A 115,343-nucleotide genomic window follows, 5' to 3' on the forward strand; every position below is an offset into this window, starting at 1 on the left:
TTGCATGGTCGCTGAAAGGGATTGGAGATTTTGAATTCGCAAAAGTAAATTTAAATAAATCAACAGAAGAAATGCAAGTTGATCTAAAAGCAGGTGTACCACATAACTACTTTAATAGTACATATGCAAGTATTAAAGTGCAAAACACATCAGGTAAAGTAGTATATAACAAGGAGTTTTATGGGAATAAACAGCAAAATGCTGGAACACAAAAAGTTTCAGTAAAGACCGGCGATTTTATTGAGCTTACACATTTAGAAGGCGGAGAGAGGGCAACATTAATAAATTTAGATAATAATAAACGTGAAAGTCTTGATAAAAAAGTAATGTATGAAGTTACAAAGGATGGCCTGAAAAAAGTAAATCAAATTGTTAATCCGAAACCAGATACAGAAGCTCCCACACAGCCACAAGGATTATATGCAAACAATCTTACTTCTAACAGTGTAGAGCTAAAATGGAATCCTTCTACAGATAATATAGGTGTAAAAGAATATCAGGTATTACGTGATGGACAATTGATTCAAACCGTACAAGGAACGACATTTATTGATCAAAACTTAACAGCTAATAAGGAATATAAATATGCAGTGAAGGCTGTAGATGCAGCTGGAAATACATCAATTCAAAGTGAAATTCTTCCGGTAAAAACCAAAGATCAAAATATATCTTATGAAAAATGGGATCCAAAGAAGGCATATACAAAGGGCGATAAAGTAGAACATCAAGGGACAGTGTATGAAGCGGTTCAAAATCATCAAGGAAATGGTGACCCGAATTGGATATTTGCGTTATCTTTATGGAAACCACTTACAATCAAATAACATGTAAGAATCAGATGTGAAGATAGAACAACATAAAATTGGGGCAGTATTTTAAAGATTTACTGGATGTTGTTTGAATTTTGATAGATTTCTCTACTAAGTTATTATTCAATAATAAAAATTAGAAAAGGATGTAGATTAGTGATTAGTCAGAAAACGAAGAAAAGATTTAATAAAGTTATTATAATGACCGCAGCATGTAGCATGTTTTCTATGTTTGGAACGTCTATTTCGCACACTAAAGCTGCAACACATTCAGCTGCTCCAGCAGTTTATGTGAGTCCCCAAAATATACCTGCCTCAGATATTATTAGTATAGACTGGTCACCAGTTCAGACTCCACCTTATACGTACTGGGCTGTACACAACTGGAATGCAGGTGGTGAAGCTGGAGGATATGCTGGTTTTCAACAACAAAGTGGGTTTGATGAAAATGGAAAACGTACTTTACATTTTGCCTTATGGGATCCAATTTCCTCTAAAGAAGCAATAAAGGCCGAATACTTATCTCCGAATTCGCAAGCTGGACCCTTTGGAGGAGAAGGAACAGGAATGAAGGTTCAAACAACTTATGGTTGGAAAGACTACAATTGGTACACAATGACAATGCGTTCATGGCAAGAAAATGGTCATACTAAATTTGGACAATGGATGAAAGATGTAACAAAGAATAAATGGCATCAAATTGCAATTATGGACTTTCCGGTTGCTAATGTTGCATTTAATCATGGATTAGGAATGTTTCAAGAAGACTGGGCTGATAGTGGACAGAATGTTCGAGAAGCGCGCCTAAAAAATGGTTATAGCCGAAAATTAGTTGATAAACAATGGAGTTCTTGGAATAATCAAAGTATTTCTGGGACGCATGATAATACTTATCAATATGATGGAGGATCTACTTCAGAATATGTATGGGTCAAAGCAGGAGGTAATACGCAGTCTACTATTGGGTCAGGAAAAATATTCACGCTAAATCAACCTACTCAACCTGAAATAGGAAAACTAGATTTTGATATCCAATCTATATATTATGAAAATGAAAAATTAAATGTATCTTGGAAACTAAAAGAAAATAGTACACCGCAATTTAAGGGGAAAATTGAAATTTATAACAATGAAAATATGACAGGCCAACCTATTAACGTAATTAATGATATTAAATCCTATCAAAATGGAATCAGTCAATCTATATCATTACCAACAAATGCTTATGCAAAGATTGTATTAACGGATATATTTGATCAAACTGTTGAGAAAAAGGTACAAATCAAAAATGAGTCTCCAAACATTTTTGAAGGTAATGAATTTGCATGGTCGCTGAAAGGGATTGGAGATTTTGAATTTGCGAAAGTAAATTTAAATAAATCAACAGAAGAAATGCAAATTGATCTAAAAGCAGGTGTACCACATGACTACTTTGATAGTACATATGCAAGTATTAAAGTGCAAAACACATCAGGTAAAGTGGTCTATAACAAAGAGATTTATGGAAACAAGCAGCAAAATGCTGAATCGCAAAAAGTTCCAGTCAAAGTAGGCGATTATATAGAGTTAACACATCTAGAAGGTGTACATAGAGCTACTCTTACAAATGTAGATAATAGTAAACAAGAGAGCTTTGGAAAAAAAGCCATATACGAAGTTACAAAGGAAGGCCTGAAGAAAGTAGAAAAAATGCCAGAAGCAACAATTTTAGAAGGAAACAAGTTTGCATGGTCATTAAAAGGATATAGTGATAGAGAAATTGCAAAAGTAGATTATGATAAAACGGTAGAAGAGATGAAGGTAAAACTAGAAGCAGGTGTACCACATTCCTATTTTGCTAGTACGTATGCGAGTATTAAGGTCCAGAATTCTTCTGGTAACGTTCTGTACAATAAGGAGATCGTGGGAAATAAACAACAAAATGCTGAAAGCCAAACTGTGCCCGTCAAGGTAGGGGATTACATTGAATTTACCCATATAGAAGGAGAAGCAACAAAGGAAAAAACGCGAGCAATTTTAATTAACCTTGAAAATAACAAAAATGAAACCATTGGAAAAACAGCAAGATATCAAGTTACAAAAGAAGGCTTGAAGAAAGTAGAAAAAATGCCAGAAACAACGGTTTTAGATGGAAATCATTTTGGGTGGTCATTAAAAGGATATAGTGATAGAGAAATCGCAAAAGTAGATTATAATAGGACAACAGAGAAAATGCAGGTGAATTTAGAAGCGGGCGTACCACATTCTTACTTTAATAATACGTATGCAAGTATTACAGTAAAGAATTCAACCGGTAGTATTTTGTACAATAAGGGAATAGTGGGAAATAGACAGCAAACTGCTGAAAGCCAAACCGTGCCCGTAAAAGTGGGAGATTACATTGAGTTTACCCATATAGAAGGGGAAGCAGTAAAAGAAAAAACACGCGCTATACTTATTAATCTTGAGAATAATAAACAAGAATATATGGGCAAAAAAAGAACCTATCAAGTTACTTCAACGGGATTAAACAAAATAGAGTAACATGAAAAACATTCTAATTATTAGTTAGATGCAAATAGTCGTTCATTATGAACGGCTATTTGGCTTTTATTTAAAGAGAAGTGAAATGAAAAGATTCTCTCTTTTGTATATACTCTCGTTGCTATCAACTGCTACATTCTTTTATCAGGAGAAAATAATTTAAAAAATGTGCTTGAGAATTGATACATGTTTAAGTGCTATAGATTTGAGAAAAAAGAAACAGAATAGTAAGGTATTTGTTGATAAATCAACTTTTATATTACAATATTTTACATATTTAGTATGATGTATATGAGTTCTGTATATTAAGGGAGGAATGGGAATGAAAAGGTTCATAACACGTGTAAGTGGTAATGCAATCTCAAAAAAGTTAGTTTTAATGGTGTTGTCGATGGTTTTAATGATATTGATGATTACCCCATCGAATGATGTATCGGCAGCCAACCTATCAAAAGCAGGTTCACTAAAAGGCGTGAATTTATTTAATGGAAGTTGGACAGTTGCTATCCAGGCAGCAAATTTACAATATGTTTCCGCTGAGCCTTTTGGAAATGTAATAGCAAATCGTAATGCAGTTAATGAATGGGAGAAATTCGAATTAATTCCGACTGGGGAATTATATACGTACGCTTTAAAAGCTAAAAGTAATGGGAAGTATGTTTCGTTTGAGCCAAATGGTAGAGTAGTAGCAGATCGTACATCAATTGGGGCATGGGAAAAGTTTATCTTATATAATGGTGGAGACAATAGGATATATGTATTACAAGCACTAAGTAATGGTAGATATATATCAGCAAATGGTGGTAGAGAATTAACAGCTACTAGTTATGTAGCTGGAAGCTGGGAAAGATTTGTTATTGTATACTTCTAAACTTTGAAGTGTTATATATTTAAATGATAATGGCATGTTTAGTTTTTATAAACACCTTAATACAATAAAGTGTTAAGTATTTAATACAAGTGTATATTAACGTGTAAAAGGGCTGCAAGTAATTAGCAGTCCTTTTTACATGTTAAATAAGGACTTACTGAGGTTATAATGAAAAGAAAAAGAACCCTATAGGGTTCTTTTTCAAGGCATATTAACAGTAAGGAGAATCATGAAATGCTACTTCAAATCTTTATTAGGGGAAAGATTTTGAATAAGCTTAACATACATCTATTTTTACATAAATGTAATATATAGTAAATTGATAATGTTTATACTTACTATTACTAATATTCAATTAAGATAATTAACACTATTTGTATAGTGTTAATTAAGTCTGTATTTAGAAAACTAATAATAGTCCCCAAGTTGGTTATATATGTATAATATTATATTATATTTGCTAAAAGAGCTTATAGATATATCATTTTAAAAATTAATTAACATTTAAAGAATTTTAACTGAAATTGGGTGTGTATTATCTAAAAGCAAATAAAATAAACAAAGACCCTGTAATTATTGTAGTAAGTTACATAGAACTAAAACCAAGATATTCTTGCGAACTCAAAAAGCCTAAATTCCTTAATTTAGGCTTTGACGCTATGTCATGGATTACAATCGGAATGGAATCGGGCATATCTACTACAACAGAGTTATAATTTCTTCAGCTCATTAAATTAGAAACTGGTGTTTGATTACCGTAGTTGAATTATTTCTCTTTTAAAAGAACGGAAAGATTTTTTACGTTAGCATTTTTTACATAATAATTATTTAAGAGAAAAAATACTACTGAGTAATGCTATTAAATCCCAGTCTAATTTCTAATGGTCCCAGTATCTTTTATTTTGACGTGCGTCTTTACATTTATTTTAGCCTCTGCTAACGCTTGCAACCAATCACCTTTTACTTTTTTCCACTCTTTATATTGAAATGCTCTAGCATATAGGGATAATCCGATTGGATCAATTTTATTCTGCTGTATTTCATACAACATATTTTGTAAATTATTATTAATTTCTTTTTGAATAGCCCTTTTTAAATTATTTATATTTTTTTTATTATCATAGTGCCCCTTAATTAAATTCGCATTGGTTTTTTCTATTAAAGCTACATTAGCATATATATCGAGATTAAATACAAACTTTCCGTTTTGAAAATTAACAACTACCTTCCTTGTCGCGTTCTGTACGAAGATAGAAGTGTTTGTTTTTTTGTTGGACTTTTTAGGAGGAAGCGCAAGGTGTAGTATCATTCGCCCGCTACTTTTTTGCTTATTTATAAGATTGAAAAATTTAACATCTTTTTTAGGGATATGAGTTAAATATTTCCCTTTTCGATTTAAAAATGCAATTCCTACTGTGTCGATTTCATTCTTTGTTTTTTTGATAATTGGAACAGCTTGCGTCATTCCTTCTTCATTTTGTTCTCTCATTAATTGTTGAATTGTAGAAGAGACGGATTGGTTATTTTGAATTGACGATTCAATTACACCATTTATATAAGATGAAAGTGATGGTTTACTAGGCTTATGAATTTTAAAAATTTCTTCTGCAGGTCCATCTACAAGTACTACTTTAGCATTAATGGTAGCGTAAGGATCACGGTAAGAAGAATCAAGCTCCTGCAACCAATTTGCTTCTTGCGCTAATTTTTTCCCAATTAAAATGATTTCAGCTTTGGAAGCTGTCATAAAGCCCGTTAACTTCGTATCTATCTTACTGAATCCAGTATATACAGTTGATGCTTGTGTCCAATGTTCTATAGTACTTTTTGGTTGTTTATGATGAAAGAGTGGTATGCTTGTTCCAACTTTTATGTCTCCATTAGGGGTTCTATCCAAGCCAATTAACAGGATTAATGAAACCTTCTCAAGAGGAATTCTCTGACTACAACCAATTATATATACACAACAAATTACAATCCATATCCATTTTCGAATCAAAGTTGTTTCCTCCTAGTAATCCAAGTAAAAAGAATACTGTAAGTGAAAAATAAGATTGGTAATAGAATAAAGAAAACGACATTCAAGATATCCATAAGAGAATATATAAACAAATATTGATCCACATCAGGATTTAGGAAAATAAATAGGCCAACTATAAATAACATAAAAGCAAGCAGCACCCAATTGCGGGCGTTTTTTTGAAGTGAAATGGTCACAGATTCAAAACTGAAAAATAAATACGGATATATCGTAGTGGAAAATACAATTAAATAGTAAGCGATATATATAATTTCTAATCGTTCCATGAAAGAAAAACGAACCCCTTTTAACAGATGAAATACTGGCCAGATTACGTCTTTTATCCCCTCTGGACTAAAGTATATATAAGAAAGAATAGTAACATATAGATAGAAAAACATGGTTCCAGTATTCGCTATTAGTAGTCCTTTTATGGCTTTTTGTTTTTTTTGTAAGAATGGGTATATATAATATGCAATTTCTAGCCCAGCATAAGGAGTAATGGTTTCTTTTGTTGCTTTTACAATAGGGTATAATCCTTCTTTAAATATAGGTAGTAGGTGTAAAGGATTGTAGTTAGTCTTTAGTGAAAAAAGAAGAAATAGTGGCATCCAAGTAGTGAAGAAGAAAACAAGCATAGAATAACTAGTAAGAGCCCTTAACCCACTCAGGGCTAAAATAATGAAAGGTAATAGTAATAATATGGTGATTTGATAAGCAGGAGTGGAAGGGAATATCCACACTTTTACAATATCAGTTGCCTTTAATAAAGTATTAAATCCAGCAAAAAATAGATAAAAGGCATATGCAAGAAAAAGAATTGTCCCTATCCATTTACCAAAGTATGTTTTTAAGATTTGTGAGAAATTTTTGTTAGGATTTTTTTGTAACATTAATATAATAAATACACCGATTATAGAAGTAACTATCCATCCGAGAATGATCGAAATCCAGCCATCTGTACCAGCAGTAGTAGCAAGTGGGCTGGGCATAATTAACATACCAGATGCAAGTTGCAGCGAATGAATGAAAATAATAAATTCGAATAAAGTTACTTTTTGGAACTTAAGATTCCCCATGTTAACCACCTTCTTTTTTCTTTCTTTGTTTCGGCTGTCCTGTACTCGAGCGGGTGGTAATCATCGAAATAGGAAATCTTACAAAAGAATCTTTTAGCTCTTGGAGACGAAATGGTGCGATTGGCATGCCGTATGGTGAACCATAGGAAGTTAGTGAAACAAAATGAGCAAATAAGAGCATTAATCCACTAACAATACCGACAATCCCATAAAAGTAGGCCAATAACATCATTGGAAAACGGATAAGGCGAATAGAACTTGATAAATCATAATTAGAAACAATAAATGAAGCAATGGCTGTAATAGATACGATAATAACCATAACGTTACTAACAAGACCAGCTTGAACAGCCGCCTGTCCAATTACAATCCCTCCAACGATCCCAATAGTTTGTCCAATTGGTTGTGGTAAGCGAATACCAGCTTCACGTAGCATTTCTAGTGTAATTTCCATTATAAAAGCTTCCAATAAGGGGGAAAAAGGGACTTTGACTCTTGATGTTGCAATAGAAGTGTATAAGTCTATAGGAATAATTTCAAAGTGAAAAGAGACTATAGCAATATAAAATGCGGGTAAAAAAATAGCTATAATAAATCCTGCAAATCGTAATAAGCGAAAAAATGATGCGATGAGCCAATGAATATTATAGTCATCTGGGGTTTGAAAAAATCCAATCAAATTCATAGGAACAACCATTGCACCAGGGGATCTATCCATTAATACTGCTACTTTCCCATCAAGTATATGATTTGAAATGGCGTCTGGGCGCTCGCTTAAATAAGCCTGTGGAAAAGGAGTCCAATTTTGATCTTTTGTATAATTAGATAGCTCTCCAATACTTAATACCGCATCTGTTTTGATTTTACAGATTCTAGTTTCAATTTCTTGGACTACATCTGCGTTTGCTACATCACCTAAGTAAATTAAATAGACTAAAGAAGTGGCTCGTTCTCCAATCGTCAGCTTTTTGATTTTTAACTCTGTAGAAGGAATATATCGACGGATAAGACCTATATTTTTTGTGGCATTTTCAATAAATCCATCATGGGATCCTTTAATAGTAACTTCTGAAATTGGCTCTTGAATTGCTCTCTCTGCCCAGCCTTTTGTATTTATTAGAAGTGACCGCTTTTCTTTCTCCATAAACAGTACACATTGCCCCTCAAGTAATCCTTCTTTAATTTCATTCCATGTATATACTATTTTGGTATGAGTAGCAATAATATTAGAATTAAATATTTGACTGTCTTCATTTACTTCTTGTAATAATGGTGTAACAACATTGGTTTTTAATGCAACACCATCTGTAAGGCCTTCAAAATAATATAGTAAAATATTCGTGTTTGTTTTTAATTGCAAAGGATGTTCAATTAAATCTGCACTAATATCAAAGATATTATCTAGTGTATTTTTAAGTTGTTTTAAGTTACTTGTTTGGATCTTTTCAATGGTTTTATCTGTCTTAGTTTCTAAGGTCTCTTCATGTAAGGACAAAATTGACACCTCTTTAATATATAACGATTAGTTGTATTTATTATTTTTATATGATTGAATTTTATTCACTAATTTAAACTAATTGAAGATAAGAATTAATAAATTTGATGTGCTATATTATTAATTCAATAATTGAGAGCAAAAAGTAGATGTAATTTGTGTGGAAATGTAAGTATTAAGATAGAATTGAAATTTGAATGATTATAATAAAAAGAACCCTCGATAGGTTCTTTTTATTTGGTAAATATGTTGTCAACAATAGATGGCGATAAAGGTAGTAATTTAGATGTCTTTATGTTAATCAGCTAAATTTTGTAGGAAGAATTCTTTTTTCATACCTTAATACTCAATGAAAAAGGATATTTCATTTATTTGGATGTTCTAGTGTATTTGAATTTTGCGCACCAACAAATTTTGTTTAGGGACAAAATGCGTTTTCTTAATTATCAGAAAAAACAGCGCAACAAAATTCCTATTCATTATTTTGGTAGGTATCAAATATTTCTTTGGCCTTATTTTCTTGATATTACCGTACGTTTATATGTTTCTAAGGGAAAGAAATACTTTCATTTTTATTACCATCTATTGTTTGATTAAGATGGTAACATGAAAGTGAAACGTTTACAACCAGAAAATAAAGAAAAAATATTAAAATGCGACTTTTTTCGACAATTATTCTATGTTTATATTTAATTTTATTATAGGAAAAGGCGGAGGGAAGCGGACCTTTTCCTATAAACTGTTTTGTTGGAATTAGAAATAACTAAAAAAGTAATAATAGCTTAAAAGGAAAATGAAATTCAATGATAAAGTTATTATTGAATTTGTAAACCTCAGGTATCTTGAAAGTATGGTCAAATTTTAATCCACTTTGCGTTTCTTCCTTTTGTAACTAGCTTAATATGGCCAAACAGTTGCAAGGAATTTAAAGCCTTACTGATTGTACTCTCTGCAATGTCTGGATAAGTGTTACGAATACTTTCCTTGGTAAAGGGTTGTTTTTGTTTAAGTATAAAATCCTGAATTCTCTCAACTTTAGTATGTTTACATATAGAATCTAGAACTGTGTTATGAAGATCTTTGTAAGCCTCTAATATAATTGTTAAAAACGTTTTTAACCAAAAGCTATTATTATGTTCCTCGCAGTACCAATTCACCGAAGATTTATAAATCGAATTGTAATAATCAGATTCATGTTTCTTAATATATTTATCCAAACATACATATTTTACAAATGTATGTCCACTCCTAATTAACAGCAATTGCATTAACATAAATGCCAACCTGTTATTACCTTGATTGAAAGGGACTATGCAATAAAAATTTAATATAAAACGAGCTATTAATAAAAGTGAATGAAGCCCCTTACTAGTATTTAATGAGTTGTATTGATCACATAATTGCTCCATAAACTGTGGAATAAGTTCATGCGGAAGAATGCGGTAACTATTCAAGTGCATTCCATGTTCTGGAATTCCTGGAATAATAAAAGGTTTTTCACGCCATTTGGCACTGTCAGAGGTAATGTAATGTATTAGTTGAAAATGTAATTCCTGTATAGTTGCTGGATTGATTAATAAAGTACAGGAGTTTTTATGTACAAAAGAAAGTGTTTGATAATAGCAAAAAATAGCATCTTCCGAAATATTTTGAGGTACGATATCATCTAAAATAAGTTCTTTTAATCTTTTATTAGGAACTTTTATATCCTCGTAAATAGTTGTGAAATTTTTTATGTAATGTAGTGGTATAGTTTTTTCTAAGCTATTAAATATGTCCGGGTTTTGTTCCTGATAAGCAGCTAATTTTCCTTTGAATTCGCTAATTTCACTTATTAAATTTATTAACCTCCTTTTCAATTCAATATTTTTATACTTATCATCAAAAAAGTCTCTCATTTTTGTTCCCCCTGTAACCCCTTAACGCGTTGTTGCATATATCTTTCCATTCTAAAGGTATGCCATGAAATCATTGTAAAATAAAGATATTGTAGGTCTGATTTTGAATATATATATATCAGAATCTATATTTTTATTTAACAATTAAAATATGGAAATTATAAAGAAGAATCGTTACGATTCAATTTTAATAGGCATAATCCTAACATCAAATGCAAAAATGTACAATAAAAAAATATAAAATATAAAACTATCAAATCTTTTGAAAGATTATCTAAAAGAGTTTTAAGAAATTGTAGGTATAGATGTTCTTTGGTTTAGGAGTAAATAATAAAGCGATAATAAAGTTTTCATAGGTAATTAAAAAGTAGATAGACTATTAATTTGTGACAATTACGTGCCTAATCTATCATATGCTTTTATGAGAATTCTAAAATTAAATCCTAACGAGCTGAATTTTCTATATTTAGCATAAATATTAGGGAGGCGTGCTGATGAAATGTATCATTTTATATAGAAATATGTAACGTTTAACACTCGTATTGTAAAATATTTTGACATACGTTAATTTAAATATTAGGTACAGGAACATTTAATAAAAACTCAGTACTAAAATACCCTTTAAACGTTTCATCCTAAGAACTTTTCTCAAGCACACTGAAGTTCATCCTTTGTTTCTGTGCCTTATTAGATAAAAATAACACAATAAATTATTAGAATGTGATAGTTAAAATTGCATTTTTAAATCTTTTATATTTTTAAACCTTTTCTCTTTTCTTAAGCATTAACAATTTCTTGATAATCTGTTTAAAATAAGGAAATACAGGATAGAAAATAATGGCTATTAATAAAGAAAATACAGTTAAGCTAGATACCTTAAGTTATTTTATAAGTAATTAAGCGTTAGTTTGAATTAGTAGGAGTATTATATGTGTTTGTTAAAAGGCTTGTTTTATTTGATTTGTTACTATTAATTTATGAATTTTAACATCTAGAAGTTAGTCAATATATAGATAATATTAGTTATGTGGGTTTTAACCTCAAGTGTATATGTTTAAGGTTAAAGAATTTGTGAGTGGTATAAAAGTAGCGGAAGTCTGGAAGAAACGGATATAATCGGTTTCTTCCAGACTTTTTTGCTTTTTGTAATATAAAAAATTTATTTTTCCTACATGAGGAATTTTTTTGTTTTAATATTTGAATTTTTTGTGAAATTAAATGGAGTTTTTAGTCTTCTTTAAATACATAATGTTACAAAATAGCGTAATTGTATTTACTTTATTTTTATAGGAGATTAAAAATAATAATAAATGTACCAATTTATGAGAGATATTAATATATTAATTGGTGATTTGTTCGTTTATCCCTATATTGCTATTATATTAGCGAGAACAATATATTGGGGGGACAAGAATGAATTTGAAATTAACATCTAAATTGGAAAGATTAAGAAAAAGTAAAAAAGGAATTGGTGCTTGTCTTCTGGCTGCAGGGGTGACGGCAATTACAATGATTCCTCAAAGTGCGTATGCACATGGGTTTGTTGAAAAACCGAGTAGTCGTGCTGCTTTATGTAGTCAGAATTATGGGGCATTAAATTTAAATTGTGGAAATGTAATGTATGAACCTCAAAGTCTAGAAGCACCTAAAGGGTTTCCAGATGGTGGACCGATTGATGGGAAAATCGCTTCGGCAGGAGGATTATTTGGAGGAACTCTTGACCAACAAACAACAAATCGTTGGTTCAAAAACACAATTAAGGGGGGAGAAAATACATTTACATGGAAATATACAGCAGCACATTCTACAAGTAAATGGCATTATTACATTACAAAAAAGGGATGGGATCCTAACAAACCGTTAACACGTGCTGAATTAGAACCAATTGGAACTGTGAAACATGACGGTTCGGCTGCATCAAATAATTTAACACATACAATTAATGTACCAACTGATCGTAATGGTTATCATGTTATTTTAGCTGTATGGGATGTAGCAGATACGTCAAATGCCTTTTATAATGTAATTGATGTAAATTTGGTAAATAATGAAACACCTGATACAGTAGCTCCAAGTCAACCAACTGAATTAAATGCCTCTAAAGTTTCTGCCAATAGTGTTGAAATAACATGGAAGGCTTCTACTGATAATATAGGTGTAAAAGAATATCAAGTGTTACGTAATGGAGAAGTAATTGATACGGTACCAGGTACAACTTTTATTGATAAAAAGTTAAAAGCAGATACGGAATATACCTATACAATAAAGGCATTAGACTCTGCTGGAAACATATCAAAAGAAAGTGAAAAACTAAAGGTTAAGACAACACATGCAATCCCAGATAAAGAGGCTCCGACTCAACCAAAAGGATTACATAGTATGGGTACAACAGCGACAACTGTTGATTTGATGTGGAGTCCGTCAGAAGATAATGTAGATGTTGACCATTATATTGTATATAGAGAAAGCGCTGGGGTTATGAATAAAATTGGGACATCAGCTAATACATCCTTTATAGATAAAGGTTTGAAGGCTAATACATCGTATAAATATGTAGTGACAGCGGTTGATTTAGCTGGAAATGAATCTAGTAGAAGTGATGTTTTGAATATAACTACTAAGTTAGAGGATTCCACATATGAAAAATGGGATGCAAGAAAAGTATATACTAAAGGTGATAGGGTAGTACATGAGGGAAAAGTGTATGAAGCGGTTCAAGATCATCAAGGAAATGGCGACTCAAATTGGATTTTTGCCTTATCGCTTTGGAAGCCAGTTTTGAATAAATGATAAGCTGAAAAAGGTAGCTAACAATTTTGGATTTCTCTTTAAAAATTAAGGGCCGTTCCAAATATAATTATCTAATGGATTAAATGATATGTTAATAAAGTGAAAATTTAATCGCCATCCTAATATTTACGAAATGAAATCAAAAAAGAATCCCAATGGGATTCTTTTTTTCTAATTTGTAATAGCGTATATTTTCACTGTGAATTTGCTAGTGGCACCAATTGGACTTGCAATATAATATTTAGTATTTGTGTAAGCTTCAGTCCTAGATTCATGTGAAATATTTTTCCAACGAGTAGAATCTATTCCTAGGGAAACATCAATCATTACATTGAAAGAAATAGTATAAGGATAATCTTTTTCTGAAGGCTCAATAACCCATTTTAATTCTTTGGTACCTACAGGTAAACTATCAATTTTAAAGTTTTGGCTGGATCGATTTTGTTGCCCTGATAAAGGAATAGATTCAGATGATATTTGTGAAATTAATATTTCTTTTTCATTTGAATGTATACCATTTAATTTAATGATACTATCAATTAAACCTGGACCGGGAAAATCAGCCGCGATGATACCAGAATGTTTAATTGCGCCTTGTTGTAAGAGTTCGGTCCCAAGTGTATTCATCCCCCCATAGTATACTTGTCCGTTTCTATCACGAGGGAAATCACTCCACGCATTAGTGGAATTCGTTTGAAGCAATTTAGGACTACTGTCAGTATTCCTACTCTCTTTTCCGCTTGCAACAAACCAAGGATATACATTATTTAAAAATGCGGCTGCGCCTCCCGTACCACTAAAATGGTTGAGATAAATTTTTCCATTATTAAAATTAATATTTGTATTTTGTAGATGGTTTTTTATCGCAATCCATTTTGTATATATTTCGTCTGGTCCGCTTCCAATTTCAAATTTATCTTGTATATTTAAACCTTCGTAATCAATCCCGTACAATTGAGCGGATGTAAAGTTTTGTAAGATTACAATTTTTCCGCGGGTATCTCCTAAAGTAGGGTTATTTCTATCTGAAGTTGGTACGGAATTAGGATCCCAAAAATATGAAGCATTAACGTTTTTATATTTTAAAAATATCTCCTCAAATGATAGAGATCCACTTTCAGGATTAGTTTCTTCTTTTAAGCGCATTAATATTGTTTCTGTTGGATGATCTTTTAAAAATTGAATGGTCTCTTTTAATACATCTTCAAACACTGCTTTTTGATTTACAACGCCATGATACATTGCAAAAGAATCTTTTACACGTTTAACACGCATATCTACATATCGAATTCCGGAATTTAATTGTTGGGATAAACTCATAGTTTGATTTCTTGTCAAATTTTCATCAAGAAAACTCGCTCCATGTAAAGCCATCGTACCGTGAGTCCCTGGAATAGATATTTCACTTATTTTTGTTGAACCTTCTATTTTCGACATCCACGATGGATTTTGATACCCTATATTGGATTCATAGGAGTAACCTGGATGACTATCAGCTAAAATAGTAGATGGTGTACTTAAACTTGCTAGTGTAATACAAGTAAGGATGCTAATTTTAAAGAAATTTCTCATTTTTATTTTGTTCATTTTTTCTCTCCTGACCTTTAAACAATTGTTAGATGATTTTTTACTATATTTATTGTTTTTCATTCTTAAGATAATAAATTTTTGTATTTAAAAATAATTAACAATAGGAGGAGTAAGTTATTTGAGACTTTAATAATTTTTTATTATAAATTGTCCCTAATAGCCAAGCGGATTCTTGAAAACTCGAAGTATAGCCTCCAAAAAACAACTGTTTATCGTATTGAATACAAACAAAACAGAAGTCCTAAAAAAGACTTCTATTTTGTGACATATAATGAATGATAAGGTGGTAAACAAATCAAGATAATGTGATTGAGTGGTAAAAATTTATTAATAGCTGTTTTAGAATCTCTTATAACAAGGCTGATTACAAAAAGCGGATCTCTACACTGCTAATAAAAATTGAAAAATTCTACTCATTAAAACTTAAACTAACTACAGTTGCAATTGATTGGGCTGCATGTTCCCAGCTTCCATCTATAACTTTACCAATCTGCTGACCAAGTGCATTTAAATCATTTGGATTAACTGGAATTCCATTATACGCAGCAAGAATTGATAAAAGTGGAGCAGCAAATGGTGTCCAACCACCTCTATCAATATTAAATACAGGTTTATCTAGTACCTTTCCATCTTGTACTGTAAACTCATAATAAAATTGATCATCTGGACGAAAACTTAAATGATGAGAGATTTGCCCCTTAACATATTTTTTTCCTGCACCTAGATTTACTACTTCTATTTCCTTTACATTAAATTCATGTTCAAATACTTTGATTTTTTTGACTTCTGGACCATTTAAGGCAGCTTGAACGGCTGTTTCCAAATTGTTTTGTGCAAAAGGTTGAATACTTAATTGTGCCTCTTTTTGTTGAATAGGAACCTCCTTTTCTGCAGCAAACACCGAGGTAGTAGGTAGTGCACCTGTAGCTAACGTAGCTGCAAGTGCCGTTGTCATCATGATTTTTCGTTTCATCTTCATAGTTTTCCTTCCTCTCTTAAAGTTATGATATATAATTTTTTAAGATTGACACGGTACAATTTTTTCATAATGCACGCAAAAAACTGGTTTAAGAACTATGTGAAAAACGTGTCGGAAAATTAAAATTAATTATATATGTATTTTAAATGATATATATCTACACGTATTTTTTCAATTTTTAGATAAATTAAGCAGTAATTACTGCATAAGAGTCAATTTAGCACTTTATTTATCTATACACTTCCTATAAACATATTTAGTTCATAGTAAAAGTAATATATTTGATATTAAATGTCTTGCATAATGCGATAAAATTTCACAATTTTATCGCATTATATACAAAAAATGAAGAATTTAAATAAGTATGGTCCCAAAATTCGCAAGAAAAGAAAGAGAACTGCTATTAATACAGTAGAAGAATTTCAAGAAATTTTGAGCAACGTTCACCAAATAGTTGATATAAGAGATGTATCGAGTTTTGCTGCAGGTCATATTGAGAAGTCAATAAACATACCTTATAAAAATTCTTTCACAACTTGATGTGGATGGTTATTAGATTATAAAACAGAAACTTTAATAATTTTAGATGAGGAAAAGGTTAAAGTGGAGGCAGTTATTAGAGAATTTGAATCTATTGGGTTAGATAATATTATTGCTTTTGCACCCTAAAAAGTAATACAGAAACTTAATAGATTTGAAAGTTACAAAGAAAAAACATCGATTGAATTATATTCGCATATAAAAAGTGGAAGTGTTAAGGTTATCGATGTGCGTAGTACAACAGAGTGGGAGGAAGGAAACCTTCATGATGCAATATATCACTTTAGGCAATCTATTTGAACAATTAGATTATATCCCGAAAAATTGTCCAATAGTTTTGCAATGTCGAACCGGATTGCGTTCCCCTATAGCAGCTAGTATTTTACAAAGAGCTAGTATAAAGGAAGTAGTGAATTTAAAGGGAGGATTTCTTGTATGGAAAGAAGAAGGTCGCCATTCAAGGCGACCTTCTTTACTATGCGTTATATCCAAATAATTTTAAATCTTCTCCTGAATCTGAAATGATTTTCTCAAATCGTAATCCTACTTTTTCTAAAAGCTTTCCTGAGGCGATGTTATCTATAGAAGTAATTTTTACAATATAATTTTTTGCATCTTCTAAGTTTCTAACCCCTTTGTCACCAATAAACTGAATCCATGCAGGATCGTTTACTAACTCAAGAATAAAAGAAGCGTCTTTTATATCAAACCAACGAAGATTTAGACGTTCGGTTTCAAGAACTATCAATTATTACACCACCTTTAAAAAGTTATAACAATTAGTATGGATTGTGTAAAACAAAAGTGCAACATATTTTAATGGGGGTGTTTGTTCACATAAAGTTCGTTTGTTTTGTATAGAGAGATATTTTATAATTAGGATTGATTGTAAAGAGTGAGATACTTATACAATGACTCCTAGGTGACTAGGAGTTTTTACTATATAACTATCATTATTACTAAATATGACACACTACACATTCTACTCAAGGAGGTACATAATGAAGAAATTATATAATGCATCGTTTACGTATTTGATTATCGGTTTATTATCAGGGATTTTCGCTAGGGAGTATGGTAAGTATAAAGGGATTTTAGGATCTACTTTGTTAAATCTTTTGCATACACATACACTTGTACTTGGCTTTTTCTTCTTTTTAATTGCTTTAGGATTAGCAAAAGTATTCGCGTTTCATGAAGTGAAAGGGTTTAATAAGTGGTTTGTTTTACATAACATTGCATTAACATTAATGTTAGGTTCGCTAGCAGCGAGAGGGCTTCTTCAGTTAAATGGAGCTGACTTTAAAGGGTTAACTTATATTGTAGGGTTTTCTCATTCGTTGATGGCAGTTACTTTAATTTGGTTTATGTTGTTAATAAAGAAATCGTTTAAAATGTAGTGAAAAAGAACTTGTAGCGTGTGCTGCAGGTTCTTTTTTTTATGTTCAGGTTTAATAATCTTATTTTTCTAATTATTTTGTATAAAGATGGTATACTTGTTTTAAAATTAAAAAGGAGAGTTGATTATGGAAATAACAATTGAACATGTAGTAAATGAATTAAAAGGCATACTTCCTGAAGATCGAGTAGTAATAAATATGACAGTACGAGAGTTACATAGTAAAGATGAATCTTACCACGTTAGTAGTTTACCTGATGTAGTTGTTTTTCCAAAAACGACCGAAGAAGTTAGCGCGATAATGAAAATAGCGAGTCAGCACGGAACAGCTGTCGTTCCATTTGGAGTAGGGTCCAGCTTAGAGGGACATGTAATTCCTTACGAAAAAGGAATTACAATGGACTTTTCTCTTATGAACAAAATACTTGAAATAAGAGAAAAGGATTTTCTTGTGAGAGTACAGCCAGGGGTGACGCGCTCTCAGCTTAATAAAGAATTGAAAAAGTATGGATTATTTTTTAGTGTAGACCCAGGAGCTGATGCAACGTTAGGAGGAATGGCTGCTACAAATGCGAGCGGAACGACAGCGGTAAAGTATGGTGTAATGCGTGATCAAGTTCGAGATTTAGAAGTCGTTCTTGCTGATGGAGGAGTAATACATACCGGGAATTTAGCGGCGAAGTCATCATCAGGTTATCATTTAAATGGTATTTTCGTAGGATCAGAAGGAACACTTGGATGTTTCACGGAGTTAACTTTAAAAGTATACGGTATACCAGAACATGTTATGGCTGCGAGGGCATCGTTTCCAACTATAAATGATGCAGTAGAAGCTGTAATTAACATATTACAAGCAGGTATTCCAATCGCGAGAATTGAACTCGTTGATGAATTATCTATGAAACAAGTAAATTATTACAATGAAACAAGTTACAGAGAAGAACCGACACTGTTTTTAGAGTTTCACGGCAATGAAGCAGGGTTAAAGCAAGATATTGAATTTACGAAAGAAATCGTTCTTGATCATAAATGTATAGAAATTACGTTTGAGACGGAAACAGCAGCGAGAAATAAACTGTGGGATGCAAGACATAACTTAGCGTACTCTTACGTGCATAGTTATCCTGGTAAAAAGCTAATGAGTACAGACGTTTGTGTGCCAATTTCGGAATTAGCTGGAGCGATTCAACATGCGAAAGAGGTATTAGATAAAGTAGGGCTTATTGGCGGTATTCTAGGTCATGTTGGAGATGGGAATTTCCATGTACTCTTAATGATTGACACAAATGATAAAGAGGAAGTAAAGAAGGCGGACGAAATAAACGAAAGTATCGTTCTGTATGCTCTTAAACGAGGAGGAACGTGTACAGGAGAACATGGCGTTGGAATCGGAAAACGAAAGTATCAAGAAGAAGAACATGGGGCGGCATTATTTGTAATGGAGAAAATAAAGAAAGCTCTTGATCCGCAAAATATTTTGAATCCGAATAAGGTGTTTCAATTAAAAGATAGGGGCTGATTGGATGAAAGTACTAGAAGCGATAAGTAATATAGCTGGAAAGTATTTTGCATTTTGGACCGGCTGCTGCACTCCCAAGTGTATTAGCGGCAGTATGGCATAACATTTCAGGGCCAATATTAGCAACCATCTGGTCAAAAAATGCAAAGAACACTTTCAGCGATGAAAATGTATCAATAAATATAGAAAAATAGGAATGATAAATAATGCAAAAACGTATTGTACATTTTGAAGGAATGGTTGTATTTTTAGCCACGATTTATATGTATTCAATATATGAGTTTAGTTGGATTATATTTTTTGTATTCCTTTTAGCGCCGGATTTATCCATGTTAGCGTATGGGATCAATAATCACGTTGGTGCGAAAATATATAACGTATGTCATACATATATCATATCCATATTAATTGTTCTAATAGGTGTCTATTTTAAGATAGATACCGTTATAGTGATTGGCTTAATATGGACAGCACATATTGGAATGGATCGAATGTTTGGATATGGATTGAAATATGAGACGGATTTTAAGGATACTCATATTCAAAGATTATAATTGCTTTTGAGGAGAGGGATACGTTGAAACAGAGAATTACTATCGAAGAATATAACATCAAATGGGAAAGTGAATTTAATAAGCTACAAACTCTCATTAACGATGTGATGGAAGACAGCATTTTATCCATTGAACATGTTGGGAGTACATCTGTTAAAGGGCTTGCATCAAAACCAATACTAGATATTGATGTTGTAATAGAAGAGTACGAAATTTTTCATGAGGTAGTAAAAAAACTTGAGAAGATAGGGTACTATCATCAGTTAGAATGGAGCTTTAAAGGAAGAGAGGCGTTTGGAAGAAAGGATATGTTCGTTCCATGGAACGAGGGAAATACAGTTTGGATGGAACATCATTTATATGTGTGTGATAAAAATAGTGAAGAGTTGAGAAGGCATATAGCGTTTCGAGATTACCTTCGTGAACATACTGAAGTAGCTAATGAGTATGGAAACTTGAAGGAAGAGTTAGCAAGAGAGTCGAAAAATCGATCTAGTTATATTGAGGGTAAGACCGTATTTATTACAAATATATTAGAAAAAATAAACTAAAGCAGCATGGAATACATGCTGCCTATTGTTTTGAAATAGAAAGCTGCCATTATAAAACAAATGCAAACTGGCCCTGTTGATTGATGCGGTTACTAAATATAATAGGAAATAAATTAGAAAAGATCGGAAAAGAGGGAGCTTATGTACATACCAAAATATTTCGCAATACAAGATGAAGAGATGAAGTACGAAATAATGGAACAAAATAGCTTTGCGACATTATTTTCTCAACATAACGGAGAACCATATGCAACGCACTTGCCGTTGTTATTAAATAGGGAGACCCTTACTTTACATGGTCACTTCGCACGGCCGAATGAACAGTGGAAAGATATTGGGACTCAGCAAGTACTAGCTATATTTCAAGGACCACATAGTTATATCTCTCCGTCATGGTATGAAACAAACAATGCAGTACCAACATGGAATTACGTTGCAGTGCATGTATACGGTGAATTAGAAATTGTTGAAGATGAGAAGACATTAGTAGATTCTCTTCAAGATTTAGTAAATAAATATGAAGATCCAGAGAGCACCTACTCACTTAATGATGTAGATCCAAATTATATGGGAGGATTAAGTAAGGGAATAGTTGGATTCAAAATAAAGATAAATAAAATAGAAGGAAAAGCGAAGTTAAGTCAAAATCATTCTGTAGAGAGACGAAATTTAGTTGTGGAGAAACTTGAGAAAGTTGGTAGTGAGGAGAGTAAGAGGATTGCGGAGTTGATGAGAAAATAAAGTCTACATGAAAGGAAAATATTCTAAATAAGCGTATTTAAAAAGACCTTCTTAATTGAAGGTCTTCCGTTTTTTAAAGTGCTTTTTCAGTTGTTGTTGAGTTGTAGTCTTTACTTACGTCAACGGATTGAACAAGACCAGGTCTTTGTGGTGCAGGGGTGTCCCCAATGTTTAATGCTACATATCCTAACTGTGTTTTCGGTGTTTCTGAGGTGAAGCTTAATCCAAGAGTTGTGATGCTAATAACAGCTAAGCCAATGATGCTCAATTTAATCTTTTTCATTATATCAAAGCTCCCTTTTCTTCATGTTTTTTTCTTGCTTGATTGGCCATGTAAAAGTATTGACTAGCTTTTATATGGTCTTCTTTTTCATAAAACATATTTGCTAGAACATCAGTGTACTCTTGTATACATTCCCAAAGGTTTTCTGTTTTAAAGTAAGAAATTCCTTCCAAAATTATCATTTCTAAATCATTTATAGAAGTTTTATTATTTAGTTCTCTTAAAATCATGAAACGATATTGAAACTCTTTGTTTTCTAGTTTATTTGAGATGTTTAATCCTTTTTTTATAAGTTCTTTAGCCTGGGTATATTCTCCAAGCTTGTAGTATTCACGTGCTTCAACAAAAAGTGCTTTAAAGTGATTTGGTTGCTTAGTTGTAACCTCTGAAATATGACGCATTGCTAACTCTGAAAGGTTTTGACTTGCATATAGCCAAGCTAAATTATGTCGTACTCTTAATGATAAAGTCTCCTCTGAATACTTCTGTAGAATATTTAATGCTGAATCAAGTCTAATTTCAGCTTGTTCAAACTGTTTTAAATCAATACAAGATAAACCAAAGATGTTATCACACAAAGCAACATTAATTTCGCAGTTTATATGTTTTGAAAAAATCGCTTTAGCTTCATTTGCAGATTGGATTGCTACTAGTGGTTGATATGTTTGATAATAATAGGAAGCTAAGCGGTAGTTAAATTCAGCATTCTCTAGTTCGTCAGGTACGTGTATTAGCAGCTTTTTAGCGTTCTCGAAAAGGTGTTTTGCTGCATTGTAGTTTCCAATAATTGTATTGTGAATAGCCTTAAAAAAATGATAATAATAAGAAAATAGCCCATTCTCTGGAAGTGGGAAAGAATCAATTTTATTAAAATCATCTTTATTAATATTTAAACCATCTGTTAAAATTTTGTATCTGAAATTAAAAAGTGAATAATACAATTGTAGGTTTGTATCTTCTTCTGAATTAGAGATGATATTTTCAATATCTTTTTTTATTTTTGTTGCATGGGTAGTTTGATGTTGTAACATAGCTCTATACCAGTCATTAAATAATTTTGTAATTTGTTCATTACCTTGTAGTTGAACGTTCATGAAATCCCCTCACTTTTTGAATATTCTTATAAAATATAGTATCAAAAATAAAAATATTTAGAAATGATGTTTTATATTTCTCAATATTTGTTTAACAAGCTTACGAGTAATTCTATTGGAATAGTGTAGAATTTATTTTGGATTAAAGAAATGGCATCGGGGGGTGTGCATTTTAAAGTTTTAGTTGAGTGGGGGGATATAAAAAGGGTGCGTTCACACAATTTATATGAACGCACCTTTTTACATATTAAACAATCAAGTCCCACAAAAAGTACGATAAGGACGACTCGTAGGCGCAGGCGGAATGCAGTATTCTTCTTGATCTGTAGAATACGCATAAGGGTTTGATAAAGCTTCAAGAAGTTGCTCCATTACGCTATAGTCGTCATTTGTAACAGCTGCTTCTAGTGCTTCTTCTACACGGTGGTTCCTCGGGATGATTGATGGGTTATTATTTTTCATCATCTCGTAGGCGTTTTCTTTTGATTGTTCTTGTCTTTCTAATCGAGATTGCCAAAGTTTGTACCATTCTTTAAATTCAGGACTTTCAAATAGAGCTGTATTTTCGATAGCATCAAGAGTTAATGAACGGAATGTATTTGTGTAATCCGCTTTATATTTCTCCATCATTTTTAAAAGTTGCTCAATAAGTGATTGATCTTGTTCTTCGTTGCTAAATAGTCCTAATTTCTTTTTCATTCCAAGGAACCACTGTTTTTCATACTGTACGCTAAATTTCGAAATTTCGTCTTGAGCGATTTTTAATGCTTCTTCTTCATCTTCGTGCAGAATTGGCATTAAAGATTCAGCTAGTCGTGCTAGATCCCATGCGGCCATATATGGTTGATTTCCATATGCATAACGACCTTGTGTGTCAATAGAGCTAAATACGGTTCCTTGGTCGTAATTGTCCATAAATGCACAAGGACCGTAATCAATTGTTTCGCCACTGATCGTTATATTGTCAGTGTTCATTACGCCGTGAATAAATCCAACAAGTTGCCATTTTGCGATAAGACTTGCTTGTTTTTTAATGACTTCTTGTAGTAATGCAGTATATCGGTTTTCATGGGATTCACTTTCTGGGTAATGTCTTTTTATCGTATAGTCAGCTAGCGATTTAAGGTCCTCTATTGAACCACGAGCTGCAGCATATTGAAATGTACCGACCCGTATATGGCTACTAGCTACTCTAGTTAAAATTGCTCCAGGTAATTTTGTTTCACGATATGTTGGTTCCCCGGTTGTAACAACTGCTAAACTGCGAGTAGTCGGAATATCAAGTGCATACATTGCTTCACTAATAATATATTCACGTAGCATCGGACCGAGTGCAGCACGGCCATCTCCTCGGCGTGAATAGGGAGTAGGGCCAGAACCTTTCAGTTGAATATCGAAACGCTCACCTGAAGGAGTAATTTGTTCGCCAATTAAAAGAGCACGACCGTCGCCTAACATATTAAAATGTCCGAATTGATGACCAGCATATGCTTGAGCTAATGGATGAGCTCCTTCTGGGAGTGCATTACCAGCGAAAATAGCAATTTCAGCTTCCTTTTTCAGTTCTTCAGGGGTCAAGCCAAGAGATATCGCTAATGAATGGTTTAGTTTAACTAACTTCGGTGAACTTACGGGAGTAGGGGGGATTTCTGTATAAAATGATTGTGGTAAAGTCATATAACTATTATCTAAATTCCAACCTGTTTCATTATTTTTAGTCATTGTATCTCCTCCTTTTTGTATTTTAAATTATGTATTTGTACGTATGTATTCTTTGTAAAGTTAACTAAAAGTATAATACAATATTTCCCCTTGCAATCTATTGTAAGGACTTCATTGTACTATGTCTATTTAACAGCAAATTTAAAACCTCCATTTTTAAAAATGGAGGTTTTATTATTATTTAATTTTTACAATTAATTTTCCTTTTGCTCTTCCAGACTCTGAATATTCCATTGCTTTTTGCGCATCTTCAAAAGGGAAAACTCGATCGATTACCGGTTTAATTTTTCCGGCTTCAATATAGTTTGCAATAGTACGTAATTGATCCCCGCTTGGCTTCATAAATAAAAATGAATATTGAGCATTATGTTTTTCTTCAAGTGCAGTAAGTTTTTTGCTGGCTAATGAAAATAAGAGAGTTTTAAAGAATCCTGAACCAAATTCTTTACCGAAGCGAGCATTCGGCATGCCTGAAACTGAAACAATGTTTCCTCCGCTTTTTATAATATTGAATGATTTTTCAAGTGTTGCACCGCCGATTGTATCAAATACCGCATCATAATTTTTTAGTATATCTTCAAATTTTTCTGTTTTGTAATTAATAATTTCATCTGCGCCAAGAGACGTTACTAAATTCGCACCAGCTTCACTAGCAGTCGTTGTAACAATGGCACCCATTATTTTTGCTAGCTGAATAGCGAAAGTACCAACACCACCGGATCCAGCGTGAATTAAAATCTTTTGTCCTTTTTGTAATTGCATGATGTCATGTAATGCTTGATATGATGTTAAGCCAACGAGTGGAATCGAAGCAGCTTCCTCAAAATTTAAATTTTTCGGTTTTAAAGCTATATCATCTTCATGAATGGCTATATACTCCGCGAAAGTACCAATCTTATTTTTTCTTGGGCGTGCATATATTTCATCATCGACTTTAAAGTTAGTCACTTTTGCCCCAACCTTTACGATGACACCGGAAAAGTCATTACCAAGGATTAGGGGCATCTCATATTTAAGCAACATCTTCACTTTTCCATCGCGTATTTTAAAATCAATTGGATTAATACTAGCTGCATGAATTTCTGCGAGCACTTCATACTCATTAATTTCAGGAGTAGGTACCTCTGCCATACGCATTGGGACTTTTCCGTACTTATCAATTATCATTGCTTTCATTTCTTATACCTCCAAGTTTTAATAAAAGTTTTGCAATAGCTTCTCAATATCTAATACAAGATTTTTTAATAAACCTAATTTTGTACGTATATCAATATAATAAAAATTCTTTGTACCTTCTTTTCTCATTAAAATAATGCCAGCTTCTCGTAAAATCTTAAGGTGATGTGATACGGCTGGACGGGAAAGGTGTGTTTGCTTCGTGATTTCTCCTACACGTAATCCTGTTTGACATTCTGTTTCCATTAGCACTAATAAAATAGCTTGACGTGTTTCATCACCAATTGCCAATAATACTTTTTGAGAATCAATAAAATCTTTTTTTATAATATTTAATTGTTCTTGTTTATTCATTTCAATCACTTTGCCTCCAGGTAATTAGTCGAAAGGTTTAAGATGATGAACCATTACTTCGATACGGTAATGCTACATGATTGTTGTACGAGGTGCAATATTGAGAAAGAAAATCGAGACGAATGAATTTTTTATTGTTGAAAATTATAGGGAGATAGAAAAGGGATTGGAAGGATTACATAACACAATAGATGAAGTTTTAAAAACAAAAAATGATGTAACAATAAAATAAGCGGTCGTAACCTTGTATAATCCATAAGGTTACGACCGCTTATAATGTTTGTATTATTTTTGATTTTTACGATAGAACATGGTTCAACGTAAAGTACATTCTTTTGTTTTACACTTTCATACAGACACAATTCAGGTGGATTATAGATGTATGAAAAGGTAAAAGGAATTTTGGGGCGTAATCTATCTATATGATAATTTAAAATGAAATATAAGTCTATATTTTAATGTTTTTTTTGATTATATTTATGTCACTGAGCTCAGAACAATGATGTGGAGGGTAAATATATGAATGTACCAGTTTTAATTGTTGGAGGGGGATTATCTGGGTTAGCGTCTGCGTTATTTCTTGCAAAACATAACATTGAGTACTTACTTATTGAAAGGCATCCGTCTACTGCCATTCATCCGAAAGCAGGCGGTCTTACTTTACGTACAATGGAGTTATTTCGAGAATTAGGTTTGGAAAAAAGAATTAAATTGGCAGGTAAAGCATTAGAGAACTGCCGAGGAAGAATAGCAGTTCATACAATAGCTGAGGCGAATAAAGAAGAATTGGAACAAATGAGAGCGACACAATACGGAAACGATGAAGAGTTACTTCAAAAAATAGAAAAGATTAGTCCATCAAAACAAACTGCGTGTTATCAAATTATTTTAGAAGAGGTGATGTTACAAGAAGCGAAAATGCTAGGCGGGCAACTATCTTTTTATCATGAATTAGTTTCATTTGAACAAAATGAAAACGGGGTAAAAGCAAAGATTCGAAATCGTGAAACAGAAAAAGAAAGTGTCATACATTGTGACTATGTAATTGCAGCAGATGGAGCGAAAAGTAAAATACGTGAGCAGTTAGGGATTAAAACTGAGGGGCGTGGAACCATTGGTGGCTATTATATGAATATTTATTTTGAAGCAGACTTAAGTGAGTTTATACAAGGAGACGCATTCGGTTTTTCTATGGTACTTCATCCAGAGGTTCTTGGTGCACTGATCCCAGTAGATAACGTAAAAAAATGGATTTACCATGTAGCCTACGATCCATTAAAAGGAGAGGGACCAGAGGATTTCACGATGGAACGTTGTAAACAAATTATTCAAATAGCAATTGGAAGTACAAATATTGAGTCAGAAATATTAAGTGTTTTACCGTGGGAAGCGGCCGAAAGTACAGCGGTGAAATTTCAAGGAAATCGAGTCTTTCTAGTTGGAGATTCAGCACATATTATGCCGCCAACAGGCGGATTTGGTTCAAATACAGGAATACAAGATGCGCATAACTTAGCTTGGAAATTAGCGGCTGTTATAAAAGGGAAGGCAAAACCAAAATTGTTAGAAACATATCATGAAGAGAGACACTCTGTTGCAAAATTAACGACAGCTTATGCAAGTAGTTTACTGTTTCGTGCTGCGAAGAGAGAGAAAGGCAGTTTGAATAATATGGATGGTTTAGCTGTTACAGCTGGATATCAGTATTGTTCAGAGGCGATTATAGATAATTCAGTCACTCCACATAGAATGGATAGCATAGAGTTGAACGGAAGACCTGGAACGCGAGCGCCACATTTATGGGGAACGTATGAAGGAAAGGAAGTTTCTATATTAGACTTATTCGGTAACAGTTTTGTATTACTTACAAGAGTAGAAAATAGTTCTTGGGCTGAAGCAGCACATACTGTTTCAGCTAAATTAGGAATAAATATAAAAGGGTATCGTGTTGGCTTAAGTGGAGACTTTGTTGCTCCAGAAGATATTTTTAGCAAATTATATGGTATAGGGAATGGAGGTGCTGTATTAATTAGACCAGATGGCTTTATCGGATGGCGTTCGGAAAAAACGGTAGTAAATCCAGATATAGTATTGGAAGAGGTAATGAGAAATTTATTATGTGATTTTTAAGTAACTACGGAAATATTGTTTTATGTGCTTCACTGTACTGAAAAAAATATTCACAAATTTCAATAGGTTTGATATTATTAAATTCGACAAGTTAATAGAGGCCGGAGATATTTGAGAAAAGCCATAAATTTATTTAGGGATACAGGAGTGTAGCCTAAATAATTTATGGCTTTTTTTATTGAATGAACCGTACAAAATAGGGAGTTACATGTGAAAAGGAGGGCTATAGGAATTAAATAGGATAATACTAGTTTTCTATATTAATAATATAGAGAAAGTATATTTGTAAGATTGGAATTTTAATATAGGTTTATAAAAATAATGAAAGTGTGTCTTCTATTTCGTGTAAATCTCATTAGCTTGTTGAAATTTGCAACGTAGGAAGGGTTAGAAGGATGAGAAAGATTATTAGCGTTTTAGTTATTTTCTTTATGACGGGAAGCATCTTTGCTGGGGGAGCTGTTCATGCAAAGGCAGAAGGAAAGCATGAGGGGAATGCGAATAAGTTTTTAAATATTGCACATCGCGGAGCGAGTGGACATGCACCTGAGCATACTTTTGCTTCTTATAATCTAGTGAAAAAAATGAAAGCGGATTATTTAGAGTTAGATATCCAATTAACAAAGGATGGCCAATTAATTGCAATGCATGATACAGCAGTTGATCGCACTACAAATGGAACAGGCGAAGTACGTGATAAAACGTTAAGCGAAATAAAGAGTTTAGATGCAGGATCATGGTTTAATAAAGCGTATCCAGAAAAGGCTAAGCAAGAGTATGTTGGGCAAAAAGTTCCAACTCTTGAAGAAATTTTTCAAAAGTATGGAAGAAGTATGAAGTATTATATTGAAACAAAATCACCAGATGTGTACCCAGGAATGGAAGAGAAATTGTTGGCGTTGTTACAAAAATATAATTTAGTAGGTCAAAACATGTCTTCTAGCCGTGTTATGATTCAATCATTTAGTAAAGATAGTTTGAAAAAGATTCATAGTATGAATGAAAATATTCCGTTAGTTCAATTGCTTTGGTATTATCCAAATGAAAACAATGAAATTGTCGAATGGTCTGGCATTACACATGAACCGAAAAGTGTAACGAATGATGATTTTCAAGAAATTAAAAAGTATGCAGCTGGTATTGGACCAAACTTACGTAATGATAACGGAGAACTAATTATTGATGAGTCATATATGAAAATGGCTAGGAAAAATGGACTGTTAATTCACCCTTATACAATTAACGAGAAACCAGATATGAGACTGTTAATCAAATGGGGTGCTACAGGAATGTTTACAAATTATCCGGATCGATTACATAGTGTATTGAAGGAAAAATAAGTGGAAAAGGGTATACCAGTGTTTTAGGTATACCCTTTTTAATTTAACTCCCCGATAAACAGAATCTCTTTTTCATAGCATTCATCTTCATCATAAATAATTTCTTGAAAGCGAAGTGTTTGGAAGGAATGATAAACCGAAATTTTCCATGTCTCCCAAAAATCAATTTCATTTGAAAGAAGAATCCATTTTTGAAATTCACTATCTCTATTAAAGAAATTATGAAAGTAGTTCTCATTTTTAAATATAATGATTTGCGAATCACACAAATTATTTATAGAAATCAAAACAACAACTCGATATGTATGTGTATCGCCCGGTTTCATATTTATTAAATGATTTGCTTGATTTAATAAGGTTTGAATACATAATCGCTTTACTTTTCTAGGTGTTTTACGAGAGTCAATAAAAGCTCGCGAAACTGGCAATAGCATATTCCAATATTCATCGTTATAGAAAGTAGAAGGGAACGTTTTTGTATGTTCCTCAATTCGCTTTATCATAGTGTTTGTTTTTCGTTTCATACCACGTATTTTCTTTTCACGCATTGAGAGTCATCTCCATAAATTTTTGTAATGCAGCAGAGTGATATATATCTTTTCTAGTAATAAAAGTAGTAGGAACTTTTTTGAAGCTATTTGGCAAAGGGTTGAATGATATGTCATGTTGATGACCATTTAAAATAGACTTCATCATAATTGCTACGCCCATACCTGATTTTACACATGCGAGTATCGCTTCAATTGTTCCAAACTCTAATACTCGTTTAGGTGAAATTCCTTCTTCTTGAAGCCAATCTTCTAATAAATTTCTATAATAGCACCCGTGACTAAATGCAAGTAAATTCATGTCTCCTATGTCTTTAAAGGAAGATAAAGGATTTTTGCTAATGAGAACTAATTCTTCTTCATGAAATATATTTGTATGAAGTTCAGCATGCTGAGTGGTTCCAGCGATAAACGCCCCGTCTAGTTTTCGTTCTAATACAAGTCTAATCAATTGTTCCGTCGTATTTGATTCTAAAATCAATTCGACTTTTGGGTATTCCTCATAATAGGCCGTTAATATAGATGGAAGTCTTACAGCGGTTGTAGATTCTGTACATCCAATTTTTAAAGTGCCCCTTGGTTCGATCCCATTACTTTGAACTGCTTTAATAGATTGATCCATTAAGTGGATAATTTGTTTAGCGTATGTTAATAAAATCTCACCGTTAGAAGTTAAAGTTACACCTTTTCCGTTTCGGTAAAATAAAGGTACACCTAGTTCGTTTTCTAGTTGTTTCATACGCATTGTTACGCCAGACTGTACATAGTTTAAATTTTTAGCTGCGTGAGATATGTTTTTTTCTTTCGCAACTTCGTAAAATACAGTTAAATCTTTTATATCCAAGTATCATCCCTCCATAAAAGGTATCATTTTTTTTGATGGATTACATGATAAATCTTTATTTTATATGATATCAGAACTTTCATACAATGGAAGGGGATGGAGGGATTATTGTGTTAATGGAAGAAAGGATGAATGGTACTTATAAGTGGGTTATGTTAATTTTTGCGACAGTTGCTCAAACAACAGCGACACTTATAACGTATGGTGTTGGAGCATTTGCTTTATTTTGGAAAGAAGAATATGCACTTACGAATACGGAGAGTGGATTGTTAGTAAGTGTTGTAAATATAGGACCGCTATTTTGTATGCTTTTTGTTGGGCGGCTACTTGATCAATACAATGAAAAGTTGTTAATTTCGATAAGTTTATTTTTACTAGGGGGTTCGTTTTTACTGACTAATATGGTCAATGGATTTAATGGGTTACTCTTTGTACTTTTATTAGTAGGAACGTTTTATAGTGTTTCGCAGCCAGGAGGAAGTAAGGTGATAATGAAGTGGTTCTCAAAAGAAAATCGCGGGTTAGCGATGGGGATTAGACAAGCCGGTATACCGATTAGTGGTACATTAGCGGGAGTATTGATCCCGTTTCTTACAATAAAATATAATATGGCCTATGCGGTAAATAGCATTGCATGCATTTGTATAATTGGAGGGTTTTTATTTTTTATATTTTATAAGGAACCATATATTCAAGAGAAAGTTAAACAAGAACGTAGTAAACTTTCTTTTTGGATGCAGTTAAAAGAAGTGATGTGCAAAAAAGAGTTGTATGCAATTTATATAACTGGCATTTGTATGATTTCATTGCAAATGGTGTTAGTTGCACACTTTATAAAATTTTTAGTATTGGAACAATCAATCACGCCAATTTTAGCTGGAAAAGTATTTTCCGTTATGTTCTTTTCTGGAATGGTTGGTAGGGTTATATTAGCAGCTACTAGTGATTTATTTTATAAGGGGAATAGGCGTACCCCCTTATTTATAACTGTTTGTATTTCTATTTTCTTCATTCTAATATTAGTAATGAGCATACATACAATAACGAATGTATTGTATGGCGTAAGTGCATTGTTAGGGTTCTTTTCAATTGGATGGTTTAGTCTTTTTATAACTGAAGTTGCGGAATCAGCAAGTGAAGAATCGGTAGGGATGACAGTGAGTTTTGCACTTACATTAAATCAAATTGCTATTATTGTTGCGCCTGCTTTATTTGGTTATATTGTAGATAAGAAGGGATATACGTACGCGTGGTTATGCATAGTTGTATTACTAACTATTTCAGCGGCTAGCTTATATAGGAAGTATAGAAAATGAAGGAATGTTAGCAATGTAAATTTTTTATGAAGAAAGTCTAAAGAAATGTTGAATGAGCGACATTTCTTTTTTATTTGTTGTATAATCAAAATGTAAATGAGATTCGTTTTCAATTTCGTTCATTACCTCTTTTGAAATTACCTGTAATTTTAGCCATAATTAGCTGTTTTTCTTTATCGTTATTTGCATGATTTATTTTATTTAAAAATTTTTCAGCATCATTTCCTTTTAATATCATAATCTGCTTTCCGTAATATTCAATTAATACCATGTTATTTTTTGTTATCCGATAATGAAATATCTTATCATCTAAACGATTGCGTTTATCGGTGTTTTTCATATTACATCTCCATTCTTTTTAGTATGTAACAAATGTTACAAAAGAATTTGAAATTATAGTGTAATGCATCCGATTGTATGTTGGAAATTTTGCAAGAAAGAAATACAATAGAGAGTAGTAAAAATTGAAAATGAGAAAAAGGAATCTAGTTTTAACAGAGTGAATATTAAATAATATTATAATATACTTGATAATTAAAAGATATAAAATAGAATGGATGTACGTTAAGTGAAACTAGATAAAAGAGGGTTCCTAGTATGTTAAAGAAATGGTTAATCGTTTTCTTTATTTTTGCTGTTTTTTGTGGGAGTGTTGTTACACTAATACATGCAAATAAAGGAAAAAAATATGATACAAAGGCATTTTCTAATGTAAATAATAAGCAAAAAGATGTTAAGCAGGAAGTTGATGCGAATGAGAAAAAGCGTTATGAAATTGCAGCTGGAAAACTAGATCAGTACTTAAAAGATAAAGGATTTAATGGGAGTGTTCTTGTAGCAAGTAAAGATCATGTCATTTTACGAAAAGGCTACGGTTATGCGAATGTGAAAGATCAAGTATTAACAACGCCAAGAACGAAATATCGCATTGGGTCTATTACGAAAACAGTAGTTGCAATATCTATTATGCAACTAAAAGAAAAAGGGAAGTTGAACATTGAAGACAATGTAAATAAATATATCCCATCGTTTCCGGCAGATAAAAACATTACGTTACGAAACTTGTTAACACATACGTCTGGATTACCAGAACAGGGACAAGGTAGTGTTGACGCAGCATCACGGTTAAAATTAGTAACGTGGATTGGGGCACAAACGTTACAATTTCCAGCAGGGACAGGATGGAAATATACAGATTATAATTATATGGTGCTTGCATATATTGTAGAAAAAATATCGAATAAACCACTTGCTGAATATGTGAAAGAAAATATTTTGACTCCTGTTGAAATGAATGAATCTGGAATGGGCGCAACACTCCCAGAAGATATTTTCTTAGCAGAAGGGTATACGAAAAAAGATAATAAGTTAATAGCCACGCCTCGCTTAAAAATGAACTGGCTGTATGGTTGTGGTGAAATGTATACGACTGTTGAAGATATGAAAAAGTTAGATGAAGCTATTATGGATGGTAAACTACTTTCCAAACAAAGTGTATCAGATATGTTTTCTGCATCACCTGCAAGAAAATATGGATTTAGTTTCTATATTTACCCAGATTATTATCATAACCACGGTGTATTAGCTGGCTGGAACACTTTTAATAATTTTAACTGGGATAAACGAATGTTTGTCATATTATTTTCTAACGTCCAAAATGGTATGAATGATGCATTTAATCAGGAATTTAGGAAAATGGCGAATGATTTAATAGAAGGAAAGTAATTATAAAAAAATCGGTATTGATATGTAATTATCAATACCGATTTTTTTATTTTGTAAAGTTTTACTTACTGAATAAAGTGAAACTTTAATCAGCAGGGCCCCACCTAACTTCTTTGCTTTCGCTGAATTTTGAGGTGGGGGTCTTACTGCCCACAAATGGCGGGATAAATAGGTAAAAAGGTGATTGGCATTTGAATAAATCTAAATAGGTAGTTAAATGATAAGTAATGCAAAGAACAATTGGTAATTTTTACATTGATAAAAAAGCTTGAGCTTCACACTATGTGAAGCTTTACAGTATTGGAGACAAGAACAGGAGGTTGGAAAAATGAAAAAAGCAATAAAGTTTTGTTTAATAGCTACATTATCTACAACGATTATTAGTGGATGCTCTTTTGAGGGTAACAATGAAAATGTTAAAGGGAAAGAAGGAGAAAAAGTAGAGGTACAGAAAAATGCTGGGAAATATACGATGCCAGATGAAAAAGATAAACATGAAGGTACATGGCTGCAATGGCCACATGAATACACATATGGTGAAGAGTATAAGCAGGAAGTTGAACCTATTTGGGTTAAGATGGCAAGTGCTTTAACTGAGGGTGAGAAAGTTCACATTGTTGCATATGACCAGGAAGAAAAGGAGAGAATCAATAAGCTTTTAACAGATGAAGGGTTAAATATGGAGAAGATTGATTTCTTTATCGCGCCTACTGATGATGTATGGGCAAGGGATAGTGGACCGATTTTTGTTTATGACAGCAACAAAAATCTCAAAATATTAGATCCAGCATTTAATGGTTGGGGGAAGAAGACACCTTATAAAAATGATGCTCAAATACGTAAGAATGTTAGTAAACAATCAGGAATTGAAAGAATTGATTGGGGGAAATTTGTCCTTGAAGGCGGCGCAATTGAATTAGACAGCAATGGGACTGCTTTATTAACTCGAAGTGCGGTAACGAATAAAAATAGAAATCCTGATTTATCAGAAAAGGAAATTGAAAAATATATAAGTGACCTTGGGGTATCAAACTTTATTTGGTTAGACGGAGTACCTAATTTAGATATTACGGACTTTCATATTGATGGATTTGCTAAATTCCATAATAAATCTACCATTGTAACGATGAAAGAAGATGACCTAGCTGAATGGGGTTTATCTAATAAAGATATGGATACATTGTTAGATGCCAAAAATGCTTCAGGACAGAAATATAAGTATGAATACTTGCCGCTTAGTAAAGAAAAGGTTGCTTTAGAGAATGGAAAAACTCTCGATTATAAGGGATCGTATATCAATTATTATATTGGGAATACAGTTGTATTAGTGCCTAATTATAATGATCCGAATGATAAAATCGCAAACGATACGATTCAGAAGTTATACCCAGATCGTAAAGTAGTCGGTATTGATGTGAGGGAGTTGTATAAAAACGGCGGTATGATACATTGTGTGACACAACAACAACCAATTGCATTGAAGTAATTAATTGTAATTTCGTTGTGCTGCTATATAGACAAAATAGGTGAAATCTTATCTTTGCCTATTTTGTCGTTCCTTATTATTTGTAAAAATAAAAATTAAATATAATGATAATTGAATTGTAGTGTATGTTCGCTTTTCGTTTTATATGGTAAAGGAGAAAAATGTTTGTGTTAAAGAATTTTAAAATAGTGTTTTCGTATTTCCCTATCGTTTTACAGTACATTTTAAATGTAGCCTTAATTTGCTTAGGGGTTGTTCTAAGTGTATTTCTTATGAAAGAAGTCATTCAGTTTATACAAGAACTGAAATTGGATGGTAATGAATCTAGTTATCATTTAATTGATAGTATCGTCGTATTCTTTCTGTACTTTGAATTCATCGTAATGATTATAAAGTATTTTCAAATGAATTTTCATTTTCCATTACGATATTTTATATATAGGTATAACAGCTATTGTTCGTCTTATTATTATAGATCACGATAGTCCGTTAGATTTATTGTTATATGCCTGTGCAATCTTTGTATTAATTAGTGCGTTGTTCATTGCGAATTCTAAAATGATGCGTCGAGATTTAGAATAGTGAACATTTGTTGTTGAATTAAATAAGATATTTTATCTTTTTGAAAAAAGGAGTAACAGTATTGAAAGAAATAATCTTAACCAGCCTCATAATGATAGGGTTTATGATTCTATTATTTAATTGTATACTTTCATGATTTAAAAGAATAAAAGGTTAATAGAGAAAGAGGTTTTTGTAAATATGGTTCATTACAATAATCAAAATAGTTTACATCAAATATTTACATTAAAAGGGACAATTATAAGAGATATTTTCCCGCAAATCGTATTATATACGTGTATTTCAACGATAGTAGCTGTGATTAATTATTACTATACAGAAATAAATATAAATCAGACTCCTTGGGTAATCGTCGGAGGAGCTTTAGGATTACTATTAGTGTTTCGTACGAATACTGCCTATGATCGGTACTGGGAAGGTAGAAAGCTCTTTGGCACGGTTGGTGCTTGTACTAGAAATTTAGCAATTAGTTTTTTATGTCATTGGGATTCTAAAGGGAAGAGTATGGAGCAGGAAAAAATAAAATTTTTACATTTATTAATTGCATTTCCAAAGTTAGCGAAAGGACACTTGAGAGAGGAAAAAAATCTATCTGAAGTGAAATCATTGCTCGCTGTCTGTTCTGAGAAGGAAAAAGCACTTTTGGTTGAGTCCAATCATTTACCGATTAGTATAGTTTTTATGTTGAAAACTATACTATCAAAAGGTTTGAAAACGGGGCAAATTCATCCAAATGCGATAATTAGTATGGAAATGGATTTGAATACGTTACTTACATCTGTGGGTGGATGTGATCGTATCAAAACAACACCTATTCCTTTTGCATATTTTGCTCATATAAAAATTTTATTGATTATATTTTGTGCGACTTTACCGATTGGTCTTGTTGATAGTCTCGGATGGTTTACAGTACTTGCGACTACGTTTATAAGTTTTGCATTCATAGGTATTGAAGCAATAGGGGTTGAAATTGAAGATCCCTTTGGTCAGGATCCAAATGATCTTCCGCTAGAAGGAATTTGTATAGGAGTAGAAGCGCATTTAGTGAATTTATATAATCAAAACGATCTATTAGAAGTAATGGGTTTGAATCTTGATACAAAAATCATTTAATCATTTATTGTTGTTTTAAAATAGGTTATTTAAAAAACTTGTCAAGAGTCAATTTAAGGCTTAACGTCAGCTTTATATTTTTTATATAAATATATAATATTTCTCCATGCTATAATCCATTCATGAAATATACGCGGTTCATGAGTTGTAATGAAAAGAGAAATGAATTGAGGAATAGTTGGCTTTGTGAAATCAGTTATGTAACTACTATTAAAAAGCGAGGTAAATAATATGGAACAAAAACATAATGGGATTATTTTTACTGCAATACCAGACGAATCGAATGAATATTATCAACCATTTTATGAAGACTTGATTTACTTTAATGAATGTTTAAATGAAAAGAAATCAATTGCGGATCAACTTATATCTTTATCTGTTGAAGAACAAGACTTTCATACGAGCTGTTTTGAGTATGATGATATTTGGCTAAGAGATGTTGCACCGGTTGTCACAAATCATCTAGTTAAATTTAAATATCGACCAAATTATTTGCCAGATGATCAAGGGCGATATTTAGATCAACAGTTTAATAAATGGTTGAAAAAGAATGACTTTGAATATGTGAAATCCCCATTAATATTAGATGGTGGTAATCTTATTTGGAATAAAAAAGATACCGTAATATTAACAGAACGTATATTTGATGATAACGATGATTGGACAGAAGAGGAAATTATTGAGCAGTTAGAATGGGATTTAGATGTGAGTCGAGTTATTATTATTCCTGCTGAAGAAGGGGATGTACTAGCACACGCAGACGGAATGGTTAAATTTATTGATGAACATACAATGTTTATTAGTGATTTTTTAGGAGATCATGAATTTAGATATAGTGTTCAAGAGATTATTCAAGAACAAATGCCAGAAGCTGAATTTATAGTTGTTCCTTCATCATATACAGAGAAAGGACAATATGATCAAGAGATAGCATCAGCAAAAGGGTTGTATATAAATATGTTAGAATCATGTGATGCTCTTTATGTTCCTAAGTTTGGACTAGCCAAAGATGAGGAAGTTTTACGATATATTCAACAGTATACGGAGAAGCAAGTTATTCAAATTCATGTAGGAGAAATATCAACAATGGGAGGCGCAATGAATTGTTTAACGTGGTATTGTCCAAGCCATTTGTTACCTTCGAAAATGAGAAGATTGAAAAATCAGAATGAAGATTTTTCAATGAAGAAGATTTTTGATTGGTTTTAATAAATAAGTAATGAAAAGAAAATATATTCAAGGAGTATTGATATGTATACCATCGCTGAGTTTTCTCGGATTTGTAAAATGAGTACGCGGATGTTAAGACATTATGACAAAGAGGAGATATTAAAACCGGCATATGTGAATCCGGTTAATGGGTATAGGTATTATGAACAAGAGCAGCTGGAAGTAGCATTGAAAATAAAAAAGCTAAGGGAGTATAAATTTCCTCTTCCAAAAATTAAAATTGTTTTGCAGTCATCGGATCAAGATTCGTTTGTTCAACATATACAATCACAAATTATCGAGTTGTCTCATGAAGTGAAGCAAAATTTACAGGTTATTTCAGAAATGAATGAAATGGTAATGGTGAATAGTAGTCTAAATATTGCTCGCCATAGAAGTTACGATATATTAATGGGAATGAGGAACGAAGTAACGATAATTACTCAAAGAGTAAAAATAGATATAGATGATATGGATGATTATTTTTATGACTTATATGAAGAGGTACAAAAAAATAACTTTCAAATAGTCGGTTCTCCATCTGCAGTCTTTTATGATGAAGAATATATTCCAAGTAACAGTGATATTGAGTTAAGAATTCCGGTTATGCAGGGGAATGATGAAGACGTAGCACCAAAGTATGAAATGAAACAACTAAGTCCACATCATATCGTTACTACTATGCATTATGGAAGTTATGACTATATAGGTTACGCTTATATAGCGTTAGAAGAATGGGTTGAAAAAAATGGGTGTGTAATAGTTAATTCGCCATATGAGGTTTATATAAAGGGACCTGAATGTGATTGTTTAGCAGAAGAGTATGTGACACAAATTTGTTTTTTAGTTACGAAAATAGAATGAGAATAAGGATTGACATTAACATTATGTCAATCCTTATTCTATGTACGAAAGCAATTTATCATAATAAAAAGGCGAAATAAAGAGTCACCTTATAAAGTTGCTACAAGTAAATGAAGATATTCCTGTTGACCTTAACACGATGTCAAAGTATAGACTGTACGTACATTCATATAAGGGGTGAACACGTATGAGAAATATAGAAAATAGTTTGTTTTATATGCCTGCGGAATGGGAGAAACATGAAGGTACATGGCTCCAATGGCCACATGATAAAGCACATAGAGGTGAAGGTTATAGAGCTAAGTTAGATGATATTTGGATATCGATGGCAAAGGAGCTTCACTATGGAGAAAATGTCCATATTGTTGTATGTGATGAAGAAGAGAAAATACATGTCCAATCGAAGTTAATGGAAGCTAATGTAAATATGGATAAAATTGATTTCTTAATTCAAGAAACTGATGATATTTGGATAAGAGATAACGGACCAATCTTTGTAACGGATAAGGAAGGGAATCGCTGCCTAACGCACTGGATATTTAATGGTTGGGGAAATAAATATCCGTACGAAAAAGACGCTAATATTCCGAATAAAATAAGTGAAATGTATCGCATTCCAAAAGTTGAATCTAGTGTCTGTCTAGAGGGCGGGGGAATTGAGATAAACGGAAACGGGACCTTAATGGCGGCGAAAACGTCTATTATAAATGAAAATCGAAATCCCACACTAAGTCAGAAAGAAATTGAAATGGAATTAACGAAATATTTAGGAGTAACGAATTTTATATGGATAACTGGTATACGCGGAGAAGATAATTATGATGAAGATACGGATTATCATATTGATGGCGCGGCACGGTTTGTAAATGAAAATACGATACTCTATGAATATGATCCTTTCGGTGAAGGAGAGCCATACCTTTTGGAGGCGTACGAAAAGCATTATCAAGAATTACGACAAGCGAAAAATATAGATGGAAAGCCATTTCAGCTCATTCCAGTACCAGTAACAAGAAAAGTGGTAAAAGAAGCAGACTGTAAGGGTTCATATTTGAATTTTTATATTGGTAATGAAGTTGTATTAGTTCCTGTATATGGTGATGAACATGACAAGTTAGGGCTGCAAATTATTGAAGGTCAGTTTCCAGGAAGAAGAATTGTCGGTATTTATGTGAATGAATTGTATGCGTATGGTGGTATGATTCACTGTGTGACGCAGCAGCATATAGAATAGAGTAATTCAAATGAAAAAGCATGCAGAGCATATACTCTGCATGCTTTTTATAATGCTGAAAACTCCTCAACAAGTTGAGTGAATTGTTTCAATGCACTTTCAATCGGTTCTGGCGTAGTTAAATCAACACCAGCTTTTTTCAATAGGTTTAGTGGATAATCAGAACTTCCACCTTTCAGGAATTCAATATAATTTTTCTGAGCATTCGGATCACCGCTTAATAGTTTATCAGCGATTTGAATGGCAGATGCGAATCCAGTTGCATATTTGTATACGTAAAACGGGCGGTAGAAATGAGGGATTCTAGCCCATCCGTATTTTACTTCTTCATCAAATACAAGTGAATCACCGTTATATTCTTTAAATAGTTTTTCATAAATTTCACTGAAGACTTGTGCATTTAATGGTTTACCTTGTTCCGCCATTTCATGTGTGATTTTTTCAAATTCTGCAAACATAATTTGTGTAAAGAAAGTACCTTTGAATTTTTCAATAAAATGGTCAACTAAATGGTTACGCACGTTCGTTTCTTTTGCTTCTTTTAATAAATAGTGAATTAATAACACTTCATTTACTGTAGAAGCGACTTCTGCCACAAAGATAGAATAATGTGCAGAAATTCTTGGTTGGTATCCATGTGAATAGTGCGTATGCATACCGTGCCCGCATTCATGAGTAAGAGTGAACAGGCTATTTAAATCATCGTGATGATTTAAAAGAATGAAAGGATGAACACCATATACACCAAAGTTATAAGCACCAGAACGTTTTCCTGGTGTTTCTCTTACGTCTATATATCGTTTATCTTTAAAACTTTTTAATGTCTCAATATATTCTTCTCCTAAAGGAGCTAGTGATGCAATCATAATGTCAAATGCTTCACTATATGGGATGTCTTGTTTTGCACCTTCTACTAAATCGACGCCTAAGTCGTATTGTCTTAGTTCATCTACGTTTAATTTTTCTTTTCGAATTTCATTGTATGTATGTAATGTTTGAATGTTTTTTTTCGTTGTATCAATAAGGTTTTCATATACTTCTTTCGGAACCATATCGCCAAATAATGATTTCTCTAGCGCTGATGGATAGTTTCTTAGCTTCGAAACGGTAACATTATTTTTAATAGCAGCGGATAAAGTAGATGCGATGGAATTCTTTAACTGAACATATGGTTTGTAATATGCTTTATAAGCTTCTTTACGCTTTTCACGATTCGTATCTTCTATTAACTTTGCATACATTCCGCGTGTTAAGTTCACTTTTTCTCCATCGTCAGTCGTCACTTCACCAAATAATATATCTGCATTGTTTAACATACCAAATGTGTGCTGTGGAGAAGAAAGAGCTTCACCCATCTGTGATAAAATTGCTTCTTGGTCCTTATTCAATACGTGTTTTTTATAACGATATAATTCAAATAAGTCTTCTTTATAATATTGTAAGCCTTCTGTTTCTTCTATGTAAGAATGTAATGTGCTTTCGTCTATGCTAAGTAAGAAGGGGGAAAAGAAAGATTTAGCTGCACTTACTTTTACGTGTAATTGTGATACTTTATCGACAAGAGACTGCGCGTCAGTATCGCGTGTATCAAGGTCAGATTGTAATCGTGCATAAGCGAACATTAAAGATATTATGCTAGAAATTTCTTCACTCTTCGTTAAATAAGCTAATAAACTATTGCCATCGTGAATATTGCCATTAAACTCGTGTAATTCCTTCGTTAATACTTCAATTTTATGAAAATCACTTTCCCAATCTTCAATTGTATGGTAAATGTCTGTTAAATCCCATTTTTCTATATCAGCTACTTGTAATCGATCTTTAAGTTCTGTCATAATCATTTCCTTTCTAAACATGTAGTTATATTTCTATATAACTATGAAATACAACAAATTGCAAAAAATCCCTGCTGAAAATTGAAAAGCCTTGCTAAAATAACAAGGCTTACATACTTATAGTGTAATTCCAAATTTTGAATGTAAAAGGTTTGTAAATTGCATGTCTGTAACGGTTTCTTTCGTTTTTTTACCATTTTTCGCTACTGTAAGGCTATCTTTCGTTAAAGAGGCATGCCCATCTTCAGTTAGTTTTACAATAAGAGGTAGTTTATTAAAGGGTGACCCTTCATGTTCAACGATAATTTTTTGTGCTGTATTTGCTTTTTCTTCATCCACTTCTTCTATATAAAATGCATAGCCTAACGTCCAATCATCAGCAGAAGATTGATCCGAGAACTCATTGTTTTTCCGCATCTCTAAAATGTAGTTTCCCTTTTCGGTCATTTCTTTACGAATACGATAATCTCCTGTAACAGAGTGAATGACTTCACCTGAGAAAGGGACAGGGGTAAGAGGTAAGTATGATCCGAATCCTACTTCAATTAAATAAAGTTCATTATGATGTGTTAAAACGGTTGCGATATGGCCAGAATCAACAGCCCATATGGAGTTTGCAGCGTTATAAACTGTTCCTGAAACGAGATGAACATCGAATCCAAAATCTTTCAGGAAGTAATACATAGTAGGATTGAGTTCATAACAAAGACCGCCACGGTTATTTACTAAAATTTTCTCTTTCAAATTTTCTTTTGATATTTCTTTAAAATTCTTTTCGAGAATATTTAAGTTTTCAAAAGGAACAGTTTGTGCCATTGCGTACATAATGTTAGATAAATCTTCAAATGAAACTGTGTCTTTTTCTTCTATATGTAATCGTGCGAAAAATTGTTTTTGAAAGTCTGTCATAGAAATCCCTCCGTTATGTTTTTATAGGTAAATTGTAAACAATCTTGAATAGGATGTGAAATTAAAACTACGTTGAATATTTGAAGTGAGATTAAAAATAATGTGGGAGAGTGAGAGATTGCTACTTTACTAACGGTGGGACGAATATTATAATAATTCTGATAAACTATGCAAACGCTTTCTTAGAAGGGGATGGTGTACAGATGTTTAAAAGAATAACAATAGTCGGATTGTCAGTTGTTTTGTTTTTACCTAGTATATATGAGGGGAGTAAAGCATATGCAGATACAGTTAACAATGGAACGTTAATGCAGTATTTTGAGTGGTATGCTCCGAATGATGGGAATCATTGGAATCGTTTGCGTACTGATGCTGAAAATTTAGCGCAAAAGGGAATTACATCTGTTTGGATACCACCTGCATATAAAGGAACTACGCAAAATGACGTAGGATATGGAGCATATGATTTATATGATTTGGGGGAATTCAATCAAAAGGGAACAGTGCGGACGAAATATGGGACGAAAGCACAATTGAAGTCTGCAATTGACGCTTTACATAAGAAAAACATCGATGTATACGGTGATGTAGTTATGAATCATAAAGGTGGGGCTGATTATACGGAAACTGTCACAGCAGTTGAAGTAGACCCGAGCAATCGAAATGTTGAAGTATCAGGTGATTATGAAATTAGTGCGTGGACAGGGTTTAACTTTCCAGGGCGTGGAGATTCTTATTCTAATTTCAAATGGAAATGGTATCATTTTGACGGAACAGATTGGGATGAAGGAAAGAAATTAAACCGAATTTATAAATTTAGGGGCATAGGTAAAGCGTGGGACTGGGAAGTGTCTAGCGAGAATGGGAATTATGATTATTTGATGTACGCGGATCTTGATTTTGATCATCCAGATGTTGCGAATGAAATGAAAAAATGGGGAACGTGGTATGCGAAGGAATTAAATTTAGATGGCTTTCGTTTAGATGCTGTTAAACATATTGATCATGAATATTTGCGCGATTGGGTAAATCATGTTAGACAGCAAACGGGGAAAGAAATGTTTACAGTAGCTGAATATTGGCAAAATGATATCCAGACTTTAAATAATTATTTAGCGAAGGTCAATTATAATCAATCTGTGTTCGATGCACCACTTCATTATAATTTTCACTATGCTTCAACAGGAAATGGGAATTATGATATGAGAAATATTTTAAAAGGAACGGTAGTTGCGAATCATCCTACACTTGCGGTTACTCTAGTTGAAAATCATGATTCACAGCCTGGTCAGTCATTGGAATCTGTAGTGAGCCCTTGGTTCAAACCGTTGGCATATGCATTTATTTTAACGCGTGCAGAGGGATATCCTTCTGTTTTCTATGGTGATTACTATGGTACAAAAGGAAATAGTAACTATGAAATTCCAGCGTTAAAGGACAAAATTGATCCGATTTTGACGGCACGAAAAAACTTTGCATATGGTACGCAGCGGGATTATTTTGATCATCCAGATGTAATTGGCTGGACAAGAGAAGGTGATAGTGTACATGCTAATTCTGGTTTAGCAACATTAATCTCTGATGGACCAGGAGGGTCAAAGTGGATGGATGTTGGGAAGAATAACGCAGGGGAAGTATGGTACGATATTACGGGTAATCAAACAAATACTGTAACAATTAATAAGGATGGTTGGGGACAATTCCAAGTAAGTGGAGGATCAGTTTCCATATATGTTCAGCAGTAATTTGGTGATGAAAAAGAAGAGGTAGACTGAAACATAAGTCTACCTCTTCTTTTTATATTGTGCATATTTATCCCGCTATTTGTGGTCAGTCCGATTGGTGAGGGCTTATTAAAGTTTCACTTTATTTTTCCTGAATCTTTATTGTAATAAAAGAGTTAGTCGACCTTTATAACAACAAGAGAGGCATTGGAATATATAATGTCACCCGTGGCTTCTCTTATTCGTACTCGAAGAACGTCCCCTTGATTTAAAGGTAGTAAATCAGTTCTGGCGGATGTAGCTCTCACCCCAGAAGCACCACCAACTCGCGTTTCAATTGCGAATTGAATGGAATCGTTTATTGTAAGATTTAATATACTAGACGATATAGTTTGTATTACAAATACAATTGAAAAGGATACAGAGTACACGCCAGTGGTATCAATTGTAATAGAATTATTTAATGGATTTAGGGTAGTTCCACTAGCAGGTCCTGGAATGGTAAAATTAATATTTGTATTAACTACTGCTGAAAAACCGATTCCTACTTCAGAAGTTATTGCTCCAAATATGGGAAGAATCCCTAAACCGGTTGCGCCAGTAGGACCAGTTATTCCGATTCCGGTAGAACCTGTAACCCCAGTAGGACCAGTTATTCCGATTCCGGTAGGACCTGTAACCCCAGTAGGACCAGTTATTCCGATTCCGGTAGGACCTGTAACCCCGGTAGGACCAGTTATTCCGATTCCGGTAGGACCTGTAACCCCGGTAGGACCAGTTATTCCAATTCCGGTAAAACCTGTCGCGCCGGTAGGTCCTGTGATTCCAGTAGGTCCGGTGGGGAATGTAAATGGTGGAATTGATGGTAGTGTGGGACCGATTAAATTTGGTTCCAGAGCAGGTCCATGTAAAATATTATATTCTTCACTCATATAGTAAACCTCCTATCATTGCTTGTCATAATTATTAAATGTATTAGGGGAAGTAAATGACATTCGCAATAGCGGAGGCGCTTCTTATAATTTCTCTTCAGTGAATATAGACCTAATTTAAGCAATATTGAAATCTATAGTTACGTACTACTAAAGTATGACACCTTTACTTCTCACGTAACATATAGTATGATGATTTCAATAAATTAGATTTCAATGACTATAATATAAATTAATGAGAGGTGCTTTTTGTGAGTGCGGTAGGTATTAAATAGGAAAAATTTAATGAAATAAATCGGATAAGACCAGGGGATTTTTATGTACATCATACCCCTAATTTTGTCATGCATTTATTTCAAAACCTATGAAGATACCTACAATACTTTATAAAGCGTGTAATAAGGGACTGCCATCTATTTTTATGGCTTATTTCCTCATACGTTATTACACATGCCTTGTAAATGTAAAAGCTGCGGTATCCCCGCAGCTTTTTTGTATATATTTTTAATGTATAAAAATGGTAATTAAATAATGTAGAGCTCATTGGAATCTAATGAGTAGGTATCTTCATTTATGATAAAAATCAATCATAGTGAGGAGAAACAAAATGAATACGATGACTTTTGAAAAGTTACAATATAACGAATTAAAGGATATAGTGAAATCTTATTGTGTAAGTGGATTAGGTAAGGAATTAGTAAACAAATTAGAGCCGAGTACGAGTATAAAAGTAGTGAGAAATCGCTTGAATGAAACGACAGAAGCACGAGCTATATTAGATGCAGAAGGGCATGTTCCTTTCTTCGGCATTTCTAATATTGCTAGTACAATTCAAAAATTAGAAAAAGGGATGATTTTAGATCCAGAAGAATTAGTAAGTGTTTCAGACTTTTTACGTGGGTGTAGAAAGATTAAAAAGTTTATGTTAGATAAAGAATTTTTTGCACCAGTATTAGCTTCTTATGCAAATTCAATGACTGAATATAAAAGTATTGAAGAGGAAATTAACTTTTCAATTAAAGGAAATAGTATTGATGTAGCTGCAAGTAAAGAGTTAAAACGAATTCGAAATAATATCGATTCTGTAGATGGGAAAATAAAAGAACGTTTAACGAAGTTTTTAAATAGTAGTGCAAATAAGAAATTCATTCAGGAATTCTTTATTAGTAAAAAGGATGACCGTTATACGATTCCAATTAAATCTTCCTATAAAAATCAAGTTGCTGGAAGTATTATTGAAGCCTCGGCAAAAGGTTCTACTGTATTTATAGAACCGCATACGGTTACGAAATTGAATGCAGAATTAGCAGGTTTGAAAGCAGAAGAAGCGGTTGAAGAGTATCAGATTTTAGCGACTTTATCAGGAATGGTGTTAGAAAACATTTATAATATAAAGATTAACATGGAGCTAATTAGTCAGTATGATATGGTATTTGCGAAAGCGAAGTTTAGTAAATCGATTGATGGAATAGAACCGAAGTTAAACGATCATGGCTACATTCATTTAGTGAATTGTAAGCATCCGCTTTTAACAGGGCAAGTTGTACCGTTACATTTTAAAATTGGTCAAGAGTATCGTAGTTTAATTATTACAGGGCCGAATGCGGGCGGAAAGACAATTGTGTTAAAAACGATTGGATTGTTAACATTAGCTACAATGTCAGGTCTTCATATTGCAGGAGATAAAGGTACAGAAATCGCTATTTTCGAAAATGTATTCGTAGATATTGGTGATAATCAAAGTATTGAAAATGCACTAAGTACATTTTCGTCTCATATGAAAAATCTGTCTGAGATTATGAGGATGTCAAATAATAATACGTTACTTTTATTTGATGAAATAGGGAGCGGTACAGAACCAAATGAAGGTGCAGCACTTGCAATTTCTATTTTAGAAGAGTTGTACTTTGCGGGATGTATTACCGTTGCGAGTACGCATTACGGAGAAATTAAACGATTCTCAGAAATGCATGATGACTTTATGAATGCAGCGATGCAGTTTAATAGTGAAACGCTAGAGCCGCTTTATAAATTAGTTATCGGAAAATCAGGAGAAAGTAATGCACTTTGGATTGCGAATAAAATGAGCGTAAAAGAACATGTACTGAAAAGAGCGAAAGAGTATATGGGAAATAAAGAGTACGCTTTAGAAAAAGTGAATGAAAGTAAAATTAGAAAACCGAAATTTGTACAAGAAAAAAGAGAATCTCATTATGAGTACAAAATCGGCGATCGTGTGAATTTATTGGATCATGATGATTTTGGTATCATCTATAAGGAAAAAGATAATTTTTATAACGTTGTTGTATATTATAACGGTGAATTCGTTGAAGTAAATGTAAAACGTATTACTTTAGAAGTAGCAGCGAAGGAGTTATATCCAGAAGGATACGATTTAAATACACTATTTGTTGATTATAAAGAAAGAAAAATGCAACACGATATTGAGCGCGGATCGAAAAAAGCACTGCGTAAAATTCAAAAAGAAATAAGAAAGAATAGAGGATAAGTTAAAATGGTAACGATTAGACAAGAACAAAAAAATGATTATAGAAAAACAGAAGAAGTCATAAAAGAAGCATTTTTAAAGGAAGAATTTAGTGATAAAACAGAACATGAACTTGTAAAACGTATTAGAGAATGTGACGCGTTTGTTCCAGAGTTATCAATTGTTGCGGTAGATGAAGATATAGTTGGTCACATTATGTTATCGAAAATTACAATAGAACAAGATGGAACTTCTGTAGAATCGTTAGCACTTGCACCAGTTTCAGTTGCTAGGGGTCATCAGAAAAAAGGAATTGGTGGAAACCTGATTGTAGCTGCATTAGAAAAAGCGAAAGAACGTGGATACGGATCAGTTGTAGTATTGGGACATCCAGAGTACTACCCGAAATTTGGTTTTAAGAAAGCAAGTGAGTGGAATATAAAAGCACCGTTTGAAGTGCCTGAAGAGGTATTTATGATAATGGAATTAACAGAAAATTCTCTTCGAGGTGTAGAAGGAATTGTACAATATTCGAGTGCTTTTGCTGAGTAGGAGTAACGGTTAAGAAATGTAATCATAAAAGATGCTATCTTTTTGTATGGATATACAGAAAGATAGCTTTTTTTATTAAGCGGATCTACTGACGTATATTTTGCTCAATGAATAATTGAGGTGGTAAAATTGATATAGAAACGTAAAGGGAGAGAATGAAATGAATAAGCGAGAAACAGATAGCAATGAGAATGCAGTTACGTTATATGTTACAAGACACGGTAAAACAATATTAAATACGAATCATCGCGCGCAAGGTTGGGCTGATTCTCCATTAGTAGAAAAAGGTGTTGAAGTTGCCACAAATTTAGGAACAGGATTAAAAGATATTCATTTTATGAATGCGTATAGTAGTGATAGCGGCCGAGCGATTGAAACTGCTAATTTAGTATTAAAATATAGTGAGCAATCAAAATTAAAACTTGAGCAAAGAAAAGATTTGCGAGAATTAAATTTCGGTATTTTTGAAGGTGAAAAACTTGAGAATATGTGGGATGTGGTTGGAAAAGCTGCAGGCGTTGCATCACCAGAAGAACTTATGAAGTTTTCTATTCAAGAAGTGATTAATCTTATTAGAGTAGCAGATCCTACAAAACAGGCGGAAGATTGGGAATTATTTTCTACTCGTATAAAAGCTGAGATAGATAAAATTAGTGAAGAAGCTGCTGGAAATGGTGGCGGTAACGTTTTAGTTGTCGTTCATGGGCTTTTGATTACTACCTTAATAGAAATGTTAGACAGTAGCAAAACAAAACTTGGGGTGGAAAATGCTAGTGTGACGAAGATTGTATATCAAGATGGAACATATACAGTCGAGTCGGTTGGAGATATGAGTTATGTTGCAAAAGGGAAAGAAAGTGTGGAAATATAATTAAATCTCAAATAGAAATAAGAAAAGGAAGGTAGAGAAATCTAGCTTCCTTTTCATTTTGTGAATTATGGGATTAATAAAATCTTCCCTGTGCTTTTACGGCTCTCTAATAATTCATGAGCAAGAGCACCGTCTTGTAAAGAGAATGTAGTAGGATTTGAAATGTTTAATTTTCCAGTTGCGATCCAATCGAATAATTGAGTAGATCGTTTTTTACGTTCTTCATAAGTGGTAAGAACGTTCCAAAGGTCTCCGCCAGTTAAAGTTTTTGAAGTATCCATAAGCATACGTGGATCAACTGGAGCAGGATTACCACCAGCCATTCCGTAAAATACGACAGTACCGCCAATTTTAGTAGCGTTAAAACTTTCCTCTAATGTAGAACCTACTGATTCATATACAAGATTTACTCCAGTTCCATTAGTCATTTCAAGTACTTTCGTATGCCATTCTTCGTTATATAAAAATACGTGATCGGCACCAGCTAATGTAGCTATCTTTGCTTTTTCTTTTGATGATGTAAGACCAATTACTGTTCCGCCCTGTAGTTTAATCATTTGAATAAGAAGTTGACCGACGCCACCAGCTGCAGCGTGTACTAAAGCTATATCACCTTGTTTTAGTTGATAGCTATCGTGCGTTAAATAATGTGCAGTTAATCCTTGTAATAAGACAGAAGCGGCTGTTTCAAAAGAAATAGAATCTGGTAGTGGGATTACTTTTTCAGATGGAACGGCAACTAGTTCTGCATTTGCAAATGGGACGTCCGCAAATGCAATACGGTCTCCTAGGTTGATAGTAGTAACGTCAGCTCCTACTTTTTCAACAATTCCAGCTCCTTCATAACCTAATACATAAGGCGGATTGCCAGCAAGATGATAATCGCCGCGGCGTCTATAAATATCAGCGAAGTTTAATCCGATTGCTTTCGTGCGGACAAGAATTTCATTTGGACTTATGATTGGATCGTGTATTTCTTTATAGTGTAGAACATTAGCGTCTCCGAATGTTTCGAAACAAAGTGCTTTCATATGGAATACCTCCATTTATATTGTTTATAGATGTTCTTTATCATACAATACAAATATCAATAGACAAAGAGGATTATTTCGATGGAATCAATCGGAAATATCGATTGAAAAGAGGGATGATAAATGGAAATAAAACAGTTAATTACATTTAAAGTAGCGGCACATACTTTGAACTTTACACAAACTGCGAAGAAATTAAACTTTGCTCAATCGAGCGTGACAGCGCAAATTAAAACGTTAGAAGCTGAGCTCGGTACACCGTTATTTGAAAGATTAGGAAAACGTCTTTTCTTAACTGAAGCAGGTAGGAAGTTTCAACTATATGCCGACAAGATGATTGCACTCAGTAACGAAGCGAAAATGGCTGTGAAAGATGATGAAGAAATAGCAGGTACGTTAATAATTGGTGCACAAGAAAGTCAATGTACATACAGACTGCCTTCTATATTAAAGCGGTTTAAAATAAAATTCCCAAAAATAAAACTTATATTTAAACCAGCACATTCCAATAAAGATGCGAAGGAACAATTGATGGAGGGGAAAGTAGATCTTGCATTTATTTTGGACGAATGTAAAACAGAAGATGTTTTACATGTGGAACCACTTATGAAAGAAGAATTAAAAGTAGTAGCTGCTCCTACGCATCGTTTACTTGAACAACCTTCAGTTTCTATAAAAGATTTAGAGAGTGAAACACTTTTACTAACAGAATTAGGCTGCTCGTATCGGACTTTATTTGAAGAGCTATTTCGCTGGGAAGATGTATATCCAGCAAATAAAATTGAGTTTGTTAGTGTTGAAGCAATTAAACAATGTGTTATTGCAGATTTAGGCATAGCCGTTTTACCAGCAATAGTAGTAGAAAAAGATATACGAGAGGGGACGATAAAAGAGTTACATTTAGAAAATACAATCTCTCCGATTTATACGCAAATCGCTTGGCATAAAGACAAATGGATGACAGTGCCACTGCGACAATTTATTGATGTAACGAGGGAGTTTTTTGTAACGGATTAAGTGGAGAAATATTTATTTTATATAAAAGAAAAAATGGCAATTTTGTATAAAGAACCGATGCTTGAATATAACAAGTATTGGTTCTTTTATGTTTTAAATATAGAATGCTATAAAATGTGTATTTCTCAACTTTTTTTCTTACAAGGATAAGTAAAATTCTTCGTATATTCCAATAATCATAAGGGAATTTACAACGTTTATTCGTTTCTGTAAGATGCCTCTAGGAAGCGTGAAAGGAGGACTTACATAGCAGTATAGCTTGTCTTTAGTATACGTACTTATTGTGAGGAGGAATTTAAAATGTTTAAAAAGTTAATGAAAGTATGCGTGTTAAGTGCGGCAAGTATAGGTGTATTATTTAGTTTTCAAGGAAGTACATTTGCAGCTACTGATTTAAGTAGTTATTATGACGGGAAAAATCCAGCAACAACGAAAGTATACGGGGGAAGTACAACGTGTGATGCAGATGGATTTAATGCAAAGTCTACAGCAGTTTATGAAGGTAGTAAAAAAGTAGGGACAGTGTATTTACGTTACAGTAATAAATGTCATGCAGCGTGGTCTAAGCTTGTTTTAGATCAACCAGCTCCTTCTGTTTCTGGAGGGGTATATGCTTACGCTGTTATTAATAAATATAAAAATGGTGTATTCCAAAAATCAGTAGACTCTAATAGTGGCAATGGGGCAATTAAAACAGGACAAACGAGTACGTATACAGGAATGGTGTTTGATTTAACTGCTGATTTTGGTTATACAGCTGATGCCGAAGCGGTGACGATTAATAATGGTTACGGGAAAACAGCACGTTATTAATAAAGGAGTGAAATGATATGAAACTTTTAAAAAAGACGAGTGCATGTTTATTGCTATCTTTACTCGTTGTAACTAGTATGTTTAGCACGACTAATAGCGATAAAGCATACGCAGAAGACCATTCATATGATGGGAAAAGTCCTTATTATAACAGCTGTGATCAATCCGCAGTAACGAAAGAAAAGAAGTGGATTGATTCAAATTCTTATGTGGAATTAAAATTTAGCACGACGTGTAAGACAGCGTGGGCAAAAGTTACTGTAACTCGCCTGGCAGTTTATAATAACGAAGCTGATGCAAGGATTGTTAGAAAAACAGATGGAAAGGCATACACTTGTGGAAGCGCTGGAGGAAATGGTGTTGTAAATAAAGGGCAAACATCATGCTATACGCCAATGGTATATGACTTAGATCCAAGAAAGGCGCAAGCACAGGGGAAACATGCAATACCAAATAGTGATGCTTATAATTATGCGGAGACTATTTGGTATTGATGAGGATATGGAGATTGTAAGATAGAATATTTTAAGAGCATGTTTTGATTGGATTTCAAAACATGCTCGTTTTGTATTCATTCTAATTTTTTCTGTAATCATGGACCATTGAATTAACTAAGGTCTGTATCAGGAGGATTGTATCCAAGGTGACGAGCCATTGATACAATTTGTCCTTTATGATGAAACTCATGAGTCTCTGTATGAGTTAAAAGCCATAGCGGAGTTGTGCTCCAAGGTTCTCTTTGCCATTTCACTTCATTTGCTATGTTTTCAAGCCAACGATCATTGTATTCATTTAAAAAACTTTGTACAGTCTCATCTACTAATTTAAATCTAGCACGGACTTTCGCGACATCTGCATGCTCAATTTCGTAATCGCTAGCAAATGAAAAATCTGCTCTTTTTTGCTTGAATGCGAATGACCCAAGCCAGTATCGATAGCAATCGGCTACATGAATATGTGTCTTTATAATGCTACCGCTCCCGAAATTCGGAACAGTGCTATGTAATTTTTCTAATGGGATTTCTTCTAAAAATGTGAATAGAGTTTCTCTTGTAGAGCTAATAAGATTATATTGCTGTTTTAAAATATGTAACATGCAAGTACACTCCTCTTTTATTTACATAGTAAGTAATTCTATATTTACGAGGAGTGAACCTGTTTATTATTTTTAATAAGCATATTAGATGTATTTCTTATTTGTTTCTGATAGATTAAACAAGGTGAAACTTTAATAAGTTGAACATTATTAGTTCATAATAAATTGTACATCAAGAAGGGGAACGATAAAATGAACAGACTAGTGGGTTTAAAACAATTTGAAATAACGCGCGGGGCGTTACTTAAATTTATGGAAACGTTAGATGATAAAACTGCGGATACGCAGCCAGAGGGTTTTAACAATACAATTCGTTGGCATATCGGTCACGTGTTAACAGCAGCAGAAGTTTTCATGTTTGGAAAAGAATTCAAACAATTACCAACTGAATATCCAGGTATGTTTGGGTATGGATCACGACCATCTAAATGGAAAACAGAAGGACCATCGTTAGAAGTGTTAACGGCTCAATTAAAAGAACAAGCAAAACGTATTAACGAAATTCCAGCAGAAGCATTTGAAAATAAACTACCAGAGCCATTCCTAGGATTGGAAACAGTAGGGGAGCTTTACGGTATGATGCTTTATCATGAAGCTGATCATATTGGGCAAATGAAAGCGATGGAACGTATTATTAAAGCTCTTTAGTCTTAATTGCATATAAAACAAGCAATACAGTTGTAATGTTAAATAATATATACAAAAAAGGTAGATAAATTATTATCTACCTTTTTTGTATAACTTCTTGAAGGATTAGGGATTATCATCGTGGTGCTGATGAAGAAGGATAAGAGAATTTTATAATTTTTATGGTGTGATTATTAATTATAGTATTCCTAAATATGGAATATACGTATAATAATAGAGAAGAACTAGAAATAGGGGTGAATACTATGATTACATTAGAGCAAAAGTTGGAGCAATATAAACATACATATGTACAGTTAAAGGGAGAACTAAAATGGAAAACGAGTGATTCTCGAACAGGAATGATGATTGCTGCTATGTATGCAGGTAGTGATAAATTGTTTGATCTCGGACGTTTTTTAGAAATTAGTAGTTATATTAAGAATCAGGTAGGGATGTTTTCATACTTAAAGTCTTATCATCGTTTTGTAGTGGCCGCAACATTAGATATTCACTTTACAGATTACAAGGAAGCTTTTCGGAAGTTTTTAGATTTATATGAACAATTGGTCACTGGTGGCTTTAGCCGGAGTATATTTACTTATCTCGCAGCAGCTGTGCTTTTAACAGAAGAAAATGAACAGCATGGCGCGCACATTCAGCGTTCGATGCAAGTATATAAACGCATGAAAAAGGATCACCTCTTTCTTACAAGTACAAATGATTATCCGCTCGCAGTTTTATTAGCAGGACAATCAGAGCATGTAGAAACACTTATGGACCGAGTGGAACGTCTTTACCAGAAACTAGCGACAGCTGGTTTGCGTAAAGGGAATGATCTTCAATTTTTGAGTCATATTCTTTCACTAAAGAAGGATGTCAGGGAAGAACTATTAGTTGCAAAATGTACAAATATATGGAATTTGTTAAAGCAAGAAAAGGTAAAAGTAAAACAGATGCATTACCCAGCTATCGGGCTACTAGCGTTACTCGAGGACGGAGAAAAAGAGATTCATTCTATTCGAGCATTTATTGAAAAATTGCAGGGGGATAAATTGTTCCGTTGGCATACAGATACAACTATTCTTATTGCTATTCAACTGTTCGTAAGTCAGAAAGGTGAGGAAAGTAAAGCTACTAACACAGGTTTACAAACAATGATAGAAGTCCTCATACAAGCACAACAGGCAGCCATGATGGCAACGATTGCCGCTTCATCTGTAGCAACATCTTCTGCTAGTAGCAGTTCATAATGTGTAATTGCTTATAATCTTGTAAATTATAACTCCCTTGATAAGGACGGTTTAAAAAATATTACTAAAAACAGTTAGCTCATCACTCTCTAATGAGTGATGGGCTAACTGTTTTTACATAATCAGCATTATCTTTTTGATTCCTTCAAATGTTTGAGCTGCGTGACAATCATAATGCTAATAACAACGAGTAAAAACCATGAACTAATTTTGCTTAAGTGAACGAGACTCCATGCTTCCCGTTGATTTGGATATTGCCATGCTCCGAAAAATGTTGCGATGTTCTCTGCAATCCAAATGAAAAATCCGATAAGGAAAAAGGAGAGAACGAGTGGCATTTTATATGTAACGCCTTGTAATGAAAATTGTACAAATGTGCGAGAGAAAACAATGAATAGTAGTAAAGTTAATATCCATCTAAAATCGTATGTAAAGTGGTGTGTGAAAAAATTGAAGTAAATCATAGCTCCTAACGGCACGGCAAAAATAGCTTTCGGCCAATGATGCATTTTTAAATGCAACCTTCTCCACGCTTGACATATGTAACTCGCGACACTCGCATACATAAAACCGCTGTAAAGCGGAACTCCAAAAACCTTCGAATATGCCTCTTCGGGATAACTCCATGAACCGAAATGTACTTTATATATTTCTAGTAAAAGGCCGATGAGGTGGAAGATGGTAATTACTTTTAGTTCGTCTTTTGTTTCAAGACCCGTCTTGTACATAATCCACTGCATAAGAAGGCATACGATGAGTATGAAATCATAGCGGTATAACTCTGGGATTGAAACAATTTTTGAAAGGGCTAGTGTTAAGAAAATAATGACTGGGAATAAGCAAGATAATGCTTGTTCGTAAGTGAAATGTAGTAGTTGTTTTATATAGAACATTGTGTCACCTTCGATGTTTTTTTATTGGAAAAATCAAAATAATCAATAATTATACTACGATTTAAAAAATAATCCAGTAGTCTATTTTGCATGTATTTGTAAGTTTTAGAAGGGAATTGTAATGAGTATTTTAATATTGTAGAAAAGTAAAAAAATAGTTTGCTATTTAAAAAAAGTGGGGATATAATATCTAAATGAAAATGATAATTATTATCAATAATAATTACAAATAAAAAATAATTATAAAAAACAACTGAATATAAAGGATGAAATGAAACATGTTACATAAGTCTACTGTACATGCTGGTAATAACCGCTGGATACATATTAAGTTCATATGTTTCATGAGCTTAACAATTTTATGTTTAATTGGATCTATATTTTTAGCCATTTCATTTGGTGCAAAAGATATTCATTTACAAACGGTGTGGGTAGCGGTTTTGGATTACGATCCGAAATTAACACAGCACCAAATTATTTATGAATTAAGGCTCCCGAGAGTAATTGGAGCAGCAGTTGTAGGGGCAGCTTTTGCGGTTGCTGGTGCTGTTATGCAAGGTGTAACACGAAATCCTTTAGCTGATGCAGGTGTACTTGGCATAAATGCAGGAGCGATGTTTGTAGTAGCACTTAGTTTTGCTTTTTTTCCGCATATGCCGTATTCCTATTTAATGATTGTTTCCTTTATTGGAGCAGTCTTAAGTACAGTACTTATTTTTGTTATTGGATCAGCAACATCAGGCGGGTTAACACCAATGAGGTTAACGATTGCTGGAGCGGTTATGGCAGCGCTTTTACATTCATTAAGTTCAGGTGTTGCGATTTATTATGATTTAAGCCAGGATTTAGCGTTTTGGTATGCTGGTGGTGTTGCAGGGGTTAAGTGGGAACACTTGAAATTTTTAGTCCCTATTATTCTTATAACGATTATTTTTGCAATAGTGTTAGGGCGATCTATTTCACTCATATCAATGGGGGATGATGTTGCTACAAATTTAGGAGTAAAAACGAACCGAACGAGAATACTAGGGATGATTATAGTAGTCATTCTTGCAGGTGTATCTGTTTCAGCTGTTGGCTCTATTGGGTTTGTAGGACTAGTTATCCCGCATATTGCTAGAAAATTAGTTGGTGTGAATTATAGACTCATTATTCCTATGTCAGCATTATTAGGAGCTATGTTATTAGTTGTAGCTGATTTAGGGGCAAGAACAGTAAATCCTCCTAAGGAACTTGCGATAGGGATTATGGTAGCTCTTGTTGGAGTTCCGTTCTTCCTCTATATAGCACGTAAAGTTGGGAGGGAGTTGTAAGTGAAGGATCTTTTGAACACAGATAAAAAGAGAGCCATTACTGTAACTACAATTTTTGGTTGTATTAGTATCGCTGTCATTTTAATTAGTTTAAATACAGGGACACTGAGCATTGCACCGCTCAAAGTAATTCAAACGCTTTTCGGTTATGGTGATTTTGAGAGCGAGACCGTGCTATATGATTATCGTATGCCAAGAATAATAATCACAATGTTAGCCGGTATTGGCCTTGGGATTTCCGGTGCGATTTTGCAAGGGTTATCACGTAATGCACTTGCAGACCCTGGTATTTTAGGATTACATGCAGGTGCATCTTTCGGGCTAATTATATTCGTTACTTTCTTTCATTCTATTAATGAGAATGCATCGATTTTAATACCGTTATTTACATTTGGCGGGGGAGTACTAGCTGCATTTTTAATTATTATACTGGCGAGTGATCGGTCAAAAGGTTTACTTCCTATTAGACTTATTCTCGTTGGTATTGCTGTTTCAGCTGGATTTAGTGCGATTTCGTTATTTTTCTCTCTCAAGTTAAATGATGAGACGTATACATTCGCTTCTAGATGGTTAGTTGGTAACGTGTGGGGAAGGGATTGGATTCATGTCCTTGCATTATTACCTTGGATTTTCATACTAACCCCGTATACATGGATAAAATCTAAAACGTTAAATGCATTGTCACTAGGTGATAGTGTAGCAGCAGGGCTTGGTGTTTCTGTTCAAAAAGAACGGTTACTACTTTTAGCTACAGCGGTTGGATTATCTTGCGCGAGTGTATCGATGGCAGGAGGAATTGGTTTTATCGGTTTAGTTGCTCCGCATATCGCAAGGAAGTTAGTAGGTACTACATATCAAGACTTTCTTCCTTTAGCTGGCATTATCGGAATGATTATTTTAGTGCTAGCAGATACGATAGGTCGTTCTATATTTGAGCCAAACTCTATTCCAGCTGGTGTAGTAGTGGCGGCATTAGGAGCACCGTATTTTCTTTATTTACTTACAAAAACAAAATAAATACTTCAAAGAGGAGAACATATGAAAAAGAAACTTATTATTTTATTTAGCATGATGTGTATTTTAGTATTAGCAGCATGTGGTCAAACGAAAGCTAATGAAGAGGCAACGAAAAAAACGGAAAAAAGTAATGATCCAAAAATCGCCTCTATGTCCATTCATTTAACAAATAATTTACTTGCATTAGGAATTACACCAGTAGGTTCTGTTATTGGTGGAGATTTAAAAGATTTCTTACCGCACGCTAAAGAGAAGTTGAAAGATACGAAGAAGCTTGGTGTTGTAACAGATCCGAATATGGAAGCGTTACTTCAATTAAAGCCAACGGACATTTATGTTGATGAAAAATATGCTGGTAAAGATGTAGCGAAATACGAAAAAATTGCAAAAACACATTCTTTCAATTTAGATGAAGGTACGTGGAGAGATCATTTAAAACAAGTTGGTAAACTTGTAAACCGTGAGAAAGAAGCAGATAAATATATTCAAGATTACGAAGAGCAATCAAAACGAGTAAAAAGTTTAATAGATAAAGAGCTAGGTAATAACGAAAAAGTAATGGCAATTCGCGTTACTGCAAAAGAATTACGTGTATTTAGTACAAAAAGACCGATGGGACCAATTTTATTCCAAGACTTAGGATTACAACCTGCAAATGGTGTAGAGAAAATTGATGGAAACCGTCCTTTCGAAGTCATTTCACAAGAAGTATTACCTGACTTTGATGCAGATGCTATTTTCGTTGTCGTTAATAGAGATGATAAAGCGAAAGCTGCATTTAAACAACTTCAAGAAACACCAATTTGGAAAGACTTAAAAGCTGTTAAAGGTAAGCACGTATACATTATTAATGACCAACCATGGCTTGACTATTCTGCTTTAGGTAACAAAATGGCAATGGATGAAGCGGAGAAAATGTTTACGAAATAATATAGTTTCGCTATTAGGAAAGGCCCTCTAAATTTGGAGGGCTTTTTATTATTGTTAGAATAAACGAAAAATTATACAATGAAGTTAATTTCGTGTAGAGGAGATGTGCCAATGTCAGCGCTTATTGTAAGTATCCCGTGTATAAAGCAGTTTATAGAATAAGGGGATAAATAGGCTAATAATTATCCCTGTTATTAAAAAAGGGGGAGTTTGAAATGACAATGAATCTTTTTCAAAATAAAACGATTAAATTATCAGCTATTAGAGAAGCAGATGCTGAAGTAATGGCTATGTGGCAAGAAGATAGTGAGTATTTAAGGAATGTAGATACAGATATAGCATTCCCGCAATCGATACAAGAAATAGCAAGTGATGGGCTATTAAAGGGACGGAGATCGAATAGTGTTTCTTTCATGTTAAGGACAGTTCAAGATGATCGCTTAATTGGTTTTGTTGCAATTCATGGCATAGAGTGGAATAACAGAACGGGTTTATTAGCCATTGGTATAGGAGATGCAAATGATAGAGGAAAGGGATATGGAAGAGAAGCAATCCATCTTATCTTAAAATATGCTTTCTATGAATTGAATTTACACCGCGTCGGTCTGGATGTGATTTCTTATAATAAAGCAGCCATTGCGTTGTATAAAAAGATAGGTTTTCAGATGGAAGGGTGTATGAGAGAAGCGGTTCAAAGAGATGGGAAGTGTTTTGATCGTATCATTATGGGGATATTGCGGGATGAATGGATAGGGTTGCAAGATTAGCGAATACATTCAATATTATATATGTAGTATGCAGGAGATATAATGATAATTGGCGAAAATTTACAGTGAACTGATTGAATTTATAAGGAGTTATGTAAAATGAATTTAGAAAAAGCAAAACCAGTAAATGAAGAGGTCGCTGAATTAAAGGAACTAATTAAAGAGTTACACGGAAGTGTACATCAACTGCAAAGCGAAGTGCAACAACTAAGGCACGAAAGACCAGTTGTTGAAGTGAGAAAAGGTGTTCAATTATCACCAACAATTGTCGGACAAATTGGTGGTATGATTTTAGGTGGGTTAGCAATTATCGGTATATTTTGGTGATGAAAAAAGGTTTGCAGCACGATGCTGCAAACCTTTTGGATTTGACGATATAATTTCATGCAATACAACTTTTACATTAAATAACGTAAATATATATAAGCATGTGATAACAAGAGTGCAACAATAGTTAATGGTAAACCAATTTTTAAGAAGTCCATATAAGAGAAAGCATGTCCTTCACGTTTTGCAATACCAGCAACGACTACGTTTGCAGATGCTCCGATTAGCGTTCCATTTCCTCCTAAGCAAGCTCCAAGAGATAACGCCCACCATAGTACTTCGATTTGCGGAGAATCGACAGATAGTCCGAGTCCTGTAGCTAAGTCTTGAATAAGAGGAATCATCGTAGCGACAAATGGGATGTTGTCGATTGTCGCAGATGCGATGCCAGATACCCATAAAATCAGTATAGCTGCGAATCTGATGTCACCGTTTGTTACGCCGATTACTTCTTTTGCAAGTGAAGAGATAAGTCCGATATCAATTAACCCGCCAACGAGAACAAATAGTCCGGCGAAGAAGAAAATGGTTACCCATTCAACGTGGGCAAATACATCTTCAATATCATGTTCTTTCACGCCGATTAACATAAGAAGTGTAGCGCCTGTCATCGCGATAACAGCAGCGTCTACATGAATAATCGAATGAAGTACGAAGCCTAAAATAGTTAGTCCTAAAATCGAAATAGATTTTAAAAGGAGGCTTTGATCTTTAATGTAATCTTTTTCGTTTAATGCCATTAGTTTTTCGATTTGTTCAGGTGTTGTTTTTAGTTTGTTACGGTACATGAAGTAAATAATGCCAAGTGTCACAATAGAAATAATAATTACGATTGGAGCTAAGTTAAGTAAAAAGGCGTTAAAGTCTAAATGCTTGTTTGCTGATCCAATCATAATATTAGGTGGATCACCGATTAATGTTGCTGTTCCGCCTATATTTGAAAACAGCACTTCTGAAATCAAATAAGGCACAGGATTTACTTTTAAAATACGTGTAATGGATAATGTAACAGGAACGATTAATAAAACAGTCGTTACATTGTCCAAAAATGCTGATCCGACAGCAGTTAATAGGGATAGTAATAATAAAATGCGAATCGGTTTTCCGCCAGCTGCTTTTGCCGCTTTAATGGCCACAAATTCAAAGACGCCTGATTGACTCGTAATATGTACGAGAATCATCATCCCAATTAAAAGGGTAATCGTTTCCCATTGAATATGTGATGTGAAAGCAGTATGTAAATCTACAACTCCAAAAATAATCATAATAGCAGCACCGAATAGTGCGATTACAGCACGATTCAATTTCTCAGAAATAATAAATCCGTACGTGATTAAAAATACGGCAATTGCAAAATAATATTGCCAATTTGCTACTTCATGTGCTGACTGTTCCAATCATGTCACCTTCTTTAAATTATGTATTCAATTGTCGAAATGTATCTCGCTGCAATAATACGGGATAAAATATATTGTAGCAAATTCAAAAAAGAAAGAAAACTATTTAACAAAGTGAAGGAAAAAATGTATTTTTTACATATCATATAAAAAATATAAAAAACACAGTGCAAATTATTAGGAAAAGTGAGCGTTGTCCTCTAATATAGAGATAGCAATTTACATTATTTTTGCGTAAAATGGTTTAAAGAGGTGAATTCCGATGGAAATAGTAAAAGATAGTTCTCTTATTCAAAATGAAATTGAACGTTTTGTAAATAAAGATGTATATATTCATTTAGAAACGACAAACGGAGCGTATGCATCACACATAAATGAAAAGATGATGACAGTTGGTGCTTTCATTCGAAATGCAATTATCCGTTTTGAACGCGGGAAGATAACTGGAACAAATCCATACCGAGTTGGTCTAAAAATGGATCATGGTTGGGTATATGCTGAAGGTATTACGCACTGGGAAGTAGATGGTCAAGAGCGTTTATTACTAGCTGGACATGATAATTTAGGTCGTCTAGCAGTTGCACTTGAGTTAAGCTTAACACCATTTAAGTAAGAAGGAGGGAAACTTATGGAGAGACATGTACTTGTTGTATTTCCGCATCCAGATGATGAAGCATATGCTGCGGGAGGAACAATTCGCTTATTAACAGATCAAGGAGTACCTGTAACATATGCATGTGGTACTCTAGGACAAATGGGACGTAACATGGGTAAGAACGTATTCGCTAACCGTGAAACGATCCCAAATATCCGTGAGAAAGAATTGAAAGATGCTTGTGAAGCGATGGGCATTAAAGATTTAAGAATGCTTGGCTTCCATGATAAAACGTTAGAATTTGAAGATGTTGATTTCGTTGCTGACAAAATTGAAGCAATCATTCAAGAAGTAAATCCATCTCGAATTATTACATTTTATCCAGAGCACGGTGTACATCCAGATCATAATGCATTTGGCCGCGCTGTCGTTCGCGCTGTATCACGTATGCCAAAAGAAGAGCGCCCAGTTATCCATGCTGTTGCGATTACGAAAAATCGTGAGGCAGTATTAGGAGAACCGGATGTTGTAAATAACATTAGTGAAGTATTTGATCATAAATTAACGGCACTAGGTGCGCACCGTTCACAAACAGAAGCAATGCTTGAAGACACGCATGCAAAAATAAAAAACAAAGATGCAGCAACATTAAAATGGCTGCAACTTGAACAGTTTTGGACTTATAAATGGGAGTAGGCTAGAAGGATATCTTCTAGTTGCTCTTACATAGAAAAAGCGCCGTCACTTGTGATGGCGCTTTTTCTTGTTGAAGACTATATATTTTTTAGGGTGCTTCAAAATTTAAAAATTAACGTGCAGTATAGCCTCCATCAACAAGAAGTGTTGTACCGTTAACAAAACTAGCATCATCACTTGCTAAAAATAAGACAGCTTTAGCGACTTCTTCTGGTGTTCCAAGTCTGCCTTGTGGATGAAGTGAAGCTAAATATTCTTTCTGTTGAGGATTAACACTACCTAGTAAAGGGGTGTCAATATAACCAGGGCACACCGCATTAATACGTATTCCATATTTAGCGTAGGCAGTACATAAATTTTGAGTTAATAGTTTCACACCACCTTTTGCAGAGGAGTATGCTGTTGGGGTAGGTAATGAAACAAAACTATGAATCGAACCAGCGTTAACGATGACACCACCTGTACCTTGTTTAAGAAATTGTTCAATCGAATATTTATCAGAAAGGAATACCCCAGACAAATTAATATCAATAGTTCTTTTCCACTTTTCATAGGATAATTCGTTTGCCGGTGCATCATCAGCAACGCCGGCATTGGCATACATAATATCTAAATTACCGTATGTACTTACTGTCTCATGAATTAGCTGTTTAATATCTGCCTCTTTTGTTACATCGGTTTTAATAAATAACGTATTGTATCCATGTGCATTCAATTCATCTGATAGTTCTTTTCCACGTTCAGAAAAGTCAGCAATAACTACTTTTGCACCTTCTTCGATAAAAAGACGAACAGTAGATTCGCCAATTCCACTTGCACCACCAGTTATGATTGCTACTTTGTCTTTTAATTTCATATAAACCTCTCCATTCATCAATGAATTTAAGTCGAATTTTTAAATCTTGTTACTAAACTATTAACCTTAAATAGTAAGTAGATAGAAGAAAAAGCTCGCGTTTACTTAATCGTGAGAGTGCTATTTTTCTTTAGTGTACTTTTTGATACAGTTATGGACGAAAATATTAATTTGGTCAATTTTATCATTAGATTGAATATTTGGTAAAGAGCTCTCGAACAGAGCGAGTACGGATGCTGAAAAATTAAAATAAACATGCAGTATTATTTGTAGGGTAAGGAACAAGGGGGGGAGAGAAGCATAACGAAAACTACTACTCTAGTTAAATAGGAAAAAGCCTTGCAGGGGGGCAAGGCTTTAAACAGGGTATTAAAAATTATTGATTTATTAAGAATAACTTCTTCTTGTGAATAAACTAATTTTAGCATGATAACTCATATGTATGTGTTACGAATTTGTGAATAAAAACTCAATGATAAAAGTATGAGTGAAAGGAAATAATTTATTTGAAATATGTATTATTACAGAAAGTTCAGTTGAAATAGTGAGGAAAATAAAAAAGTGCAATGAGCAAAATAAGTAAGAGACGAATTATACCAAAGATTAGTGGAACGCCTACTATGTAATTTCTTTTTGAATTTAATTCTTTAGAACTGATTTTTAATAATGTACATAAGAAGCGTATATTTTGAATTATTTAATAGGATAATATATATTTATATTGATTTAATGATTTTAGTTTGTTAAAAATGGGGAAATCGATATGAAGGTTAAATTTGCCGTAATAAAAGATGAGAATTTTGATTGTAGTTTATTGGAAACAAAATTATTGAAAACTTTTAAAGAAGTAGATTGTGAAGCAGATATTGTAAAGGTTGAGGATGAAATTTTTGAAAACAATGATATACAAACGTATTTATCAGAAATAACCATTCATGTTACTGGAAAAAATATTGGATATAGATCCGTTTCAGCCAGTATATTTATTGTTCTAGAGAGTTTATCAATACAGCTATTTCATATTCATATTAGTATACTTTAAACAGTTCAAAAAGTGGATTTATATTGCGTTGTAAATATGAAAATGGTGATGAAAACAATAGAAATTATCGTATGTGCTCCCGAATGTAGGATTGCACTTTGTTTGTTGTTAAATAAGCAAGGGGTCCCTTTTTAAATTTTAATCTATCTTAACGCTAATTTATAAATAGAAGAATGGAAACATGTGAGTAATTCAATTAGATTGTACAAAAAATTTGGTACGCGGATATACGCAATGTATTCACAGGTAAGAGGGTTGTCTCATAATATATATAGATTTTTCTATTAAGATGAACAGAGGGTGTGAATATATGGAAGATGTTTACGCTAAAATTGACAGTCTCAAGGCGGAGCAAAAAGAAATGATGAGAGACATTCGAAATTTAGAAACGCGTACTACTATTAATGAGAAAGATATAGCAACAATCAATAAGCAATTAGAAAAAATAAGTACAAACACTACTTGGATTTTGCGAATTATTATTAGTGCGATAATAATGTCAGTTTTAGGATTGATATTAAAAGGGATGATTTAAAAGAAAGAGGGGAGCTTCCTCTTTCTTTTATGTAAATGAGAAACTATAAATTTTCCGTTTCCTTTTCGTCTGCATACTTATCCTCTAAGGAAATTAATAGAGGGATTGATATAGTTACAAGAATGATTAAAGTGGTGATAAAAGATTTAGAAAGAGAAAAAGAACCTTCAATTAAAGGTGATAAAAACTTGAATGAAAGTATACTTGTTATGAAGGAAATTACTAAAAAGCTCAAAAGAGATATATTTTTATTCTTTATAGATGTCTCTATAAAGTCTTTAACACAGGTTATTACGACAAATATAGTTAATATGATAAGAGAAACAAAATAATGTGTTAAATTCGTCATACTAATAGTAGGATCGTCTATTATGTAAGCAAGTAACTTAGATACTAATATTCCTCCAAACAATAAAATAATAAAAGCAAGTAATCCTTCCGATATATAAGTGCTGAAATTGTCTTTCTTGTTAAAGAGTTTATAGTTTAGAGTAGATTGGGTTATTTGAATTAGGAATAGGGTAATAATCCATACATAATATACAAATGGTAATTCTCCTGAGAATAGAGAAATTAGAAAGTTTACTACTGTCCTTAAAATTTCAATCATTACGAAAGTCCTCCTACTTGTTCAGCTTTATGACATTAGGAATATATGAGTATATCATTTTATAATTAGGTTTATAGATTCAAACTATTTCTAATTATTCCATAATAAGGTGGTTATATCAAGTAGTTATCTTCTATGGCTTGTATTAGTTGTTCACTAATATAAAAAGAACATTTGAACGTTAATACTAGAAAAATAAAAGTAATATGTAATATAATTGAAAAAGTATATTTAAAAATCGATGTTAATATTACCCTCCTATAAGTATTAACATACGTAATTGAGGTGTTTTCTTTGTTGTTTTATGACCGGATTTCTATAATGGCCCCTCCTGTTCCGTAGCTAAGGAAAGTCTTTTTATTTCTGGGATTTTCAAAGTTATAGGAGGGTATGAAAAATGAAAAAAGTCTCAGTACCATCACTTTTGTTAATGATTGTTCTTGTCGCATTTCCGCAAATTAGTGAAACGATTTACACACCGTCTTTACCGGACATTTCAAAGGCGTTACATGTAAGTAATAATGAGGTGCAGTTAACGCTTAGTGTGTATTTTGCTGGATTTGCTTTAGGTGTATTTTTTATTGGATGGCTATCAGATATAATTGGCCGTCGCCCAGCAATGTTATTTGGAATTGTAATATATGGCGCTGGGAGTTTCTTATGCTATATTGCAAATTCCATTGAAGTTTTATTGGTAAGTCGTTTTATTCAAGCGTTTGGAGCAAGTGCAGGATCCGTGGTTACACAAACGATTCTTCGGGAAAGTGTAGAAGGGCATAAGCGGCATGTTATGTTTGCTCAAATCTCGGCAGTCATTGCTTTTACACCAGCGATAGGACCGTTAATTGGGGGCTTTCTTGATCAAATGTTTGGTTTTAAAATAGTATTTTTAAGTTTAGTAGTTATGAGTGTCGGAATTTTTCTGTATACGTTTGTTTCTCTTCCCGAAACAAAGACGGGATCAGTAACGAATAAAATAAATGTGTTTTCAGTCTTGAAGAGGCTAATTACAAATCCGAAAGTAGTAACATATGGGCTATTAATTGGAGGAGCAAATGGTGTTTTATTTAGCTATTATGCAGAAGCGCCGTTTATCTTTATTGAATACTTTCAATTATCGCCTAGTATGTATGGATTTCTAGGAATTGTTGTTGCGTCTGCTTCTATTATTGGGGCGAAAGTTTCAAAACGATTGCTTGCCACGTATAGACCAGAGAAAATTATATATATTGGTTGTCTTGTAATGACAGTGGGAGCTATCCTTTTAACTGTTATTACAGCATTGGGATCAAACCAAAACATAATATATATGATTGGATTTTTAATAGCGATGTTTATATTGCTATTAGGAATTGGAGTAGCGTTACCTAATTGTTTAAGTTTAGCGTTAGTAGATTTTCAAGATGTCATTGGTACAGCTGGAGCGTTGTTTAGCTTAGGATACTATGTAATTGTAACGATGACAATTTGGGGAATGAGTCAATTGCATACGGGCTCGTTACTGGTGATGCCACTTTATTTTCTAGTTATTGTAGTTATAATGGCAGTGTTTACTAGGATATTTATCTTTGGTAAGCAAACTTCGAAATCGATTTAAATATGAAATTGTAAAAGAGTCTCATTTTTTAATGAGACTCTTTTATATTTTGGCTGGGGTAAAGAAGTTAGTAGTTTATTAATATATTAAATTTCTCATTGGTATATAAATCGAATGTGTGGGAAATTACGTTATCAACTATAAAGGTTGAAGTATTTGACATATGAAACCGAGGAAGAAATGCTCTCCTCTGTTATTTATATTGTAATAATATACATGCCGGAATCATATTGAATAGATGTATTTTATTGTTAATTTAGTTAAAAATTAATCAGACTTATGTATAATAATTTATTGAAAAAATAATTGAATTTTTCAGATTAATGAATTAATATAAGGTAAGTAATTTTAAGATTTATAGAATATTGGAAGATGAAAGGTTTTGAGAATTTTATTAGGAGCGCAAAACGATTTTAGGATAGCTTTAAAGCTAGTGTAAAATGACGTTTGCTTCATCATTTTCAGGGCCGAAAGGAATTAGGGGAAAGCATCTTGTTTTAAATGCGGCTATGAATCATCTAAGAGGGGGAAGTGAAGTGGCAAACAAAGAATTGAAAAGAGGTTTAGAAGCACGTCATATTCAAATGATTGCTTTAGGCGGAACGATTGGTGTTGGTTTGTTTATGGGGTCAGCCAGCACAATTAAATGGACAGGTCCGTCAGTAATGCTTGCTTATGCAATTGCAGGTATTTTCATCTTCTTCATCATGCGTGCCATGGGAGAAATGTTGTATATGGAGCCAAGTACAGGCTCATTTGCGACGTTCGGTCATAAGTATATTCATCCGCTAGCTGGTTATATGACAGCTTGGAGTAACTGGTTCCAGTGGGTTATTGTTGGGATGTCAGAAATTATCGCGGTTGGAGCGTATATGCAATATTGGTTCCCGGACTTACCAGCTTGGATACCAGGTATAATCGCAATGGTCATTCTTGGCGCAGCTAACTTAATTTCTGTTAAGTCATTTGGTGAATTTGAATTTTGGTTTGCGATGATTAAAATCGTTACGATTCTATTAATGATTATTGCGGGATTTGGTCTTATTTTCTTTGGAATTGGTAACGGTGGAGAAGCGATTGGCATATCTAATCTTTGGTCAAATGGCGGTTTCTTTACAGGTGGTTTTTCAGGATTCTTCTTTGCATTATCACTTGTAGTTGGAGCGTATCAAGGTGTGGAATTAATCGGAATTACTGCTGGCGAAGCGAAAAATCCGAAGAAGACACTTACAAGAGCGATTCAAAGTACAATTTGGCGTATTTTAATATTCTATATTGGTGCTATTTTTGTTATTGTAACTGTATATCCGTGGGATCAATTAAGTACAATTGGTAGCCCGTTCGTAGCGACTTTTGCGAAAGTTGGTATTACGGCAGCAGCTGGACTTATTAACTTCGTTGTAATTACAGCGGCAATGTCTGGTTGTAATAGTGGTATTTATAGTGCTGGACGTATGCTTTATACGTTAGGTGTAAATGGACAAGCACCGAAATATTTCACGAAACTTTCTGGAAATGGTGTACCTTTATTCGGTACAGTTGGCGTAATTATCGGTCTGGCGGTTGGTGTTGTTTTAAGTTACATCGCACCGAAAAATTTATTCGTATATGTATATAGCGCGAGTGTACTCCCTGGTATGGTACCATGGTTTGTCATTTTAATTAGTCAAATTAATTTTAGAAAAGAAAAGGGAGCAGAGATGAAAGATCATCCGTTCAAAATGCCATTTGCTCCTGTAACAAACTATTTAACAATTGCCTTTTTAATTATGGTATTAATCGGTATGTGGTTTAACGACGATACGCGCATTTCACTAGTTGTAGGTATTGTTTTCTTAGCTATCGTTACAATTAGTTTCTATGCTTTCGGAATAGGGAAGCGAGCTCCGTTAGACGTTCAAAATAATAAAGAGATTTCAAGTAAATAAAGAAAAGGCTGTTCATCTGGAACAGCCTTTTCTTATTGTTGCTATTTGTCGATAAATCGATATACCTTGACGAATCGTTGATATAATTTGATTTGTGATAGATATATTTGAAAAATCGTTGATATATTGTACGTTATGATAGATATATTCGAAAAATCGTTAATATAATTTTACATACTATCTGTCACTATCATGATTAAAATTTCTCTAATACGATTTTTCCAATGGTGTGCCCGCTTTCAAGTAGTGCATGTGCTTTCTTTAAGTTTTCAGCGTTAATCGGTGTTAATGTTTCATTTTTATGTAAGCTGTACTGATAGTCTAGAAGGAGTTTATTTCTAAAAAGAAGAATTTTTTACTGTATTACTTTATCCAAAACTAAATGTAAAGGTGGATACATAATGACAGTAAAGAAACTTTATTTCATCCCAGCAGGTCGTTGTATGTTAGATCATTCTTCTGTTAATAGTACACTCGCGCCGGGGAATTTATTGAACTTACCTGTATGGTGTTATCTTTTGGAGACAGAAGAGGGGCCTATTTTAGTAGATACAGGTATGCCAGAAAGTGCAGTTAATAATGAAGGGCTTTTTAACGGTACATTTGTTGAAGGACAGATTTTACCGAAAATGACTGAAGAAGATAGAATCGTGAATATATTAAAGCGTGTAGGGTATGAGCCGGACGACCTTTTATATATTATTAGTTCTCACTTACATTTTGATCATGCAGGAGGAAACGGTGCTTTTACAAATACACCGATTATTGTGCAACGAACGGAATATGAGGCAGCACTTCATAGAGAAGAATATATGAAAGAATGTATATTACCGCATTTGAACTATAAAATTATTGAAGGGGATTATGAAGTGGTACCAGGTGTTCAATTATTGTATACGCCAGGTCATTCTCCAGGCCATCAGTCGCTATTAATTGAGACAGAAAAATCCGGTCCTGTATTATTAACGATTGATGCATCTTATACGAAAGAAAATTTTGAAGATGAAGTGCCGTTCGCGGGATTTGATTCGGAATTAGCTTTATCTTCAATTAAACGTTTAAAAGAAGTTGTGATGAAAGAGAAGCCAATTATTTTCTTTGGTCATGATATAGAACAGGAAAAGGGATGTAAAGTGTTCCCTGAATATATATAATGCAAAAAGTCATGAGCTTACGTGCTCATGACTTTTTCGTTTAAAAAATTTTTTTAAATAAATTATAAACTTTTTTTGAACTATCTTCGTTTAACTGATAGTACGTAAGGTTTACATCATCAGGAGTATCTTGCTGAGCAATCATCACTTCGCTGCTGTGATGATCAACTACCCATATGAAATATTTTTTATAAGTTCCATCCTCGAAAGTAATCCACATATCACAATCTATTAAGTCTGATCCTTCTTCATCTAATGTTAATTTACCTTTTTTTGCGGTATTCATACTGTTAATAAACGTTTTTAATTCATCTGTTTTTGTGAGAAAGATATCCTGTTTTGTTTTAATTGATTCTACATGTATATCTTTTATTTCCTGTTTTCCTAAAAAAACAGGGGGCTCATTTGGATCTCGCGAGCTTGAAATAATAGTAGCTTTCTTTTTCGGTTTATTTGCAGTATAGAGATCTTGAATAGATTTTCCCGAGTTTATAAACCATGCAATTCCAGAAATAATTAATATGCTACCTAGCAATAAAATAATTTTTTTAATAGGATTTTCTCCTCTCTATTACTTCGTGTGAAGAGCTTTTCTATTAATATATGATAGGTAAGCGTAAAGTATTATAGTTGAACTTGGTTATGCTTCACAGTTTTTATCGGGCGATCTATGAGTAAATTGTAAGTGAGCCCAATTAATACGAAAATGCCACCGATAACTTTACCAATTGAGAGTTCATTTGTCAGGAAGAAATCAATAATAGTCCCCGCAAATAATTGTCCGATAAAGATGAGTAATGTTAAATAAAAGGCTGATATTTTAGGAGTAATATAGTTGGATAATGAAATAACGATAACTCCTACTAATCCGCCTAAGTATACGGCGATAGGAATAGATTGCAACTTATGAATAGGGATATACAATGAATCTGAACTGAAAATTAAAAATAACATAGAGAAAAATAATCCAGTAATATAATTGAAAAACGTGCCTTCCCAGTTTCCAATTTCCTTTGCTAAATTCGCGTTAATAATTCTAGCAACAACGATAGAAACACCAGCTAAAATAGCGATCGTAATATATAACATTTTCTTGCCCCCATTAATAAATTGTCATGATTATAATTCCAGAAGAGATGAAACATAATCCAACTAGTTTTTTCTTTTCAAACTTTGCAACTTTCATTCCTAATAAACCGAAATGATCAATAACGATGGAAGCAATGGATTGACCGAGTAAACTTAATGCGATCGTAATAGAGGCACCAAGGACGGAGAAACTTATATTGTTAAAAAGAACAGTGAATACTCCAATCGCTCCAGCGCTATATAAAAAAAGTGAAATACCTTTATCGAAATGAATTTTATGTTTGTTTAAGATTAAAACGAAAATAACTGCAATTAAACCGACAAGGTGAATGACAACACTGGCTGTATACTTCCCAATTAACTCGGATAAAATTCCATTCAATGGAAGCATAACGGCGATGAGCACACCAATAAAGACAGAAAGAAAGTTATACAATGTAATATCCCCTTTATATTTCATATTTGTAATGACTGTATCATGCTGAAATTGTGTATTGTTATGACATATGTCATAGTGGAAGAAGAAAATTTTGATTACAATGGGGATGAGTTGTAAAGGTGGGGGACTATGAAGAAAATATGTAACTCAATTAAATTGGCAGAGTATATAAAGCAAAATAACATTGATTCATTTTTTACTAATAATATGAAACCATATATGGAGCTTATATTTTTTAAGAAGAATGAGTTTATTTGTAGAGAAAATGAAGAGATAGATTATTTATATTTCTTTGTTGAAGGAAAAGCGAAAGCGTTTAACACATTAAGTAACGGAAAATCGGTATTATTATGTTTTTACGATAGTTTGCAGTTACTTGGAGATGTGGAGTTAATTCATTCTCAAAGAATCACTTCAAACGTACAAGTGATGGCAGATTCGTATTGTGTGGGGTTACCTTTAGGAAAAGTGAGAAATAAGCTATTTCATGATGCGAAATTTTTAAGATGTATTTGCGGATCATTAGCACATAAATTAAACCGACTTTCCAAAAACAGTACAATTAATTTATTGTATCCACTTGAAAATAGACTAGCGAGTTACATGTTAGCAGCAGGGGAACGAGCAGTTCAGCATGAAAATAGAATTGTATTTAGTGGGAATTTAACGGAAACAGCGGAATTGTTAGGAACGAGCTATCGGCATTTGTTGCGCACATTAAATGTTTTTTGTGATAAAGAGATAATAAAGAAGAATGATGGTTGTTTTGAAGTAGTAAACGTGGAAGTTTTGAGAGAATTGGCAGCAGATGTTTATAAATAGGAGGAGAGTATAAATGATAACACCTATATTTAGAATTTTTGATATTGAAAAAGCAAAACTATTTTACTTAGGTTTTTTAGGATTTAAACTGGATTGGGAACATCGGTATGAGGAAAATATGCCATTATATTTGCAAATTTCGTTACAGGATGCTGTGATACATTTATCAGAACATCATGGTGATGCCTCACCAGGTGGTGCGATTCGGATCAAAATAGATGATGTAAAGGATTATCATTCTGTAGTATTAAGTAAAGAATATGCTTATTCGAAGCCGAATATAGAAAAAACACCTTGGGGTACAATTGAATTAACTGTAATTGATCCGTTTTCAAATAGAATTACACTATACGAGGAAAAATTGTAGAAATGGAATGAAGAGTAGTTCAAAGAGCAGTGAACTGCTCTTTTTTATTTTGAGTAGATATTGAATCATATAAAAAGAAAATGTTATGATTACGGAAACGTATGAATATATGAACAAGTATTCATACGTTTAAGAAGAGGAGGGATTAGAATGAAAGATCTAATTATTATTGGGGCGGGTCAAGCTGGATTAACAATGGGATATTACTTGAAGCAAAAAGGGTATAATTTTTTATTACTTGAGGCAGGAAAACGAGTTGGTGATTCATGGAGAAATCGATATGATTCTTTGCAGCTTTTTACCCCAAGGTCTTACAGTAGCTTGCCGGGTATGGCGTTAATAGGTGAAAAAAATGAATTTCCATATAAAGATGAAATTGCAACTTATTTAGAAGAATATGCAAGACATTTTCAATTACCGGTACAATTGCAAACGGAAGTTATAAAAATAAGAAAGGAGGAAGAAATATTTGAATTGCACACTCCTACAGAAATTTTACAATCGAAAAAAGTTATTATCGCATCAGGTGGTTTTCAGCAACCGTACATCCCCTCATTTTCACAACATCTTTCATCGCATGTTTATCAAATACATTCATCACAATATAAATCACCATCACAAATTCCTAAGGGAAAAGTACTAGTAGTAGGTGGAGGGAATTCGGGAATGCAAATTGTAGTAGAACTTGCAAAGACTCATGAAGTTACAATGTCTATTAGTCATCCTTTAACGTATTTACCGTTACATCTTTTTAGAAAAAGTATTTTCAATTGGTTAGAAGAATTGGGTTTATTGTACGCCGAAGTAAATACAAAGAGGGGGAAATGGTTTCAAAAGAGAAAGGATCCTATTTTTGGATTTGAAGGTAAGGAACTCATTCGTAATGGAGCAATACAACTACAGGAAAAAGTAGTAAGTGCATCAGAAAATAAAATTATGTTTCAGAACGGTGAAACATATAGTGCAGAAAGCGTTATATGGTCAACTGGTTTTGTTCAAAATTATAATTGGATTGAAATTGAACAAGCAGTGAATGAGAAAGGATTTCCTAATCATATAAAGGGAATAAGTCCAGTAAAAGGATTGTATTATATCGGATTGCCGTGGCAGTCTCAAAGGGGTTCTGCACTTATTTGTGGTGTAGGAAAGGATGCAGCATATTTGCTTTCTGAAATCAAAAAAATAGATCAGTAGCAGCGACTACTGATCATCCATATGTACATGAATTAGGAGAGGTCAAACATTTATTAACTTTATTATAATTGATTTTCATAAGAATAAAAACTGAAAATTCTAATTTTATGTTGAGAAAGTTTTTTGTATCGAAATATATGAAAGAATAGGGGGTTTTTAGTAAAAGGAAATATGATATTTATATTTTACTAAAGTGTGATATAGTCAATATAGGATTTATTTCCTTAAATTGGTTTTTGTAGTCATTACATTTTTAAAGCAGAAAGGAGAAGTAATTATGAAGTTTGATGATCAACGCTTACTAGGAGTCCGATTAGGTTCTGTACTTGTGACAGAGGAAAATCAATATTTAGTAATTAAGAAGAAAGATCATTATGCACTGTTAAATATACATAATTTAGAATGCACTCATGTTGAAGTGCAGTTAGAACATTTGGAAGAAATGTTGCGGGAAGATTTCCAAGAAAGTATAACGGAGATTATCGCACCAGAACATATAAAAATTGTTGCGAAAAATGTTATATAGATAAAGAAGCTGGAAGGAACAGCTTTTTTATTTTCATTATAAGGGTAACGTTTTTACAACCTCACCAATGATCCCTTCCATTTGATGAACACCTAAATCGGAATTGGTCATAATAACAGCACCATTCCCGCAGTATGGATAACAAACCATCATACATTGAAATCCAACGCCCCATCCGAGTGAATAAATCTGTAATTCTTCATTAGAATCATCTAGAAAAACACCTAATCCAGTCCATTTTGAGCAACCTTGAGGAGAAATCATGTCTATTACTAATTTTTGAGAAAGTTTTAGTTTGCCCTTTCCTTGTAAGGAATGAATGATTTCAATAACTAAAGCTGATAAGTCAGTTGGTGTTGTCCAAATACCTGAAGCAGCTGCGAATGGATAAAATGGATACTTCTCATTTGTTACAGTTCTATCTTTATTATGTCCGCAAGCAAAAACATCGGTTTTATCTATGTCTTTTGGAGAAAAAAGTGTACTATTTTTCATTTGTAATGGCTGGAAGATGTGTTCTTCTAATAACTGACTAAATGATCTTCCTGTAATATCTTCTAGTAGTAGTTCGATTATACAAAAGTTTGCGTCTGAGTAGTGAAATTCACTTTCTGGTTTATAAGTTACCTCTATAGGTACGGGGCAATATAGTGTTTTACCGGAAAGGAGCTCAGACATATTAGGTAAGCCTTTTGCAGGTGTATAATGTTCAAAACTATTAGGTGGATCAATGAGTCCAGATTGATGGCTTAATAAGTTTCTCAAAGTGATGCTTTTTTGTGAAGTAAATAGATTAGTAGGAATGTTCCAAGATGTGAGTTTATCATTTACGTCTTCGTCTAAATGCAAGATTTCTTGATCTGATAACATTAGTACGAGCATTGTAGTGATGAATTTGCTGATAGAACAAGAATTAAAGAGAGAATTTGTAGTAACAGCTCTAGTTGTTCCAGCTTCAAGTGTTCCAAAGGCAGTCGCTTCATCTAGTTTGCCATTACATATAACAGCGAGGCTTAAACCTGCAACGGAATATTGGTTCATTTTCTCGTATATATTGCTACTTTTTAAGTTCATGGTGACTCCTTTCTTTAAAGACAGAGTAGTATTTTTATTATACAGTAGTAAAAAAAAGAAAACACTTCGTCATTCACCAATGAAGTGTTTTCTTTTTTAGTTAGTTTGAAGTGAACTTTTGAAAAAATTTGTCTCGGTACATGTACATAACCCATGAGATTGTTATTAAAGAAATGATGATTTGTTTGTTTTTAATTGGTGCATTGAAAACAAGCCAACCAACTATATCAAATAACAAATGTAGCACGATTGAAAGAACTACAAATTGAAGTAACGTATTTAAAAATCTTTTCATAAAGTGTCCCCCTAAAATAATAGGTTTTATTAACAGTTTGATATAGTGATATTATACATTAAATGTTTAATGTGGTAAAATTTACATAAGTTAGTGGGATAAAGCAAATGAAAGTTAGTAAGGGGGAACATTCATGGAATTCTGGATGGTTATACTGATAGTAGCCTTTGGTTTCATTTATATCGCTGAAAAATTAACTACAATTGAAAAGAAAAATGATGCGCGTTTAAAGAGAATTGAAGATAGATTACAATTAATTACGAAAGAAATGGGAATTATAGAAAGAGAACCTGAAATTAATAAAGAACTACGCCAGCTTGTAGAAGAAGGCAAAAAAATTACAGCAGTTAAGAGAGTAAGAGAAGCTTTTGGTTTTTCCTTACTAGAAGCGAAGCAATATGTTGATAAATTATAAAAAAGATCATCCATTTGGGTGATCTTTTTTACTGCACCATGCGTGTATTTACATAAGCCGCGATTATAAAGTGTCCAATTAGAGTGATAGGAATAACGATTGTGACATTAGGCGTAGTGAAGACACTACCGATTGTCGCAATGACACCAGCAATTAAATTATAAAGACCTACTATTTTTGATAGTTTCACTTTATCAGGCACGCGGCGTTCGTTGAATCCTGATAAGAGCCAAGTGTACTGCTTTACTCCAATGAAATAAGCTAGTGCAAATGAAAGGATTGCCACTATGAATAATGATGGGGAAGCGAAGAGAGTCATTGCAAACACCTCCGTTAATGGGCTATAAATAAATTATAGTCCGAATGTTATAATTTAACAAAATATAATTTTAGTTTTAAGTGTAATAGAAAAATGGAGTATTGGTAATGAGGGGAGATTAAGTATGAATATTGTGGAGTTTCAGAGGTATGTATCAAATTTCAGTAAAGAAAAAGGATTTCAAGATACAACAATTGAAGAGCGTACGATATATACGATGGCGGAATTAGGTGAATTAGCGGAAGTCATATTAAAGCGTGATACAATACAAGATGCGAAAAGAGAAATCGGTTTAGAAATGTTTGATGTAATTTGGAATGTATGTGATTTAGCAAATAAATTAAATATTGATTTAGAGAAGGCGTTTGAAGAAAAAATGAAAATTAATAAAAAGCGCGAATGGTAAGTAGAATTTTAATTTGTAAAGATGGGTGATATGAATGAAAAAGAAGCTTATTATAGGAGGAATCTTTACTTTAATTAGTGTAATAAGTGTTGTCGTTTACTTAGTTTTTCAAGGCATATTCATTCCGAATCAAATAAGTGCTGATAAGTATGAAATAAAAGGTGTAGATGTCGCATCGTATCAAGGGGATATAGATTGGAGAGAGTTGGAAAAGCAAAATATGAAGTTTGCGTTTATAAAGGCGACTGAAGGAAGTTCGTTTGTGGATGAGTACTTTTCGAAAAATTGGAGGAATGCGAATAAGACAGATATGCGCATCGGAGCGTATCATTTTTTTAGTTTCGATAGTAAGGGTAAAACACAAGCAGAGCAATTTATACGAACTGTTCCAAAATATAAACAAGCACTGCCACCCGTGATTGATGTTGAGTTTTACGCTAACAAAAAAGATAATTCGCCTAAGCGTGAAGATGTTACGAAAGAGTTGGCGGTCATGATTGAAATGCTAGAAAAACATTACGATAAGAAAGTAATATTGTATGCAACGCAAGAGGCGTATGATTTATATATAAAGGATGCGTATCCAAAATGTAATATATGGATTCGTAGTGTTCTTACAAACCCGAGTTTATCTGATGAGAGAAAATGGACGTTTTGGCAATACACGAACCGCGGGAGATTAAGCGGTTATAATGGAAAAGAAAAGTATATTGATTTGAATGTATTTTATGGGAATGAGGAAGAGTTTGAGAATTATGGAATGAAAGATTAAGTTTTAAAGCGTACAAAATTTTGTACGCTTTTTTGTTAATTACATAAAAGTATGCAAATGAAGATGGAACAAACATTTGAGATAAATTGTCTAATATAGGTAATAACTATTTAGCTTGAAAGAAAGGGTTGATAACATGAAAAAGAATACGTTGTTAAAAGTAGGATTATGTGTAGGTTTACTAGGAACAATTCAATTTGTTAGCACAATTTCTTCTGTACAAGCATCACAAAAGGTAGAGAAAACAGTAATAAAAAATGAGACGGGAACCATTTCAATATCTCAGTTAAACAAGAATGTATGGGTTCATACGGAGTTAGGTTATTTTAATGGAGAAGCAGTTCCTTCGAACGGTCTAGTTCTTAATACTGCTAAAGGACTAGTGCTTGTTGATTCTTCTTGGGATAACAAATTAACGAAGGAACTAATAGAAATGGTAGAAAAGAAATTTCAGAAGCGCATAACGGATGTCATTATTACACATGCGCACGCTGATCGAATTGGCGGAATAAAAACGTTGAAAGAAAGAGGAATTAAAGCGCATAGTACAGCATTAACCGCAGAACTAGCAAAGAACAGTGGATATGAAGAGCCGCTTGGAGATTTACAAATAATTACGAGTTTGAAGTTTGGCAATACAAAAGTAGAAACGTTCTATCCAGGGAAAGGACATACAGAAGATAATATTGTTGTTTGGTTGCCACAATATCAAATTTTAGCTGGAGGCTGTTTAGTAAAATCTGCGGAAGCTAAAGGTTTAGGAAATGTTGCGGATGCGTATGTAAATGAATGGTCTACATCGATTGAGAATGTGCTGAAGCGATATGGAAATATAAATTCGGTAGTACCTGGTCATGGAGAAGTAGGAGACAAGGGATTACTTTTACATACATTGGATTTATTAAAATAAGAAATTGTAGAAATACAAAAGAAAGGAGAAATAATTTTCTCCTTTCTTTCTTCTAACTATATTTAAATGCTGAATCTGTCGATTACGTCAGCATATATTACTGAGATTTTAATTCCAAGTATACAAATACTAGTACTGTCATAATTGCAATAACAACGTAAGTAGCATCAAGCATTATAAGTGTTTTTAAAGTTTCAGTCATCGTAATTCACCCCTGTTATAAAAATATAACATGATCTTTTTATTGATTAGATTAGAGATCATAAAGATAAAATGTATATGAAATTTCTTAAGTAGCTTCTATATAAATATATCATATAAATAATGTAAGTAATGTTAAGATAGTGTAAATGTATTGTAAATAAAGAGGTTTACAATGAAGGCTTTAATAAAAAAATGATAGTTCCTTAAAATAAAAAATACGCTATTTTCATATGAGATGAATTGCAATTATTTGTATAAGGGATTCAAAAAAATTTTTTTGTTGTATATATTTCTCCAAATTAATTATTTAGCTATTTAAAAGTATCGAAAGATGTGTGCACACTAATGTATATTTTTGGGATGTCAATAAAAGTATTATGTCAACAATATGAACTGTCACAAATCTTTATATATTATTGTGATTGATATCACATCACTTTTTTTCAATGGGTATTATGCTTAAGGTGTAATGAATGATTGGGAGAGGGTGGGATGATATGTTTTGTTATCAATGTGAACAAACGCCAACAGGCGGATGTAAAGTAATGGGTGTTTGTGGCAAGAATGAAACGATTGCGAGTCTACAAGATACGATTGTGTTTGGGCTAAAAGGAATTGCAGCTTATCGCACACATGCTGCTCAGCTAGGGTATACGGATGGATTTGTAGATGCTACAACACAAGAAGCTTTATATATGACATTAACAAATTCTAATTTTAACGAACAAGAGCATATTGATATGGCTATGAAAGTGGGGAAATCAGCTTTACGGGTGATGGAATTATTAGATGAGGCACATACGAATCATTTTGGTGTGCCAGAACCTGTACAAATTACACAAAATCGTGTAGAAGGTAAAGCAATTGTAGTTACGGGCCATAATTTATTTGCATTAGAAGAACTATTAAAGCAAACAGAAGGAAAAGACATTAATATTTATACGCATTCTGAAATGCTACCAGCACACGGATACCCGCAACTGAAAAAATATAAACATTTAAAAGGAAACATCGGTAAGGCATGGTATGATCAAAGACGCCTTTTTGAAAAATTTACTGGTGCCATATTAGCTACAACGAACTGTGTTATGCCAATTAAAGGATCATACTCTGATCGATTCTTTTCATATGACATTGCAGGTTTAGAGGGTGTACAAAAAATTGAAAATGATGATTTTACACCATTGATTCAAAAAGCACTAGAACTTTCAGAAGTACATATGGAGTCGGATGAACAGTTAGTAACAGGGTTTCATCATAATACAGTATTATCATTAGCTCCGGAAATTATTAATGCAGTAAAAGAGGGGAAGATAAAGCGTTTCTTTGTTATCGCCGGTTGTGATGCACCGGGAAAAGGCGGAGAATATTATCGTGAATTAGCAACGTTACTTCCGCCAGAAACAGTTATTTTAACAACTTCTTGCGGGAAATTCCGCTTTAATGATGTGGATTACGGTGTTGTACCTGGTACCGAGATTCCGCGCTACATCGACTTAGGACAATGTAATAATTCCATTTCTACAGTGAAAATAGCAGCTGCATTAGCTGATGCTTTCCAATGTGAAGTGAATGAATTGCCAGTAAGTATTGTGCTATCATGGTTTGAACAAAAAGCGGTTGCCATTTTACTCGGGCTATTTAGTCTTGGAATTCAAGATATTCGCATCGGTCCAAAGGCTCCTGAATTTATTTCACCTGGCGTGCTTGATGTATTACAAGAAACATTTGGTTTAAAACTAATTACAAATGCAGCAGAAGACATGGCTATGATGTTATCGTAACGGAAAAGATGTTTTCACTTAATTGTGGCTTTATAAATCATTTGTATGTGTGTGAGTAAACGCACATACAAATGATTATTAATAAAGAAAATCGCTATATCTATAAAATTTATAGAGCTTTTAAAGTATAACACCACATGCCCATCACCTTAAGATTTTAAGTATCCCCAAAACGAAATTTCTACATGAATATCTATAATTTTACCTCTTTTTCATTTGATTTGAAAATAAGCTTTCTATTTTTAAAAACCAACGATACCACCTCAAATTATAGGAATAAAATCCATTCATTTATTAGGAAAATGGATTGAAAATAATAAGGTAGACTAAAAAGTAAAATATTATTTATGATAATCATTCTTTTATAAAATTTAAACTGGAAATAGCCCTACTCATTTTGATTGCGCATTTTCAAAATGGAGGGGCTTTTTTTACTGTAAAATCAATAACTGCATCTTATTTTTGTTGAAAAAATTCTCATTCTTATTTTGAAAGTGATATGGGTACATTTACATGCACATCAATCTTTTATTATGAAGTGGACCTTGAATATATTGTTTTTTATTGACAGACATAAAAATGATTTATTTGCTGTATTGATAATTTGTAGACGTTATAATAAAATGTTTATGTATATGCAAACTTAATTTATTTTTGTTTGGTTTTATTGTAAGGTTAGGCAGTGTTGATAACAATAAAATAATGAATATATCACCTGTAAAAAGAATGAAACCAATACGGAGAAGATGATTTCGTTAAAAATTCGAAAAATAAGCGTTATTAGCTCTTGAAGAAAAATTACAAGCATATGGAAAATAGGGTTATACAAAAAGTCCTAAAGGGGGACGGAATTATGGAGAAAAGAAAGTATTCAGTAACACCACAAGATCGAATGAATTATGTATTAGGTCTTTATTCTGCAGATCAACAAATTAATGCAGTTCTTTATTTTCCTGTAGGTATATCCAAGGAAATACTTGAAGAATCAGTAAGGATAACGTTGCAATTGCAACCAGTTTTGAACAGCCGGTTTGTAGAAAATGATATTCCTTACTGGGAGGAACATTCATCTGACACTAACTCATCTATTTGCTTTTTTGCAGAAGGAAATAATCAAGAACTTGAAATAATGGCAATAGATTTTATTAAGGAACCTGGTGATCGTATTCAGGGGCCTATGGTTCAAACGAAATTATTACGGGGCACTACAATAGATATGTTAGTTGTGAAATTGTCTCATCTATGTTCAGATGGTGCAGGAGTCAAGGAATATATAAAATTGCTTGGAACAATATATACTCACCTTTCATTGGGACGGTCTAAGAAGCAAATTATAAAGGCATTTGATGAGGGAAATGAGAGTTGTCGAGATCAATCACATGTATTCAAATACGCTGGAATATCGGACATAAAAAGTGCGTATCGTCCTAACCAAGAACAACAGGCATCGTTATGGTCTTTTCCATCTCAACCTAACAAAAATAAATTTCCCCAAATGTCCGTACGGCGATTGAGCCATAAGCAAACTCTACGTTTAACCCAATGGACAAAAGCACAACAGGTTACCTTGAATGATGTAATCATGACTGCTTACTTCCGAGTTTTATCACATTTCACTGTGTATGCAGAACCTCGCACTGCAGAAAAAATGATTGGTTTGACAATTGATTTACGTCGATATCTGCCTAATAATACAACTGGTGCTATTTGCAACTTATCCGGTATGGAAATGCCAGTGATTAAAATGGAAGACGATGAAACATTTAAGCAGACTCTTGGTCGAGTTAAACAATCAATGGATAAAATAAAGTCTCAAAATCCAGGTCTTTCTTCAGCAGCAGGAATGGAGTTACTGGCAGAAATGAAGCTATCTACAGTGAAGGAAATGTATAATCAGCAATATGAACAGGCTGTACAGATGGGGATGGCGTTGCCATTACTGACAAATTTGGGAGTGATTGCTGAGGAACCTATTCAGTTTGGTCAAATTCAAGCTGAGGACGGGTATATGGCATCACCTATTATGTATGCACCATTCTTTTCAATGGGAGCAAGCTCTTATAATGGAAGGCTTACATTTACGATCGGTTATCATGCGCCGGATACATCAAAAGAAAAGGTAGAAAAATTTTTAGATAGTGTTGCTAATCAACTATCAGAAATAAAATAAAAGAGAATATAGAGAACAGATTTCTAACAGAATTGTATTTTAGGGGCTCGTATCATGTACGGATAATCTCTGGAAATTTTCTCTGACCGCACTTGCCTTTATGCTTTATATACAATGGGAATGGTAGTGAGAAACAATTTGTATCGTGAAAAAACAAGATATATCGGTATAAAAACAATAAAACAGAGCTGATTTAAATTACACTTTGAATCAGTTCTGTTTTGCTAGTGTGATGGTCCTTACAACAAAAAAAGTAGGCTGTATCCGGTTAGGGTAAAGCGGATTTTTAATTTTTTTGAAAATAAAGTTGACATCCATAACTACTTAGTCATACAATGTAGATGTAATAAGTGATACTGAATAGTTCGGATTCACAAAAACTGTTCAGTAAAAAATTCGCCTTAGTACTCTGTGATACTGAATATAAGTCAGACAGAATAGGGGGTAAAGGAGGATCAGGACATGGAAAATTTAACTGAAATGCTGAAAGGTTCACTGGAAGGGTGTGTACTGGAAATCATTAGTCGCCGTGAAACGTATGGCTATGAGATTACCCGCCACCTGAATGATCTTGGGTTTACCGAAGTTGTGGAAGGTACGGTGTATACCATCCTCGTACGATTAGAGAAGAAAAAGCTTGTGAATATTGAAAAGAAACCATCAGATATGGGACCGCCTCGTAAGTTTTATTCATTAAATGAAGAAGGCCGCCAGGAGCTTGAATTGTTTTGGAAAAAATGGGATTTTGTATCGTCAAAAATTAACGTCTTGAAGTCAAAATAGGTTCATAAGATAAAATGTTCCGGCCGATATTTTGAGAATTTCTTGTTCGGTTTTATAAAAAAGGAGGAAAATAAGATGTTAGAAATGTTCAAAAAGTTAATTGGTGATAAAAAAGAGTACAAAATGATGATGGCACGAGTTGAGGCTCTGCCAGAGGACTACCAATTTGTATTTAAGAAAATTCAAAACTACATGTGGAATTTTTCAGCGGGTAACGGGATGGATATGTTACACATACAGTATGAATTAATCGATTTGTTCGAAGCGGGTGCAGCGGAAGGAAGACAAGTGCTTGACATTACTGGGGATGACGTGGCTTCCTTTGCTGACGAACTAGTGGCAAATGCTAAAACTTACGTCTCCAAGTATCGTGAAGATTTGAATGAAAGTATTATGAAGAAATTGAGAAAAAAATAAATGGAATAAGTAGTACCGACTGATTAGCTGGTTACACATATGAATTGCCATCATAGCTATTCAGTTATATTTTTAACTCGGTACTAAGTAATACAGAATATCAGTGATACTAAATAGATAGAGGTAAATAAATAGTCTTCGCAAAACATTTTTATAGGGAGGAAAAAAGTATGAGTCATGCAGCGATTTCTGTAAAAGGCTTGAAAAAATCCTTTAAAGACAAGGAAGTTTTAAAAGGGGTAGATTTTGAGGTGCAGCGTGGAGAAATTTTCGCGCTGCTAGGCTCAAATGGAGCTGGAAAGACGACAACGGTTAACATCCTTTCGACGCTAATGAAGCAAGATAGCGGTGAAGTAAGTATTTGCGGATTTGATGTACAGCGTCAACCAGACCATGTTCGTCAAAGTATCAGTTTGACAGGGCAGTTCGCAGCTTTAGACGGTATGCTGACAGGGAGGGAAAACTTGATAGTGATCGCCAAATTACGTGGTGTTTCCAATCCCGCTCAAGTTGCTGACAATCTACTTGCAAGATTTAGCCTGACTGATGCGGCAAACCAAAGGGCAGATCAGTATTCAGGCGGGATGAAGCGCCGGCTTGATGTCGCGATGAGTTTAATTGGGGCGCCAGCAGTTATTTTTCTTGACGAACCAACGACTGGACTTGATCCTGAAGCGCGAATCGAAGTGTGGGATACAGTCAAGGAACTTGCCGGTAGCGGCACAACGATTTTGCTTACGACTCAGTACTTGGAAGAAGCAGAACAACTGGCAGACCGTATCGCTATTTTGCATGGCGGAAAAATTATTACGACAGGTACTCTTGCTGAACTAAAAGAGATGTTCCCGCCAGCAAAAGTGGAGTATATCGAGAAGCAACCGACATTGGAAGAAATATTCCTTTCGATCATTGGCAAAAAGGAGGAGATGTAAATGAAAAGTAAAACAGGTGTATTACTAGGTCGTTTAATGCGTAACATTATGCGCAGTCCGGATACAATTATTACAGTAGCGATTACACCGATTATGATGATGCTATTATTTGTCTACGTGTTTGGCGGCGCAATAAAAACTGGAACGGAAAACTACGTTAATTATTTATTGCCGGGAATTTTGCTAATGGCTATCGCATCCGGTGTAGCTTACACTTCCGTGCGACTCTTTACGGATGTAAAGAGTGGGCTGATGGCACGTTTCATTACGATGCCTATTAAGCGCTCATCCATATTGTGGGCTCACGTTTTAACCTCTCTAGTTGCTAATGTACTTACTATCGGGGTGGTTATTCTTGTTGCACTCTTAATGGGCTTTCGTTCCAGTGCTAATATTCTAGATTGGCTCGCGGTAGCTGGGATACTTGGGATGTTTACGCTGGCGCTAACATGGCTAGCTATCATTCCAGGATTGAAAGCGAGGTCTATGGAAGGGGCGACTGCTTACTCGTACCCGCTAGTTTTTCTTCCATTTATTAGTTCGGCCTTTGTACCTACCGAAACGATGCCAAAAATTGTTCGTGTGTTTGCGGAGAATCAGCCTGTAACTTCAATCGTGAATGCGATTCGTGCTCTTTTATATGAAGGAACTGTTGGTAACGATATTTGGATTGCGCTCGCTTGGTGCGTAGGTATAATGGTCATCTCTTACTTTTTCGCCAGTAAAGCATTTAAACGTCAGTTAGGGTAAGAAACGTGATAAACGAAACCTTCAGGAATAATATATATTTAGAAAAGCACGGGAGATTTTCCGTGCTTTTATTATTTATCATGCTCTCATTGTAGTAAATGAAATGGTATTTAAAAATAGGATAATTATCCAGTGATAAAGCTTAATATTTGAGGCTCACTGCTTATGGGATGTATAAGCACACTCGTTTTTGTAAATCTGCTAATACTTCATCGGGTATTTCTTTGATTTTAATATCCTTCCCTAGAAAAAGCAGCCAATTTATTATTTCCGTCACTTCATCGGGATTGTTAATATTGATAAAAGTTTTTAAAATGGCTGTGGATTGGTAAGGATTAGTATAAGATATTGAAATTTTTAAAGGATGGTATTTTTTGAACTGGGCAATTGCTGTCGGACCAAGTTCAAATACAAGGTTAATTGCTTCGTCCTTCTTACTTAGTTTTTCTAAAATCTTTTTCTTATTTAGCCTTTTGTTCGTCGTGTATGGTTCGATATTAATGAGATCATCGACAGGAAACATCATCTTCTTTTCTTTTTTTAAGTCAAACCCTTCAATGATCCAATGGCTTTTTTCTTGATAAAGGTGCAATAGATAAATTGGATAAGACTTGATTTCTTCATCTTCTTTCATAGTAATCAATAAATGGTTATCCAAAAGAAGGATTTGAATGAGTTTTTCTAACATAGGATGGGGGAGATCAGAAAGCTCAAGTAGATCGGGATTATGAGGGTTAGTCCCTTGGAAAAGCAAGAGTTGATTTAAAAGAACGAGATCATCTTGCTGGGTTTCTGAGATGAGTCCTAGTAGTTTTTCGGCTAAAGATTGACGACTCTTTAGGTAGGGAAGTTGTTGATTCCTCGTAGCCATAAAGGCAATAAAAAGAGCTTTCACTTCATTATCAGTAAAGCGAACAACGGGCAGGATAGAGTTGTGCATAACAAAATATCCCCCAGTCCTCCCAACTTCAGTGACAAGTGGCATTCCCATAGCTTCAATTTCTCTAATGTCTCTAATAGCTGTCGACCGTGATATGTTAAATTCTTGTATGATTTCAGAAATTGTAAAGTGGGAGCGGTTGTTGATATACCGCATAATTGTATTAATCCGTTCAACTTTTTTCATTTTAGTCTCCTAAACAGTATCATTTTTTGACATGGTTTAAAGGTATTATAAACGTATCAGATGAAAAGATAAATCGTTTGATTAATAAAACAAGAGGCAGGTTTTGCAAATGAAAAATTATACTATAGAAGAAAAAGATAGCTTTATTGTGTTAGGTATTGGAACTGAAATTAAGAGTGAATACACAGACTTTGCTGGAATAAATAAAGAAAAGGAAGACTTTTGGTCGGCTGTTAAAGAAGATGGAAGGCTGGACACTTTAAAAGCTTTAGCTACAAATGAATACATTTTTTCCGTGAGCGAAGCGGTGAATAACAAAATGATGTATTATGCGGGTGTCATGACAGAAGCACAAATAGAAGAAGAATCTAGAGTGATTCAGTTTCCGAGGGGAGAATACTTAGTAGTGAAAGGGGAAGACAAAACGGCTAAAGAGCTAAGTAATAAGCTTACTGGCATCGCCTTCGGTCAAGCTTTACCAGAAGCAAAGGATTTTGCCTATGTTGGTGGACCGAATACAACGGTTGAGATGGGACAGAGAAATGGCTTAGTATTTGGTGAAATGTGGATTCCGGTTGTTAGGAAGTAAAGTGATAAAAGGTGCGAATATGGAAAGTAGAGGCTAACGATCTTGTATTGTTGGCCTTTTTGAAATGAATATAATATTCATATACTGCTACACAGTATGTTCTGATAAAATGGAATAAAAGGGAATTCCTGTAAGGTGGTGGCAGATTGAATAAAAAAAGATTATTTGAGCTATTCATAGTAACGTTTGTTTTTCTATTCCTTCATGTAAGTACATTTACTAATGAAAAATTTAACGATAAATTGGGATCTTTTACTTACATTGTTTTATTTCTTATGCTTACTATCAACGCTATATTTATAGAAAGGTATTTTGGTGATATACAAAAGTGGATTCGAAATATTACATGTTGCTTTGCTTTATTCGTAGTGGTTTTAGTAGCTCTATGGATAGGTTATTTTTAGTCCTTACTTAAGAGAATGAGAAATATGTGATTACACTACATTTGATCCGATACTATTACTTAGCTGCATCGGTTTATATTAATCTTTTCTCTCCTCAATCATGATAAAATGTACAATAGGAAATTTTATGTAAGATAAAGAAGGAAGGTTTACGGTCAGCCTGAGTACTTTGCTAGCTTTTGCGCTTGTTTCACTTAGTATGGTGAGCCTATTTTGATTTATCTTATTTCTCATTCCATTACACAGGGGCGTATGGCAGGATTTATTTTTTTATTAAGCATCATGCTTGGATTTGTAATTCATATAAATGAAGCAACTTTAGTATTCACTCAAAAATCCATTGTCTATGAAACAACTAGATTTGTAAACGGCTTTAATAGAAAGATGTCTATTGTATTTTTTGCGGCAAGATTAAATAGCTTTTTTGTTACTTTACAATAAAGTATACTTAATATCAGTAATTCATGTAATTAGGGGTGGTTTCTATATTTAGAGAAAATACAAAAAGGATACTTCTGTCATTAGTAACAAATCCAATACTAATAATTGTATATGGGATTTTTTGTTATGAGTTGGCCTTATACTGTAAGTACGGAAGAATGAATTATAATATTTATATTATGTTATTATGTATAGTACTTTTTATATCCATAACTGCATTTACTACAATGCGGGTGATGAAAAATAGAGAATATAAATCTAAAAAATTAACTAATTCAATAGTATGGAGATCCATTTCTATTATCATTATTGTTACAATTACATCATTTTATGGGATGCAGATTTATAAAAGTGCAATAAATTACAATGGCAAATTGGCATGGTTTATAGAAAAGTTAAAACATGAAAGGTCAGTTAAACTTAAACATAATAATATATATAAATCTGGAGTAGAAGGTATTTTTGAAGATATAAATAAAAAATATCCTTTGCCAAAGAAATTGTATATGGCAACTGATTTTGATCTTACATTTCATTCAGATGGAACAATCACAGCGTTTGATACATTTGTTTATGGGAAAAATGTTGATGGGAAAGAAGAAACTTATTTAATCTCTTATAATAAGAAGAAATCAGAGGATATTACTATAATACGAGATGGATATGCAAAGCCTGATTATAATGATGATAAATTAGTAGAACCTTTAATTAAAACGGTTAAGGCGATCCCAGTTAAGCAAACGGTCAAAAAATGGAATGAAAGTAAGTATGGGTTGATTTATTATGGAAAAAGGAATTGGGGATCCAATACAGAGGGAATTATTAATATTACTGAGGATGGTAAGGGGCAGAGTCTTAAAAAAGCAGCTTCTGATATCATTGGATATACTGTATCTATATTTGTCCCTGGAAAAGAGCAAGAGCTAGTCCCTGCTAGATATAATTTAATAAGTGACGCAAGTTGGAGTAAATCAAAGACGCCTCCAAAAGAAGATATGCTTAAAGAGAAGAAACAACAAGATTTAAAGAATGAAAAAGAACAGTTTTTCCTATCGAAAGAAGTTGGTTATAAACTAAATATGACAGATAAAGCATTAGGGAGCGCCTTTTATTCATTAAGCAAGACTAGTGATGAAGGGAAAACATGGGAGGTTATCAATCCAGACCCATTTAATGGGGGGATTGGTAGTGTATCAGGAATCACTTTTATAAATGATAAACTTGGGTTTTTAGGAGCAATTAGGCCTTCTGGTAATGAAGGAGAGTTATATCGCACAGATGATGGGGGAGTATCTTTTAAAAAGGTAGAATATCCGCCGCATGAAGTGAAATTAGATCATACACAGTCCACAATAAGTCCTTTTGATTCACCTAGTATGCCATATGAGAAAGATGGGGTTTTTAATATGTTAGTTGGACAAGGGGCAGATGGAGACTACAATGGCGATAGTAGTGCACTTTATCAATCAAAAGATAACGGAGAGACATGGGAATTTGTAGAAGAAGTGAAAAAGAAATAATCAGAATTTTTTTTGAAAAATAAGGTAACTACTCAGCTATACATTTTATTTAGAAGTTTGGTAAGGGGTATAATTCCAGCCATGAAGATAAAAATGGACCTATACCTCGCTGCCTTTCTTTGTTTTATTTCTTATGCTTACTATCAACGCTATATATAGAAAGGTATTTTGGTGATATACAAAAGTGGATTCGAAATATCACATGTTGTTTAGCTTTATTTGTAGTGGTTTTAGTAGCTCTATGGATAGGGTACTCTTAGATCCTTACTTAAGAGAATGAGAAGTATGTGATTACAATACATTCGATCCGATAATATTACTTAGCTGCATCGCTTTATATTAATCTTTTCTCTCCTCAATTATGATAAAATGTACAATAGGAAATTTTATGTAAAATAAAGGGGGAAGGTTTATGGTCAGCTTGAGTACATTGGTAGCTTTTGCAATTGTTTCGCTTAGCATGGTTTGTTCACCTGGGCCTAATATGATTTACCTCATTTCCCGTTCCATTACGCAAGGACGTATGGCGGGATTTATTTCTTTATTGGGCATCATGCTCGGATTTGTAATCTATATAATCGCAACTATGTTTGGACTTACAGTTCTATTCGTTGCTGTTCCCGCTGTATATGAAGCAGTAAAGTGGGCAGGTGCTGCTTACTTGCTCTGGCTCGCCTGGAATTCGATTAAACCGGGTGCTACATCTATTATGGAACCTCGTATGATTTCTAATGAGCCACCAAGGAAATTATTTCTGATGGGACTCATGACGAATCTTCTGAATCCAAAGATTGCTATTTTGTATGTATCACTTCTACCTCAATTTGAAGATCCAGAGAAGGGATCGTTGCTTTTTCAAGGTGCAGTTTTGGGGCTTACGCAAATCACTGTTAGCTTTATAGTTAACCTTGTAATTGTATGTACAGCAAGTAAAATTGCAAAATGGTTTGGCACACGCCCGACGTGGCTACGAGTACAGCGTTGGCTTATGGCAAGTGTTTTAACGGGGCTTGCTGTACGTCTTGCTTTTGAACGTCGACAGTAAGAGCTTCTTTACCGTCAGTTTCTATAATATAACCTAATAAATATTAATATAATTTATGTATAGTAGATATTTACCTTATAAAATAAGGGGGGAATATTATGACTGAGACAAACGAATCTTCAGGAGTTAATTTGAAAAAAGATGTGAAGTTTTCTATTATAATTCCTGCACACAATGAAGAAAAGTACATTAGAAAATGTTTAGATTCAATTGCAAAGGCATCAGAGGCATATAAAGAGCAAACGGAAGTTATAGTTATTTTAAATCGTTGTACAGATAAAACAGAGGAAATAGCAAAATCTTATAATTGTATTACATTGAAAAATAACGATAAAAACTTATCTAAAATTCGAAATGCAGGGGCTAAAATAGCTAGTGGAGAAATAATCGTTACTATAGACGCTGATACCATAATGACAGAGTCTATGTTGTTTAATGTGGATAAATATTTAGCTTCAGGTACATACATTGGTGGTGGGGTGAATGGTAAGTTTGAAAGAATATCTTTAGGAATATTTCTCTCCGCAATGTTAATCATAATCCCCTTACTTTTTAAGTACGGAGTTATATCTGTAGGGATTTTTTGGTGCTATAGAAAAGACTTTATGGCAATCAACGGATTTAATGAAAACATGCTTATGGCAGAAGATGCAGATTTCGCTAAACGTTTAAAAGAGTGGGGAAAGAAAAATAATAAGAAATTCGGTACTATTAAAAATGGAATGATAACTTCATGCAGAAGATTTGATACATATGGAGACTGGACTTTACTTAAAAATCCAAAAGTAATTTTAGCTTATCTAAAAGGAAATGATAGAAAATACGCAGATAAGACATATTATGATAACCAAGAAAGATAAAAATGGAGAAAATCAGAAGAGGATAGCTAGTACTTTTTTAGATATAATGAGAATCCAACTTAATTTAATAGATATTATAAGAAAACCACCAATTTGATTATCCTTTTTCAAATTGGTGGTTTTTATTTTTGAAATAAATATGTATTTTTTTATAAAAATATTTTTTGACCCCCATAAAACTATGTATTCCTCCGAATATGTATAGTGAAGAAAATAAATAGAAGAAAAATGACTATGAAAGAATATAGAAGCATTAATAAAATTACTAGATTAGGTGGGCATCCAAAATAAAAGGATGAAATTACCAATGGTATAGAGGAGAGTTATTCAAGGATTGCAGATAAAATAGAAAAAGAATAAGCAAAACGAACGGTAGAAAATAAGAAAGTAGATAAAAATACAAACCTAACTGTAGTGCCGAGAGAAAAGGAAAATCATTAAGAAAACGTTGGAAAAAGTTAGACTCGAAAAATATAACTAACAGCAAGAAAACAAGACCGAAGAAAAGTACCAAGAAAATCTGGTTAAATGGTCACTTGTGTAGTGGCCATTTTGCTATTTGAAGGAGGCTGGGAGATTACAAGTGTTGAGTTTAGTAATGAAGATCTTAAGAAAACCGAAAATAGAAGATATCGTATGTAACATACAAAACAACGAAGAAGATAAAGAAGCGTTTATCGTACAGTATCAGCCTTTTATTAGAAAATCAATCTCATCTGTCTGCCGCCGATATATTACAGAACAGGATGATGAATATAGCATTGGATTGTTTGCGTTTAACGAAGCAATTGAACAGTATTCATATACAAAAGGAAAATCCTTTTTAGCGTTTGCTGATCTTCTTATAAAAAGAGATGTAATTGACTATATACGTAAGGAGTCTAAACATAACTTTGTCTTTTTAAAAGAAGATGAGCAAGAGGAAATGTTAGAAATGCAAGTGTCGCTTACGGAGTATATGAAAGAGATGGAAAATAGTAACCGTAAGGAGGAAATTCTTCATTTTCAAAGTGTGCTAGCTGAGTTTAAAATCACATTCTCAGAGCTTGCTAAAGAATCTCCTAAGCATCGTGATACGCGTGAGCACTTAATAGAAATTGTAAAAATTATTATAAAAGAAGAGGAAATGATGGAAGAGCTGTTCCGAAAGAAAAAGTTACCGCTTAAACATATTGAACCGCGTGTTAGGGTAAGTCGTAAAACGTTGGAACGACATAGAAAATACATTATTGCAATGTGTATTATTTTTGCAAACAACTATACATATATTCTGGATTACATAAGAGGGGAAAAGCATGATGAATAAAGGAATTGTGATGGATATAAAAAAGCATAGCGTAGTTGTTTTAACACCAAATGGAGAGTTTATTACGTGTAAAAGAAAAGGGGATTCTTGCATGATCGGGGAGGAAATCTCATTTGATGAGCAAGAACAAAAAGCATCGCATTTTTCGATCCCTTCCTTTTTAAAACCTGCATCAATACTTGTTGCTTGTTTTCTATTTGCAGTGCTGTTTTTCTACAACCAACCAGAAGAAAAAGTATTTGCTTACGTCTCAGTTGATATAAATCCAAGTTTAGAGGTGAGCGTAACGAAGGATTTTCGTGTTATAGATTTACAGGCTTGTAATGATGATGGAAGGCGTATTTTAAAAGAATTGAAGCAATGGGAAAATAAACAATTACAAGAAGTAATACGTACTATTATAAAGCAAAGTCAAGAGGATAAGTATTTAACGAATGATAAGCAAGTTATGCTAACAGCAGTTGCAAAGGACAAGGCGCTAGAACCACAGTTAGAAAAGGCAATGAAAGAATTGAAGAAAGAATATGAGTTAAAACATATTACAGTTGAATATCAAAGTAGCACGATGCAAGTACGAGAGAATGCTAGAAAAGCTGGAATTGGCACAGGTGTCTATATAAAGCAAGAGAATGAGAAAAACAAATCGCTTACTCCTCCTGCCACGCCGCCTAATCCGGTGGAAAATGAAGAAGAGGTGCAATCACAGCCGGAGTCATCTCCTGATGCATCACTGGATTTATCTCCTGTAGACGAAAAAAAATATGAAAAGCAAGAGCAGAAAGAACAAAAGAAAACAGAGGAACAGCCATCGAAGCAAATAAAAGAAAACAATGGAAGAGGATCTCAGCAAGAAAATAGAGGGAATCAACAGGAGAATAAAAGTAGAGAAGCTCAACAAGGAAATAATGGGAATCAGCAAGGGAACAACGGAAGAGAATCACAACAAGGAAATAATGGAAATGGGCAAGGGAACAACGGAAGAGGATCACAACAAGGGAATAATGGAAATGGGCAAGGGAACAACGGAAGAGGATCACAACAAGGGAATAATGGAAATGGACAAGGGAACAACGGAAGAGGGTCTCAACAAGGAAATAATGGGAACGAGCAAGGGAACAACGGAAGAGGGTCTCAACAAGAGAATAATGGAAATGGGCAAGGGAACAATGGAAGAGATCCTCAACAAGGAAATAACGGGAATCAGCAAGGGAACAATGGAAGAGGATCCCAGAAAGAAAATGACGGAAACGAGCAAGGGAACAACGGTAGGGGGTCTCAACAAGAAAATAGAGGCCACCAGCAAGGGAATGAAAAGAAGAATCAATAGAATATGGAAGTGAGAGATTCATTTCAAAGCTAAAAGGATTTCTCTCGCTATTGTGGGCAGTAAAACTCCCATCTCAAAATTTGGCTGGAGCAAAGAAGTTAGGTGGGAGTTGGGCTGCTTGTAAATGCCCAATTGGTGAGGGCTGATTAAAGTTGCACTTTATTATTTTATAGTTCTATTAAGAAGGAGTATGTGAAAAATATAATGGAGAAAAACATTCAACAAGAGAAAGATAAAGAAAAACCTGTTTTTTATGATCCGAAAGGAAGGAGAAACATAGCCTTTATTTGGTTTCTATGTACCTCAATAGTTAGTGTAGGTGTTGTATTTTATTTTTTCTTTCAAAGTATTTTTTCAACACCAGAAATTCCAAATATGAATACCGCTGTACAACAAGATACTAAACTTGTACCAATTAATCAAAAACTTAGTGATCAGCAGTTAAAGAAGGAAGAATTTAACCCAAATACCGAAACGAAGGATAATGAAAATTTAGTGAATCCGCCGAAGGATAGTAAACAACCTAAAGAAGTGTATGGTTTTTATGTAAACTGGGATGAAAATAGTACCGCTTCTTTAAAAGAAAATATCGATTCCTTAACTACGTTAGTACCAGAGTGGTATCATTTAAAAGCAGATTTAACGATTAGAAGTGAGATCAAACCTGAGATAGTAAAGTTGGCAGAAAAAAATCAAGTGAAGATTATGCCTTTGCTTACTAACTATACTGAGGAAGCTTCTGGTCCTGATAGTGGGCTAATTCATAAGTTACTGAATTCCTCAAATGATGTAAAGACAAAGTTTATTAATGATTTAGTAAGCCAAGTTAAAAAGAATCATTTTTCAGGAATTAATATTGACTTTGAGGCCGTACCTGAAAGTGATAGAGAAAACTTAACAAATTTTATGAAAGAACTTACTACGGAATTTCATCAACATGATTTGCTCGTTACACAAGATGTTCCAGCTAATGATAAGGCTTTTGATTATAGTGCGTTAGCAAAAATAATAGATCGAATGATTGTAATGATGTACGATGAGCACTATGGAGCCGGGGAACCAGGACCAATTGCTTCAAATAAATGGTTCCAACATACATTGAAAGAACTGAATATTCCGTCTAATAAGCTTATAGTTGCTTTCGGTAACTATGGATATGATTGGCAAGTAAATAGTAAAGAAGCTGCGAAGTCTTTAACTTTCTCAGAAGTTATGGCAATGGCTCATGATTCAAATATGAAAATTCAATGGGATAAAATGAGTGGAAACCCTTATTTTAGGTATAAAACAGAAGGGAAAGAACATACTGCTTGGTTCTTAGACGGTGTAACTCTTTATAATCAAGTGAAAATCGCAATGGACAATAATGCAAAGGGATTTGCGTTATGGAGACTAGGAGCAGAAGACCCTACAATATGGAAAGTTTTAAAAAATCCGATTGAGGCACAAAAAAATCCTAATGTATTACATAAAATCAATAGTTTAGATGAAGTAAATTATTCTGGACAAGGTGAAATTTTACAGATTGAGAATGAAAGAAAAAATGGATTGAGAGATTTTAAAGTAGGCAAAGATGGTTACCTTACAGATGAAGTATATCAATCCTTACCATCTGCATATGAAGTGCAACGATATGGAAAACCAAATGGGAAACAAGTAGTATTAACATTTGATGATGGACCAGACCCGAAATATACGCCAGAAATTTTAGATATATTAAAAGAGAATCAAATAAAAGCTGCTTTTTTTGTACTTGGTGAAAACGCACAACTAAATACTAGTATTGTAAAAAGAATATACGATGAAGGGCATGAAATTGGCAATCATACTTTCAAGCATCCTAACATAGCTGATACGTCTTTACTACGAACGAAAGTAGAACTTAATACGACGCAACGTTTAATTCAGGAAGTAACTGGACATTCTACGGTTTTATTTAGACCGCCATATGAAGCGGATGCTAACCCGGATTCATCAAATGAAATATTGCCTATTTTACGTGCACAAAATATGAACTATACAATGGTAGCGGAAAAAGTTGATCCCGAAGACTGGGCAACACCATCAACAAATGAATTAGTAAAGCGTGCTCTTAATCCCATTTATAAGGGAGAGGGAAATATTATTCTTCTCCATGATGCGGGAGGGAATCGTACACATACAGTAGAGGCGCTCCCAATCATTATTAAAGACCTAAAAAAGCATGGATATAGTTTTGTAACAATTTCAGATTTAATGAATAAAGAACGAGATGAAATTATGCCTCCTGTTTCTTCTGAGGGGAAGCAATATTTACTTTACAATAAAGCTGTCTTTTCAGGAGCTGGATATTTTAAGCATATATTAACAACTATTTTTTATATTGCTATTGGATTAGGGATTTTTCGATTTTTATTCTTAATTTATTTTGCCTGGAAGCAGAAAAGAAAAACGTTATCTCGCTATATTAATTCGTCCTATCAACCTTTTGTTAGTGTTGTCATAGCAGCATATAATGAAGAAAAGGTGATAGCCAAGACGATTCACTCAATTTTGAATAGTAATTATAGAGAATTTGAAGTTATTGTTGTGGATGACGGATCGACAGATGGTACGTCAAAAGTAATGAAAGAAACATTTTATAAACACCCTAAAGTTCGTTTCATTCAGAAAGAAAATGGCGGGAAATCATCGGCAATGAACCTAGGGTTTCAACAATCGCGAGGAGAAATCATTGTCACTTTAGATGCGGATACTATTATTGCGCAAGACGCTATTTCTTTAATGGTTAGACACTTTGAAGATCAGAATGTAGCTGCAGTTTCAGGTAATGTCAAAGTGGGGAATAGACGGAATTTGTTAACTACTTGGCAACATGTTGAGTATATTACAGGGTTTAATTTAGAACGTAGAGCTTTTGATGAGTTAAATTGTATTACAGTAGTTCCAGGAGCTATTGGGGCGTGGCGCAAGAAGAATGTAGTTGAATCTGGATATTTAAGCGAAGATACATTAGCAGAAGATACCGATCTTACTATTACATTTTTACGTCAAGGGCATAGAATTGTATATGAAGAAAAAGCGCATGCTTTTACGGAATCACCTGAGGATGTGAAAAGTCTCATTAAACAGCGATATCGTTGGTCATATGGTACACTTCAATGTCTTTGGAAACATCGAAAAGCGTTGTGTAATTCAAAACATAAAACGTTAGGGTTTATTGCACTGCCTAACATGTGGTTATTCCAATATGTTCTGCAATTCATTGCTCCTTTTGCAGATATATTAATGATTATAGGACTATTTAGTAGTAATCCGCTAAAAGTTTTAGGATTTTATTTTGTATTCTTTTTAATGGATCTTCTCGCTTCTCTGTTCGCATTTAAATTAGAGGAAGAAAATCCGAAACCATTAGTATGGTTAATTTTACAACGTTTTATTTATCGTCAATTTATGACTTATGTTGTCATTAAATCTATATTCTCATCGCTTCGAGGAGTAGCGGTAGGGTGGAATAAACTAAAGAGACTGGGGAGTGTTAAACATTCCACGGAACATAAGGAGGCATCATAAAAGAGCGGACTATCTGCTCTTTTTTTCATTGATTTTAGTTAGTTGAATGTAGAGTTGTAGCATAAAAACTGCTGCTTCTATAACGAGATTCCTATTCACCATTAATAGTGAGACATTATGTTAAGCTAATCCTTTAGTTTCGGATTAAAGTTTTTTTATATTTTTTTAAAATGACGGACACAAAAACGCATATACCTTCGAATTATATATATGGATAACATAAATATGTATATAAAAGGGGAGAAATAAGATGAAAGAAAAAAAAGAAATGTTTCAAGAAATCGCTGAGGTGTTAAAGGTATTGGCGCATCCAGTTCGTCTATCTTTAGTAAAAATAATGCTTGCAAAAGGTCCTACTAATGTAACAACAATGTATGGGGATTTACAAATGCCTCAAAGTACAATTAGTCAACATTTATCTAAACTAAAAGCTGCTAAAATGGTTACAGGTACTCGGAAAGGATTAGAAATTTATTATGAGGTAACTGACAATCGTACAAAATCAATATTAGCATGTTTAGTTTAAATACATACTTCTATTTCAAAATAAAAAACGCTATTCTTTTCTATGATTTTACAGAGAGAATAGCGTTTTTTATTTTTAAGGAGTATCTTTTTATATGCCTATAGAATGGAGTGAAAGGTTTATGGGTTTAAATGTACCTACTATTACCTTAGATTCTAATGCGTCTAATAATGAAAAAATTCTCGGTTTAGGGGTGCTTCTTTATAGCTTACGTACAATTGAGATTAGAAAAAGTAGAGCGAGCGCTTAATGAGGCGGAAGTAGTGTTTATATGCGAAACTTTATAGAAATCTCATTTTTCTAATTGTATCTTTTTAGATTGATGGATGTGGGGTCACGTCCATCAATCTAAGAAAACAAGTTAGCTAAAAAATGATGAAAATAAACTTTATAGAAATAAAAAATATGAACGTAGAGGATTAAACAAAGTATATAGTGCTTTTTTAGTCATGTAATCTTTTAATCTGATGATCTTTTCCCCATTCAAACAGATCATTCATTATTTGCATTAAAGATTTTCCGTATTCACTTATGGTGTACTCAACCTTTGGTGGTACTTCTTGATATACGGTACGATAGATAATCCCATCAGCTTCAAGTTGCCGAAGTTGTTGTGTAAGAACCTTTTGTGTAATGTTTGGGATTTCTCGTTTAATTTCATTTGTTCGCATTTTTCCATCCGACAAAATACATAAAATATGAACTTTCCATTTTCCACCGATTACATCGAGTGTTGTTGCAATTGGGCAATCATCATTTTGATTCATATAACACCTCCAAAGGTACTTCAAGGTTCCTATAGTACCTGAAAGTACGTACTTTTCAATTATATGTAACTCATTCATACTAATACGTAAAGGATTGATTAATTTATAAAGGGGCTGGAAAATGATGAGAACACTTGTAATTGTAGCACACCCTCATATTGAAAAATCAAAAATTAATAAAAGATGGATAGAAGAACTTGAGAAACATTCAGATGAAATTACGGTGCATGAATTATATAAGGTGGCACCAAATTGGGAGTTTAATATTGAACAAGAGCAAAAGTTATTAGTAGAACATGACAGATATATATTTCAATTTCCGCTTTACTGGTACAGCTCACCACCATTATTAAAAAAATGGTTCGATGATGTATTAACATATGGATTTGCGTACGGATCACAAGGAGATAAAGTGAAGGGGAAAGAATTTGGTGTAGCTATTTCTATAGGTGGATTAGAAAAAGATTATGAAAATAGTGGGATTACAATGGATGAGTTGACGAAACCATTCCAAGCTACATGCCTATATACAGGTATGGAATTTATACCTTCCTTTTATTTATATGGTGCAGAATATAAACTAAGTGATGAAGAGATTGATAAAAGTGCACCTGAGTATGTGCAATATGTAATGAACAAGAAGTATTCTAATATATAATGAAAAATAGCCATTTACTTGTGAAGTAAATGGCTATTTTATATTCTTCTTATATTCACTAAGTTTAATCTTTAGTAAATTAATAGTTAATCTGGTAAAATAAAAAACCTAACATATATAAAGGGGAGTTTTACTTGAGAACGATGCGACAATTATTACAAAAGAGAGCAATGCAGTCACCAAATTTGGAAGCGCTTGTAGGAGGGAAGAAAAGATATTCGTTTCAGCAATATAATGAACGAGTAAATCAGCTTGCACATTATTTGTTACATAATGGTGTGCAAAGAGGAGATCGTATAGGAATACTATGCAAAAATAATCACCCATTTCCAAGTGTTATGATGGCAAGTTTAAAAATTGGAGCGGTATTTATTCCGCTAAATCATCAGCTTACTGTATATGAATTAGAAACGATTGTAAAAGAAGCGAAATTAAAAGTGTTAGTTATTGATGAAGAATTTAGTGAAGTGTTATTAAATGTTGATGCTGTTAAAGAAATTCCTTATGTAATTCAAACGACAAAAGAAGGTTTTGGTTCATTTGAATTAGAGCTGCAAAAACAGCCAATGACAGAACCGAACGTAGAAGTTCATGAAGAAGACGACGCCATTTACTTATTTACTTCAGGAACGACTGGACAGGCGAAAGCATGTGTAATTGGACATAAAAACTTACATCACTATTTTGCTGAAATTGCGGGACAAAGAGAAATCCCAGCAGGTGAACGCTTTTTATCTGTGCATCCATTGTTCCATATGAGTGGCGTGCTTTCTATTTTAAATTGTATTTATCATGGCGTTACGATGATTTTCTTAGCTGATTCGAATCCTGCTATTATTTGGGATAAGATTGAAGAAGAGAAAATTACTACGATGCTTGCGTTCCCTGCTGTTTATAGTTACATGCTTGATGAATTAAATAAAAAAGAACGTAATATTTCAACCTTTAAAGTAGCACAAAGCGGTGGTACAAAAGTGCCAGAAACACTCATTCAAAAATATATGGAAAAAGGAATATATATGGTGCAAGGTTATGGTAGTACAGAAGGTTGGGTTGTAACCTCATGGCATCCAATGATGGGAAAAGAAAAGATGTCTTCTGTAGGAAAAACCTTAAAAAATGTAGAGGTGAAAATTGTTCATCCGGAAACAGGACATGAACTAACAACAAATGAAGTTGGAGAGATTCATGTGAAAAGTCCATACATGTTTAAAGGGTATTGGAATAATGAAAAGGCGACAAAGAAGGTAGTAAAAGATAACTGGTTTAACATGGGTGATGCTGGCATGATAGATGACGACGGATTCCTGCATATTATGGGAAGATATAAAGACGTTATTATACGCGGTGGTGACAATGTATATCCAGATCAAGTAGAAGATGTTATTCATGAAATACATGGTGTTTTAGAAGTTGCAGTAGTTGGAGTTCTAGATGACTTTTGGGGAGAGGTTCCAAGAGCTTTCATTGTGAAGGATAGCGAAACAATATTAACAGAAGAAAGTATTACTCAGTATTGTAAACAGAAATTAGCCAGTTACAAAATACCAGAAGTGGTATTCATAGATGAGTTACCGAAAAATGCTTTAGGAAAAGTGTTGAAGAGGGAATTACGAGATGTAGTTCTTGTGAAATAGAAAATTATGAAACGATGGAGAACCCAGTTATGTATAAAGCATGACTGGGTTTTTATGTATCAAAAACATAATAATTTACTAGATTTTGTATTTTGTGTAAGATAATAAAGAATATTCAATTAATAATTCGAGGGATGAAATTAAATGAAGCTACCGTTATTAGAAGTAGAGACGGATAGACTCATTATCCGTCCATTTCAAAAAGATGATTACGAAAGTTGGTTAGATGGATTTAATAAGAGACTGCCATCGCAGTATAAATATGACGATGGCTATCAAGTTATGGCATCGTCAACAAAAGAATGGTTCACGGAATGGATAAGAGGCTTTGATGAAGCAGCACATCGAGATGAGATGTATGTATTAGGTATTTTTCGTAAAGAAGACGGAGCTAATATTGGAAAGCTAGAGCTAATAAAAATTTTACGTATGGATTATCAGTGGGCAATGATGGGCTACTCTATTCATAATCAATATTGGAAAAATGGATATGGGGTAGAAAGTGTAAACGCTACGTTATCGTTATTTTTTAATAGCCTTAATTTTCATAGAATCGAATTACATATACATATTGATAATGAGCCATCAGTGCGTCTTGCGGAAAGCGCAGGCTTTTCATTTGAATGCAAGAGAGAGGCGTTTTCATTAGAGAATGGTAAGTGGATGGATTTTCTTATTTATTATAAAAATAAGGAGATGAATATATGAGAGTGTTTATTACAGGTGGCAGCCGCGGTTTAGGGTTACAGTTAGTAAAAGTATTTCATGAAAATGGGCATATTGTTTATCCGTTAGTTAGAACTGAGGTTGCGGTAACGCAATTGAAGCAAATGTTTAGTGGTAGATGTTTTCCTATATTGGCAGACTTATCGGCTGATGAGAGTACGGAGCAAATTAAGAAGCAGCTTGAGGAATATACAGAGTATGTTGATCTAGTTATAAATAACGCTGGCATTACTGGGAAGGAGACTGAGATTTCACATACAAATTCAGAAGAATTAACAGACTTATTTAATATTCATTGCTTAGGTGTAATTCGGGCTGTAAAAGGTACATATGTGGCGTTAGCTAAATCGGATCATCCGAGAATAATAAATGTGTCCTCTCGATTAGGATCATTACATAAAATGGCGAACAAAGAGTTTCCGCAAGGTCAGTTCTCATATTCATATCGAATTGCTAAAGCTGCACAAAATATGTTAACACTCTGCTTACAACAAGAGTTTGAGAATAAAAGAATTCGTGTAACTGCCATTCACCCAGGAAAATTAAAAACTGATATTGGTGCCTTTGATGCGAATATGACTCCGGCTGAAGGAGCAAAAAATATATATGATTGGGTAATAGATTCAAATGAGGATATTTCAGGGAAGTTTATTGAGCCTGGTGTAGGGGAATTGAAGTGGTGATATACGATCTTGCAATCATTCAGAATCTATTTGGCCCTTCTAAAAAAGTATTAAATGGCTTACCAAATGCAGTAACGATTGAAGAAATAGAAGAAGATGTTTTGTATAACGTACAAACATATAAAGAAAAGATAAGTAGATTTGAAGAGGTTTGTTTTAATTGGGAGTTAAAAAGAGCAAGTATTGTATTAAACAAAAGGTTTAGTAGTTATAACTCAAGTGTGAAAGTGTTACTTGATGTCGGTTTTTCTTTGTATGCCGCAAAGATAGAAGTATGTAGAGAATTGAACAATGTAGAAGAGCTTGAAAGACAATATACATATCGATCAATAGCAGAAGGAACGTTATCGGAAAAAGAATTTAAATATATTTGGGAACAATGTATGTCGGGTTCAGGGAATCAAACTTCAATTTTAACTATCGATGAACATTTTTATTCCGTGCAAACAGAGTTAGGTAAGGGGTGGGAAAAGTCATGTATTGTTTTTTATGATAAAACTGAGCCAATTGGTCTGTCCATACCGCATATAGAAACTGGAACAGAAAGTGAAGGACGATTATTTTACTTTGGAGTAATGCCTTATTATCGCGGGAAAGGAGTTGCTTCTCATATGCATCTTCAATCTTTACATATGTTAAAGGAAATGGGGGCTACTTATTACATCGGAAGCACGCATACTTCAAATGAAAAGATGCAGAGGATATTTTGGAGAAATAATTGTTCGATGAAAACGAAGACAGAGCTTTATTATAAAATTTTTAAAGTAGATTAGGAGAAAAGAAGATGAAGACTATAAACGTATTTCATTACGATGCATTTACGAATAAACCAAATAAGGGAAATCCAGCAGGTATTGTATTAGAAGCAGATGGATTAACGGAAGAGGAAATGCAAATTATTGCTGAAAAAATTGGATATAACGAAACAACTTTTGTTCTTTCCTCAGAAGTAGGAGATATAAGAATGCGCTATTTTACACCTGGTTTTGAAATGGATTTATGTGGTCATGGGACAGTAGGGACGATATATGCCTTGCGCGAAAAAGGTTTATTAGAAGAGAAAAGTAACCTTACGATTGAAACGAAGGCAGGGATTTTACCAATACAAATAGGTGTAAATGAAAATGGAGAAACCTTTATTAAAATGAGGCAGACAGCACCTCAGTTTAAAGATTTTGCAGGTTCAAAAGAAGAATTAGCTCATAGTATTGGTTTAGAAGTAAATGATTTAGATGTAAGTTTACCGATAGTATATGGAAGTACAGGGAATTGGACTGTAATTGTACCGATTAAAAATCTAGATGCGTGTGAGAGAATGAAACCTAATAATGCTGCATTTCCGTCAGTATTAAAAGAAATACCTAATGCTTCTATTCACCCAATTTGTCTAGAAACTTATGATGAACTAGCACAAATGCATGGCCGTCATTTCTCATCAGCTTATGCTGGGACGATTGAAGATCCAGTGACAGGAACAGCTTCAGGTGTAATGGGAGCGTATTATGCGGAGTATTTAGAGAAAGATTTTGAACATGAATTGGACTTAATCGTTGAGCAAGGACAGGAAATAAATAAAGATGGTCGTGTAACTGTTTATGTAACGAAAGGGATAGAAAACGAAAAGTTACAAATAGATATTGCTGGAACAGCGGTGTATGTGAAAGAGTTTGAAGTTTTAATATAAAAAAGAAAGCCCGGCATACATCCGGACTTTCATTATCTGTTCAACACTTCAATATACGAAGCATCTCCAGTTGTTCTTAAAGCAGAGCGAAAATTGTTATTTTCTAGCGTTTTAGCGACTTGTTGTAATTGCTGTGCATCATCATGATGGATAAGTAAGCTGTCAGCACCGTTTTCCTCTATATGAATGTGTTCAACATTTCCAATGGCATCATGTATAGCTTTTAAAAATTCAGGTTTCATGGTGTCCTCCTATATGTATGTAACGTTTTTATTTAGTATTTCCTTATTTTTGAAATATAAAAGTAAATGAAAGGAGAAATAAAATGAATATAAAGCAGTTTAACGAACATATAACATCATTATTTGGAGAGCATCTTCATAAATACGGCGATGATGAATATGGTTTTACTCATATAAGTAAAGATGAATTTCACAAAATCGGTTACACAACAAATTTAACGTTAGAAACTATTGAAGAAGCGTATAGAAATGGAGTCGATATGATAGTTACACATCATGCGCCGTGGCGTTTTTTATTTGGTATGGAAGAGGCTTGTATTGAGAAATTGAAGCAATATGAAATGAATCATTTTTGGGTTCATTTGCCGTTAGATTTTGTAAAGTTTGGCACATGTACATCGTTATTTAACGGAATTGGGATAGATACAATACTGGAATATTCCACGTATGAGGAAGAAGAACTACCGGGAATAGGAGAATATAAAGAAGCGATTCCTTTTTCAAACTTAGTTGGAAAACTTGAAGAAAAAATGGAAGAGAAAGTGAAGAGCTGGAAAAATCACGATAAACCAGTAAAACGGATTGCGATTTTAACCGGTGCAGGAAACAATACAAATTTGATTGAACGTGCATTAGAAAAAGGGTGTGACACGTACATAACAGGTGAAAAAACATTATATACAGTTCAACATGCGAAATTTAAAGGGATTAATTTAATTGTAGGCAGTCATACGTTTACAGAAGTGTTTGGTGTAGAAAGTTTGGCTCATAAATTACAAGACAGAGACCCTGCAGTAGAAATTATTAGAGTATATGAAGAGCATTTAGAGTGATAAAATCACGTTATCATAAATGAGATATTGAAGAAAGCCATTGTAATAAAATAAAATTGTTGTTTGTTATATTAGGATGGTTGGGAGGATTTCCCTTGCGTTTGTCAAATAATAGTAAAGTTGTCTTTTGAATTAAGGGAATCTTCCGAATTAAAGGGTGAGAGAATGGACATTTCAATAATCACTGCACAACTAGTTAAGGAAAAAGTTATTTCACATTATCCAAATAGCGTAAAAGCATTAAACGGGGGAACGACAAGCACTATATATTTGTTAGATGAACAATACGTTGTAAAGTTGAATGAATCGGATGTCATACGTGAAGAAGCTTATTTTCTTCAGTTTTATAAAAAGGACGAATTATTTCCAAAGCTTTTATATAAGGAACCTTTAAATCGCTATATTGTTTACTCATTCCTTGAGGGCACAACTTCTTGCAAACTAGGCTATAAACGGAGTGTTCTTTGTAAACTTGTAAAAGAAGTTATCAATGAGTATGAAGTAGCTACAGAGGTTGATGGCTGGGGATGGAAAGAAAATCCGGTTCAATCTTGGAGTGAATTTTTAACAACAAATGTGATAGAAGCTCATGAAAATGTAAGGCGTTACATAAGTGAAGAAGAGTATAGAACGGTTCTTAAGTTAGCGAATAGGGACGCTGGAATAAATCAGCCGTTTTTATTGCATGGTGATCTTGGATTTCATAACTTTATATTTAAAGAGAATGAGCTGCACGGTGTAATTGATCCTTTACCAGTGTTAGGAGATCCTATATATGATTTAATTTATGCGTTCTGTTCAACTCCGGAAGATTTAACAAAAGAAACGATTGGTTATGCGATGAAACAATGTGTATTTCATAAAAATGACCGTGATTTATATGAAGAGATAGTCATAGGATTATATTTGCGTATAGATACATGTTTACGGCACCACCCGAAAGATTTAGAAGATTATTTAGAAGCTTGGCGTTATTGGATGGGTGAGGTTGAGGTGACTTTATAGTACAAATATTTTTGGGGAGATAGTGAGATGAATTTTGCAGAAGCGAAAAAGGATTTAGCAATAAAAACGAAGAGAGGCCTACCGATTATATTAGCCGGTGTTTTATTTTGGATAGTTATGAGTATAACGGGATTTGTTCTTTCTGAAAAACAAGTGGTGTGGGTATATTTAATCGGTATGGGCTGTGTGTTTCCTTTTGGCTTAATGATAGCTGCTATATTGAAGATTGATATGTTTGCGAAAGGAAATCCGTTAGGGGTTTTGGCAGGCTTAATTGGTGGAATAAATGTATTGAATATTCCACTTGTATTACTTGCCTATTTTCAATTTCCAGAATGGTTACCTTTTGTAGTAGCGATGTTAATAGGTGTTCATTTTATTCCGTACGTATGGATTTATGAAAGTAAAAGTTATGGTTTATTGTCAGTAGGGACTGTATTTGTAACGTCAGTTTGCGGGATTCTTTTTGCAGAAAAAGGATTTACTGTAATTCCGTTATCGGTTACAGTTGTCTATTTACTTACTTTTATAAGTTTATTAATTGAAAATAAAAAAGCAGATCATTATCAACAAAAATCTGCTTAATAAAAATATAGTGATAGGGGAAATTATTATGAAAAATTTCGTTTGTACAACGTGTGGCGTGCAGTATGCGGCGAGTGTAGAAGAACCGGTGAGCTGTCATATTTGTGATGAAGAGAGGCAATATGTGAATCCAAAAGGACAATCTTGGACGACACTGGAAAGCTTACAAATTGGTGATACATATAAAAATGAAATAATCGAAGAGGAAGGTGGACTTTATAGCATTACAACAAAACCAGGATTTGCAATCGGTCAAACGGCATTTGTAGTGAAAACAGAGTCATATCGTTTACTGTGGGACTGTATTACGTATTTAGATGAAACGACAATTACGAAAATAAAAGAGCTTGGAGGATTAGATGCGATTGCATTGTCTCATCCTCATTATTATTCAACGCAAGTAGAATGGGCAGAGACATTTGATGTACCAATTTATATACATGAAGATGATAAAGAGTGGGTGATGCGTCCAAGTAGTCGTATTATTTATTGGTCTGGTGAGTCTTTACAATTAGCGGATGGGATTACTGTACATCGTCTTGGAGGACATTTTAGTGGTGGTTCTGTATTGCATTGGGAAGAAGGTAATGACGGAAAAGGAATTTTATTAACAGGTGATATTATTCAAGTTGTAGCAGATGAGCGGTGGGTAAGCTTCATGTACAGCTATCCAAACTTAATTCCACTACCAGCGAGAAAAGTGGAAGAAATGGTGAATCGAGTGAAGCCGTTACAGTTTAATCGTTTATACAACGCTTTTCATCGAGTAGTAAAAGAAAATGCAAATGAGGCAGTTGAACGTTCTGCTGACAGATATATAAAAGCAATAGAAGGAAAGTTGTTTCATACGTAAAAGGAGAGTAGCTTAATGAAAACGTTAGTATGTTTTGGAGATAGTATTACAGCTGATGATGTATTTTTTGATGGGATACCTAGATTAACGCCAAGGTTACAAGTAATGTTTCCAGATTGGAAAGTAGTGAATGCAGGTGTTCCGGGTGATAATACATTCGATGCGTTAAATAGAATTGAAGAAGATGTAATATCATATAAACCAGATTTCGTAACAGTTTTTCTTGGTACGAATGATGCAGTTTCTTTTTCTCAAGTGTCATTACAAGCATATAAAGAAAACTTAGAGAAGATTGTGAACCAAGTTTTATCAGATAAAGTACTACTGATTAGTCCTGCACCAGTTGATGAAGAAAGACAGCGTAATAGAACAAATAGAGTGCTTAGTCAGTATGCAGACGTGGTGGAGAAAGTGGCGAGGGAAACAGGAAGTTATTTTCTAAATGTATTCGCTGAAATGATTCAAGAACGGGATTATAAAAGATTTGTAGAAAATGATGAAAAAGATGGATTACACTTTGGGCCAGAAGGTTATGAGTATGTAGCGAAGTTAATTGGTGAAAAGTTAAAAGGGATTTTATAAGGAGCAAAGCACTTAGTGCTTTGCTTTTTCGTATTTCTTTCGTAGTCCATAAACTTATTGATTGCTGTAATTTGGATAGATATTTGGCATTTTTATCCCGCATTAACTGCCCGTAAATGCCCGATTGGTGAGGGCTAATAATCAGTGGGGGATGAACAAAACCCCACTGATTAAAGTTTCACTTTATGTGGGTAAAAGGTTAGTGCTGTTTTAAAGTAATATAAATTTATTTTTAAAAATTTATATTTCGTAGTTGAAAATTAATAAAGGTGTAACTATAATAGTTACAGTAAGTTTGTTGTTTTGAGATGTACATATTGAATTACAAGAATGAAGGGAGTTTTTATGTAAATCAAAAAGCTATAAAATCTATTGATTTTTATAATAAGATAAAATGCTTTTGGTTCATACACATTATTAAATATGTTATTTCTAATAGAAAACTAGAGGTGGAAAAATGAAAAATTTTAAAGGTATGTTAATATCATCACTTGCAATTACAGCTTTTGCTGGGGTAGGTACGACATTTGTAACAAATACAGTATATGCTGCTAATAACGATTCTAGTAAAATACAAGTTCGTTCTAATAAGAGTATAAATACAACAACTGGCTCGAGATTGCCTGTACTATCAGTCAATCCTTATGATGAACCTAGATTTTCGAGACAGGGATATCTTGAAGAGGCACCTTTAGGAATTAATGCTCCTTATGCTTGGGGAATTAAAGGAGGAAATGGTCAGGGAGCAACTTTTGTAGATTTGGAAGAAGGCTGGTTATTAAATCATGAAGATTTAGTCGGTCAAAATATTGAATTTATGTCTGGAAAAATGAGTAATGATCTTTCTCACGGTACTTCAGTTCTAGGTGTTGTTTCTGCAGCTGACAATGGGATTGGGAACATTGGAATTGCACCAAAAGCAAAGGCAAAAGTAATTTCAGTAATCCGAGATAATGGGAGAATTGATGTAAGAGATGCTATTTTAAGTGCCGTAGATTCTTTACAGGCTGGAGATGTTTTATTAATAGAAGAGTCCTTTAAATATGATGGATATGGAGATGACCCTTTACCAGTAGAAGTATACCCGAGTATATTTAATGCAATTCGCAAAGGTACAGATAAAGGCATTATTATTGTAGAAGCAGCTGGTAATGGTGGGATTGATTTAGATGAATTTAAAGACCGTAATGGTAAACAGATTTTAAATCGAAATAGTCAAGACTTTAAAGATTCAGGAGCTATTATAGTTGGAGCATCTACTGCAAGAGTTCCTCATAAACGTTTAGCTTTCTCTAACTATGGTAGTAGAATTGATGTATATGGTTGGGGAGAATATGTTGATACATTAGATACATATCAAAATCAAAATAGTAAAGGACAAAAAGTTACAGATCAGAACATAATTAATCGTTATACTTCTAATTTTCGTGGTACTTCTAGCGCTTCGCCTATAATTGCTGGGGCTGCTGTATCGATTCAAGGCATTGCTAAAGAACATTTAGGTAAGGCATATACACCAAAAGAATTGAGAGCAATTTTAAGTAATCCTAATACAGGCACAAAGACTAATAACCCATCATCTGATAAAATAGGGGTTTTACCAGATTTAAAAGCGATTTTGTCTAACCTTGGATTTCATAATGATTTGACTACCAATGATCCTATGGTATTTCCAGATAACGTAGAAAAAAATGAAGGAAAAGAAAATTCAACTTTCGTATTTCCAGGTGAAGAAACAAAAAGAACAGGTGATAAAAATTCAACTGTAACCTTTCCAGAAGAAGATTTAAAACAGGAGGAAAAAGAAGAGGGATTAATTGTTTTTCCTGATTAATAAAAAAATACTACCTTCCATTTGGAGGTAGTATTTTTTATTTCTTGTCAATAACAAGCAGGCATGAAATTTGTATTTGTTTATCTTTCATAATGAATTTAACTAAAAAAATCGAATATTTGACTGTTAATTTACTTTTTCGTCTCAATCAATTACATGAATTAATCTAGAAATGCTTGCTGTAATGCTTTCAGTCCATCGCTGTAAATACCATGAAACAGATTTATTGCCTCTTCATCACTAACCTCAACAGGAGTGAATGTACCAGACCACTCTACTAACGATGTATTACTTTCAGTACCTTCTTTCACCTGGATTGTAGATAAATAATTAGTGACTGGGAACGGTGCATTCATGATTGAATACGTGTAGTAGCGTTCTTTATCATTGAATATTTCTAAGCGTTCTATAATTGTATCACCATCTGGATTAGCTAGATGACGTACACGACCGCCTTCCGTTAATTTACTGCTAGGTATATAAGGTAACCAGTCTGGAAGGGAGTTGAAACCTCCGATTAATTGCCATACTTGTTCAGGTGAACCGAAAATTTCCATAGATGTAGTAGTATGTGCCATATTCATTACGCTCCTTTTCATCCCGGTATTTACGGGTAAATAATCAGTGGGGGATGCTCCCACTGATTAAAGTTTCATTATTATTTTACGTTGATTGGTAGTGGTGCATTAGGTGCTACTAGTTTTTGTTCGCGCATTTCTTCCCAGAATGCTGCTGGAATTACTGTATTTAAGGCGTTTTGGTCTTCTACAATTCGTTCCGGTTTACTTGCACCAGGAACAACGGCAGCAACTGCTGGATTTGCTAGTGAAAATTGTAATGCAGCAGCTTTGATGCTGATGTCGTGACGATCTGCAAGAGCTTTGATTTTCTCAACTTTTGCAATAATTTCTGGCGATGCTTTTTGATATTCGAAGTGAGCGCCGCCAGCAAGAATACCTGAGCTATATGGGCCACCAACAACAATATCCATATTATGCTTTACAGCTGCAGGCATTACTCGTTGCAATGCACGTTCGTGGTCTAATAATGAATAGCGACCAGCTAGTAAGGATATATTTGGTTTCGCTTCTTCTAAATCAAGCATAAGTTCAATTGATTCTACTTTGTTTACTCCAAGCCCCCAGCCCTTAATAACTCCTTCTTCACGTAAACGTGTTAGCGCACGGAATGCTCCTGTTCGAGCTGTTTCAAATTGTGAAATCCACTCATCACCATAAAAGTCTTGTGCTAAATCATGAATGAAAACAAAGTCTAGACGATCTGTTTTTAAACGTTTCAAACTTTGCTCGATAGAACGAAGTGTTGCATCTGCGCTATAGTCATTGATCATTTTATTTTTGCGACCAAATTCGAAAAGTCCGCCTTTTTCACCTAAATCACGTGCAGATGGATCTTCTAGTTCATCTGAAATCGTTCGACCTACTTTGGTGCTTAAAAAGTAATCATCACGATTTCTTTTTGACAGTGCTTCACCAAGACGGATTTCCGCTAATCCAGATCCATAAAGTGGAGCTGTATCAAAGTAACGAACGCCATTCTCCCAAGCAGCATCCACTGTAGCGATTGCTTCTTCCTCTGGGATATTACGGTACATATTTCCTAGTGGTGCTGTACCAAACCCGATTTTTTCTTTTAGTAATTTACTCATTATAGATATCCTCCTAAAATGTATTTGAAAATTATTTATTCATTGTGAATGGATGTGAAAATGAAAACATGTCATTTCATCGTCTGACAAAATGTATGATAAAAATACTCACTTTAAAGTACAGGTACTAACAGGTAATTTCTAACACTGCATGACTCACTCAACTCTTACAAATGCTATTATGAAATGTATTTTACATAATGAAAAGTACGTACTTTAAAGTGATATAGATACTAAAAAGTAATACAGGTACTTTTTGGTGCCGTACTACTCATCTGCTGTTTACGTATGCTATTATGAAACATGTTTAACACAATAAAAAGTACGTACTTTAAGGTGCTATAGATACTTAAAAGTAATATTTAAATATTTTAGCTTATTTGTCTTATAAAATTATTAAAGGAGATTTTTATATGAAAACATACAATATTCCTGTAGAGGCAACTTTAGAGGTTATCGGTGGAAAGTGGAAAGTAGTTATCCTTTGTCATTTAAAGAAAGACAAAAAGAGAACGTGCGAATTAAAACAATTAATGTCTGGTATTACACAAAAGATGTTAACGCAACAATTACGTGAATTAGAAGAAGATGGTGTAATCGAGAGAAAAGTGTATAACCAAGTGCCACCAAAAGTAGAATACTCTTTAACTGATTACGGTCATTCTTTAGATTCTATACTCGATACTCTTTGTAACTGGGGAGAAAATCATCTTGAAAAGAATGGTAACACGTCTATGCTTATAACCGCAGCTGAATAAAGAAAGAAAAAACGAACGAGAATACGTTCGTTTTTTCTTTTTGTATAGAGGGAGATTTTTAAGCAGCATAATTACTTTTTTGTAATATAGGTACTTTTTTGTGCTGTAGGAACTAAAATGTGCCGTATAGAAAATTATTTATTTTTACGTAACAATAGATAAGGAATTTATAAAAAAGGAGAGGAGATCGCGTGAAACAATATAATATACCTATAGAAGCAACTTTAGAAATTATCGGTGGAAAGTGGAAGGTCGTCATTTTATGTCACTTAACGAAAGGGACGAAGAGAACGAGTGAGTTGCAACGTCTAATTCCTGAAATTTCTGTGAGAATGTTAACGCAGCAACTACGTGAGCTGGAAGAAGATGGTGTGATTACACGTGAAATTTACAAAGAAATTCCCCCTCGAGTAGAATACTCCCTAACCGATTATGGGTGGTCTTTACAAAATGTATTAAATCAATTAACCGCATGGGGAGAACGATGCATAGATAGAAAAAACACAGAAGTTAAGTGAAATCTCTATATGTAATATTGAAAACACCACCTAATGAAGAGGTGGTGTTTTTCGTTTTAAAACTTTAGAAAGTTGTTATGATGAAAAGTAAAATTTTTGAGGACCTGTTTCAGTCATGGGTACTTAAAAGTGCCTACATCACTTTAAAGTACGTACTATGCTTCATAATATAACCGTTTTATAATGACACTCGTAGCAAGAAGTCATAAAGATTTTAAGCTATGTTCAAAAAGACTTATTAACTAGTATAGTTTTTTGTTCAATTTTTTAGTAGGAGATGTTTTTATGGTTGAAGAACTTTTTTATAAAAAAATACTTAAAAATCTGTTTTCAGATCCAGTTCAAATTACACTTTGGAATGGAGAAACAATACAATATGGCGAAGGGGAACCTCAATTTCATATAACATTCCATAAGCCGCTCTCAAAAAAAGAAATTGCTAAGGATCCTTCTATTGCATTCGGTGAAGCATATATGAATGGAGACCTTGAAATAGAGGGTAACCTTGAAAAAGCAATTCAATCTATTTATAAAAGGCAGGATAGCTTTTTAGGTGATAGTAAGTTGCAATATTTCAAAAGTAAATGGAATTTCTCAAAACAAAAAAATAAAGATGATATTGCTCATCATTATGATATTGGGAACGATTTCTATAAATTATGGCTTGATGAAACAATGACATATTCTTGTGCATATTTCCAAAATGAGCAAGATTCTTTAACGACAGCTCAACATAATAAAGTGAATCATATTTTGAAAAAG

Annotated in this window: 114 protein-coding genes and 5 pseudogenes (1 of these 119 running past the window's edge); 84 read left to right on the top strand and 35 right to left on the bottom strand. The window is 33.6% G+C overall.

Going from position 1 to position 115,343, the window contains the following annotated elements; translation table 11 throughout:
• From MRP26_RS17475 to MRP26_RS17485, 3 genes are all read left to right on the top strand, one after another.
• Positions 1–824 (top strand): putative mucin/carbohydrate-binding domain-containing protein (locus MRP26_RS17475; protein ID WP_276576158.1); only part of this gene is annotated, 824 nt, incomplete at its 5' end.
• A gap of 141 nt (positions 825–965) precedes the next feature.
• The gene (locus MRP26_RS17480) at positions 966–3,332 is read left to right on the top strand and encodes a putative mucin/carbohydrate-binding domain-containing protein (RefSeq protein WP_043936346.1); all 2,367 of its coding nucleotides are present in this window, start codon (positions 966–968) and stop codon (positions 3,330–3,332) included.
• 322 nt (positions 3,333–3,654) lie between these two features.
• Positions 3,655–4,203, top strand: a complete 549-nt coding sequence (locus MRP26_RS17485) for a fascin domain-containing protein (RefSeq protein WP_016080744.1) — start codon at positions 3,655–3,657, stop codon at positions 4,201–4,203.
• Between the two features lie 871 nt (positions 4,204–5,074).
• Here MRP26_RS17485 and MRP26_RS17490 read toward each other — a convergent pair.
• The 4 genes from MRP26_RS17490 to MRP26_RS17505 all read right to left on the bottom strand — a co-directional run bounded on the left by MRP26_RS17490 (position 5,075) and on the right by MRP26_RS17505 (position 10,695).
• Positions 5,075–6,202: a Ger(x)C family spore germination protein gene (locus MRP26_RS17490; protein ID WP_197241949.1), complete on the bottom strand. Its 1,128-nt coding sequence runs from the start codon at positions 6,200–6,202 to the stop codon at positions 5,075–5,077.
• Positions 6,199–7,302, bottom strand: coding sequence for a GerAB/ArcD/ProY family transporter (locus MRP26_RS17495; protein ID WP_016080746.1), 1,104 nt, complete (start codon positions 7,300–7,302; stop codon positions 6,199–6,201). The genes MRP26_RS17490 and MRP26_RS17495 overlap by 4 nt, the downstream gene beginning before the upstream one ends.
• 1 nt (position 7,303) lies before the next feature.
• Positions 7,304–8,797, bottom strand: coding sequence for a spore germination protein (locus tag MRP26_RS17500; protein ID WP_029442944.1), 1,494 nt, complete (start codon positions 8,795–8,797; stop codon positions 7,304–7,306).
• A gap of 854 nt (positions 8,798–9,651) precedes the next feature.
• A complete protein-coding gene (locus MRP26_RS17505; RefSeq protein ID WP_016080748.1) occupies positions 9,652–10,695 on the bottom strand; it encodes a Fic family protein in 1,044 nt (347 codons plus the stop codon).
• Positions 10,696–12,108: 1,413 nt separating this feature from the next.
• On the opposite strand from MRP26_RS17505, the gene MRP26_RS17510 reads away from it, so the two are divergent.
• Positions 12,109–13,485 carry a lytic polysaccharide monooxygenase gene (locus tag MRP26_RS17510; protein ID WP_001049835.1) on the top strand — a complete coding sequence of 459 codons (1,377 nt, stop codon included), beginning with the start codon at positions 12,109–12,111 and terminating at the stop codon, positions 13,483–13,485.
• 171 nt (positions 13,486–13,656) lie between these two features.
• Here MRP26_RS17510 and MRP26_RS17515 read toward each other — a convergent pair whose 3' ends face one another.
• Together MRP26_RS17515 and MRP26_RS17520 are read right to left on the bottom strand one after the other, a co-directional pair.
• A complete protein-coding gene (locus tag MRP26_RS17515) occupies positions 13,657–15,072 on the bottom strand; it encodes a phosphatidylinositol-specific phospholipase C (RefSeq protein WP_197241947.1) in 1,416 nt (471 codons plus the stop codon).
• A 412-nt stretch (positions 15,073–15,484) separates the two neighbouring features.
• On the bottom strand, positions 15,485–16,054 hold the full coding sequence (locus MRP26_RS17520) for a hypothetical protein (RefSeq protein WP_000782803.1): 570 nt from the start codon (positions 16,052–16,054) through the stop codon (positions 15,485–15,487).
• Between the two features lie 333 nt (positions 16,055–16,387).
• On the opposite strand from MRP26_RS17520, the pseudogene MRP26_RS17525 reads away from it, so the two are divergent.
• Positions 16,388–17,090: pseudogene (locus MRP26_RS17525) on the top strand (rhodanese-like domain-containing protein); the annotation flags it as partial.
• Here MRP26_RS17525 and MRP26_RS17530 read toward each other — a convergent pair.
• Positions 17,070–17,342 carry a GNAT family N-acetyltransferase gene (locus MRP26_RS17530; protein WP_242806492.1) on the bottom strand — a complete coding sequence of 91 codons (273 nt, stop codon included), beginning with the start codon at positions 17,340–17,342 and terminating at the stop codon, positions 17,070–17,072. The pseudogene MRP26_RS17525 and the gene MRP26_RS17530 overlap by 21 nt on opposite strands.
• Before the next feature lie 253 nt (positions 17,343–17,595).
• Between MRP26_RS17530 and MRP26_RS17535 the strand changes: the two genes are divergently transcribed.
• The 6 genes and pseudogenes from MRP26_RS17535 to MRP26_RS17560 all read left to right on the top strand — a co-directional run bounded on the left by MRP26_RS17535 (position 17,596) and on the right by MRP26_RS17560 (position 21,358).
• Positions 17,596–17,994: a DUF2871 family protein gene (locus tag MRP26_RS17535; RefSeq protein ID WP_000737891.1), complete on the top strand. Its 399-nt coding sequence runs from the start codon at positions 17,596–17,598 to the stop codon at positions 17,992–17,994.
• Between the two features lie 126 nt (positions 17,995–18,120).
• Positions 18,121–19,512, top strand: a complete 1,392-nt coding sequence (locus MRP26_RS17540) for an FAD-binding oxidoreductase (protein ID WP_000406581.1) — start codon at positions 18,121–18,123, stop codon at positions 19,510–19,512.
• A gap of 50 nt (positions 19,513–19,562) precedes the next feature.
• Positions 19,563–19,706 (top strand): annotated as a pseudogene (locus MRP26_RS17545) (bile acid:sodium symporter family protein); the annotation flags it as partial.
• 12 nt (positions 19,707–19,718) lie between these two features.
• Positions 19,719–20,066: a DUF4260 domain-containing protein gene (locus MRP26_RS17550; RefSeq protein WP_053563872.1), complete on the top strand. Its 348-nt coding sequence runs from the start codon at positions 19,719–19,721 to the stop codon at positions 20,064–20,066.
• Between the two features lie 23 nt (positions 20,067–20,089).
• Positions 20,090–20,617, top strand: coding sequence for a GrpB family protein (locus tag MRP26_RS17555; protein WP_000813613.1), 528 nt, complete (start codon positions 20,090–20,092; stop codon positions 20,615–20,617).
• A gap of 141 nt (positions 20,618–20,758) precedes the next feature.
• Positions 20,759–21,358: an FMN-binding negative transcriptional regulator gene (locus tag MRP26_RS17560; RefSeq protein WP_000275796.1), complete on the top strand. Its 600-nt coding sequence runs from the start codon at positions 20,759–20,761 to the stop codon at positions 21,356–21,358.
• 73 nt (positions 21,359–21,431) lie between these two features.
• On the opposite strand, the gene MRP26_RS17565 is transcribed toward MRP26_RS17560, so the two are convergent.
• The 5 genes from MRP26_RS17565 to MRP26_RS17585 all read right to left on the bottom strand — a co-directional run bounded on the left by MRP26_RS17565 (position 21,432) and on the right by MRP26_RS17585 (position 25,996).
• Complete coding sequence (locus tag MRP26_RS17565; protein ID WP_197241942.1) at positions 21,432–21,641, bottom strand: hypothetical protein; 210 nt, start codon at positions 21,639–21,641, stop codon at positions 21,432–21,434.
• On the bottom strand, positions 21,641–22,735 hold the full coding sequence (locus MRP26_RS17570; protein ID WP_001102729.1) for a response regulator aspartate phosphatase: 1,095 nt from the start codon (positions 22,733–22,735) through the stop codon (positions 21,641–21,643). Before MRP26_RS17570 ends, MRP26_RS17565 begins: the two co-directional genes overlap by 1 nt.
• Before the next feature lie 255 nt (positions 22,736–22,990).
• On the bottom strand, positions 22,991–24,457 hold the full coding sequence (locus MRP26_RS17575) for a protein adenylyltransferase SelO (RefSeq protein WP_197241940.1): 1,467 nt from the start codon (positions 24,455–24,457) through the stop codon (positions 22,991–22,993).
• 177 nt (positions 24,458–24,634) lie between these two features.
• Entirely contained in the window at positions 24,635–25,633 is a 999-nt protein-coding gene (locus MRP26_RS17580) for an NADP-dependent oxidoreductase (protein WP_000646415.1), read from the bottom strand.
• Positions 25,634–25,651: 18 nt separating this feature from the next.
• Positions 25,652–25,996 carry an ArsR/SmtB family transcription factor gene (locus MRP26_RS17585; RefSeq protein WP_000571870.1) on the bottom strand — a complete coding sequence of 115 codons (345 nt, stop codon included), beginning with the start codon at positions 25,994–25,996 and terminating at the stop codon, positions 25,652–25,654.
• A gap of 91 nt (positions 25,997–26,087) precedes the next feature.
• Here MRP26_RS17585 and MRP26_RS30785 point away from each other — a divergent pair, with 91 nt between their 5' ends.
• From MRP26_RS30785 to MRP26_RS17595, 3 genes are all read left to right on the top strand, one after another.
• Positions 26,088–26,219, top strand: a complete 132-nt coding sequence (locus tag MRP26_RS30785) for a hypothetical protein (RefSeq protein ID WP_001227549.1) — start codon at positions 26,088–26,090, stop codon at positions 26,217–26,219.
• Between the two features lie 287 nt (positions 26,220–26,506).
• Positions 26,507–28,117, top strand: a complete 1,611-nt coding sequence (locus tag MRP26_RS17590; RefSeq protein WP_197241939.1) for an FAD-dependent oxidoreductase — start codon at positions 26,507–26,509, stop codon at positions 28,115–28,117.
• Positions 28,118–28,512: 395 nt separating this feature from the next.
• Positions 28,513–29,457 (top strand): glycerophosphodiester phosphodiesterase, encoded by a 945-nt coding sequence (locus MRP26_RS17595; RefSeq protein ID WP_098400787.1) that lies wholly within the window; start codon positions 28,513–28,515, stop codon positions 29,455–29,457.
• A gap of 38 nt (positions 29,458–29,495) precedes the next feature.
• On the opposite strand, the gene MRP26_RS17600 is transcribed toward MRP26_RS17595, so the two are convergent.
• Entirely contained in the window at positions 29,496–30,005 is a 510-nt protein-coding gene (locus MRP26_RS17600) for a DUF3916 domain-containing protein (RefSeq protein ID WP_197241938.1), read from the bottom strand.
• Entirely contained in the window at positions 29,998–30,849 is an 852-nt protein-coding gene (locus tag MRP26_RS17605) for a LysR family transcriptional regulator (protein ID WP_197241936.1), read from the bottom strand. Before MRP26_RS17605 ends, MRP26_RS17600 begins: the two co-directional genes overlap by 8 nt.
• Before the next feature lie 86 nt (positions 30,850–30,935).
• On the opposite strand from MRP26_RS17605, the gene MRP26_RS17610 reads away from it, so the two are divergent.
• Positions 30,936–32,165: an MFS transporter gene (locus tag MRP26_RS17610; protein WP_197241935.1), complete on the top strand. Its 1,230-nt coding sequence runs from the start codon at positions 30,936–30,938 to the stop codon at positions 32,163–32,165.
• A 109-nt stretch (positions 32,166–32,274) separates the two neighbouring features.
• Here MRP26_RS17610 and MRP26_RS17615 read toward each other — a convergent pair whose 3' ends face one another.
• Positions 32,275–32,505: a hypothetical protein gene (locus tag MRP26_RS17615; protein ID WP_078401307.1), complete on the bottom strand. Its 231-nt coding sequence runs from the start codon at positions 32,503–32,505 to the stop codon at positions 32,275–32,277.
• A 257-nt stretch (positions 32,506–32,762) separates the two neighbouring features.
• On the opposite strand from MRP26_RS17615, the gene MRP26_RS17620 reads away from it, so the two are divergent.
• The 7 genes and pseudogenes from MRP26_RS17620 to MRP26_RS17650 all read left to right on the top strand — a co-directional run bounded on the left by MRP26_RS17620 (position 32,763) and on the right by MRP26_RS17650 (position 40,378).
• Positions 32,763–33,890: a serine hydrolase domain-containing protein gene (locus tag MRP26_RS17620; protein WP_197241933.1), complete on the top strand. Its 1,128-nt coding sequence runs from the start codon at positions 32,763–32,765 to the stop codon at positions 33,888–33,890.
• A 328-nt stretch (positions 33,891–34,218) separates the two neighbouring features.
• The gene (locus tag MRP26_RS17625; protein WP_016080772.1) at positions 34,219–35,376 is read left to right on the top strand and encodes an agmatine deiminase family protein; all 1,158 of its coding nucleotides are present in this window, start codon (positions 34,219–34,221) and stop codon (positions 35,374–35,376) included.
• Positions 35,377–35,543: 167 nt separating this feature from the next.
• A pseudogene (gene psiE, locus MRP26_RS17630) lies at positions 35,544–35,958 on the top strand (phosphate-starvation-inducible protein PsiE).
• Positions 35,959–36,138: 180 nt separating this feature from the next.
• A complete protein-coding gene (locus tag MRP26_RS17635) occupies positions 36,139–37,071 on the top strand; it encodes a bestrophin family protein (RefSeq protein ID WP_197241932.1) in 933 nt (310 codons plus the stop codon).
• A gap of 231 nt (positions 37,072–37,302) precedes the next feature.
• Positions 37,303–38,280 (top strand): agmatine deiminase family protein, encoded by a 978-nt coding sequence (locus tag MRP26_RS17640; protein ID WP_000435519.1) that lies wholly within the window; start codon positions 37,303–37,305, stop codon positions 38,278–38,280.
• A gap of 42 nt (positions 38,281–38,322) precedes the next feature.
• Positions 38,323–39,144, top strand: a complete 822-nt coding sequence (locus tag MRP26_RS17645) for a MerR family transcriptional regulator (RefSeq protein WP_182813159.1) — start codon at positions 38,323–38,325, stop codon at positions 39,142–39,144.
• A 187-nt stretch (positions 39,145–39,331) separates the two neighbouring features.
• Positions 39,332–40,378: an agmatine deiminase family protein gene (locus MRP26_RS17650; RefSeq protein ID WP_001244187.1), complete on the top strand. Its 1,047-nt coding sequence runs from the start codon at positions 39,332–39,334 to the stop codon at positions 40,376–40,378.
• Positions 40,379–40,425: 47 nt separating this feature from the next.
• On the opposite strand, the gene pepF is transcribed toward MRP26_RS17650, so the two are convergent.
• Positions 40,426–42,213: an oligoendopeptidase F gene (pepF, locus tag MRP26_RS17655; protein WP_182813163.1), complete on the bottom strand. Its 1,788-nt coding sequence runs from the start codon at positions 42,211–42,213 to the stop codon at positions 40,426–40,428.
• 117 nt (positions 42,214–42,330) lie between these two features.
• Complete coding sequence (locus tag MRP26_RS17660; protein ID WP_088024286.1) at positions 42,331–43,122, bottom strand: arylamine N-acetyltransferase family protein; 792 nt, start codon at positions 43,120–43,122, stop codon at positions 42,331–42,333.
• Between the two features lie 203 nt (positions 43,123–43,325).
• Here MRP26_RS17660 and amyS point away from each other — a divergent pair, with 203 nt between their 5' ends.
• Positions 43,326–44,867, top strand: coding sequence for an alpha-amylase (gene amyS, locus MRP26_RS17665; RefSeq protein WP_071731248.1), 1,542 nt, complete (start codon positions 43,326–43,328; stop codon positions 44,865–44,867).
• 155 nt (positions 44,868–45,022) lie between these two features.
• Here the strand turns inward: amyS and MRP26_RS17670 are convergent, their stop codons facing one another.
• Positions 45,023–45,778: an exosporium leader peptide-containing protein gene (locus MRP26_RS17670; RefSeq protein ID WP_197241931.1), complete on the bottom strand. Its 756-nt coding sequence runs from the start codon at positions 45,776–45,778 to the stop codon at positions 45,023–45,025.
• 607 nt (positions 45,779–46,385) lie between these two features.
• On the opposite strand from MRP26_RS17670, the gene MRP26_RS17675 reads away from it, so the two are divergent.
• The 3 genes from MRP26_RS17675 (at position 46,386) to MRP26_RS17685 (ending at position 49,689) form a co-directional block, all read left to right on the top strand.
• A complete protein-coding gene (locus MRP26_RS17675) occupies positions 46,386–48,287 on the top strand; it encodes an endonuclease MutS2 (RefSeq protein ID WP_182813169.1) in 1,902 nt (633 codons plus the stop codon).
• A 6-nt stretch (positions 48,288–48,293) separates the two neighbouring features.
• On the top strand, positions 48,294–48,818 hold the full coding sequence (locus MRP26_RS17680; protein WP_075718569.1) for a GNAT family N-acetyltransferase: 525 nt from the start codon (positions 48,294–48,296) through the stop codon (positions 48,816–48,818).
• A gap of 160 nt (positions 48,819–48,978) precedes the next feature.
• Complete coding sequence (locus tag MRP26_RS17685; RefSeq protein ID WP_001042044.1) at positions 48,979–49,689, top strand: histidine phosphatase family protein; 711 nt, start codon at positions 48,979–48,981, stop codon at positions 49,687–49,689.
• Between the two features lie 65 nt (positions 49,690–49,754).
• Here the strand turns inward: MRP26_RS17685 and MRP26_RS17690 are convergent, their stop codons facing one another.
• Positions 49,755–50,720 carry a quinone oxidoreductase family protein gene (locus MRP26_RS17690; protein ID WP_000645266.1) on the bottom strand — a complete coding sequence of 322 codons (966 nt, stop codon included), beginning with the start codon at positions 50,718–50,720 and terminating at the stop codon, positions 49,755–49,757.
• A gap of 123 nt (positions 50,721–50,843) precedes the next feature.
• Here MRP26_RS17690 and MRP26_RS17695 point away from each other — a divergent pair, with 123 nt between their 5' ends.
• The 3 genes from MRP26_RS17695 to MRP26_RS17705 all read left to right on the top strand — a co-directional run bounded on the left by MRP26_RS17695 (position 50,844) and on the right by MRP26_RS17705 (position 53,044).
• On the top strand, positions 50,844–51,737 hold the full coding sequence (locus MRP26_RS17695; protein ID WP_000403896.1) for a LysR family transcriptional regulator: 894 nt from the start codon (positions 50,844–50,846) through the stop codon (positions 51,735–51,737).
• Between the two features lie 300 nt (positions 51,738–52,037).
• Positions 52,038–52,550 carry a DUF2690 domain-containing protein gene (locus tag MRP26_RS17700; RefSeq protein WP_000473735.1) on the top strand — a complete coding sequence of 171 codons (513 nt, stop codon included), beginning with the start codon at positions 52,038–52,040 and terminating at the stop codon, positions 52,548–52,550.
• A 17-nt stretch (positions 52,551–52,567) separates the two neighbouring features.
• Entirely contained in the window at positions 52,568–53,044 is a 477-nt protein-coding gene (locus MRP26_RS17705; protein ID WP_000771162.1) for a DUF2690 domain-containing protein, read from the top strand.
• A 113-nt stretch (positions 53,045–53,157) separates the two neighbouring features.
• On the opposite strand, the gene MRP26_RS17710 is transcribed toward MRP26_RS17705, so the two are convergent.
• Positions 53,158–53,646 (bottom strand): DinB family protein, encoded by a 489-nt coding sequence (locus MRP26_RS17710; protein WP_000902416.1) that lies wholly within the window; start codon positions 53,644–53,646, stop codon positions 53,158–53,160.
• Between the two features lie 192 nt (positions 53,647–53,838).
• On the opposite strand from MRP26_RS17710, the gene MRP26_RS17715 reads away from it, so the two are divergent.
• On the top strand, positions 53,839–54,294 hold the full coding sequence (locus MRP26_RS17715; protein ID WP_001081119.1) for a DinB family protein: 456 nt from the start codon (positions 53,839–53,841) through the stop codon (positions 54,292–54,294).
• A 194-nt stretch (positions 54,295–54,488) separates the two neighbouring features.
• The gene (locus MRP26_RS17720; RefSeq protein WP_002041575.1) at positions 54,489–55,526 is read left to right on the top strand and encodes a DUF4003 domain-containing protein; all 1,038 of its coding nucleotides are present in this window, start codon (positions 54,489–54,491) and stop codon (positions 55,524–55,526) included.
• Positions 55,527–55,654: 128 nt separating this feature from the next.
• Here MRP26_RS17720 and MRP26_RS17725 read toward each other — a convergent pair whose 3' ends face one another.
• Entirely contained in the window at positions 55,655–56,419 is a 765-nt protein-coding gene (locus MRP26_RS17725) for a DUF817 domain-containing protein (RefSeq protein ID WP_078401451.1), read from the bottom strand.
• A 278-nt stretch (positions 56,420–56,697) separates the two neighbouring features.
• Between MRP26_RS17725 and MRP26_RS17730 the strand changes: the two genes are divergently transcribed.
• The 5 genes from MRP26_RS17730 to MRP26_RS17750 all read left to right on the top strand — a co-directional run bounded on the left by MRP26_RS17730 (position 56,698) and on the right by MRP26_RS17750 (position 60,773).
• On the top strand, positions 56,698–57,732 hold the full coding sequence (locus MRP26_RS17730; protein ID WP_182813175.1) for a FecCD family ABC transporter permease: 1,035 nt from the start codon (positions 56,698–56,700) through the stop codon (positions 57,730–57,732).
• On the top strand, positions 57,733–58,749 hold the full coding sequence (locus MRP26_RS17735; RefSeq protein WP_182813178.1) for a FecCD family ABC transporter permease: 1,017 nt from the start codon (positions 57,733–57,735) through the stop codon (positions 58,747–58,749).
• Positions 58,750–58,770: 21 nt separating this feature from the next.
• Positions 58,771–59,679: an iron-hydroxamate ABC transporter substrate-binding protein gene (locus tag MRP26_RS17740; protein ID WP_098680001.1), complete on the top strand. Its 909-nt coding sequence runs from the start codon at positions 58,771–58,773 to the stop codon at positions 59,677–59,679.
• A 215-nt stretch (positions 59,680–59,894) separates the two neighbouring features.
• Positions 59,895–60,446 carry a GNAT family N-acetyltransferase gene (locus MRP26_RS17745; protein WP_242806494.1) on the top strand — a complete coding sequence of 184 codons (552 nt, stop codon included), beginning with the start codon at positions 59,895–59,897 and terminating at the stop codon, positions 60,444–60,446.
• A gap of 99 nt (positions 60,447–60,545) precedes the next feature.
• The gene (locus MRP26_RS17750) at positions 60,546–60,773 is read left to right on the top strand and encodes a coiled-coil domain-containing protein (protein ID WP_001047304.1); all 228 of its coding nucleotides are present in this window, start codon (positions 60,546–60,548) and stop codon (positions 60,771–60,773) included.
• Between the two features lie 71 nt (positions 60,774–60,844).
• On the opposite strand, the gene MRP26_RS17755 is transcribed toward MRP26_RS17750, so the two are convergent.
• Positions 60,845–62,170 carry an ArsB/NhaD family transporter gene (locus MRP26_RS17755; protein WP_242806496.1) on the bottom strand — a complete coding sequence of 442 codons (1,326 nt, stop codon included), beginning with the start codon at positions 62,168–62,170 and terminating at the stop codon, positions 60,845–60,847.
• A gap of 262 nt (positions 62,171–62,432) precedes the next feature.
• On the opposite strand from MRP26_RS17755, the gene MRP26_RS17760 reads away from it, so the two are divergent.
• Together MRP26_RS17760 and bshB2 are read left to right on the top strand one after the other, a co-directional pair.
• Positions 62,433–62,783, top strand: a complete 351-nt coding sequence (locus MRP26_RS17760) for a YojF family protein (protein WP_000407046.1) — start codon at positions 62,433–62,435, stop codon at positions 62,781–62,783.
• A gap of 15 nt (positions 62,784–62,798) precedes the next feature.
• Positions 62,799–63,461: a bacillithiol biosynthesis deacetylase BshB2 gene (gene bshB2, locus MRP26_RS17765; protein WP_000439487.1), complete on the top strand. Its 663-nt coding sequence runs from the start codon at positions 62,799–62,801 to the stop codon at positions 63,459–63,461.
• A 112-nt stretch (positions 63,462–63,573) separates the two neighbouring features.
• Here the strand turns inward: bshB2 and MRP26_RS17770 are convergent, their stop codons facing one another.
• The gene (locus MRP26_RS17770; RefSeq protein WP_098680002.1) at positions 63,574–64,317 is read right to left on the bottom strand and encodes an SDR family NAD(P)-dependent oxidoreductase; all 744 of its coding nucleotides are present in this window, start codon (positions 64,315–64,317) and stop codon (positions 63,574–63,576) included.
• 763 nt (positions 64,318–65,080) lie between these two features.
• Between MRP26_RS17770 and MRP26_RS17775 the strand changes: the two genes are divergently transcribed.
• Positions 65,081–65,359 (top strand): hypothetical protein, encoded by a 279-nt coding sequence (locus tag MRP26_RS17775; RefSeq protein WP_088024301.1) that lies wholly within the window; start codon positions 65,081–65,083, stop codon positions 65,357–65,359.
• A gap of 310 nt (positions 65,360–65,669) precedes the next feature.
• Positions 65,670–65,894, top strand: a complete 225-nt coding sequence (locus MRP26_RS17780) for a hemolysin XhlA family protein (protein ID WP_000390469.1) — start codon at positions 65,670–65,672, stop codon at positions 65,892–65,894.
• Positions 65,895–65,937: 43 nt separating this feature from the next.
• On the opposite strand, the gene MRP26_RS17785 is transcribed toward MRP26_RS17780, so the two are convergent.
• Positions 65,938–66,504: a DUF5823 family protein gene (locus tag MRP26_RS17785; protein WP_088024304.1), complete on the bottom strand. Its 567-nt coding sequence runs from the start codon at positions 66,502–66,504 to the stop codon at positions 65,938–65,940.
• A gap of 397 nt (positions 66,505–66,901) precedes the next feature.
• Between MRP26_RS17785 and MRP26_RS17790 the strand changes: the two genes are divergently transcribed.
• From MRP26_RS17790 to aiiA, 3 genes are all read left to right on the top strand, one after another.
• Complete coding sequence (locus tag MRP26_RS17790; protein WP_182813184.1) at positions 66,902–68,101, top strand: multidrug effflux MFS transporter; 1,200 nt, start codon at positions 66,902–66,904, stop codon at positions 68,099–68,101.
• 536 nt (positions 68,102–68,637) lie between these two features.
• Entirely contained in the window at positions 68,638–70,029 is a 1,392-nt protein-coding gene (locus MRP26_RS17795) for an amino acid permease (RefSeq protein WP_140155582.1), read from the top strand.
• Positions 70,030–70,430: 401 nt separating this feature from the next.
• Positions 70,431–71,183, top strand: coding sequence for a quorum-quenching N-acyl homoserine lactonase AiiA (aiiA, locus tag MRP26_RS17800; RefSeq protein ID WP_000216591.1), 753 nt, complete (start codon positions 70,431–70,433; stop codon positions 71,181–71,183).
• Positions 71,184–71,223: 40 nt separating this feature from the next.
• Here the strand turns inward: aiiA and MRP26_RS17805 are convergent, their stop codons facing one another.
• The 3 genes from MRP26_RS17805 to MRP26_RS17815 all read right to left on the bottom strand — a co-directional run bounded on the left by MRP26_RS17805 (position 71,224) and on the right by MRP26_RS17815 (position 72,732).
• Entirely contained in the window at positions 71,224–71,718 is a 495-nt protein-coding gene (locus MRP26_RS17805; RefSeq protein WP_000901530.1) for a hypothetical protein, read from the bottom strand.
• Between the two features lie 89 nt (positions 71,719–71,807).
• Positions 71,808–72,272, bottom strand: a complete 465-nt coding sequence (locus MRP26_RS17810) for a DMT family transporter (RefSeq protein WP_000965811.1) — start codon at positions 72,270–72,272, stop codon at positions 71,808–71,810.
• 13 nt (positions 72,273–72,285) lie between these two features.
• Entirely contained in the window at positions 72,286–72,732 is a 447-nt protein-coding gene (locus MRP26_RS17815) for a DMT family transporter (RefSeq protein WP_140155581.1), read from the bottom strand.
• A gap of 108 nt (positions 72,733–72,840) precedes the next feature.
• On the opposite strand from MRP26_RS17815, the gene MRP26_RS17820 reads away from it, so the two are divergent.
• The 4 genes from MRP26_RS17820 to MRP26_RS17835 all read left to right on the top strand — a co-directional run bounded on the left by MRP26_RS17820 (position 72,841) and on the right by MRP26_RS17835 (position 75,620).
• Positions 72,841–73,533, top strand: coding sequence for a cyclic nucleotide-binding domain-containing protein (locus MRP26_RS17820; protein ID WP_000717647.1), 693 nt, complete (start codon positions 72,841–72,843; stop codon positions 73,531–73,533).
• A gap of 13 nt (positions 73,534–73,546) precedes the next feature.
• Positions 73,547–73,900: a glyoxalase superfamily protein gene (locus MRP26_RS17825; RefSeq protein ID WP_000632406.1), complete on the top strand. Its 354-nt coding sequence runs from the start codon at positions 73,547–73,549 to the stop codon at positions 73,898–73,900.
• Positions 73,901–74,050: 150 nt separating this feature from the next.
• Positions 74,051–75,094, top strand: coding sequence for a flavin-containing monooxygenase (locus tag MRP26_RS17830; protein WP_242806498.1), 1,044 nt, complete (start codon positions 74,051–74,053; stop codon positions 75,092–75,094).
• A gap of 277 nt (positions 75,095–75,371) precedes the next feature.
• Positions 75,372–75,620 (top strand): hypothetical protein, encoded by a 249-nt coding sequence (locus tag MRP26_RS17835; protein WP_000666948.1) that lies wholly within the window; start codon positions 75,372–75,374, stop codon positions 75,618–75,620.
• 36 nt (positions 75,621–75,656) lie between these two features.
• On the opposite strand, the gene MRP26_RS17840 is transcribed toward MRP26_RS17835, so the two are convergent.
• Both MRP26_RS17840 and MRP26_RS17845 read right to left on the bottom strand, forming a co-directional pair.
• On the bottom strand, positions 75,657–76,694 hold the full coding sequence (locus MRP26_RS17840; RefSeq protein ID WP_001050187.1) for a serine hydrolase domain-containing protein: 1,038 nt from the start codon (positions 76,692–76,694) through the stop codon (positions 75,657–75,659).
• A gap of 100 nt (positions 76,695–76,794) precedes the next feature.
• Entirely contained in the window at positions 76,795–76,989 is a 195-nt protein-coding gene (locus MRP26_RS17845) for a hypothetical protein (RefSeq protein WP_000819660.1), read from the bottom strand.
• A 133-nt stretch (positions 76,990–77,122) separates the two neighbouring features.
• Between MRP26_RS17845 and MRP26_RS17850 the strand changes: the two genes are divergently transcribed.
• Positions 77,123–77,404: a hypothetical protein gene (locus tag MRP26_RS17850; protein WP_000397721.1), complete on the top strand. Its 282-nt coding sequence runs from the start codon at positions 77,123–77,125 to the stop codon at positions 77,402–77,404.
• 28 nt (positions 77,405–77,432) lie between these two features.
• Here MRP26_RS17850 and MRP26_RS17855 read toward each other — a convergent pair whose 3' ends face one another.
• Entirely contained in the window at positions 77,433–77,723 is a 291-nt protein-coding gene (locus MRP26_RS17855) for a DUF3784 domain-containing protein (protein WP_071731224.1), read from the bottom strand.
• 124 nt (positions 77,724–77,847) lie between these two features.
• Between MRP26_RS17855 and MRP26_RS17860 the strand changes: the two genes are divergently transcribed.
• The 9 genes from MRP26_RS17860 (at position 77,848) to MRP26_RS17900 (ending at position 86,851) form a co-directional block, all read left to right on the top strand.
• Positions 77,848–78,129: a MazG nucleotide pyrophosphohydrolase domain-containing protein gene (locus tag MRP26_RS17860; protein WP_071731223.1), complete on the top strand. Its 282-nt coding sequence runs from the start codon at positions 77,848–77,850 to the stop codon at positions 78,127–78,129.
• Positions 78,130–78,163: 34 nt separating this feature from the next.
• The gene (locus tag MRP26_RS17865; protein WP_197241927.1) at positions 78,164–78,901 is read left to right on the top strand and encodes a glycoside hydrolase family 25 protein; all 738 of its coding nucleotides are present in this window, start codon (positions 78,164–78,166) and stop codon (positions 78,899–78,901) included.
• Between the two features lie 136 nt (positions 78,902–79,037).
• Positions 79,038–79,811: a BcII family subclass B1 metallo-beta-lactamase gene (bla2, locus tag MRP26_RS17870; RefSeq protein ID WP_197241925.1), complete on the top strand. Its 774-nt coding sequence runs from the start codon at positions 79,038–79,040 to the stop codon at positions 79,809–79,811.
• 701 nt (positions 79,812–80,512) lie between these two features.
• Positions 80,513–81,799: a hydroxylamine reductase gene (hcp, locus tag MRP26_RS17875; RefSeq protein ID WP_242806500.1), complete on the top strand. Its 1,287-nt coding sequence runs from the start codon at positions 80,513–80,515 to the stop codon at positions 81,797–81,799.
• Between the two features lie 853 nt (positions 81,800–82,652).
• A complete protein-coding gene (locus MRP26_RS17880) occupies positions 82,653–83,969 on the top strand; it encodes a condensation domain-containing protein (protein ID WP_197241924.1) in 1,317 nt (438 codons plus the stop codon).
• A 462-nt stretch (positions 83,970–84,431) separates the two neighbouring features.
• Positions 84,432–84,752, top strand: coding sequence for a PadR family transcriptional regulator (locus MRP26_RS17885; RefSeq protein ID WP_000429488.1), 321 nt, complete (start codon positions 84,432–84,434; stop codon positions 84,750–84,752).
• A gap of 75 nt (positions 84,753–84,827) precedes the next feature.
• Entirely contained in the window at positions 84,828–85,169 is a 342-nt protein-coding gene (locus MRP26_RS17890) for a DUF1048 domain-containing protein (protein WP_000891986.1), read from the top strand.
• Positions 85,170–85,339: 170 nt separating this feature from the next.
• A complete protein-coding gene (locus MRP26_RS17895) occupies positions 85,340–86,101 on the top strand; it encodes an ABC transporter ATP-binding protein (RefSeq protein WP_098678166.1) in 762 nt (253 codons plus the stop codon).
• Positions 86,102–86,851, top strand: a complete 750-nt coding sequence (locus tag MRP26_RS17900; protein WP_098678165.1) for an ABC transporter permease — start codon at positions 86,102–86,104, stop codon at positions 86,849–86,851.
• 163 nt (positions 86,852–87,014) lie between these two features.
• Here the strand turns inward: MRP26_RS17900 and MRP26_RS17905 are convergent, their stop codons facing one another.
• Positions 87,015–87,977 (bottom strand): helix-turn-helix transcriptional regulator, encoded by a 963-nt coding sequence (locus MRP26_RS17905; RefSeq protein ID WP_182813195.1) that lies wholly within the window; start codon positions 87,975–87,977, stop codon positions 87,015–87,017.
• Between the two features lie 109 nt (positions 87,978–88,086).
• Between MRP26_RS17905 and MRP26_RS17910 the strand changes: the two genes are divergently transcribed.
• The 12 genes and pseudogenes from MRP26_RS17910 (at position 88,087) to MRP26_RS17970 (ending at position 99,797) form a co-directional block, all read left to right on the top strand.
• Positions 88,087–88,566 (top strand): GyrI-like domain-containing protein, encoded by a 480-nt coding sequence (locus MRP26_RS17910; protein ID WP_002195671.1) that lies wholly within the window; start codon positions 88,087–88,089, stop codon positions 88,564–88,566.
• Positions 88,567–88,712: 146 nt separating this feature from the next.
• A complete protein-coding gene (locus tag MRP26_RS17915; protein WP_001036214.1) occupies positions 88,713–88,970 on the top strand; it encodes a DUF3963 domain-containing protein in 258 nt (85 codons plus the stop codon).
• A gap of 199 nt (positions 88,971–89,169) precedes the next feature.
• Positions 89,170–89,277: pseudogene (locus MRP26_RS17920) on the top strand (LysE family translocator); the annotation flags it as partial.
• Positions 89,278–89,446: 169 nt separating this feature from the next.
• Positions 89,447–90,931 (top strand): WD40/YVTN/BNR-like repeat-containing protein, encoded by a 1,485-nt coding sequence (locus MRP26_RS17930; RefSeq protein ID WP_081366353.1) that lies wholly within the window; start codon positions 89,447–89,449, stop codon positions 90,929–90,931.
• 106 nt (positions 90,932–91,037) lie between these two features.
• A pseudogene (locus tag MRP26_RS17935) lies at positions 91,038–91,191 on the top strand (DUF3963 domain-containing protein); the annotation flags it as partial.
• 152 nt (positions 91,192–91,343) lie between these two features.
• Positions 91,344–91,976: a LysE family translocator gene (locus MRP26_RS17940; protein ID WP_023522590.1), complete on the top strand. Its 633-nt coding sequence runs from the start codon at positions 91,344–91,346 to the stop codon at positions 91,974–91,976.
• Between the two features lie 98 nt (positions 91,977–92,074).
• Positions 92,075–92,836: a glycosyltransferase family 2 protein gene (locus MRP26_RS17945; RefSeq protein ID WP_197241923.1), complete on the top strand. Its 762-nt coding sequence runs from the start codon at positions 92,075–92,077 to the stop codon at positions 92,834–92,836.
• A gap of 583 nt (positions 92,837–93,419) precedes the next feature.
• On the top strand, positions 93,420–94,142 hold the full coding sequence (gene sigI, locus MRP26_RS17950) for an RNA polymerase sigma factor SigI (RefSeq protein WP_002082432.1): 723 nt from the start codon (positions 93,420–93,422) through the stop codon (positions 94,140–94,142).
• Positions 94,132–95,469 (top strand): anti-sigma factor domain-containing protein, encoded by a 1,338-nt coding sequence (locus MRP26_RS17955; protein ID WP_197241922.1) that lies wholly within the window; start codon positions 94,132–94,134, stop codon positions 95,467–95,469. Before sigI ends, MRP26_RS17955 begins: the two co-directional genes overlap by 11 nt.
• Before the next feature lie 204 nt (positions 95,470–95,673).
• The gene (locus tag MRP26_RS17960; protein WP_197241955.1) at positions 95,674–99,021 is read left to right on the top strand and encodes a trifunctional glycoside hydrolase family 18/polysaccharide deacetylase/glycosyltransferase family 2 protein; all 3,348 of its coding nucleotides are present in this window, start codon (positions 95,674–95,676) and stop codon (positions 99,019–99,021) included.
• 250 nt (positions 99,022–99,271) lie between these two features.
• On the top strand, positions 99,272–99,547 hold the full coding sequence (locus tag MRP26_RS17965; protein WP_000660066.1) for an ArsR/SmtB family transcription factor: 276 nt from the start codon (positions 99,272–99,274) through the stop codon (positions 99,545–99,547).
• Positions 99,548–99,641: 94 nt separating this feature from the next.
• On the top strand, positions 99,642–99,797 hold the full coding sequence (locus MRP26_RS17970; RefSeq protein ID WP_014482089.1) for a hypothetical protein: 156 nt from the start codon (positions 99,642–99,644) through the stop codon (positions 99,795–99,797).
• Positions 99,798–99,990: 193 nt separating this feature from the next.
• Here MRP26_RS17970 and MRP26_RS17975 read toward each other — a convergent pair whose 3' ends face one another.
• Positions 99,991–100,314: a winged helix-turn-helix transcriptional regulator gene (locus tag MRP26_RS17975; RefSeq protein WP_001072958.1), complete on the bottom strand. Its 324-nt coding sequence runs from the start codon at positions 100,312–100,314 to the stop codon at positions 99,991–99,993.
• A 124-nt stretch (positions 100,315–100,438) separates the two neighbouring features.
• On the opposite strand from MRP26_RS17975, the gene MRP26_RS17980 reads away from it, so the two are divergent.
• From MRP26_RS17980 to MRP26_RS18005, 6 genes are all read left to right on the top strand, one after another.
• Positions 100,439–100,972, top strand: a complete 534-nt coding sequence (locus MRP26_RS17980; protein ID WP_002164479.1) for an NAD(P)H-dependent oxidoreductase — start codon at positions 100,439–100,441, stop codon at positions 100,970–100,972.
• A 143-nt stretch (positions 100,973–101,115) separates the two neighbouring features.
• A complete protein-coding gene (locus MRP26_RS17985) occupies positions 101,116–102,609 on the top strand; it encodes a class I adenylate-forming enzyme family protein (protein WP_197241952.1) in 1,494 nt (497 codons plus the stop codon).
• 144 nt (positions 102,610–102,753) lie between these two features.
• Positions 102,754–103,317, top strand: a complete 564-nt coding sequence (locus tag MRP26_RS17990) for a GNAT family N-acetyltransferase (protein WP_242806502.1) — start codon at positions 102,754–102,756, stop codon at positions 103,315–103,317.
• Positions 103,314–104,018 (top strand): SDR family NAD(P)-dependent oxidoreductase, encoded by a 705-nt coding sequence (locus tag MRP26_RS17995; RefSeq protein WP_242806510.1) that lies wholly within the window; start codon positions 103,314–103,316, stop codon positions 104,016–104,018. The genes MRP26_RS17990 and MRP26_RS17995 overlap by 4 nt, the downstream gene beginning before the upstream one ends.
• Entirely contained in the window at positions 104,015–104,791 is a 777-nt protein-coding gene (locus tag MRP26_RS18000) for a GNAT family N-acetyltransferase (RefSeq protein ID WP_000638686.1), read from the top strand. Before MRP26_RS17995 ends, MRP26_RS18000 begins: the two co-directional genes overlap by 4 nt.
• Positions 104,792–104,802: 11 nt before the next feature.
• Positions 104,803–105,702: a PhzF family phenazine biosynthesis isomerase gene (locus MRP26_RS18005; RefSeq protein ID WP_000849312.1), complete on the top strand. Its 900-nt coding sequence runs from the start codon at positions 104,803–104,805 to the stop codon at positions 105,700–105,702.
• 32 nt (positions 105,703–105,734) lie between these two features.
• On the opposite strand, the gene MRP26_RS18010 is transcribed toward MRP26_RS18005, so the two are convergent.
• Positions 105,735–105,944 carry a hypothetical protein gene (locus MRP26_RS18010; RefSeq protein WP_000801636.1) on the bottom strand — a complete coding sequence of 70 codons (210 nt, stop codon included), beginning with the start codon at positions 105,942–105,944 and terminating at the stop codon, positions 105,735–105,737.
• 83 nt (positions 105,945–106,027) lie between these two features.
• On the opposite strand from MRP26_RS18010, the gene MRP26_RS18015 reads away from it, so the two are divergent.
• The 6 genes from MRP26_RS18015 (at position 106,028) to MRP26_RS18040 (ending at position 111,636) form a co-directional block, all read left to right on the top strand.
• Positions 106,028–106,777, top strand: a complete 750-nt coding sequence (locus MRP26_RS18015; RefSeq protein ID WP_197241921.1) for a Nif3-like dinuclear metal center hexameric protein — start codon at positions 106,028–106,030, stop codon at positions 106,775–106,777.
• A gap of 165 nt (positions 106,778–106,942) precedes the next feature.
• Positions 106,943–107,782, top strand: coding sequence for an aminoglycoside phosphotransferase family protein (locus MRP26_RS18020; protein ID WP_053563919.1), 840 nt, complete (start codon positions 106,943–106,945; stop codon positions 107,780–107,782).
• 27 nt (positions 107,783–107,809) lie between these two features.
• Positions 107,810–108,367 carry a DUF7010 family protein gene (locus MRP26_RS18025; RefSeq protein ID WP_197241920.1) on the top strand — a complete coding sequence of 186 codons (558 nt, stop codon included), beginning with the start codon at positions 107,810–107,812 and terminating at the stop codon, positions 108,365–108,367.
• Positions 108,368–108,395: 28 nt separating this feature from the next.
• Complete coding sequence (locus tag MRP26_RS18030; RefSeq protein ID WP_053563921.1) at positions 108,396–109,220, top strand: MBL fold metallo-hydrolase; 825 nt, start codon at positions 108,396–108,398, stop codon at positions 109,218–109,220.
• A gap of 15 nt (positions 109,221–109,235) precedes the next feature.
• A complete protein-coding gene (locus MRP26_RS18035; RefSeq protein WP_197234677.1) occupies positions 109,236–109,802 on the top strand; it encodes an SGNH/GDSL hydrolase family protein in 567 nt (188 codons plus the stop codon).
• A 457-nt stretch (positions 109,803–110,259) separates the two neighbouring features.
• Positions 110,260–111,636, top strand: coding sequence for a S8 family peptidase (locus MRP26_RS18040; protein ID WP_088024545.1), 1,377 nt, complete (start codon positions 110,260–110,262; stop codon positions 111,634–111,636).
• 161 nt (positions 111,637–111,797) lie between these two features.
• Here MRP26_RS18040 and MRP26_RS18045 read toward each other — a convergent pair whose 3' ends face one another.
• Both MRP26_RS18045 and MRP26_RS18050 read right to left on the bottom strand, forming a co-directional pair.
• Positions 111,798–112,214: an SRPBCC family protein gene (locus MRP26_RS18045; protein ID WP_053563924.1), complete on the bottom strand. Its 417-nt coding sequence runs from the start codon at positions 112,212–112,214 to the stop codon at positions 111,798–111,800.
• An 80-nt stretch (positions 112,215–112,294) separates the two neighbouring features.
• Positions 112,295–113,305, bottom strand: a complete 1,011-nt coding sequence (locus MRP26_RS18050) for an aldo/keto reductase (protein WP_000040529.1) — start codon at positions 113,303–113,305, stop codon at positions 112,295–112,297.
• Positions 113,306–113,718: 413 nt separating this feature from the next.
• On the opposite strand from MRP26_RS18050, the gene MRP26_RS18055 reads away from it, so the two are divergent.
• The 3 genes from MRP26_RS18055 to MRP26_RS18065 all read left to right on the top strand — a co-directional run.
• Complete coding sequence (locus MRP26_RS18055; RefSeq protein WP_000860820.1) at positions 113,719–114,063, top strand: winged helix-turn-helix transcriptional regulator; 345 nt, start codon at positions 113,719–113,721, stop codon at positions 114,061–114,063.
• A gap of 191 nt (positions 114,064–114,254) precedes the next feature.
• Positions 114,255–114,581, top strand: coding sequence for a winged helix-turn-helix transcriptional regulator (locus tag MRP26_RS18060; RefSeq protein WP_000816339.1), 327 nt, complete (start codon positions 114,255–114,257; stop codon positions 114,579–114,581).
• Positions 114,582–114,866: 285 nt separating this feature from the next.
• Positions 114,867–115,343: the beginning of a cyclopropane-fatty-acyl-phospholipid synthase gene (locus MRP26_RS18065; protein ID WP_000229035.1), read on the top strand. Its footprint extends 696 nt past the window's final position; the window shows 477 of its 1,173 coding nt (coding positions 1–477); its start codon is at positions 114,867–114,869; its stop codon lies off the right edge, out of view.

The sequence above is a fragment of the Bacillus sp. CCB-MMP212 genome, from assembly GCF_022748145.1.
Taxonomy (GTDB): domain Bacteria; phylum Bacillota; class Bacilli; order Bacillales; family Bacillaceae_G; genus Bacillus_A; species Bacillus_A cereus.

Bases quoted from the DNA above. Each gene is read 5' to 3' on its own strand.
- MRP26_RS17750 (WP_001047304.1), top strand. From the start codon at position 60,546: ATGAATTTAGAAAAAGCAAAACCAGTAAATGAAGAGGTCGCTGAATTA.
- MRP26_RS18020 (WP_053563919.1), top strand. From the start codon at position 106,943: ATGGACATTTCAATAATCACTGCACAACTAGTTAAGGAAAAAGTTATT.
- MRP26_RS17760 (WP_000407046.1), top strand. From the start codon at position 62,433: ATGGAAATAGTAAAAGATAGTTCTCTTATTCAAAATGAAATTGAACGT.
- MRP26_RS17590 (WP_197241939.1), top strand. From the start codon at position 26,507: ATGAATGTACCAGTTTTAATTGTTGGAGGGGGATTATCTGGGTTAGCG.
- MRP26_RS17660 (WP_088024286.1), bottom strand. From the start codon at position 43,122: ATGACAGACTTTCAAAAACAATTTTTCGCACGATTACATATAGAAGAA.
- MRP26_RS17575 (WP_197241940.1), bottom strand. From the start codon at position 24,457: ATGACTAAAAATAATGAAACAGGTTGGAATTTAGATAATAGTTATATG.
- pepF (WP_182813163.1), bottom strand. From the start codon at position 42,213: ATGACAGAACTTAAAGATCGATTACAAGTAGCTGATATAGAAAAATGG.
- MRP26_RS18045 (WP_053563924.1), bottom strand. From the start codon at position 112,214: ATGGCACATACTACTACATCTATGGAAATTTTCGGTTCACCTGAACAA.
- MRP26_RS17485 (WP_016080744.1), top strand. From the start codon at position 3,655: ATGAAAAGGTTCATAACACGTGTAAGTGGTAATGCAATCTCAAAAAAG.
- MRP26_RS17895 (WP_098678166.1), top strand. From the start codon at position 85,340: ATGAGTCATGCAGCGATTTCTGTAAAAGGCTTGAAAAAATCCTTTAAA.
- MRP26_RS17695 (WP_000403896.1), top strand. From the start codon at position 50,844: ATGGAAATAAAACAGTTAATTACATTTAAAGTAGCGGCACATACTTTG.
- MRP26_RS17625 (WP_016080772.1), top strand. From the start codon at position 34,219: ATGAAAAAAGCAATAAAGTTTTGTTTAATAGCTACATTATCTACAACG.
- MRP26_RS17645 (WP_182813159.1), top strand. From the start codon at position 38,323: ATGTATACCATCGCTGAGTTTTCTCGGATTTGTAAAATGAGTACGCGG.
- MRP26_RS17865 (WP_197241927.1), top strand. From the start codon at position 78,164: ATGAAAAAGAAGCTTATTATAGGAGGAATCTTTACTTTAATTAGTGTA.
- MRP26_RS17810 (WP_000965811.1), bottom strand. From the start codon at position 72,272: ATGTTATATATTACGATCGCTATTTTAGCTGGTGTTTCTATCGTTGTT.
- amyS (WP_071731248.1), top strand. From the start codon at position 43,326: ATGTTTAAAAGAATAACAATAGTCGGATTGTCAGTTGTTTTGTTTTTA.
- MRP26_RS17720 (WP_002041575.1), top strand. From the start codon at position 54,489: ATGGAATATACGTATAATAATAGAGAAGAACTAGAAATAGGGGTGAAT.
- MRP26_RS17885 (WP_000429488.1), top strand. From the start codon at position 84,432: ATGGAAAATTTAACTGAAATGCTGAAAGGTTCACTGGAAGGGTGTGTA.
- MRP26_RS17845 (WP_000819660.1), bottom strand. From the start codon at position 76,989: ATGAAAAGATTTTTAAATACGTTACTTCAATTTGTAGTTCTTTCAATC.
- aiiA (WP_000216591.1), top strand. From the start codon at position 70,431: ATGACAGTAAAGAAACTTTATTTCATCCCAGCAGGTCGTTGTATGTTA.
- MRP26_RS17740 (WP_098680001.1), top strand. From the start codon at position 58,771: ATGAAAAAGAAACTTATTATTTTATTTAGCATGATGTGTATTTTAGTA.
- MRP26_RS17595 (WP_098400787.1), top strand. From the start codon at position 28,513: ATGAGAAAGATTATTAGCGTTTTAGTTATTTTCTTTATGACGGGAAGC.
- MRP26_RS17560 (WP_000275796.1), top strand. From the start codon at position 20,759: ATGTACATACCAAAATATTTCGCAATACAAGATGAAGAGATGAAGTAC.
- MRP26_RS17675 (WP_182813169.1), top strand. From the start codon at position 46,386: ATGAATACGATGACTTTTGAAAAGTTACAATATAACGAATTAAAGGAT.
- MRP26_RS17860 (WP_071731223.1), top strand. From the start codon at position 77,848: ATGAATATTGTGGAGTTTCAGAGGTATGTATCAAATTTCAGTAAAGAA.
- hcp (WP_242806500.1), top strand. From the start codon at position 80,513: ATGTTTTGTTATCAATGTGAACAAACGCCAACAGGCGGATGTAAAGTA.
- MRP26_RS17565 (WP_197241942.1), bottom strand. From the start codon at position 21,641: ATGAAAAAGATTAAATTGAGCATCATTGGCTTAGCTGTTATTAGCATC.
- MRP26_RS17840 (WP_001050187.1), bottom strand. From the start codon at position 76,694: ATGAACTTAAAAAGTAGCAATATATACGAGAAAATGAACCAATATTCC.
- MRP26_RS17785 (WP_088024304.1), bottom strand. From the start codon at position 66,504: ATGATTGAAATTTTAAGGACAGTAGTAAACTTTCTAATTTCTCTATTC.
- bla2 (WP_197241925.1), top strand. From the start codon at position 79,038: ATGAAAAAGAATACGTTGTTAAAAGTAGGATTATGTGTAGGTTTACTA.
- MRP26_RS17495 (WP_016080746.1), bottom strand. From the start codon at position 7,302: ATGGGGAATCTTAAGTTCCAAAAAGTAACTTTATTCGAATTTATTATT.
- MRP26_RS17945 (WP_197241923.1), top strand. From the start codon at position 92,075: ATGACTGAGACAAACGAATCTTCAGGAGTTAATTTGAAAAAAGATGTG.
- MRP26_RS17505 (WP_016080748.1), bottom strand. From the start codon at position 10,695: ATGAGAGACTTTTTTGATGATAAGTATAAAAATATTGAATTGAAAAGG.
- MRP26_RS18010 (WP_000801636.1), bottom strand. From the start codon at position 105,944: ATGAAACCTGAATTTTTAAAAGCTATACATGATGCCATTGGAAATGTT.
- MRP26_RS17610 (WP_197241935.1), top strand. From the start codon at position 30,936: ATGGAAGGGGATGGAGGGATTATTGTGTTAATGGAAGAAAGGATGAAT.
- MRP26_RS17600 (WP_197241938.1), bottom strand. From the start codon at position 30,005: ATGCGTGAAAAGAAAATACGTGGTATGAAACGAAAAACAAACACTATG.
- MRP26_RS17815 (WP_140155581.1), bottom strand. From the start codon at position 72,732: ATGAAATATAAAGGGGATATTACATTGTATAACTTTCTTTCTGTCTTT.
- MRP26_RS17890 (WP_000891986.1), top strand. From the start codon at position 84,828: ATGTTAGAAATGTTCAAAAAGTTAATTGGTGATAAAAAAGAGTACAAA.
- MRP26_RS17715 (WP_001081119.1), top strand. From the start codon at position 53,839: ATGAACAGACTAGTGGGTTTAAAACAATTTGAAATAACGCGCGGGGCG.
- MRP26_RS18050 (WP_000040529.1), bottom strand. From the start codon at position 113,305: ATGAGTAAATTACTAAAAGAAAAAATCGGGTTTGGTACAGCACCACTA.
- MRP26_RS17955 (WP_197241922.1), top strand. From the start codon at position 94,132: ATGATGAATAAAGGAATTGTGATGGATATAAAAAAGCATAGCGTAGTT.
- MRP26_RS17835 (WP_000666948.1), top strand. From the start codon at position 75,372: ATGAAGTTTGATGATCAACGCTTACTAGGAGTCCGATTAGGTTCTGTA.
- MRP26_RS17880 (WP_197241924.1), top strand. From the start codon at position 82,653: ATGGAGAAAAGAAAGTATTCAGTAACACCACAAGATCGAATGAATTAT.
- MRP26_RS17725 (WP_078401451.1), bottom strand. From the start codon at position 56,419: ATGTTCTATATAAAACAACTACTACATTTCACTTACGAACAAGCATTA.
- MRP26_RS17780 (WP_000390469.1), top strand. From the start codon at position 65,670: ATGGAAGATGTTTACGCTAAAATTGACAGTCTCAAGGCGGAGCAAAAA.
- MRP26_RS17580 (WP_000646415.1), bottom strand. From the start codon at position 25,633: ATGAAAGCAATGATAATTGATAAGTACGGAAAAGTCCCAATGCGTATG.
- MRP26_RS17640 (WP_000435519.1), top strand. From the start codon at position 37,303: ATGGAACAAAAACATAATGGGATTATTTTTACTGCAATACCAGACGAA.
- MRP26_RS17910 (WP_002195671.1), top strand. From the start codon at position 88,087: ATGAAAAATTATACTATAGAAGAAAAAGATAGCTTTATTGTGTTAGGT.
- bshB2 (WP_000439487.1), top strand. From the start codon at position 62,799: ATGGAGAGACATGTACTTGTTGTATTTCCGCATCCAGATGATGAAGCA.
- MRP26_RS17905 (WP_182813195.1), bottom strand. From the start codon at position 87,977: ATGAAAAAAGTTGAACGGATTAATACAATTATGCGGTATATCAACAAC.
- MRP26_RS17620 (WP_197241933.1), top strand. From the start codon at position 32,763: ATGTTAAAGAAATGGTTAATCGTTTTCTTTATTTTTGCTGTTTTTTGT.
- MRP26_RS17830 (WP_242806498.1), top strand. From the start codon at position 74,051: ATGAAAGATCTAATTATTATTGGGGCGGGTCAAGCTGGATTAACAATG.
- MRP26_RS18025 (WP_197241920.1), top strand. From the start codon at position 107,810: ATGAATTTTGCAGAAGCGAAAAAGGATTTAGCAATAAAAACGAAGAGA.
- MRP26_RS18035 (WP_197234677.1), top strand. From the start codon at position 109,236: ATGAAAACGTTAGTATGTTTTGGAGATAGTATTACAGCTGATGATGTA.
- MRP26_RS17540 (WP_000406581.1), top strand. From the start codon at position 18,121: ATGGAAATAACAATTGAACATGTAGTAAATGAATTAAAAGGCATACTT.
- MRP26_RS17670 (WP_197241931.1), bottom strand. From the start codon at position 45,778: ATGAGTGAAGAATATAATATTTTACATGGACCTGCTCTGGAACCAAAT.
- MRP26_RS17570 (WP_001102729.1), bottom strand. From the start codon at position 22,735: ATGAACGTTCAACTACAAGGTAATGAACAAATTACAAAATTATTTAAT.
- MRP26_RS17965 (WP_000660066.1), top strand. From the start codon at position 99,272: ATGAAAGAAAAAAAAGAAATGTTTCAAGAAATCGCTGAGGTGTTAAAG.
- MRP26_RS17770 (WP_098680002.1), bottom strand. From the start codon at position 64,317: ATGAAATTAAAAGACAAAGTAGCAATCATAACTGGTGGTGCAAGTGGA.
- MRP26_RS17975 (WP_001072958.1), bottom strand. From the start codon at position 100,314: ATGAATCAAAATGATGATTGCCCAATTGCAACAACACTCGATGTAATC.
- MRP26_RS17690 (WP_000645266.1), bottom strand. From the start codon at position 50,720: ATGAAAGCACTTTGTTTCGAAACATTCGGAGACGCTAATGTTCTACAC.
- MRP26_RS17960 (WP_197241955.1), top strand. From the start codon at position 95,674: ATGGAGAAAAACATTCAACAAGAGAAAGATAAAGAAAAACCTGTTTTT.
- MRP26_RS17635 (WP_197241932.1), top strand. From the start codon at position 36,139: ATGGTTCATTACAATAATCAAAATAGTTTACATCAAATATTTACATTA.
- MRP26_RS17970 (WP_014482089.1), top strand. From the start codon at position 99,642: ATGCCTATAGAATGGAGTGAAAGGTTTATGGGTTTAAATGTACCTACT.
- MRP26_RS17650 (WP_001244187.1), top strand. From the start codon at position 39,332: ATGAGAAATATAGAAAATAGTTTGTTTTATATGCCTGCGGAATGGGAG.
- MRP26_RS18005 (WP_000849312.1), top strand. From the start codon at position 104,803: ATGAAGACTATAAACGTATTTCATTACGATGCATTTACGAATAAACCA.
- MRP26_RS17700 (WP_000473735.1), top strand. From the start codon at position 52,038: ATGTTTAAAAAGTTAATGAAAGTATGCGTGTTAAGTGCGGCAAGTATA.
- MRP26_RS17980 (WP_002164479.1), top strand. From the start codon at position 100,439: ATGAGAACACTTGTAATTGTAGCACACCCTCATATTGAAAAATCAAAA.
- MRP26_RS17520 (WP_000782803.1), bottom strand. From the start codon at position 16,054: ATGAAGATGAAACGAAAAATCATGATGACAACGGCACTTGCAGCTACG.
- MRP26_RS17515 (WP_197241947.1), bottom strand. From the start codon at position 15,072: ATGAACAAAATAAAAATGAGAAATTTCTTTAAAATTAGCATCCTTACT.
- MRP26_RS17855 (WP_071731224.1), bottom strand. From the start codon at position 77,723: ATGACTCTCTTCGCTTCCCCATCATTATTCATAGTGGCAATCCTTTCA.
- MRP26_RS17685 (WP_001042044.1), top strand. From the start codon at position 48,979: ATGAATAAGCGAGAAACAGATAGCAATGAGAATGCAGTTACGTTATAT.
- MRP26_RS17900 (WP_098678165.1), top strand. From the start codon at position 86,102: ATGAAAAGTAAAACAGGTGTATTACTAGGTCGTTTAATGCGTAACATT.
- MRP26_RS18055 (WP_000860820.1), top strand. From the start codon at position 113,719: ATGAAAACATACAATATTCCTGTAGAGGCAACTTTAGAGGTTATCGGT.
- MRP26_RS17550 (WP_053563872.1), top strand. From the start codon at position 19,719: ATGCAAAAACGTATTGTACATTTTGAAGGAATGGTTGTATTTTTAGCC.
- MRP26_RS17730 (WP_182813175.1), top strand. From the start codon at position 56,698: ATGTTACATAAGTCTACTGTACATGCTGGTAATAACCGCTGGATACAT.
- MRP26_RS17680 (WP_075718569.1), top strand. From the start codon at position 48,294: ATGGTAACGATTAGACAAGAACAAAAAAATGATTATAGAAAAACAGAA.
- MRP26_RS18040 (WP_088024545.1), top strand. From the start codon at position 110,260: ATGAAAAATTTTAAAGGTATGTTAATATCATCACTTGCAATTACAGCT.
- MRP26_RS17745 (WP_242806494.1), top strand. From the start codon at position 59,895: ATGACAATGAATCTTTTTCAAAATAAAACGATTAAATTATCAGCTATT.
- MRP26_RS17850 (WP_000397721.1), top strand. From the start codon at position 77,123: ATGGAATTCTGGATGGTTATACTGATAGTAGCCTTTGGTTTCATTTAT.
- MRP26_RS17615 (WP_078401307.1), bottom strand. From the start codon at position 32,505: ATGAAAAACACCGATAAACGCAATCGTTTAGATGATAAGATATTTCAT.
- MRP26_RS18030 (WP_053563921.1), top strand. From the start codon at position 108,396: ATGAAAAATTTCGTTTGTACAACGTGTGGCGTGCAGTATGCGGCGAGT.
- MRP26_RS18015 (WP_197241921.1), top strand. From the start codon at position 106,028: ATGAATATAAAGCAGTTTAACGAACATATAACATCATTATTTGGAGAG.
- MRP26_RS17535 (WP_000737891.1), top strand. From the start codon at position 17,596: ATGAAGAAATTATATAATGCATCGTTTACGTATTTGATTATCGGTTTA.
- MRP26_RS17985 (WP_197241952.1), top strand. From the start codon at position 101,116: ATGCGACAATTATTACAAAAGAGAGCAATGCAGTCACCAAATTTGGAA.
- MRP26_RS17990 (WP_242806502.1), top strand. From the start codon at position 102,754: ATGAAGCTACCGTTATTAGAAGTAGAGACGGATAGACTCATTATCCGT.
- MRP26_RS17790 (WP_182813184.1), top strand. From the start codon at position 66,902: ATGAAAAAAGTCTCAGTACCATCACTTTTGTTAATGATTGTTCTTGTC.
- MRP26_RS17510 (WP_001049835.1), top strand. From the start codon at position 12,109: ATGAATTTGAAATTAACATCTAAATTGGAAAGATTAAGAAAAAGTAAA.
- MRP26_RS17705 (WP_000771162.1), top strand. From the start codon at position 52,568: ATGAAACTTTTAAAAAAGACGAGTGCATGTTTATTGCTATCTTTACTC.
- MRP26_RS17820 (WP_000717647.1), top strand. From the start codon at position 72,841: ATGAAGAAAATATGTAACTCAATTAAATTGGCAGAGTATATAAAGCAA.
- MRP26_RS17710 (WP_000902416.1), bottom strand. From the start codon at position 53,646: ATGTTACATATTTTAAAACAGCAATATAATCTTATTAGCTCTACAAGA.
- MRP26_RS17775 (WP_088024301.1), top strand. From the start codon at position 65,081: ATGAAGGTTAAATTTGCCGTAATAAAAGATGAGAATTTTGATTGTAGT.
- MRP26_RS17995 (WP_242806510.1), top strand. From the start codon at position 103,314: ATGAGAGTGTTTATTACAGGTGGCAGCCGCGGTTTAGGGTTACAGTTA.
- MRP26_RS17825 (WP_000632406.1), top strand. From the start codon at position 73,547: ATGATAACACCTATATTTAGAATTTTTGATATTGAAAAAGCAAAACTA.
- MRP26_RS17940 (WP_023522590.1), top strand. From the start codon at position 91,344: ATGGTCAGCTTGAGTACATTGGTAGCTTTTGCAATTGTTTCGCTTAGC.